The organism is Acinetobacter sp. VT 511 (assembly GCF_001077515.1).
Lineage (GTDB): Bacteria > Pseudomonadota > Gammaproteobacteria > Pseudomonadales > Moraxellaceae > Acinetobacter > Acinetobacter schindleri.
Genome location: NZ_LFRE01000094.1, coordinates 1 through 115,343, shown reverse-complemented (window position 1 = coordinate 115,343; position 115,343 = coordinate 1). Strand labels below are relative to the sequence as shown.

The following is a 115,343-nucleotide window of genomic DNA, read 5'->3' as shown; positions in this document are numbered from 1 at the left end:
GTCACGGCGGGTTGAGTAATAAAAAGCTGATCTGCCGCCAGAGAAATTGATCCGGTTTCCATGACTTTTACAAAGGCTTCAAAGGCTGCGAGATTCATCTTAATCACCTATAAAGATTTTTTATGCGTATCTCTATTGTTGTAATATTTTAAGAATAAATCAAAGGAAAAGTTGTATCTATTGCTGTAAAATCCGACATTCATTGATTGCTAATACAATAGATCGGTGGAAATGGCGGCTTGAACCCAGAAAAATATTTTATAAAAATCGGATATGCATCAATAAAAAAAGCCACCGAGGGTAAGCGGTGGCAAAACGAGGAATAAGGACAGAAAAGAATTTAGGCTGTGATTTCCTCATTATTGCTCTGTTCAGATTTAGCCTCCCAGGCTTTTTCGTGGAAGAAGAAAGCAACAGCCTGAACAGTCGGTTCTAATAAACTTAATGCAATTGCCATGGCTAAACTACCAGTCACAAAATAACCGACTAACATGGCTACCGTGATGTGCATGATGTAGTAGCTCAAGGTTTTCTTGAACATACGCTGATTATCTACAACAAATTTTTGAACGTGTGCCATGTCGATATTCCTCAAAAAAATAAATTCAATGTTTTCTGTATGAATAAATAATAATAATTCTCATTTAATTTGTAAAAACGTATATTTTGCAAAAAATGATCGGAAAATTAGATTAAATAAAAATCAATATTGGTCTGTTTAGAATCCAATTTTAAAGATTCCAAAAAGTTTATTAACTAATAAAAATGATAAATTAGATTTATGTGACCGCAGCGATATAATCAAAATTAGAGATAGAATTTACCCAGTCCAGTGGAGTACATCGACATGGCAGGCGAGACCCAAACAGCAAAAACATTATACGATAAGTTATGGGATGACCATTTAGTAAAACAGCGTGACGATGGTTCAGCTTTACTTTATATCGACCGTCATTTATTGCATGAAGTAACTTCTCCGCAGGCATTCGAAGGCTTACAACTGGCGGGTCGTAAACCATGGCGTTTAAGCGCGAACGTGGCGACGCCAGACCATAACGTACCGACTTCTACCAAAGAACGTTCAGAAGGTATTTCTGGGATTGAAGATGAAACTTCACGTATCCAGGTACAAACCTTAGATGACAACTGTAAAACCTTTAATGTGGTGCAGTTTGACATTAATGATGTTCGCCAAGGTATTGCACATGTTGTGGGTCCAGAACAGGGTTTGACCTTGCCAGGCATGACGGTGGTATGCGGTGACTCACATACTGCAACGCATGGTGCTTTCGGCTGTTTGGCACATGGTATCGGAACTTCTGAAGTTGAACATGTATTGGCAACTCAATGCCTGGTTCAAAAGAAAATGAAAAACATGTTGGTGCGCGTTGACGGCAAATTGGGTCAAGGCGTAACTCCAAAAGACGTGGTTTTAGCCATTATTGGCAAAATCGGGACTGCGGGCGGTACAGGCCATGCCATCGAATTTGGCGGTCAGGTCTTCCGCGACATGTCGATCGAAGGCCGTATGACCGTATGTAATATGGCGATCGAAGGCGGTGCCCGTGTTGGTATGGTCGCAGTTGATGATAAAACCATTGAATATGTGAAGAACCGTCCATATGCACCGAAAGGTGAGCAGTGGGATCAAGCAGTTGCTTACTGGAATACCTTGCATTCTGATGAAGGTGCGCACTTTGATACCGTTGTGGTATTACAAGGTGAAGAGATTGAACCACAAGTATCTTGGGGTACTTCTCCTGAAATGGTGATTCCAGTCTCTCAAGCAGTTCCAACGTTGGAACAAGCCAAAGATGACGTACAACGCAATGACTGGACACGTGCTTATCAATACATGGGTTTAACTGCTGGTCAGGCCTTGTCTGATATCCAGTTAGACCGTGTATTTATCGGCTCTTGTACCAATTCACGTATTGAAGATATTCGTGCTGCGGCTGAAGTGGCGAAAGGTAAAAAGGTTGCACCGAGCATTAAACAGGCGATGGTCGTTCCAGGTTCTGGTTTGGTCAAAGCACAAGCTGAAGCTGAAGGTTTAGATAAAATCCTGATTGAAGCAGGCTTTGAATGGCGTGAGCCGGGTTGTTCAATGTGTTTGGCCATGAACGCTGATAAGTTACAGCCGGGCGAGCACTGTGCATCTACCTCGAACCGTAACTTCGAAGGTCGTCAGGGCAATGGCGGTCGTACCCACTTGGTGAGCCCAGCAATGGCAGCAGCAGCAGCAATTGCCGGTCACTTTGTTGATGTACGTTCATTCTAAGTTTAAGCCCTCATCCCAACCTTCTCCCAGAGGGAGAAGGAGTACCCTCTCCTGTTAGGAGAGGGTTAGGGAGAGGTTACGGATTCAGTGAGAAATAATCATGAAAAAATATACCGTTGAACAAGGTATCGTTGCACCATTAGACCGTGCCAATGTAGATACCGACTTAATTATTCCAAAACAGTTTTTAAAATCGATCAAACGTACCGGTTTTGGTGAAAATTTATTTGATGAATTGCGTTACCTGGATGAAGGTTATTTAGGTCAGGATAATTCAAAACGTCCCTTAAACCCTGATTTTGAGTTAAACAAACCACGTTACCAAGGTGCATCAATTTTAATTTCACGTGCAAACTTCGGTTGTGGTTCAAGCCGCGAGCATGCGCCATGGGCATTGAATGAATACGGTTTCCGTACCGTCATTGCTCCGAGCTATGCGGATATTTTCTTCAATAACAGCTTTAAAAACGGCATGTTGCCAGTAATCCTGTCTGAAGAAATTGTTGATCAGTTATTTAGAGAATGCGCTGCGACTGAAGGTTATCAATTAACAATTGATCTTGCAGCGCAAGAAGTGCGTACCCCGTCAGGTGAAAGTTTCAAGTTTGAAGTTGATCCATTCCGCAAGCATTGTCTTTTAAACGGTTTGGATGACATCGGTTTAACTTTGCAGGATGCCGATGCGATTCGCGCTTATGAAGAAAAAACCAAAAAATCTCGCCCTTGGGTATTTGCAGAAATTAGTGGCTAAATCTAGTTAAATTGTCATAGCGGGAAAGTCTAACCCTTGCTAATATCGTGAAATCATGGAAATTTCGTTTGGGTTAGACATTCAGCATGGCCAGCTATTGGAAACAGTTATTTGCATTGGGTACGGTTTCGATGTTAATGACAGCATGTCAGACCATCGATACGATACAGTTGAAGAAATTGACAGATTCGGCTGTAAATAGTTCAGATGCCCTGATTTATTGTTCAGGTACCCACGATTGTAATTTTGAACGTATGGATGATATCAAGATCATCAATGCTGAAAAACGACATGTGGAGAGTGAAGCGCTCAAGCTCAAACTTGTGCGTTTACAAGCAAAAAGCCTGAAAGAGCCTAATCCGGTTTACCTGTCGGTACCCGCGGGGCAGCATGAACTGGTGGTACGCTTTTATCCGATTAGTCCGGATAAGGCCGAAGTTCTACATGTATTCCAGAACTTTCAGGCCAAGCATAAGTACACCTTTAAGATGTATCGCCAGCGCTCGACTCGAAACACCAGCTTATTGCAGGCCTCTGCACCGGATCCACTGTGTGTAGATCTGTTGCAAAACACCAAAATAATTCGACGCTTCTGCAAGCCATACAATGTTGAAACTGGCATTGCCGAGTTTGTAGAACAGAAAATTTAACCCAGTCAGCGAAATGCTGACTTTATAAATGGAATATCTCATGTCTAAACAAATTTTGATTTTAGCTGGTGACGGCATCGGTCCTGAAATTGTGAAAGCAGCAGAGCAAGTGCTGACTCGCGTAAATGAAAAATTTAATTTAGATCTAAGCTGGGAACATGGCCTGTTGGGTGGTGCTGCGATTGATGCACATGGTGCACCTTATCCAGATGTGACGTCTGAGCAGGCAAAAAAAGCTGATGCAATTCTGCTTGGCGCTGTGGGTGGTCCTAAATGGGATACGATTGAACGCTCAATTCGTCCTGAACGTGGTCTGTTAAAATTGCGTAGTGAACTGAACCTGTTCGCGAACCTGCGTCCGGCGATTCTCTATCCGCAACTTGCTGATGCGTCTAGCCTGAAACCTGAAATTGTAGCTGGTCTAGATATCCTGATCGTACGTGAATTGACAGGTGGTATCTACTTCGGTCAACCACGTGGTATCCGTGAATTGGAAAATGGTGAAAAACAAGGTTTTAACACTGATGTGTATTCAGAGTCTGAAATCAAGCGTATTGCCAAAGTTGCATTTGAACTTGCCGGTCTGCGTGGCGGTAAAGTATGTTCAGTCGATAAAGCAAACGTGCTTGAAGTGACTGAGCTTTGGAAACAAACCGTTACTGCATTGAAAGAAGAGCAATATCCAGACATCAACCTGTCGCATATGTATGTCGACAATGCTGCAATGCAGTTGGTACGTGCGCCTAAACAGTTTGACGTAATTGTCACTTCTAACCTGTTCGGTGACATTCTGTCTGACGAAGCAGCAATGTTAACGGGTTCAATTGGTATGTTGCCATCTGCTTCTCTAGATGAGAATGGCAAAGGCATGTATGAACCATGTCATGGTTCTGCACCAGACATCGCAGGTCAAAACCTAGCAAATCCATTGGCAACCATTCTGTCTGTTGCAATGATGCTGCGTTACACCTTCCGTGAAGAAGCGGCTGCAAAAGCAATTGAAGATGCAGTAGGTCATGTATTGGATCAAGGTTTACGTACTGCGGATATTATGTCCGAAGGCATGAGCAAAGTCGGTACAGTGGAAATGGGCCAGGCAGTAGTTGCTGCATTGAACTAAATTTCACTCCAGAACTGATCAATAAAAAACGCAGCTCAGGCTGCGTTTTTTTGTGTCTGCTGAATTAACAGGTTCGGCCGGTATATTTCACTGCTTGTGCAATATTGTCCTTGAGTTCAAAAACAATTTTACATTGCAGGTTTACGTCATAGCCACGCGATGGACTATGTGTCACCGGAATGGGTACTGTTCCAGTACCGGCAACCGGATGCTGAGCAACAGAGAGTGGAAGTGCAACGGGACGCTGCACGATATAGACCAGTTGCCCGGCTGAAAGTACGGGTTCATTTACCTGTTGGTAGCCGAGTTTGCTTAAATCCAGATTGGCATAAATGGTTTGGCTAGACTGTCCAATATACTGCTGTAAATAAGCGTCACGTTCGGCTTGAGACAGGGTAGGCGTATGCGTACATGCAGACAACAGCAGAAGCATGCCTGGTAATACGAGTTTTATTTGGCGAAATGCAGATAACATATTCTGACTCCTACAAAAGCCATTGCGGTTATTGTAGCGAGTAGAAAACGAGCTTATTGTTGTAATTTGACACACGGTAGAGAGAAGTATCCTGATAAATTGGACCTCTCATTAAATCCCATACAGGTTTTAAACTTCACTGGACATAGTTTAGCAAGCTTTACCGGTATAACGAATGTCCTGAACAATTTCATCTTTCAAGTCAAACCAGATTTGGCATTTCATCTTAATGTTATAACCTCCATTCGAAGGCATTGGAATTGGTACACCAGGGGAGATACTTTGACTAATATTAGGTGTACCCATCGGAATATTCACATCCCGGAAAATAGTATAACTGAGAAAGTCTGCTGTCTGAATGGGGTGCTGGGAGGTTTTAAATCCCATTGCACCAAGATCAAGTTGGCTGCGAACCTGTGCGGCAGTTTGACCGATATAGGGCTGTAGAGAATGATGCAGATGCTGATTGCTGCCTGTAGCACATGCAACAAAAGACAAGCTGGAAAGCAGAGTCAAATATTTCATATTCATTGTTTTTATAAATATTGTTTTAATTAAATTGAATAGTCTTGTAATTCTCAGGCTATGTCAATTTTTTTATTTATTGGTAAATAATGAATAATTAAAGTCACAAAAAAAGCCACCCTGATCAGTGGCTTTTTTTACTGACGCTAAATCTTAGCGTGCACGATAAGTGATGCGACCCTTAGTTAAGTCGTAAGGAGTCATCTCCACTTTTACACTGTCGCCAGTTAAAATACGGATGTAGTGTTTACGCATTTTACCAGAGATATGAGCAATCACTTCGTGACCGTTTTCTAAACGTACACGGAACATAGTATTAGGAAGCGTCTCGGTGACAACGCCTTCGAACTCGATGAGTTCCTCTTTATTGGCCATAGCCTACCTAAAAGAATAAATTAGAAAGGCGCAAATTATAGTCAATTTTTTCGTATAACACAAGGCATAGCAGGCTTTAGACTGATCATCTGAAAGCAAAATAAGCGAAGCATCAGTACAAATATTTTAACTAAAAAACTGCTTGTTGATGTTGTCACTTTGGTCAATCACAGTTAATCTAAAAAATATCTTTTTAGGTATAAATGAAGCACATACAAGGAAGGTTTTTGAGTGGGTCAGCTAACAGATGCATCGGTTGTACTGCGATTAGGCTACCAGGCGATACGTCGTGCGGGTTTGCCAACCGAAGAATTGCTTACTAAAGCAGGAGTTGCCTTAAACCAGGTTGAAGCCAATGACCGTACCCCGTTGAGTGCACAGTATGCATTCTGGGTCGCGGCAGAAGAGGTCAGCAAAGACCCTGATATCGGCTTACATTTGGGTGAACACCTGCCACTTTACCGTGGTCAGGTCATTGAGCATTTGTTTATTTCATCAGAAAATTTTGGTGAAGGGCTAAAACGTGCCTTGGCTTACCAGCGCCTCATCAGTGATGCCTTCCATGCGCAACTGGTCGTGGAAGATGACCGCTGTTATTTGACCAATGGTGAGCAGCTTTTTGCCGAAAACCTCGTCAATCGCCATTTCACTGAATGTGCTATGTCTGGTGTACTGCGTTTCTTTAAATTTATTACCGAAGGGCGTTTTGAGCCGATTTATATCGACTTCAATTTTTCTAAAGGCGCAACTGATGATGAATACTTCCGTGTCTATGAATGCCCAGTAAGTCTGGGACAGAAAGAAACACGTCTTTATTTTGATCCGAGTATTCTTGAATATCCGCTTTGGCAGGCAGAACCAGAATTACTCCAGCTGCATGAGCAGTTAGCAATTGAAAAGCTGCAAGAGCTGGCACGTTATGATCTGGTGGGTGAAGTGCGCCGTGCCATTGGCTCAACCTTGGAAAGTGGGGAAACCACGCTAGAAACAGTCGCTGCCCAGCTGAATATTACTCCCCGCCGTTTGCGTACCCAGTTGAGTGAAGCCAATACCAGTTTCCAGCAGATCCTTTCGGATTATCGTTGCCGTCTGGCTAAACGCTTACTGGCAGGCACCAGTGAAAGTGTAGAGCGGATTGTTTATCTCACCGGTTTTTCTGAACCAAGTACCTTCTATCGTGCTTTTAAGCGTTGGACCAATGAAACGCCAGTGGAATATAGAAAGCGCAAGCAGCGTTAAATCCCTCCTAACCTCCCTTTAAAAAAGGGAGGAATTTCCCCTCCTTCCAGAAGGGGGTAGGGGAGGTAAATTAATGAAAAGGATTCAATTATTCTGGCATGTTTAACCAATGTGGTCCTAAAGGCACTTTTGGTAAATTAAATTGCTCAGGATAATGCGCCTGAATAAAGTAGAGTCCATCTGGTGGTGCAGTCACACCTGCCGCTTTGCGGTCTTCCGCAGCAAAGATGACATCAATTTGATCGATATCATACATGCCCTGACCAATTTCCAGCAAACAGCCCATGATGTTGCGCACCATATGATGCAGGAAGCCATCAGCCTGAATATCCAGGACCAGATAGTGACCATGACGAATTAGGCGACAGTGATGCACATGGCGTACAGGTTGATTGGATTGACAGGCAGAGGCACGGAAACTTTCGAAATTATGTGTGCCTTCAAACTTTGTCGCAGCTTCAATCATCTTGTCGACATCTAAATCATAATAGATATGGGTGACCTGTTTATGCAATAGCGCAGAACGCACAGGGTGATTGTAGACTACATAACGATAACGACGGGCTTGGGCTTTAAAACGGGCATGGAAATCCATATCCATTTCCTGAATCCACTGAATTGCAATATCTTTAGGAAGCTGACTATTACAGCCGCGTAACCAGCCATATTCGGAGCGATCAGCAGAGGTATCGAAGTGAGCAACCATATTGGTGGCATGCACGCCGGCATCAGTTCGACCTGCACCATGCAGGATAATAGTTTCATTGGCGACTTTAGACAGAACCTTTTCAATCGTTTCCTGCACGCTTGCTACGTCGGGCTGTTGGGTTTGCCAACCTCTGTAGTGTGCTCCACTAAATTCAATACCGACTGCAAAACGCTGCATATTCACCTCAAGATTCAACTAATCAGACCAATGGTGATGCCATTGCTCCACGCTGTCGTATTGTAAATACATTTTCAGGGCTTTTGCATATAGATCGGCATGGCCATAGGCATCATTGAGTAAAATCCGGCAGTCCTGTACCCATTCTGCAATAGCATAGCGTTGGTCTGTGCTCCCGAAAGGTACCTGTGTAGTCAAAACTACAGCACAGCCAGCATTATAGAACTCATCAAAGAGCTGAATGAGATCAGGATTAACTGCGAGATTTCCCGTGCCAAAGCCCTGCAGAATCAGGAAGTCTGGAGGTAAAGCCAATAATTGCTTAAGGTTATGAAGCTGCTGATCTAGCCCAACTGGCTGCATCATTATACTCAGGCAATTAAATTGCTGTGCCTTAATCAAATCTTGTGCAGTAATGATATGTGTATATAGTTGCGGTGGAATTTTTACTTCTGCATCTATGCCAGCAAAGGCCTTGAGTTCAGTAGTATGTTGCTTTAACACTGTTCTGCCATGAACCAGTTCTTGGTTAAATGCCAGGTAAACGCCCGTTTCGACCTGCTGTACAGAATCTAGAGCAAAGCATAGGTTGTCCAAAGCATCACTAAATTCGCGTGGCTGTTTGCCAGCTGCATTTAATAATGGATACTGGCTACCGGTTAAAACCACATAGGCCGATTGCCCTAAAAGATGCGCCAGCACGGCACAGGCATAGCTCATGGTATCTGTACCATGAATGATAACAAAGCGCTGATAATTCTGAGCCTGCAGTTGCTGAATAAACTGAATCAAGGCTAGCCAGTCAGGAGCAGTACATGCACTGCTGTCCTTAATTACAGGGGCGCAGAAGCACTCTACCGAATGCGTGTCTTCATGCAATAAGTCTTTTAGTTTTATAAAAAAAGATTCGGCAGGCATAGGAGCAAGTGGATCACCAACGCATCCAAACGTACCTCCCATATAAATCAATGCAATATTTTTCATCATAAAAAAAGCAGCCATAGTGACTGCTTTAGTGTAGAACGAATTTACTTAAGAAGCGATTCGATTCAGTAATTGATCAACATGGGTACGTTGTTGTGGACTGTAGTCCGCTTCCTTTTCTGTCAGGATTTCACGTGCGGCATCATAGGCACCCAATTGAATATACTGCTCTGCCAATTCCAGATTTAATACTACCTCATCCGTTTCCGTTAATTCAGGGAATGATTGAACCAGTGGATCATTTTGATGAGCGCTTGAAGTAACGGGCGCAGATGGAATATCAAAACTGATTGCAGCACTGGCTGGTTTTTCAGGAACGGCATCTAGTTTAAAGTCCAATTCTGAGACAGCAGGTACTGCTGGACTTATAGGTTCATGTGTAGTTAAACCTGATAAATCAAATTCTGGTACTGCGATTTCTGGCTGAGTTTCTGTGGTTGACGTTGTATCTGCCGAGAAAGAAAAATCAAGAGGTTGAACTGATTCTGCAGTAGGTACTGGTGTCACTTCTGGTTTTTCTGAGCTGCCTAAGTCAAGCTTAAAGTCCATAACCGGTGCGGCAGTTTCAGCTTTTATCGAGCTATCTAAGTCAAAGCTAAAGTTTAGTGCAGATGTGGCAGTATCTGATGTTGTCTTCGGTGTAGGCTCAGATGCAGGAGCGTCAGAGAAGTTAAACTCTAAACCTGTAGCTCCTGGGAGATCCTGGGCTGCATCACTTGCCGGTTTAGTCAGAGTGGGCTCAAAATTAAATTCCAGCGGCTGGATATCATTCTGTGATGGCGCCGGCTCAAATACAGCTTTTTGAGGCTTATTTTCTTGTTGCAGTTCATCAAAAGCGAGGTCATTAACTACTGGGCTGTGGGTTGGGGATAGCTCTTCAAAGGCAGCAGTGTTGTCTATAGATGCTGTCTCAGTTACTGATGAGCCAGCGCTTAACTGTGCAGAAGGAAAATCAATTGTATCCTTGGTTGAAGTAGCTGAATTTTCAAACTCTGCCTTTTTAGTTTCTGCCTGCGCAAGAATGTCATCCAAACCGAGTGAACGGACATGTGTGATTAACTGAGAAATGGCAAATTCATCTTTCTGCTGAATATGGATATCAAGGAGCAACAGATACAGTTCATGCTGGCGGTTGTCTTTTTTGAGTGCCTGATTGATTTGCGCTTCAGCGGCAAAGAAATTTCCTTCATTGATCAGGCGCTCAATTTTCTTGCGCAGATCTGCTGAAAGAGCAATAGCTTCCTGAGGATTCGCTGCAACTTCTTCAACCACCCGGGTTTTTGCTGGGGTAGCCCGTGCTGAACTGGTGGTTTTTCTCGCTTTCGCTGTAGTTGCCTTTGGTTTATCTGACTCTTGAGCATCCTGACGTTTTTTGACTACGATCAGAACGATGATCAATAAAATTAATGGAATCACATAAATCAGCATGATAAGTACCCCTTAGAGATAGAGGGCTATATATCCACTCATCCCTGTAAATCAATGTATGTAATGATTAGTTAATTGGCTTTTTTATCTGCCTGTTGTGCTTTCAGCTGCTGTTGCAGTCGGGCAAGACGGGCATTTAATAATTGAATTCTCTGATCCTTCTGATTAAGCGCCAATTCTAATTCAGTTACGTTTCTCTGTAATTTAACGGTTTTTTCTCGAACTGTCATAACTTTTAATGACAACTCTTTCGAAGTTTGACGGTCTAATGTGTTTTGATTTGCAGAAAGTTGCTTAGTTTCTTGTTGGTTCTCAGCAACCAGGCTCATTTCAGCTTGATTTAAACGATATTTGGTACTGCCTTTAGCCTTATTCTGAACTTGTGCAAGCTCAGATGTCTTGACGGTAATTGGCTGTTTTTGTGCGGGCGCAATATTCAAATTCAGTGCCGCACCACGTTTCAGGCGATTCGCATCTCCGCCAATAAAGGCCTGTTCATTATTTTTTTTAATTTGCTGCATGACTTCACCGACACCGCGGTTTTGTTCCTGAGCAATACGTGCAGCAATTTTCCAGAGAGATTCATTGGATTGAACCACATAACTTGCTTTTGCAGTAGATGTCGGGCTCGCTTGAGGGGAGTGTTGCACTGGAGCCGAAGCTGCTTGAGGCGGTTTTTTAGGAGTAACTTGCTTCTGTTTTGCGACTTGTTCTTCGGCATATTTTTTAACTAATGGGTCGCTGGAATTCGATTGTGGCGCAGCAGCAGGATAGGTCGCCACTGGCTTTTGATTTTGTACTTTTTGAGCTGGTATATCTTGATTCTGCTGTGCAACAGGTGCTACTGATGTATCTTCCGCTACCTGAGTTTTTACTTGAGTTGTAGGGGTGGCAGGATTTTTTTGCAGACTATTTGGGACCAGAGGCTTTTGTTGAATAGCTGGTATTGCCGGTTCAGCGATTGATGTGGGTGTCGTCAAAGTACTTGTGACTGGACGCGTATTCACAGCTGTAATAGCTTCCTCAACCTTGGCTGGAGCCTGAACAGCGGGAGTCGTTATCGATGTTGTCTGAGGGATAGAGCTTGGTGATAATGGTGGTGGAGCAAGACGCTGTACAGCCAATAGTTTTTCCAGAGCCTTGGTATTCGCTGCTGCAGTCTTGTATTGCGTACTGACAGGTAAATTTAAACCAATTTCATTTTCATTCACCACCACGACTGGGGTTAATGTTCGTTCATTCGCGCTGATTGAAGCTTTTAGCAGATCTGTCTTGGGTTTGAGTGTGGTCTTGATGTGTTGTAAGCGTGCTGCATTGCCTTCTTTAACCTTAACTACAAAATTCAGATCATTTTGAGTGATTGGGCGTGAAGAGGTAATAGTAATCACACCTGTTCCATTGCTACTACGACGGGTAAAAAAATTAAGATGACCGGGAGGTTGATGCGTAGTGCCCAGCGTCATTAAATCTTCTGGCGTAGCTAAACTCACTTCAATCGGTATATTGATATCTGACTGACGGAAATTCATTTCCGCATAGAGTAATTCCCCGGGTGCCGATTGAACCTGAACTGGCTCAACCGTGATTGCAAAAACAGGCTGTGCAATCATCATGGTTAAAGTAGCAATTTTGAATTTTTTATATACAGTCATCTTCATTCTAGGCTCAGCATCGGTCATATTATAGGCAGTATGGCTCGATGATTGGGATGTCTATGTTTGTTCAACTATTTTCTTGATAGTGACACAAAAAAGCCGATCAATAAAGATCGGCTTTTAGATTGATTATAACGTGCTTAATTAAGCATTTTTATAATCGATCAGAATGCGTAGCATACGGCGTAAAGGCTCAGCAGCACCCCAAAGTAACTGGTCACCTACAGTGAATGCACCCAGGTATTCTTTACCCATGTTCATTTTACGCAGACGGCCGACTGGAACAGTCAATGTACCGGTTACTGCGACAGGCGTCAGATCAGTCATTGATGCTTCACGTGTATTTGGTACCACTTTGGCCCATTGGCTAGACTGACGAATCATATCTTCGATTTCATTCAAAGGTACGTCACGTTTTAGCTTCAAGGTAATTGCCTGAGAGTGACAGCGCATTGCACCGATACGTACACAGTGACCATCGATTGGAACGATCTGCTGGTTGCCGAGGATCTTGTTGGTTTCAACCTGACCTTTCCATTCTTCTTTCGACTGGCCGCTTTCCAGCTGCTTGTCGATATATGGAATCAGAGAACCAGCTAGCGGTACACCAAAGTTTGCAGACGGGAAGCCTTCACCACGTTGTAATTCAGCAATTTTAGAATCAATGTCCAAAATTGGAGAGCGTGGATCATCGAGTAGGTCTTTAGTATTGTTATACAGGTAACCCATGCCTGTGATCAGCTCACGCATGTTTTGTGCACCTGCACCAGATGCCGCCTGATAGGTCATCGAAGTTGCCCATTCCACCAGGTTGTTCTGGAAGAGAGAACCTAGGCCCATCAGCATCAGGGAAACCGTACAGTTACCGCCAACGAAAGTTTTAGTACCTTTCACTAGGCCATCTTTGATCACGTTCAGATTAACCGGGTCAAGTACAATGATTGCTTCATCATCCATACGCAGGGTAGACGCAGCGTCAATCCAGTAACCATTCCAGCCTGCAGCTTTCAGCTTAGGGAAAACCGCAGTGGTATAATCGCCACCTTGGCAGGTAATAATGACATCCATTTGCTTCAGACGATCAATGTCTGTCGCATCCATAAGTGCTGGGGCAGTTTTACCACCAAATGCCGGTGCTTCACCACCTGCATTACTGGTAGAGAAATAGAATGGCTCAAAATGAGCAAAATCATTCTCTTCAACCATACGTTGCATTAGGACGGAACCAACCATCCCGCGCCAACCGACCAGACCTACTTTCATGTCACTTTGCCTCGGTGCGTTAAAAAATTAAAGGGGGTTCGAGTGTACCAAAAAGGGACTCAACTGCAATAGCTACACAATAGAAACATCAATAATATTGAGCGAAATATCTTGTTTATGTTACATACAAAATTGATAACGCAGATTTTCTTCTAGAAAAAATAACAACATAGTAAAAGAGTCACTTTATGATTTTGTTTATTCAGATATTGTCAGTGCTGGTCATCTGGCTCAGTTTCTGGTCCCTGATTCCTCGTGATGAATGGTGGATCCGTGGCGCCGATTTCCCGCGACTACAAATTCTGATTATTGGCTTCATTGCACTAGGACTTTATATATTCTGGGAGCATTCCTGGACCTTGATAGACCAAATTATTTTTGTAGGACTGCTCGCGGCACAAGCCTACCAGTTGAAGATGGTATTGCCTTATACCTTTATCTGGAAGAAACAGGTGAAGAAGGTCAAACGGCAGCAACTGGATTCAAGCAAACAAATTTCTTTACTGGTTTCTAACGTGTTAATGACCAATGAAAAATATCATCTATTACTCGAACAAATTCAACATTTAGCTCCAGATCTGGTACTGACGCTGGAAACCAATTCAGAATGGCAGAAACAACTCTCAGTGATTGAAGCGGACTATCCCTACCGTGTACCTGTGCCCTTGGATAACCTGTATGGGATGCATCTCTACAGTAAATTAAAACTCAGCGACACCGAAGTGAAGTTTATTTTGAGTAATGAAATTCCTTCGATTCATACCACAGTCACTTTACGTTCTGGCCATCCGGTTCAGTTATATTGCCTACATCCAAAACCGCCAAGTCCGACTGAAGCCAAGGACTCGAAACTGCGTGATGCTGAATTGCTGATTGTTGGCGATCAAATCAAGGATCTCGATGAAAGCTGTATTGTGATGGGGGATCTGAATGATGTCGCCTGGTCACGTACTACACGTTTGTTTCAGCGTATTAGTGGCTTGCTCGACCCGCGTGTCGGGCGCCGTTATGTCAATACCTTTCATGCCGATTATCCGATGTTCCGCTGGTCACTTGACCATGTCTTCCACAGTACCGACTTTGCTTTAGTCCATATGGAGCGTTTGCCACATGTGGGCTCGGATCATTTTCCGGTGTTTGTGGTACTACAAACCGGGCGAGTCTTTGATCATGTACAAGAAGAACTGGAACAGACTGAAGAAGATGAGCAACAGGCTCAGGAAGCTATACAAGAAGGTATTGAAAAAGCTGAGAAAGAAGAAAAAATAGTCACGGATGAAATTGCTCAAACCTACAAAAAAGGTTCAAAAGTGTGATGGATTTATCGGAAAAGTGTACGAAATGGCTTACATAGATTGGGGTCTTAAACGATATTTATTCCTCGATGATTCCAATATTCTGCTTATATCAGCACAGGGAGTCGAGAAGGGAATTTCTCATAAGGAAGACGAAGCTGAATGAAGACATCATGGATACGATGATGAAATGGAAATCACAAAAAACCAAGAATTAAAATGTTGAAAGCACAACCTCATTAACCCGGGTTTTTACAGGATGTAGAGCCCGGGTTAAACTATTTTAGAGCTTTAATTTTCTTTTTTATTTAATTGATTATTAAAACAATTTTTCGAGTTTAAATAATTTCTGGAAAACGTGTATGCAGTTTATTACTTCTGACAGTGATTTAGCCCAGGAATTTGAAATATTTGAACTCTATAATACCAATCAATGGTCAGCAGCTAAAAAAACCGCAACTGCTTTTAGAAGCCTTGAACCATTCTCATAGTCTTGTGACTGCCGGTATAAATGGTTGACTGGTTGGACTCGGCAATGCCATTTCTGATGGCTATCTGGTGATGTATTTTCCCATTTACTGGTTCATCCAGAATTACAAGGGTAGGGCATTGGTCGCCGAATTATGCAGGCCATGCTAGAGCGTTATTCAGGATTTCATCAAAAAATTTTAGTTGCTGACCAGCATGCTACCGGCTTTTATCAGGCTTTAGCTATGTTGGTCATACTGAAGCCATGTGGATTTATCAGGAAATAAATCATTAATCCATGATGAAAGAGTTCGAGAACTCAATAAATCGAATCATAACCCTGTGGGCGGGTCTTAAAACGGCGATGGAACCACATATATTGCGTTGGGGCGATCCGTAACTGGCGTTCAATAATCTGGTTCACGCGAGTGGCATCATCCAGTTCATCTGCGCTTGGCAGGTTTTCAACGGGTGGCTCAATCAGGACATGATATTTTGGATTTTTGATATCGCCGTGACGGTAGAAATACAATGGGATCGCAGCGGCTTTGGTCATTTTTAATAAACGACGGTGTGCGGTCACGGTTGCAGCAGGAACGCCAAAAAATGGTGCCATTACGCCTTGTTTTAAACCGAAATCCTGATCCGGGCTGTACCAGATCGCATGTCCATTTTTCAGATTACGCACCAGACCACGCATATCATCATGGTCAATCTGGTTGGCATAAATTGTGGCGCGGCAGCGATAAATCAGCATATCCAGCAAGGGGTTATTCTGCGGACGATAGACGACATCCGGTTCAAAATATTGGGCACACAGGTAGCCGCCAGCATCCAGCAGGGTAGAGTGCGTACCGAGTAATAATGCACCTTTTCCTTCAGCTTGTGCTTGCTGGATATATTCCAGACCTTCAATAGTTACACGGCCTTTAAACCATTTTGGCGTGTACCAGGCATTTAAGGTTTCAAACACACCGAGCATCTGGTCAATAAAGACCTGACGGGAATTTTCCTGCACTTCTTGCGCAGACCATTCTGGAAAACACACTTCCAGATTGCGCACTGTAGTTTCACGGCGAGATTTGAGATATTTAAAACTTAAGCTACCCAGTAAAGAAGCCAGACGGTACTGAATCGCCCAAGGTAAAATCGCCAGAATCATCAGGAATACAATGCCAATCCATATGCCCCAATACTGGGGATACAGGAAGGCCCATTGAAATTCACCGGGTTGGTAATCTGGCTTTTTACTCATAATCTGCTATTTAAACCTCAAGATATCTGCAGTGTAGCAGAAGAGCTTTTTGAAACAAAAAAGTGAAAATAAAAAAGCATCTGTATGAATACAGATGCTTAGCATTTAAGAGGGAAGAAAATTAACCTTTAGTCATATTTTCCAGCTCATCCCAACGTTCCATTTTTTCCAGCAAAATCTCGTCAATTTCACCTAGACGTTCAGATGCCTTGGTCGCTGCTGCTGCATCTTTCACAAACCATGAGCTATCTGCCAGTTTGTCAGAAAGTTCAGCCTGTTCACTTTCCAGTGCTTCGATTTCTGCAGGCAATTGTTCAAGTTCACGTTGATCTTTGTAGCTGAGTTTCACCTTTTTCGGTGCAGGAGCAGCCGCTGCCGCTTCAGCTTTGGCTGCAGCTTTTTTAACGGCAGATTTTTGATCGACCGCTGTCTGGTTCGGACGTTGCTCTAAATAATCCTGATAACCACCGATATATTCATCGATATTGCCTTTACCATCAAATACCCAGGTTGAGGTCACGACATTGTCCATAAAGGCACGGTCATGCGAGATCAGCAGTAATGTGCCTTTATAGCCACTTAACATTTCTTCTAATAGTTCAAGGGTCACCATATCCAGATCATTGGTTGGTTCGTCCATCACAATCAGGTTTGATGGTTTAAGCAACAGTTTTGCCAGCAAAATACGGTTACGTTCACCACCAGACAGCGCTTTTACCGGTGTACGGGCACGTTCAGGCGAGAACAGGAAATCTTGTAAATAGCTATAGATATGACGACGACTGCCATTGATATCGACATGGTCCGAACCTTCAGCGACGTTATCTTTTACCGATTTTTCCAGATCCAATACGTTACGTAACTGGTCAAAATAAGCCACTTCAAGCTGTGTACCAGTTTTCACCGTACCGCCATGCTCAAGCTGGCCTAAAATCGCTTTAATCAGTGTGGTTTTACCAACACCGTTATCACCGACTAAACCAATACGATCGCCACGCATTACCAGTGCCGAGAAGTCATTAATGATTGGTGCATTGTCACCAAATTTCACGCTGAGATGTTCAATCTCAAATACGACTTTACCAGAACGGCTCGCATCCTGAGTTGCCATGCTCACTTTACCTTGTTGTGAGCGGCGTGCTTTTGATTCTTCGCGTAATGCTTTAAGCGCACGGACACGACCTTCGTTACGGGTACGACGCGCTTTAATCCCTTGGCGAATCCATACTTCCTCTTCAGCAAGACGCTTGTCAAACAGCGCATTCTGCTTTTCTTCGGCTTCCATCTGCTGGGCTTTAAGCTCGAGGTAACGTGAATAGTTACCTTCGTAGCTACGCAATGTACCACGGTCCAGTTCAACAATACGGGTTGCAATGCTGTCTACAAATGAACGGTCATGCGAAATAAACAGGAGGGTTAAATTATTTTGATCGAGCAGGAATTTCTCTAACCATTCAATACTCTCAACGTCCAGATGGTTGGTCGGTTCATCAAGTAACAGAACGTCTGGTTGGGTCAGCAGGGCACGAGCCAGCAGCACACGACGCTTACGGCCACCGGATAAATCGGCAAGGTCTGCATCCGGATCCAGGCCCATTTTACTCAGGATAGAGTTCACCTTGGTTTCTAAAGCCCAGCCATCCAGCTGATCCATCTTGTGCTGCAATGAACCCATGCGGTCACAAGCTTCCATATCACCCAGTACGCAGGCTTCGCTGGCTTCATGATAAGCACGTAGAACTTCTGATGCTTCACCTGCGCCATCCGCCACGATATCGGCGACTTTGCCTGAATCCATCGGCACGTCTTGGGCCAACATGGAAATTGTGATGCCATTTTGTAAGGAAACTTCACCACTGTCAGGTAACAGGCTTCCTTCAATCAGTTTAAGTAAGGTAGACTTACCTTCACCATTACGGCCAATCAAACACACTCGTTCACCGCGTTCTAAATTAAAGTTAGCGCCGTCGAGCAGTGCAGGTCCACCAAACGCGAGTTGGACATCCCTAAGGGTAATATAGGCCATAATGGTTTCCTGAAATCCTATGATGAGGACTTAAAATGACTAAACAACAAAATCTAAATGATCAGGCGTCATTTTCCGCACCCATTGAAGATTTGCAAGTCCGAATTGCATTTTTGGACGATTTAGTTGAACAGTTGAATCAGCAGGTGACCAGGCAGAATCTGGAAATCATCAATCTTCAGAAGCAAATGACGCTGTTATATCAACGTGTTGAGTCGGCAGATTTGTCTGAGGGCATTGCAGAATTCGACCCGATTATTGATCGACCACCGCATTATTAATTATGTAATTGGTCATGTAGAAAACCCTCCATTGTGAGGGTTTTCGCTTTAATGGGTCTATGCTTTGTTTCAGCAGGGTAATCCTAGTCAGTAAAACTAGCCATGCTTAAAATAATTTGACCTTTTTCACGCTTGCCCCTCTAATAGCGCTTCCAGGTTTTGTTCAGATTGGTGTTCCATGTCACAGAAAGTTGTTTTACTCGATCTTGAAAATAATTTCCCGACCGCCACTCTATTACGTGAAATCACCAAGCATTATCCAATCTTGTACCTGTTTAGCTGTGCCGGAAAGTTTGAATTTGAACTGGAAGACCTGACCGAACTGGCAGGCTGGATCGCCAGTGGGCAAGTGGTCATTCTGGACATTCCTGAAGCTGAACACCGTGAATATGAATATGCGGTCATTGTCGGACAGCTGATGGCACTGCTGGAACCGGACACGCATGTGGAACTGATTTCAGCCATGGACAGCAGTGAAATGCTGATGCAAATGCTGATTGCATCTGACATTAGCTGTAGCCTGATTCAGGTACAAGCAGAACCGGAACAGGATAAAAAAATCTCTCCTAAATTCAAGATCCCAAGTCTCGACACCATTCAGCAGAAACCCACTTTACAACTGGTGAAAAAATATTGTGATGCACTGGCGAAAATGCCAGGCAAGCCAACCACATTGGAAAGCCTGAAAAATTCTGTGGCAAATATTCTGCAAGTACTGCCAGGCAAAGCGCAGCATGTAGTCGGAATGCTGATTAACCTCAAGATTGTAAAACGCTATGAAGATCAGATTGCCTTCCGTAAAAAGGTATTAAAGCAATGGTCACAACTGGATCTGTCTGCTGCACCAACTACATCGCTTGATCTGAGTCAGGCCATTGCTGAATTGACCCCGGAAGAGCCAGAAAAAGTCATTGAAGAACAATCTGCCATTCAGTCTGCACAGCAGGGATTGTTCAAAAACTTTGACCGCATTGATCCGGTACAGATGGAAGTGGCACGCAAGCTGCGTGAACTGCAAGGTGACAAGCCTAAAGATATTTATGAATTGCGAGATTTACTGGAACAGTTATTTCCAAAATCGGATGTGCGTTTATTGCTGAAGGAACTGCTGGAGAAAGGCTATATTTACTGGAATGGTCATGAAGTTCTCTACAGCCATGAGATGTTCCTGAATTAATTTTGTCGCGCAAACTTGCGTTTTATATTGAGCTTATGCAACTCTAATAATAGAACATAAAGGTTGAGCTATGGAAAATACAGGAATCTGGGTTGCTGTCGTCATCATTGTATTTGTACTGGGATCTATTTTTGGTCTGCGTGTCAGCCCACGGGAAAGAGCTTTGGGCATGATGCGTGAGAAAGCCCGCAAGATGGGATTACACCCACGTCTGGTTGTGGCTCCTGACTGGACCAAAGTGCCGATGGCCACTGAAAAGCGTGCCAGTATGGTGGCTTATTATAGTGTGCTGATACCAGACGCACGTTTGCCACTGATGCGTGCCCGTGTGGTCGATCAAAAGCTTGAGCTGGTACAAGGCGATGACAAATTTAAAGATTTTCCCATTGCATTAAAAGGCATTTATGCTATTGATATGCAGGCAAACTGTGTAGGACTCTATTGGGATGAAGAATCTGACCTTAGAGCCACGCAACTTGATGACATCAAGGCACTATTACATTCTTTGGCTGAACTTTAATTTTAGAAATAAACAGGATTAAACGGTTAATATGGCGAACGCTCCTCGGTCCACATCAAAAAGCAGCACGGCGAAGTCTTCCGACGCTGGAAGTAAACGTGCCTTGGTGATTGTGGAGTCGCCTGCAAAAGCGAAAACAATCAACAAGTATCTCGGTTCAAACTACATCGTGAAATCCTCGGTGGGTCATGTGCGTGACTTGCCAACGGGCGGCTCTGCGAAAACTGCAGAGAAAAAACCAGCAACGCGAACCAAGCTGACTGAAGCAGAAAAAGCGGAAAAATCACAGCAGGCGTTGATTAACCGGATGGGTGTCGATCCAGAACATGACTGGAAAGCCAAATATGAAGTCCTTCCGGGCAAGGAAGGCGTAGTCGCTGAACTGAAAAAACTGGCATCGCAAGTCGATGAAGTGTATCTCGCAACGGATTTGGACCGTGAAGGGGAAGCGATTGCCTGGCACTTAAAAGAAGTGATCGGCGGCGATGATTCACGCTACCAGCGTGTGGTCTTTAACGAAATTACCAAAAATGCCATTCAGGAAGCGTTTAAACAGCCCTCACGTCTAGATACCAATAAGGTTAATGCCCAGCAGGCGCGCCGTTTCCTGGACCGTGTCGTCGGCTTCATGATTTCGCCACTGCTATGGGAAAAAATTGCCCGTGGCCTGTCTGCGGGACGTGTACAGTCTGTCGCTGTAAAGCTGGTGGTGGAACGCGAACGTGAAATTCGTAAGTTCATTCCGGAAGAATACTGGCAGGTTTTTGCAGATACCAAATCCAAGAAAGATGATATTCGTCTGGAAGCGGTCAAGCAAAATGGCAAGACTTTAAAGCTGCATAATAAAGCTGAAACTGACGCTTTATTGAATCTGATTAAAGACGCCGAATATAAAGTTATTAGCCGTGAAGATAAACCGACCAAGGTCAATCCAAGCGCACCTTATATCACGTCCACCTTGCAACAGGCCGCAAGTACCCGTCTAGGTTTCTCGGTGAAGAAAACCATGATGCTGGCGCAGCGCCTGTATGAAGCTGGTTTCATTACCTATATGCGTACTGACTCCACCTTCCTGAGTGATGATGCAGTCAATATGGTGCGTGGTCATATCGAGTCAGAATATGGCGAGAAATATCTGCCAGCCAAGCCGAACCGTTATGGTAATAAAGCCGGTGCGCAGGAAGCCCACGAAGCTATTCGTCCATCCAATGTCGCGCTGAAAGGCGACAGTCTGGCTGGAGTGGAACGTGATGCACAGCGTCTGTATGACCTGATCTGGCGTCAATTTGTAGCTTGTCAGATGACACCAGCAGAATATTTATCATCGACTATTTTAGTCGATGCCAATGGTGTGGAGCTGAAAGCTAAAGGTCGTACTCTGGTATTTGATGGTTTCACCAAAGTTCGTGGCCAGAACAAATCTGATGATGATGTACTGTTGCCTGCTGTGAAAGTCGGTGAAGTACTAAAACTTGAAAAATTAGATCCATCTCAACATTTTACCAAGCCACCGGCACGCTTCACTGAAGCATCCTTGGTAAAAGAGCTTGAAAAACGTGGTATCGGCCGTCCTTCGACTTATGCCGCGATTATCTCGACCATTCAGGATCGTGGTTATGTAAAACTGGAAAACCGTCGTCTCTTTGCCGAGAAGATGGGTGAGATCGTCACCGATCGTCTGGATGAAAGCTTCAATAACCTGATGAACTACGACTTTACTGCAGACCTTGAAGGTCAGCTGGATAAAGTGGCAGATGGTGAGCGTAACTGGAAGGATCTGTTAGACAGCTTCTATGGCGACTTCAAGAAACGTCTGACCAATGCTCAGGGTGAAAACGGCATGCGCCGCAATCAGCCTGTAGAAGTTGAAGCAGTCCATTGTAAAGAATGTGACCGTCCAATGCAGATCCGTACCGGAACGACAGGTGTATTCTTGGGGTGTTCAGGTTATAACCTGCCGCCTAAAGAGCGTTGTAAAGGCACACTGAACCTGACCCCGGTTGAGTCTTTGGCTGCACTGTCTGACGATGATGCCGCTGAAACTGCTGACCTGATGTCGAAAAAACGTTGTCCGATCTGCTCGACTGCCATGGACAGCTACGTCATTGATGGCGGTCGTAAACTGCATATCTGCGGTAACAACCCGGACTGTGCCGGTTTTGAACTGGAAGAAGGTGAGTTCAAGATCAAGGGCTATGATGGCCCAACCATTCCATGTGATAAATGTGATGGAGAAATGCAGTTAAAGACTGGCCGTTTTGGTCCTTATTTTGCCTGTACCAGCTGTGAGAATACCCGTAAAGTCTTGAAGAATGGTCAGCCTGCACCTCCGCGCGTTGATCCGATCAAGATGGAACACCTGCGTTCAACCAAGCATGATGATTTCTTTGTTCTGCGTGATGGCGCAGCCGGTCTGTTCCTGGCCGCTAGCAAGTTCCCGAAAGTCCGTGAAACTCGCGCACCGAAGGTCGCAGAACTGCGTACTGTAGCGGATCAACTGGATCCAAAGTATCAGTTTATCTTGCAGGCGCCAGATGTAGATCCTGAAGGTAATCCAACTCTGGTGAAATTCAGCCGTAAGAACCAGTCGCAATATATTGGTTCAGAAACACCTGAAGGTAAGCAAACCAAATGGTCTCTGGTTTACCAAGATGGAAAATGGGTTGAAGCCTAAAAGCTAAAAATAAAAAATGCCGACATCAGTCGGCATTTTTTATGGCAGAATAAATTTTAGAAATTTGATTAATAATAAAATTTGGGGAAGGTGTGGATATTCAAACAAAAAAATTCGCAGTGCTCATTGATGCGGATAATTCATCGATTAATGCAATCGCATCAGTATTAGAAGAAGTTGCTAAATACGGTATTGCCAGTGTTAAACGTGTTTATGGAGATTGGAGCAGTGAAACCTTAAAAAATTGGCGCGATGTTTTGCTTCCACATGCAATTACACCTGTACAGCAATTTGCCTATACCAAAGGTAAAGATGCAACAGACATGATCCTGATTATTGATGCTATGGATTTACTTTATGCAGGTGCATTAGATGGGTTCTGTATCGTATCCAGTGATAGCGATTTCACGCCCTTAGCTTCACGTATTCGTGAAAATGGTCTCACCGTCTATGGTTTTGGCAAAAAAGCTACTCCTGAAGCATTCAAAAAAGCTTGTGACAAGTTTATTTATATTGAAAACTTACTTGTAGATAGTGAAATTAAAAATAATGAGGATAGTGAAGAAACAGATTTAATTGATAAAAAAGTTTCGGATATTAGCAAGACAAGTGGACAAAAAACCATATCTGCCCAAAAGGAAATTCAGTTACCTGAAGGGATGGACCGAGCCACGCTTAATTTAATTTATAAAGCTGTAAAAGATAATGCAGATGAAAATGGTTGGGCCAATTTAAGTATGGTTGGGCAATACATAAGTGCGGTAAAACCTGATTTTGACTCTCGTAATTATGGTCGTGCCAAACTTTCTGGATTAATCAAGACTTTAAATCTTTTTGAAACTAAGATTGAAATGAGCCAGATGTTTCTTAGAAAAATAAAAAAACAGAGCGCTTAAAGCATGTGGAAAAAAATCCGAATCCTGATTCTGCTACTGATTTTATTTGTGGTCGCAGTCAATGCCTATCGTGACCAAAACCAGGACTGGTCCAAGCCTATTTTTGTCTTGTTGCATCCAATTAATGCTGATGGTTCAGCAACTACCCAACAATATATTCAGCAGCTCTCGGCTCAGGATTTAAATGGAGCACAAGAATATCTGGAAAAGGCTGCGCAGCAGTATCGCGGTCAACCAACCTACTTCTATTTTAATCTTGGACGTGAACTGAAAGAATTACCACCTAAAGTTCCTGAGCAGGCCTCAGTTATAGATACCATTTTCTGGAGCCTGAAATTCCGTTTCTATGCCTGGCAACAGCAGCAAAGTTCAGATCCTTCGGCCAATGTGATCTTATATTTAAACTACTATGATCCGGCACAGCATAAAGTGTTAAAGCATTCAACAGCTTTACAAAAAGGCCGGATTGGATCAGTGAACCTGTTCGCTTCCAGGAAACAGACTGAACAAAACAAGATTGTCCTTGTACATGAGCTATTACATGCCTTTGGAGCCAGCGATAAATATGATCTGGCGACCGGTCAGCCGATGTATCCTGTGGGATATGCATTTCCTAATCAGCAACCTTTGTTTCCGCAAGCCAAAGCAGAGCTAATGGCAGGTCATATTCCAACCTCTCAAACGTCAAGTAAAATGCCAGAATCTTTAAGTCAGACTCTAATTAATGAGATCACTGCGATTGAATTGGGTTGGAAACACTGATATGGATAATGCTGAATTTACCCACAACTTTAGTCGTGCTTGTAAATAAATTTGATACTGGCTTATGAGCTTATAGATAGACTGAAACTTCTAACCATAAAATATTAATAATTGAGAAGAATATGCATACTTTTGTCCTGGCTCCCGATTCCTTTAAGGAAAGTATGTCAGCCGAGCAAGCGTGCCAAGCTATGCAACGCGGTGTTTTGCAGGTCTTTCCTGATGCATGCTGTATCGCTGTGCCTATGGCAGATGGTGGTGAGGGAACAGTAGATGCCTTGCTGCGCTCCTTGGATGGTCAATGTATTACTTGTACGGTGACTGGGCCTTTAGTGACTCAGCAAGTTTCAACTTATTTTGCCATAGTCGATTATGGTCGAACTGCCGTCCTTGAAATGGCCAAAGCCAATGGCATTCATCTGCTGGAAAGCTCCCAACGTAACCCCATGCTGACCTCAACCTATGGCACAGGAGAGATGATCAAACAGGCATTAGATCGCGGTATTGAAAAAATCATTGTTGGACTTGGTGGTAGTGTCACCAATGACGGCGGTGCCGGGATGGCACAGGCATTGGGTGTCCAGTTTTTCAATAGTACAGGTGAAGCGATTCAGGTCTGCGGCGGTAATCTAGATCAGATTAATCAAATAGATATTTCCCAGTTAGATGCTCGTTTGAAAAACACCGAAATTCTAATCGCTTCTGATGTCAATAATCCACTGTGTGGACCGAATGGCGCCTCGGCAATCTTTGGACCGCAGAAGGGAGCAACTCCGGAAATGGTGCAGCAACTGGATCTTAATCTCAACCATTATGCTAATCTGGTCGAAGCAAGTTTAGGTATTTTTATAAAGAATGTAGCAGGCTCGGGTGCAGCGGGTGGTTTGGGTTTTGGCCTTATGGCATTTGCGGGTGCCAAGTTGCAATCCGGTGTGGAATTGATTATTGAGCAAAGCCGATTAGCCGAAAAAATTGCTCAAGCGGATTATGTACTGACTGGTGAAGGCAAGATTGACAGCCAAACGGCCTTAGGCAAAACACCGTTTGGCGTTGCTCAGGTCGCACAGCAGTTCAATAAACCGGTGTTAGCTTTTGCTGGTCTGGTGGGTGAAGGAATTGAGTCTTTATTTGATGCCGGCTTTAGTCAGATTGTGGGAATTAATCCACCAGATTGTAGCTTGGAAGAAGCATTAAAAAATGGGGAAGTGAATCTGGAAAAAGCAGTGTCCAAAACTATTAAAAATATTTGGGAACCGAGGACTTAGTTTTCTCTTACAAGATAGTCATTGCTGCACAAGCTTTACATAATGGTAGATAATAACGCGTAAGCAGATCTTACTTTTCATGGGTGAGAAAAAGCACTGCTTTGCAAGGTAACAAAAATCCTTTGCTGGATTGAGGGGATATCCCTATACCCTAATCCAGCAGACGGCATCCATGCCATCGACCCTATAGCAAATCAAGAGATAAAATTGGGTGCTGTTTCAGCGCGGATGAAAAGCCATAATTATAAGAGCGATCTGTTAAACTACACGCATCCACAGAATGATGAGTGACCATGAGTTTAGCCAGCCTAATAGATGAACTGAACCCCCAACAAAAACAAGCTGCGACGACTGAAGCAAAGCACAGTTTGGTCTTGGCTGGGGCGGGCTGTGGCAAAACTAAAACCATCGTCGCACGTGCAGCTTATCTGATCGATCAGGGCGTACCTGCGAATCAAATTCAGATTTTGACTTTTACTCGTCGTGCAGCCAGTGAAATTGTCGCACGTGTGGAATTGGCTTTGGGGGAGGTGGCCAAAGGTCTGCGGGCATCGACTTTTCATACCTTCTGTATGTATCTGCTGCGCCGTATTCCCAAAGCATTTGGACTGGAGCAGTTTTCGATTATTGATCGTGATGATCAGTTGATGATGTTCCGTCTGATTCGCGGACGCGATGACAAGAAAAACCCGAATTACCTACCCAAGCCACAAGAGTTGTGTGACCTGTATTCCTTTGCACGCAATACCCGTCAGAAGCTGAGTCTGGCGCTGGAAAAACAGATGCCGGAATATCTGGCGCTGAAAGATCAGATTGCTGACATCATGAAAGAATATGAAGCACGTAAGCAGGCACGCAGCTTTCTGGACTATGACGATATTCTGGCAGTCGTTGCGAGTGCGCTAGCTCAATCAGAAGGACTAGTGGATTATGTCGCTTCAATCTGCCGTCATATGCTGGTCGATGAGATGCAGGACACCAATCCATTGCAATGGGCCTTGCTAGAACCACTCAAAGATCATATCAGTCTGTTCTGTGTTGGAGATGATGCCCAGTCGATTTATGGTTTCCGTGGTGCGGACTTTGAAAATATTCACCATTTCAAAGAGCGTGTGCCTGATGCACAGATTTTTAAACTGGAAAAAAATTACCGCTCGACTCAGGAAATTCTAGACCTGTCCAACTGGCTGCTGGATCAATCCGAAATTAAATATGACAAGCGGCTGGATGCACATCGGGGTGAAGGCATTAAGCCAAAAATGCATATCTTCCCGAACGAGTTTGATGAAGCCAAATGGATCGCCATCGATATCAAAGAGCGTCATTACTTACAAGGCAGTAAATGGTCTGATCATATGGTGCTGGTGCGTTCCAGTTTTGCGGCACGCCATATTGAAGCGGCCTGTATTGCTGCCAATGTACCGTATCGCTTTATCGGTGGGATGAAGCTGTTAGAAACTGCACATGTTAAAGACTTGTTGAGTTTACTGCGTGTGGTTGCCAATCCGCTGGATGATATTGCCTGGATGCGTTTCCTGACGCTGTGGAATGGCGTAGGTGATGTCGGTGCGAGTAAACTGTCACAGCAACTCTTGGCAGAGCCTGAGATGGACATCATTGCAGACAAGCTGGAAAAATTTGGCAAAATTCCGCTAGAATCCATTCTAATCATGAAGCAGATGGCTGTGTTAAAAACAGAAGTTGAAGCCTGTGTCAGTCTGGCCATTCAAGCCATCGAAAACCAGCTCGCTGAAAACTACAAAAAAGACTGGAATCGCCGTCTGGGTGATTTTGAACTGGTCAAGCAGCTGGCTTCCAAACATGCCCAGCTGAGTGAGTTTCTGGAAGAGTATGTACTCGATCCGGTATCGATTTCTGAAATTGAAAGACAGTCAGATCTTGATGTGGTGACCTTAATCACCATCCATTCTGCCAAAGGCACAGAGCAGAAAGTCTGTTATGTGGCGAATGTGACACCGGGACAGTACCCTCATGCGCGCGCGCAAGGTGATTTTGATGATGTCGAAGAAGAACGCCGGGTGCTGTATGTGGCGTTGACCCGTGCGCAGAATGAGTTGATTTTGACAAAACAGAATCTGAATCACTGGGCACGCGAAACAGTGGATGAGCAGGGCCGTAAAGTCGAAAGTTATTTTATGAATGACCTAACTCGCCAGCTGTGTACTACGGAAACCCATTATAAGACCCGTCAGCAAACCGTGAAAAGTGCCTTAATCGAGCGTCAGTCGATTAATTTAGATTTTGGCATTGATCTCGATTAAACTAGACAGATATTGTTGTATGCAAAAAGTAGAGTAGGCGAGTGCTTTTTGATGTTTTTTGCCTATCTTCTGAAGGTTATCAAATGAAAATTTTAGTTCGTAACTTGGAACGTACTGTGACAGAGGCTGAGCTACTGGAATTGTTCAAGCAATATGGCACAGTAGATACCTGTACGCTGGTGCTGGATGCTGAAACTGGTAAGTCTAAAGGCTTTGCCTTTGTAGAAATGCCGCATGGCCGTGAAGCAGTTAAAGCGATCAAAGGTCTGAATACCTTGCGCTTACATGGTACAGGCATTCGTGTGAAACAGGCTGAAGAAAAGCCACAGGCGTAAATAGAAAAAGGAGCAGATAATGCTCCTTTTTTATAGAAATAACTTTTCTGAATGACCAAATAGTTAGAGCTTCTGATTGACTAACTCAATCCAAATTTTATTGTCTATTCAATAAAATAGAGTTCTGTCATAAATCATTTTTTAATCATTATAAAGCGAAGCAGTGCCTCTCATTCCAGAGGAATAAGGGTTTTAAATATCTATTTAAGTATGAATAGAATGATCATTTTTTGATTTATGAAAGAGATTTAATGACTCTTCAAAAATTAAAATAAATTGCATTAGTAATTCAGCCCGGTTGTTCATATTTCCTGAAAAAACCAATAAATAAAATAAATTCCATTGTAAAAATAATGATCTGGTTTTAAGTTATAAAAGCCAAAATTTGTTTTAACACTTAGGAAAAATCCATGACTCGTGTTGCTCGCTATCATGCGGACCGTACCAATCAGAAACTTTATTTTGCCCGCCTTGCCTGTCAGCAGGCAGAGCAAACCGATCATGTCCAGCAGGCTCAGGCACATCGTGAATCAGCAGTTTTCCATTTGCATGGTGCAGTCTTGGCTTTTTTGCAGGAACTGGTGCGTTATTACCGTTTAAATGATCTGAGTCCGACCTTGAAATCGATTGAAGAGCAGATGGCTGCGAAAGGGCAGATCTCTCCAGAAGTCACCGTAATGCAGCAACTTTCTAAAGACGGCTTTATCGCTGAGTTGAAGCGTGCTTATCGTTTGTGTCAGTACACACCCGAGCCGAGTGTGCCGGAGCCTGAAGATGAAACATCTTCTAAACTGATTATTAAAGTCACTCAAACACCTCAAGCGTGGTTACCAGATACAGCAATCCTGCGTGAATGGCATCGAGACCTGACACAATTGATTGATGGTTTTCGCAATGAGATGGTGGAATTTTAATCCGACCAATGGCCCTTGAAATTGAAATTATTAACCATATATCCAATAAATAGCGATGCAAAGTGATTCTGCGCTTTGCCACCATGTTGAACATGGAGGACATATGTCTATAGAACAATTGAAAGAACTATTTGGTAGTCAAGAAGCGATTTTAGAACTCGTTCAACTGGAAAGTGGTGAGTTAGCATTACGCAATGCAGGCTCAGAAAAACAGCCATTGGTCATTATTCAGTTTAATGATGAAGTAAAAGCACTTCTCGGTGATCAGACCCCGGTGGTTGCTCAGCATATGATTCAGGCGGCTTTATTTGGCCTGCTCGAAAAGCAGGCAAATGAAATGCAGGCTGAAATTGTGGATGAAAAACCAAAATATTTAAGTTGATTGCTCTCCCATTCTAAATAAAAAAGCGCACTTTAAAGTGCGCTTTTTTATTGGATTTATTTCATTATTAAATATATGCCAAAAAAAATAATATGGATCACTGTGGTTAACCAAAACTTTTTTCGGAACTCTTGTTTTTGTGATTTATGTCTTAAACTGAGCTGAGCAACTAAAGCACCTATCCAACCACCAAATAAACTCAGATTATGTAGAGTTTGCTCTGGTGTACGACGTTTATTGTTTTGGGCTGATTGTTTATCTTGCCAATAAGCGAAGAACGTGATGAGGTTAATCACTGCATAATAAACTAAGACCCAAACCGAGATTTGTCCTGTCAAAAATAGAACTAGTAAGGTAAGAATAAATGGGTAAGCTGCAATTTTAGACAATAAGTTTTTGCCACCTTCTTGTTGTTGATGGCGTTGGTCTCTTAATCGTTGACGTTCATAATCATGTAAAAACTGAATATTGGTTGCTTGTAAGTTTTTCTTAGTCCCTTGTTCAACATTATAAATCAGTTCATCACCATCTACAGGGCGTCTGGTCTTATAACTAAAATTTTTAATATGAACAAAAACACGTTCTGAAGTTTCATGGGTAGTCGCGAATCCAAAGCCTTGGTCATCTTTCCATGTGGTTAATTTACCTTTATAACGCATACTATTCCCCCACAAGAATCCTGTTTAAAAGACTTTAAAATCAAATATAAAAGTCTATAAGTTATTTAAATTAGGAGTTTATTATAAAGTCGATCAATTTTTTTGTCATAAAAAGGCAGATACTCATGATCTGCCCAATTTAAAAAATTAAAATTTAATGTGCCGAACCATGTTGATGGGCAATCTGAATCTGATGCAGGATATGACGACTCATGTTCTTCGCCATTTCTTCTTTAGCATAGTACACCGCACCCACATTATCGCGGCGGATAACTTCAGCTTCTTCCTTACTTTCGGCACAGACCAGTACCTGAATTTCAGGATTTAAAGTTTTGGCAATATCCACGATTTTATGAATGTCCAGAATATCCATAGGGGAAATAACCAACAGACGTGCATGCTGAATATGGGCCTGAATCAAGACGCCTGGTTCAGTCGCTACACCCGATACCGCTGCAATGCCTTTGGCACGCAATTTTTCCACAATCTCCCGGTTTTCTTCAGCAATCACAACTTTAATGTTTTGTTCCATCAAAGAAGTCGTGATGCGACGTCCCACTTCACCATGGCCAACAATCACTACCTGATCGCGCAGGTAGTCCTGGGATACTTCATCAGGCAGCATGGCCAGTGGATCGCCACTGCGCTCCAGTAAACGCGCCAGGTTGGAACGTTCGCGAATCCATTTCTGTACTGGTTCGATGGCAGCGAAAATAAAAGAGTTCAGAGTAATTGAAATCAAGGCACCCGCCAGAATCAGGTTTTGCCCTTCCAGTGACAGCAGATTTAGCGATATTCCAAGTGCAGCAAGAATGAACGAGAATTCACCGATTTGCGCCAGTGACGCACCCACTGTCAGCGCTGTGTTGATTGGATAACGGAAGAATAGTACTAGTGCCATCGCAGCAATGGTCTTACCAATCATAATAATGGCAACAACCGCCAGCACATGCAGGGGTTGCTCAATCATAATCCGCGGATCAAACAGCATACCGACAGAAACGAAGAATAGAATCGAGAAAATTTCACGTAGCGGAAGGGTTTCTTCTTCTGCACGATGGCTGAAGTCAGATTCTTTCACGACCATACCCGCAAAGAATGCACCTAGTGCCATAGAGACACCAAAGACTTTGTAGGCACCAAAAGCGATCGATACGGCAGCGGCCACAACAGTTAGCGTAAACAGTTCACGTGAGCCTAGACGCGCGACAACCTGCATGATCATTGGTATTAGACGTTTACCAACAATCAGCATAAAGGCAATAAAGCCTGCGACCTTGAGTAGGGTAATGCCCAAGGTGAGCCAGATATTCCCATCACTGCTGCCTTCCAGTGCCTGACCACCGAGTAAAACTGCAGTTGCAGGAAGTAACACCAGTGCCAATACCATGACCAGATCTTCAACCAGCAGCCAGCCCACGGCGATCTTACCGTTAATGGATTCAAGCAGACCACGGTCTCCCAGTGCTTTAAGGAGCACGACAGTACTGGCACAGGATAGGCTTAAACCAAAAACAAGCGCAGAACCGAAACTCCAGCCCCAGAGCATGGAGACACCAACGCCAAGCAGGGTAGCCACTGCAATTTGCAGGATCGCACCAGGCAGGGCAATACGCCTTACCTGCATCAGGTCATTTAAGGAAAAGTGCATCCCGACACCAAACATCAGGAACATGACGCCTAATTCGGCAAGCTGGTTGGCGAGCTGGATGTCACCGACTACCCCAGGGGTATTGGGGCTAATCAGGATCCCGGCAATCAGATATCCGATCAAGGGGGGTAGACGCAAGCGTGCAGCGATATAGCCGAATGCCAGCGCCAGTCCAAAGCCTACAGCCAGTAATATGATGAGATCTACGTCATGTGGCACTAAACACTCCTTTAAGGTGAATTTTAAAATTTCAGTTTTTTATGGGAAATAAGCACAAAAAGTGCCAAAACAAAAAGAAAGTTTATCAAGCTGAATAAAAAAAATGCAAAAAAAAACGACCCTAAAAGGTCGCTTTTTTTCAAAAAACTAAAATTATTTAATTTTAGCTTCTTTGAAGATCACGTGTTGACGGATTTTTGGATCAAATTTTTTGATTTCCATTTTTTCCGGCATAGTACGTTTGTTCTTAGTAGTGGTATAGAAATAACCTGTACCAGCTGAAGAAACTAAGCGAATCTTATCACGCATTGTCCTGACTCCTTACTTAGATCTTTTGACCTTGAGCACGAAGGTCAGCAACAACCTTTTCAATGCCCAATTTATCGATAATACGCATACCTTTAGTAGTAAGACGAAGACGTACGAAACGTTTTTCGCTTTCTAACCAGAAGCGGTGTTGGTGCAGGTTCGGCTCGAACCGGCGCTTAGTTTTGTTGTTGGCGTGTGAGACGTTGTTACCAACGACTGGACGCTTGCCGGTAACTTGGCAAACCTTAGACATGGTGTAACTCCATTGATTTAGCCAACAGCAAATCTGTATGGCCAGTCAAAAATAAACGGATTGAATTCATTCAAGGGGCGTTTTATACCAAAAATGCGCTTAAAAGACAAGCGATTTTGTCTAAAACCGGGCATGAGTTGGTGCAACAGCTCATGCCTTGATCATTTATCGAAGAAGAGTCTTCGAAATCAGTTTATGAATCGGCTTATTAAACGGCGGGAGAATGTATTTCAAGCTATACAGCTTAGGATTGGACATTACAGACCGTTCATGCGACAAACTGAAGAAGCCTTCTGGCCCATGGTATTTACCCATCCCCGAAGCGCCAACGCCGCCAAATGGCAGGTCATCCTGTGCAACATGAGTGAGTACCGTGTTCTGGCCGAAGTGCCCTGAATGGGTACGCTGTGCGACATAATCGGCACGCGCCTGATCAAAGTCGAAATAGTATAATGCAAGTGGACGCGGACGGCTATTAATAAAGTCGATTACATCGTCAATTTGATCATATTCCATGATTGGCAGCAGCGGACCGAAGATTTCATTTTTCATGATATCCATATCTGGCGTCACATTGGTCAGAATGGTCGGTGCTATTTTACGCAGATCTGCCGGTGTTTCATTACGCGGGTTGATTTCAATAACCTGGGCGCCATGTGCACGTGCATCCTCTAAATAGCCTTGCAGACGGTTGTACTGCTTGTCATTCACAATCGAAGTGTAGTCCTGGTTATGGGTGATATCTGGATACATGGTTTCCACATAGCTGCGGAAATGGTCGATAAATTCAGCGGTTTTACCGCGTGGCAGGAACATATAGTCAGGGGCCACACAGGTTTGACCGGCATTCCAGAGTTTACCTACCGCAATACGCTCTGCCACATCTTCAATATCAATAGATGGATGAACCAGAACAGGTGATTTACCACCGAGTTCCAGAATCACCGGCACCAGATTTTCTGCAGCTGCTGCCATCACGGTTTTACCCACCGCGGTTGAGCCCGTGAAAATCATTTTATCGAAAGCCAAGCGGCAAAAGGCATCAGATACTGCACCGCCACCCGTAATCACTGCGACCAGTTCTTTCGGAAAGGCTTCAGCCAAGGCTGTTTCAAGTACAGCTCCAAAATGAGCAGAGGCACTCGAAATTTTAATCATGGCATGGTTGCCTGCAGCCAGTGCACAGACCAATGGGCCAATCGAGAGGAGTAAAGGATAGTTCCAGGGTGCAATAATGCCGACCACGCCCAAAGGCTGGTACTGCACCCAGGCTTTGGCTGGCTGGTGAATAATGCTGACGTGACGCTTGGATGGTTTCATCCAGCCAGTCAGATTCTTGCTGTAATATTTGATGTGTTCCAGGCAGGTCAACAGTTCCCCGATTTTGGTTTCCCCAATCGAACGGTTACCATAATCCTGATTAATTGCATCGGCAAATTGATCTTGATACTTAACTAAGATACGCTTAAGTCGAGCTAAACGATCGATACGCTCCTTTGCAGTCGGCGACGGGTAACGTAAGTAGGCATGTTTTTGTTGTGCCAAGATGTCATTAAGGCACTGGCTGTCAAAAAAATGTGGTGTCATTAATGTCGTTTTTGTGTGACTGTTCATGCAGCACTACCACTTTTAAGAAAATCGATTATTTATTTTTAGAGTAAATACTCTAATTAGTCAAGTTACTTTGTGTACTCGACCGTCAATGCGCTGCTGGTGCGTGCGGGTATATGAACTGAATGGTTATTTTAGGATGTCCCAAACCAAAACGTTGAAAACGAAAGAACGTATTTTGCAGCTCAGTTTGCAGTTATTTAATGAGCGTGGTGAGCGTTCTGTTACGACGAATCATATTGCTGCTGAACTCGGTATGAGCCCGGGTAACCTGTACTATCATTTCCGTAATAAGAATGAAATCATCAAGGAACTGATGGAGCAGTACCAGAAGGAAACCTTGGAAATGCTGGCATTACCGGATGACCGTCCGCTGGATGCCAATGACAAGATCCATTATTTCCAGGTGCTCAGCAGCCAGTTATGGGCCTATCGTTTCCTGCATCGTGATGTTTATCACCTGGTGGAAAATAATGAAGACTTCCGTAAGCTGTATCCGCGCTTTGCGGGTGAAGTCATGCAGCAGGGACAAAAAATCTATAAAGCCTTTGTCAATGCTGGCTTAATGGAAATGACTGATTCGGAAATTGAGGCCTTAATTATCAACCTGTGGATCGTGCTGACCAACTGGACTAACTTCCTGTATATGTCTGGTCATATTACCGACTCGAACCATCTGGAAGAAAAATGGGTATGGCAGGCATTGCGTCAAATGGTGTTCCTGGAAGGCGCCTATCTGCGTGGTGAAAGCCGTCATACCTATGAAAGCCTGTTGAACTCCTTTGGTTCTTCCGAGCTTTTTGCCAGTCTGTCATCCGCTAAAGATCGGGAAACTGAACAAACTATTCAGAATAATTAAGAAACGCGCTAGAATACTCGGCTTATTTTTTAATTTATCTGATTAGTGACGTTTACCAACATGAATATGACGACTGCTAACACCGCACGTTTATTGATTACTTGTGAAGACAAGCCGGGCATCGTGCAGGCTGTTTCAAGCTTCTTGTATCATCAGGGCGCCAATATTACTGCGCTTGATCAATACGCGACAGAAGCTCAGGGCGGACGTTACTTCATGCGTGTTGAGTTTGAACTCGATAACCTGCAAAGCCGTAAAGAAAGCCTGTTACAGACTTTTGCTGTCAATGTTGCGGAACGCTATAACATGCATTGGCGTCTGGCGCTGGTAAGTGATGTGAAAAAAGTCGGCATTCTGGTGTCTAAAGTTGATCACGCTTTACTTGAGCTGTTATGGCGTCATGCACGTGGCGGTCTGCCATGTGAAATCACCAAAGTAGTATCGAATCATGAAACGCTACGTGAATCGGTTGAAAATTTTGGTATTCCATTTGAAGTAGTGCCAGTGACTAAAGACAACAAACGTGAAGCTTATGCAAAAATTGATGAGCTGATGCAAGGCAATGATTTGTTAGTACTGGCGCGCTATATGCAGATTCTGGATGAAGAATTTGTACAAAAATGGGAAATGAAAGTGATCAACATTCACCATTCATTCCTGCCAGCGTTTGTAGGTGCGAATCCGTACAAGCAGGCTTATGAAAAAGGCGTGAAACTGATCGGTGCGACTGCCCACTATGTAACGGCTGATCTGGACCAAGGTCCAATCATTGAGCAGGACGTAGAGCGTGTAAACCATGACTTTACTGTAGAGCAGCTGCGTGAACTGGGGCAGGACGTAGAGCGTAATGTACTGGCGCGTGCCGTAAGATGGCATCTGGAAGACCGTATTATTGTGGATGGTAACAAGACAGTGGTATTCCAATAAGTCTTGCATCATCATTCAAAAAGGCATACTTTAAGTATGCCTTTTTTTATTTGAGCTGTTTTTCTCATTTGTCGAAAAAAATGAAGAAAGTTGGGGATTGTTATTGCAAATGAAAACCCTTCTCATTTATTATTGGCGTACTTTAATTGTGCTAAGCGATGAGCTTGATTATTTGTTTCATATCATCTCTTCAAGGTAAAAGATTTAATGAGCCAAGTTGCTTCTCCTATGATGCCTACTCCACCCAACCAGATGAAAAAGAAAGTTGCAGCTGTTATGGCAGCTGTACTGGTGGGACATGTTGGCCTATTGTGGGCTGTCAGCCAGATGGAAGCACCTGACCTCAAGCCTGTAGACAAGGAGCCGATGAAGGTTCGCTTTGTAAAACTGCAGGAAGCACCAAAACCATTACCTCCGAAGCCAAAGCCTGAGCCGAAGAAAGAGCCGCCGAAGCCGAAAGAGGTCAAGATTGTTGAAAAACCGTTGCCACCACCGCCGAAGAAGGTTGAAAAAATCCAGGAAGTGAAGAAGGCTGAAACGCCTAAGGTTGTGGCACCACCAGTTGAAGCAAAACCAACGCCAAGTCCGGTTGTACCAACGGTCGTGAAAGAAACCAAAGTCGCTCCGACACCTCCACCAGCACCTGTGGCACCGCCTGCGCCTGTTGTGCCACCGGCACCACCTGCGCCTCCTTCTCCTAAGAGTGTTTCTTTGGGTGGTGGTGTGACCTGGTTGCGTACGCCAAAAGTATCGATGTCAGCAGGTGAATTGAAAAGTTCCTGTTCCATGGTGGTCGATATCTCAGCGAATGAACAGGGCAAGGTAGTGGCTGCGACAGCACGTAATTCAAGCTGCAGTCCTTCGATTAACCGTAAGGTCGAGTCTGCTGTACGTCGTGCACAATTAACCAAATATGTTGAAAATGGCGTTGCTTATCCAACACGTGTTGAGCAGCCCTTTGACTTCCAGATTACCAGATAACGGCTAACCCATTAGGAGTTCGAATATGAACTTTTCAGTTTATTGGCAACATGCTGATGCAGTCAGTAAAACACTTTATTTTGTGTTACTGGCAATGTCGATTGCGACATGGACGATCTTTGTACTGCGTTTACTCGGTACGCGCCAACTCAAACAAGTGGCTTATGCACAGTTATCTGATGCCCTAGATAAACTGAAATCAAAAATGGCGCCTTTGGGCTTTGAACAACGCAAAGCCGTAGCTGAACAAGCATTGCTACGCCAGATTGCAGCTGAAAAAGCCAATGCGGAAAAAGGTGTGTCAGTTCTGGGTACCATCGCATCGATTTCACCTTTCATTGGTTTATTCGGTACAGTATGGGGCATCTTCCATGCACTGGTAGCAGTGGGTAAGAGCGGTCAGGCAGGTCTGGCTCAGGTGGCAACACCCGTAGGTGAAGCACTGATCATGACAGGTCTGGGTCTGGCAGTGGCGATTCCAGCTGTATTGGCTTATAACATCGCGGTACGTTTTAACCGTGGTTTATCGCATGAACTACAAGACCATGCTCATAGCTTATTGATTGATACGATGCTGCAACAGGAATCTGCAAAGAAAGCTGAAAGCAAAGTTGCACAAGACCGTTTAGTGGGAGGTCAAGTTTAATGGCTTTTCAACTGGGTGAAGACAACGATACAGGCATGAATGAGATGAACCTCATTCCCCTGATCGACATTATGTTGGTATTGATGATCATCTTCCTGGTGACAGCGACCGTTGCGAACCCATCAATTCCATTAACCTTGCCACAAACGACTGCGGAAATTATTGATCTTCCGCCGGAGAACATTACCATCAGCATTAACTCTCAGGGTGATGTGGCATGGAATGGTGATGTGCTTAGCCTGGAACAGCTGGAAACCCGTTTCAATGAAGCAGGTCAGGCAGAGCGTCAGCCAACGATTGTATTGAAGGCGGATAAAGAATCACGTTATGACACAGTTGCTCAAGTGATGTCACGCGCGAGTGGAGCCGGACTCACCGATATTGCTTTTGCAACCGATAACTGATTTTTCCAAGATCAAAAAGAGCGACCTGAAATGGTCGCTTTTTTTATGACAATATTGCTTTACTTCAACAGTTCTACAAATTTGGCACGTAGCTTGTTGAGCTTTGGGGGAATGGCAAAGTTGCAATAACCCTGACTTGGGTTTTTGGCAAAAAAGTTCTGATGATAATCTTCAGCTGGATAGAAGGTCGGAGCAGGAGTGAGTTCAGTGACTACATTTAAACCTTCAGCCTTCAGTGCATCAATAGTTTCTTGTGACTGCCGTTGCTGTTCTTCGTTCAGATAGTAAATGACAGAACGATACTGTGTACCGACATCATTGCCTTGGCGGTTGAGCGTTGTTGGATCATGAGTGGCAAAGAATACATCCAGCAATTGCTTAAAGCTGATCTGACTTTCATCGAAATCAATCAGAATCACTTCTGCATGGTTGGTATCACCATTACAAATCTCTTCATAGGTTGGATGAGTGGTATGTCCACCGGCATAGCCACTAACGACTTTGCTGACACCACGAATCTGCAGGAATACCGCTTCGGTACACCAAAAGCATCCACCACCAAATAGCGCCTGTTGCATAATCTTGTCCTTAATTCCGAGTTTCTGTCTCTATTCTACGCTGTAAATATCAAATAGAAAAAAGCCTGTAAAAACAGGCTTTTTATTTAAGCTTTAGCGCAGTTGTACCGGGCTTGCCAGCTGGATGACTGGGTTACCATAACTATCGAGCAGCTTCAGGGTTTTACCAAAAACCTGATAGTGGGTCACTTTAGCCAAGGCTTCATTAAATTTTTGATCCAGATTGTCATTATTCAGACAAGCCATTTTTGTACCCGCCATCTGGCTAAGATTCAAAGTGTCTTTGCCTGCAGTATAGCTGCCCATAATGCGGTTACAGCCATCGGCACCGCTAACACGCTGAGTGGCAGCATCAAATTGCAGGCTTGGGATATTACGTGTGGTAGGTGCAGTGGTGATTTCTGTACTGCCAATGTGAGTGACAATCCAGGTGCGGTTCTGAAGTTGCTGTAGATTTTCAACCGCTTGGGAAGAGGTCTGGTCTGGTGTGGTTTGACAGCCTGTTATGACCAGCGCTGAAACGAACATTGCAATTGTGGTCACTTTTTTTAACATTGGGCTTACTCTTTTTCTTTGATACATCACTGTATATAAACAGAAAAAATAGAATGATACCAATACAATTTGTATCTTTGGGCTCCCCGGAAGATAGGTTCTATTCTGCTTTTGGCGCAGGTAACCCTTGCCGCAGTAGAGCGGAATATTGTTCACTACTGACCTGAGCAAATTCTTTGACACGTGGGTTTACATGCGCTCGAGCATACCAGGTGCTTAGGTCCCAATCCTGATTTAGCGCTTGCAGGTCATACATATAATTCGGCAAATAACCCGACGCCAGCAGGCGATAATCTGTTGGTAATGGTTTCTGGGAAACAGCCTGAACCATATCAAACACCAAGGTAGTGCAATTACTGGTTAGAGTGTTATACCACTTCGGCTGTTGAGCCAGATCATCCACCTTGTTGAGATATTCTTTGAAAAGCGCCTTGGCTTGTGCTTGTGGCATATTAACCGGAAAAAAATATACCTGCTCACCGCGGGTGTTGCTACGGGTGTAGATAATATCCCGTTCATCAGCTGCTACCAGACTCAGCTCAAACTTGCGGAAGAAGCCGCCGATAGCAGAGAAATCTTCATTTTTTTCTTTACGGATTTCTATCGAAAAGGTCAGTGGCTTCTGGTCAGCAAAGTCAAAACTCACCAAGGTATGGGCAATATGCGGTCCCATCCAGTAAGAGGTGATGACATTGACCCCGGTGATCTGATTTAAATTGATGCTGCGACTTTCCCAGCGCTCAATATATTTCCCATTTGGCAGCCAGACAAAATTACGCACATTATGTAAGGTGACTTGATCGCCTTGTTGTTCATAACTGAGAATACGGGCAACTTCAGGATTCCACTCCCGGTCCTGACGAGCGTCCAGACTGAAATACCAGAACAGGCTAAACAGAAAAGCCAGAATATAAAGAAGGGTATCTACACCACGTGAAATCAGATGACGGCTAAAATAAATGCCGAGAACTGCACAGGCTAAAACAATCCAAAGACCAATCAGCACAGAGCTGCCAATCATGCCTAAGGGTTGCTGTACCCAAATCGCAAGGCACAGCCATAGACTTGATGTGATGACAAACAGGGTAAACACTGCATTCAGTAACCAGAATAGCCAGTGAGGTGCAGGATTTCCCTGTGTATGCATAATTGAATCTTTAATTAAAAATTATTCTTCATTTTCTATAAGTTGCAAACTCAAAAGCAATCCCGGTTTTGTCGTCGATATGTTGTTCGGAAAAAACTTTTTTGAATTCAGCAGGAATTTCTGGGTAGAAGGCATGACCTTGTACATCCAGTTCGACATGGGTCAGTTCCAGACGGTCAGCAATACTCATTGTCTGTTTGAAGATTTCACCACCCCCAATAATATAAATAGACTCCGGTTTTTCTGACGCTTTTACATCTGCAACAGCTTGATTCAAGGCATCTTCAATCGTGTGCGCGACTTTAGTACCTTCAAAAGACCAGTCTGTATCACGGGTAATGACCCAGTTGACACGTTTAGGCAAGGCACGTCCCATGGATTCAAGGGTCTTACGTCCCATTACAATTACACCGCCCTGGGTGATCTCCTTAAAATGTTTGAGATCTGCTGAGATATGCCAAGGCAGGTCATTGTCCTTACCAATACAGCGCTGCTGATCCATTGCAACGACATGAACGACTTCTAAATCCTGAAATGCCATACCCACACTCAAAAACAAGTAAAAATTGTTCCTATTAAAATGCAAAATCCCACTTTAAGCAAAGTGGGATTTCGATTTTCTTGGGTTTAGGAAAAATTAAACCGCGACAGGCGCTTTAATTCCCGGATGGGATTCATAACCGACAATTTCAATATCTTCAAATTTGAAATCGAACAGATCTTTAATTTCAGGATTCAGTTTTAACTGACATAGACCTAAAGGCTCACGACTCAGCTGAAGTTTGGCCTGTTCAAAGTGGTTGGCATACAGGTGCGTATCACCACCTGTCCAGACAAAATCACCGACCTCAAGATCACAGACTTGTGCGATCATATGGGTGAGCAGAGCGTAGCTGGCAATATTGAAAGGGACACCTAGGAACACGTCAGCGCTACGCTGATACAGCTGGCAAGATAATTTGCCATTATGTACAAAGAACTGGAACAGGGTATGACAAGGTGGCAGTGCCACTTGACCTGCTTCGTTCGGGTTCCAGCCAGACACAATCAGGCGACGTGAGTTTGGATTAGTTTTGATCTCATTCACCAACCATTTGATTTGATCAAAACCATCATTTTTATAGCTGCCATCTTCATTTTTTGTGGCACCAAAGTTACGCCACTGATGACCGTATACAGGACCAAGCTCACCTTCTGGGCGGCCAAAACGTGCAGTCTGTTCCGCAGTTGACCACTCATCCCAAATACTGACTTTATTATCTTTCAAATATTGAACGTTGGTATCGCCTTTGAGGAACCAAAGCAGTTCAATTACGATAGAGCGAAAGTGTACTTTTTTGGTAGTTAGTAGAGGGAAACCCTTGGAAAGATCAAAGCGCATCTGATGACCAAATACCGAACGTGTACCAGTACCGGTACGGTCGCCTTTATCGCCGCCGTTGTCGAGGATATGTTGTAAAAGGTCAAGGTATTGGCGCATAAGTCTCTCTTAAAATCCGTTGAAAAATTGCTTTTATTTGAACTGAGCAATTTAAAATTGCGCTCATCATAACATTTTTTTTCGCAGTTCCACATCGCCGGGAAGGTGACTGGAGGAGGGAGAAAATGCAATAAAAAAGGCATCCATAATGGATGCCTCTTTATCGTCTGCTTTAAGCTGTTGGCTTGCCGGTATGTACTGTATCAATCAGATCAGACAAGTCATAACCGAGCGATTGTGCATAAGCCAGATATTCCTGCTTAGTCGCTTCATCAATGGTTGGGGTGCGATGCAACAGCCACAAATACTTCATGCTTGGCTCACCGACCAAAGCCGTTTGATAACTAGCATCCAGCTTTAATACCCAGTAATCTCCCTTGGTAAATGGCACCCAGCGTAAACCTTCTGGCAGGAAACTGACCTCAAGTTTGGCATTGGCCGCATCTACAATTGTTGCTTCACCAATGGATTCATCCAGCTTACCATCACCATCCAGACAACGATTCTGAACACGTACGCTACCATTTTCATTCAGGCTATAAACAGCTGAAATATCAGTGCTGTCTTCAGGTTGATGTTTCATTGGGAGACGGGCAATTTCATACCAGGTGCCTAAATATTTGGTGAGATCAAAATTTGAAACGGTAGGGATATCATGATTCATTATTTTCTCCGCTTTATTTCAGTTCATTTTTTGCGCTCAATCAGTCTAAACATGAAGCTGCTAAAGAAAAGATGTAATCATGCAGTGAAATGTTGTGTTTGTTTTCAATGAGATGAGAAGGGGTAGAGCATATATAAGAAATGTTAAGTAGGTCGGAATCTAGTCATTTTTATAATTTATTGCTTAAAAGTATATCGATTAATTAATTCATTATTCAATAAAAATTAATAATAAAAATTTTTGTAACTTAATAGAGTTAAATAATTCTATGCGGAATAGTAGCTTACATTTAATCAGTTAAATATTGATAAATTTATTTACATTTTGAACGTGAAAAATAACATTAATGGGGCTAGTATTTGGGCCTTTCAAAAGATATGAACGCCTGCTTAAGGGCGAGGAGTACTTGGTTTAATATGATTTATGATCATCAAGTGAATATGAGTGAAGTTCATGCTCCTGTTCAAGCGAACGTCATAATTCGTTCCCAGTCGGGACAAAATTCTAAACGTCAGCCTCAGCGTAACAGCTCTGAATCAGCTCGTAACACAAGTTCTGAATCACGCAAGACTTTTAGTGCGATGAATGGCCAGCGTTTTAATATTGAAAAATTCACCAGTTATCTGCAAGGCATTACCCGTAGTACCAGTACACAGAAATGTGCGCGCAGTATTCGTATCGGCTTGCAATCTTCAGGTGCAAAAATTGTGAATCATCCTGTAGCAGCAGCTGACTGGGGCAGTACCTTACAGAAATTGGGCTACCGCAAAATCAACCTGTCATTTGACCGTCCGAAAAAGGGTGATATCTATATCATTGACCGGACTTCCAAGCATAAGTACGGGCATATTGCAGCATACTCAGGTTCTGCATGGGTATCGGATTTCAGACAGTCAGGTTATGCGGTTTATCGTAATTCTGATGTGAAATACACTTATTACCGCCTGGATTCTCACCTTTAAGCTAGAAGCTGAAAGTAGCATTTGCGAAATGGCTCAATCTTCGAAGCGTTTCGCACGATTCCCGTAAATAGACAGGATAAATAATCCAAGCGCGCTGAAGCCAATGCATTGAATGCCTAAAGCTATCTTGTGCTGTTCAGGCAGATAACCAAACAGGGTGATCAGGGCAATCAGCGGAATACAGAAAAACAGTCGTGTAAAACCTTCCCGATAGGGATTCTGCTCAGGCAGTTTCAAGGCGACTGTACGTAAGCCATGACTCAGCATCCCAATTGCCAGACTGATGCCGACAAATATTGCATTTAGTTTTGCAAAGGTAGAAGCGTAATAAATCACTGCACAGGTGGCGATACAGACGATCAGCCTGATCTGGCGTGAGCAGCGTTCGGAATACCAGTAATTAAGCATGAGGCGGTGGAGTGTCCGTGTTTTTATGCATTAAAGACAGTGGCGAAAACAGGCAGATAGAAATTGCCATAAAGCCAATGCCCTGCGCACCTGCAACCAGGATCTCGCCATCTTTCATATTCATGAAGACTAATGCCAATAATAGGGCAATTGGAATCCAGGTCAGTATGCGATAGAACAAGCCTGTCGGATTCTTTGCAGCAAAATGAATTTTGCAATAACGGCAGATCAGGAAAATAATTCCAGTACCGGCGAACATCAGAATCGCATCCAGCGGTAAAGGTTCTATCCAGTACAGCACTGCTGTCAGTACGGCAATCACGATAAAAATCAGTAATTTTTTAATGACAGAAATTTGCGGATTAAACCAGTATTCAAGCATGGCAACCGTGAAGATCCAAAAGAGTTGATCTGCACTTTAGCATATTTCAGATATAAAAAAGCGAGGCAGATGCCTCGCAATATGTTCAGGATGTTTTATACGTTTTTCTGTGGACCCCAGTCATAAATTTTTTTCTGGTAGGCATACCACATCATCCATAGGCCAATCAGAATCATTGGCAGGCTGAGGAATTGCCCCTTACTCATCCAGCCAATAAACAATTGACCATTGTCCGGTTCACGGAAAAATTCGACGATGAAACGTGCCAGACCGTAACCAATCAGGAAGAGCGCAGAAACTGCCATACGTGGGCGAGGTTTAGAGCTGAACCACCATAGTACAATAAACAGAATCAGACCTTCACAAAGTGCCTGATACAGTTGTGATGGATGACGAACCAGTTGGAGTGGATCGGTTGGGAAAATCATGCCAAAAGCAAAGTTTGGGTCAGTCACCTGACGACCATACAGTTCCCCGCCGATGAAATTACCAATACGGCCAAACATCAGACCGGTCGGTACACACGGCGCGATAAAGTCCAGAGTCTGGAACCAGGTCATGTTGTATTTTTTACACCAGAGTAGCATCGCCAGGATTACACCTAGGAAACCGCCATGGAAGCTCATGCCACCTGTCCAGATCTGGAACAGCCACAATGGGTCTGCCAGAAACTGGGAAAAACCGTAGAAAAATACATAACCAACACGGCCACCGATAATCACCCCAAGCGCCCCGAAGAAGATTAAATCCGAGACCATATCTGATGTCCAGCCGCGTTGTTTAGCGCGATACGTCGCCAGCCCCCAAGCAAATAAAAATGCCATCAGGTACATCAGTCCATACCAGTGGACCTGCAATGGCCCGAGCGAAATCGCTACAGGATCAATATTGGGATAGTTGAGCATGCATCTTCCTTTGTCTTTCTGTTTTGTCCTGATTTTAGCCTAAACTTGGGAAAAATGTTGTACATTCAATGTGTAAAGATCTAGAGCATCAATTATGTGTATCGTTGCCTTGGCCTGGCGTGTACTGGATGACACGCCACTTTGTCTGATTTCAAACCGGGATGAGTTTTATCAGCGTCCGACAGCCGCCCTGCATGCCTGGCAAAATAGCCCAATTATTGCAGGTCAGGATTTGCAGTCTGGTGGTACCTGGATGGGAGTGACTGCTGCGGGCCGTTGGGCAGTCATTACCAATTTTAGAGATGGGCAGGACCAAAAGTCTTATCCGACTTCACGCGGTCATATTCTTCAGGATTTTCTGGAATCTGAATTAACACCAATTCGGTTTGCCCAAGAACTGGAAAAAAAGCAATGTGACTATGCAGGCTTTAACCTATTTGTCGGTGATCGAGAGCAGGCGGTCTATATGAGCAACCGTGGTGAAGCACCGCAAGTGTTGGTACATGGTGTATATGTGGTATCCAATGGTTTGCTGACTGAACATTGGGAAAAGACCCGTCACTTACGCAAGCGTTTTACCCAGGAATTCCTGCCCATGATGCAGCATCCCGATATACCTGAGTCGGATCTTTATTATGCCGTCTGGGATATTCTGGAAGATGAACGCAAGATCATTCCCGAATTATTGCCGAAGACCGGGATCTCGCATGAAATGGAACAGCTGTTATCTTCGACCTTTATTCAAAGTCCAGTGTATGGCACGCGCTGTTCTAATTTCCTGCGAATGAAAACCGATGAATGGCAGTGGCTGGAAAAATCCCAGCAGGGTGAAACCGCAGGGCAGGTCGTTGTGCAAGTCATTCCGATCACTTCATAAATAACAGTATTGGTGATGATATTTATAAAAAGATCAGTTTAAACAGTGAACTCTGAAAACAGATAGGTATGATAGGATAAAGCCCATCTATCTACGCATTTTCAGCTTTCCTATGGCATTGCTCCTTCCGCTTATTTCATTTCTGATTGGATTCTGGGGCGTTCATTATTTAAAGTCGATCCGTCCATTCATGGCGGCCTTGCTGGCACGTCTTTTGATTCCCTTGATTGTCATTTACAACATGGTGTTTTATAAGTCGGGCAGTCTGTGGCTGATCGGTTTTAGTATCTTTAGCTCACTGTTTCTGTTTGGCCTGTTCTTTCTTTTCTCCAAAGATAAATTGCGGGCATTATGTTTTAGTTATTTAAATGGGGTCTGGCTTGGCTTTCCTTTTGCCTTAGCTGTATTTGGTCCGGATGCCTTAAATACTATTGTTGCTCTTTATATTGGTGGTTCCTTATTTGGCAATGTCAGTGCAGTAGTGGCAGTCAGTGCTGAAAAACAGGCTCCCCAATTCATTATTAAAAATATGCTGAAATCCCCGCCAGTGATTGCGCTTTCTATTGCAGCGATTCTGTCTTTCTGGGATTTTAGTGCCTATGAAGCACATCCAATGATTCAATGGGGCTATGCCGCGAACAAGTTTCTGGTGACTTTTGCCGGTATGTGTATTCTGGGGATGTGGCTGAGTAAAGTCAGGATTCAACTGAGTGATTTAAAACGCAGCTTGATCTTGATCAGCGGTCGTTTTGTGCTGGCTCTAGGTCTGGCAGCAGGGGCTTATTTCTTGTTACCGATTCCACATCAAGCCCTGACATATGCCGTGATGATGATGTACTTCCTGCTTCCACCCGCAGCTAATATTGTGGCACTGGAAACCCATTATCAAGGTACGGGTTATTCAGCGAAATATATTGCTTCAGGAACGATTGCCAGTGCGATCTTGATCGGCGTATATGGAGTGGTGGTGCATGCGTTGGTGCCGGGTTTATAAAAATATCAGAAAAGTCCTTTTCCCCGAGAGAGAATAAGATGCATTTTAAATCCCTTACCCCAGCCCTCTCCCAACGGGAGAGGGAGCCATGAGAGATGAAACTTACTTTTCCAGACTCGCTTTAAATAGCTGCATTGCCTGACCACGGTGACTAATTCTATTTTTTTCTTCCTTGCTCATTTCCGCACTCGCAATACCCAGTTCAGGTAACCAGAACAGCGGATCATAGCCAAAGCCATTTTCACCACGGGCTGCTTCCAAGATCTCACCTTTCCAGATGCCCTGGAAGATTTGTGGTAATGGGTCTTCGGCATGTTGAACTAAGGCCAGTACACACACAAACATGCCTTCAATCGGTTCACCGTCGTTACGCAGTGGTTTCAGGTCAGCCAGTAGTTTTTCATTGTTCGCTGCATCATCACCATGTTCACCCGCATAACGTGCAGAGTAAATCCCAGGTGCACCGCCCAGAACTGGTACACAAATCCCTGAATCATCAGCAATCGCAGGTTTGTCAGAAATACGTGAGGCATGACGCGCCTTGATAATGGCATTTTCAACAAAGCTCAAACCATCTTCAATTGCGTCTTCAATATGCAGCTTACCTTGAGGAATAACTTCAACTGGAAGTTTGAGTTCTGCAAACATCTTTTCAAATTCTGCAATCTTGCCTTTATTATTACTTGCCAGTACCAGTGTGCCTTGGGATAACCAGTCAGTTGCAGCCATGTTAAAACTCATTATTAGATAAAGAATGGGCACTATTTTAGCAATGGATGAAGAATTTGCGGCAATAAAAAAGCACCCGAAGGTGCTATTTATACCATTCAGCTTATTGTGCCTGAATCCATCTGTCAGCACGATCACGTGCCTGACGGATCTGTTCCTGGGTCAAGTTGGCTGCCAATGCAGTTTTCTTGCCTTCAGATAAAGTAATCACTTTATTGTCCAGCATGCCGTCACGGGTAGAGAGTTCATACCACTGGTAAGCACCCATATAGTTTTTCTTTTTCTCTTCCATCATCGCCAGGTTAAAGCTGGCACGATTATCACCACGGCTGGCTGCTTTTTCAAAGTACTGGCGAGCCAGCGTTTCATCTTTCTTGGTGCCAATACCATCTGCCAGCATACGGCCTACATTCAATTGAGCAACTGCCAGACCTTGATCGGCTGCTGCTTTATACCAGGCAAAAGCCTGACGTTCATCTTTCTGAATGTCTTTGCCATACTGGTATTTGGTTGCTAAATAGAATTGTGCACCTGGCTGTCCTGCCTTCGCTGCCTTAATCAGGCTATTAATGTCCATGATGGAATATTGTGCGGCCTGACTTGCGACAGAAGGTGTTGGAGCAACATAGTCTGCATGGGCCTGAAAGCTAAAAAGTCCAGCCAGTAGCGTCGTACTTAGTAATAATTTTTTCATAGAGCGCTCACTCGATAAATTGCGACTTCACCAAACAGATTAGGGAGGTGCTTGCTGAGCATGCTGCCTTGTTGATTCCCATTCACAGCGAGTCGGTTAATAATTTTGATGTTATTTTCCGCGCAAAGTGCTTCAAAGTCACGGAAAGTACATAAGTGGATGTTCGGTGTGTTATACCACATATAGGGTAAAGCTTCCGAAACAGGCATTTTCCCTTTTAGTGCCAGGAAAGAACGAGTCTTCCAGTGCGCAAAGTTCGGGAAAGTAATAATCGCCTGTTTACCCACTCGCACCATATCACGCAATAAAACGTCTGGTGCATCTACAGCTTGCAAAGCCTGTGCCATGACAACATAGTCAAAAGACTGGTCTGCAAAACGACTTAATCCCAGATTTAAGTCTTGCTGGATGATATTTAACCCACGACTGACTGCAATTGCAATCTTTTCCTGATCAATTTCTAATCCGTATGCACGAATATTGTGCTTTTTGCTCATATGAGCCAGTAATTCACCGTCGCCACAGCCCAGGTCTAGGACGCGTGAACCCGGTTTAATCCAACGTTCTGCTAGTTGTTGATCAATACGCATTACACAGCCTCCTTCGGGGTTGATTTTAACAGTTCTTCACCACCCAGGAAGGCACGCAATGACTTCACATACAGTGGAATCGGGAACAAGAAGGAGTCATGGCCTTGCTCAGCATCAATATCCAGATAGCTGACAGGCTTATGATTGGTAATTAAGGCGTCTACGATTTCAACAGAACGTGAAGGCGAGAACCGCCAGTCAGTTGTAAAAGAGACCACCAGGAATTTACATTTGGTTTGGGCCATTGCCTTTACCAATGACTGTTGATATTCACGTGAAGGATCAAAGTAATCCAGCGCCTTGGTCATAATCAGGTAAGTATTGGCATCAAAGTTCCGGCTAAATTGTTCACCTTGATAGCGCAAATAGCTTTCGACCTGGAACTCCACATCGAAACCATACATAAATTTACCGGATTTTAAATCACGACCAAATTTCTGCTTCATGGCTTCTTCAGACAGGTAGGTGATATGACCGACCATACGTGCCAGAATCAGCCCACGTTTTGGATAACTATCGTGTTCCAGATAACGGCCATTATGGAAATCCGGATCTGACAGAATTGACTGACGTGCGACTTCATTAAAGGCAATGTTCTGTGCAGATAATTTAGGTGCGCTGGCAATAATCACACATTTTTGCAGACGATCTGGATAATCTACCGACCATTGTAATGCCTGCATACCACCTAATGAACCACCGATGACGGAATACCACACATCAATGCCGAGACGGTCAGACAGCATGGCTTGGGTTTTCACCCAGTCACGTACAGTCACTAGAGGAAAATCAGGACCATAAGGGCGATTGTCATTTTCAGGGTTCGGAGAAGTTGGACCTGTTGAACCATTACAGCCACCAATATTATTCAGGGCAACCACAAAAAATTTATTGGTATCAATTGCCTTGTTTGGACCAATACAGGCATCCCACCAGCCTGGTTTTTTATCATCTTCATGATGATAGCCAGCAGCATGATGATGACCGGAAAGGGCATGACAAATCAGAATGGCATTGGACTTATCGGAATTGAGTTCGCCATAAGTTTCAACCATCAGTTCAAAACGGGGGAGGATGCGACCGCATTCAAGCTCTAACGGCTGTTCGAATTGGAACTTTTGTGGGACAACAAGGCCCACTGAGTCAGCTGGAAAAGACACGGGAATGATTCGCCTTAAATCTTTAGTATGAATAAATAAAAGGATACCATTTGCAGGTATCCTTCTAAAGTCTTTTTAGTGCTATGAATTATCGCTAATTCTAATACCGTGTCTAGACGGCAGCAGCAATCACCTGTTCAGTGCTTAACACACCCTGGTCAATCAGGCGGTTGGTACATGCGATAATCGCTTCAATTGAAGAGGTCACAATGTTGTCGTGGACACCAGCACCAAAGGCGGATTTACCGGTACCTTTCACTTGCAGTTCAACCAATGCCAAGGCTTTGGCATGTGCACCAGAACTGATGCTACGTTCTTCATAGTTCAACACGTCAATTGGCAATTGTAATGCATCCAAAATCGCAGAGATTGGACCGTTACCTTCACCACGTAAGCGCTGAGTTTCACCATTGACTTCAACATCTAGCTCAATCACCTGGTTGCCATTTTCATCTGACAATTTATAGTTCTTGGCAGCGTAGTGTGCATCTTTGGCATCAACATAGGTATCTTTGAATAAGGTCCAGATCGCTTGTGCTGAAATCTCAGTACCATCTTCATCGGTTTTTTGCTGCACGATTTGCGAGAATTCGATCTGTAAACGACGTGGTAAAGTCACGTTATAGTTCGATTCTAACAAGTACGCGATACCACCTTTACCTGACTGTGAATTCACGCGAATCACGGCGTCATAGTCACGACCCAAGTCTTTTGGGTCGATTGGCAAGTACGGCATATCCCAGATTTCTTGGTTTTTCTGGAATTCGAAGCCTTTTTTGATCGCATCCTGATGTGAACCTGAGAACGCTGTAAACACCAAATCGCCCGCATATGGATGACGTGGATGTACAGGCAAACCGGTACATTCTTCAACAGTCGCGATGATTTCGTTAATGTTCGAGAAATCTAATTCTGGTGCAACACCTTGGGTATACATGTTTAAGGCAATTGCCGCTACGTCCACATTACCGGTACGTTCACCATTGCCGAATACACAACCTTCGACACGGTCAGCACCCGCCATAATCGCCAATTCAGACGCTGCAATGCCACAGCCACGGTCATTATGACAGTGAACTGAAATGATCACGCCGTCGCGACGCTCAATGTTGCGGTGCATCCATTCCACCTGGTCGGCATACACGTTTGGTGTAGAGACTTCGACAGTGGCCGGCAAGTTCAAGATGACTTTGTTGGTCGGAGATGCTTCCCAGATTTCAGTCACTGCATCACAGACATCTTTCGCGACTTCTAATTCAGTTGCAGAGAAACATTCAGGGCTGTACTGGAAGATAAATTCAGTTTCAGGCTGTTTCGCTGCATATTCTTTTACTTTTTGCGCTGCATTGATCGCTAACTGTTTCGCACCTTCAACATCCACATTTAACACTTTTTGACGGAAGGTCGGTGAGTTCGAGTTATAGATATGCACAATTGCGCGTTTTACACCTTGTAAAGATTCGAAGGTACGTGCAATCAAATGATCACGTGCCTGAACCAATACTTCAATATAAACGTCATCCGGAATATGACCTTCTTCAATCAATTTACGGGTGAAGTCGAAATCAATTTGAGATGCAGACGGGAAGCCAATTTCAATATGTTTGAAACCGATTTTCACCAACATCTGGAACATTTTGAACTTCTGCTCGATGTTCATTGGCTCAAAGATCGCCTGGTTACCATCACGCAGGTCAGTACTCATCCAGATTGGCGCTTTAGTGATTTCATTGTTCGGCCATTGACGGTCTGGTAAGTCCACACGTTGATACATGCGACGGTATTTTTTACTTGGATCAGCCAACATCATGAGAGAGCTCCTTAGGTAGCCTGGCAGACTCGCTTGGTGCAGCAGTTGCTCAGTCTACAGTATAGATTTTGTCTATATATTCGTTTACAGGCAGGTGTGGATAAATAAGATCAATCCTGTATTTTTTAAAGTCTTGATCATCAGGATCGACCAGACACCTGCATGGTGAACCTATAAGATTAATTTTAGACCAGAAAACGTGAAAAGTTTTTGCTTTTTCTATGGATTTTAGTCGTATCTTAAAAAAGATTTTCTTATAAAGTTATTAATTGGGAAAATATTTCTTTGATCTATTTTAAATTTGTTGTATTTTTTCTGTGATTAAGCAATAGGGCTAAAATATTTCTTTATATGATAACTTTGTTGAGAAGTTTTGAACAATCTATAAATGAGATTATTCTGGTGAAAAAATAAGGAACAGCCTGATGAATTCAGACTATCCCTGAATCTGATGATAATTGGCTAGCTCAGTATTTAAAATGTAGGCCTAATACAGCACTGAGACCTTCGGCTTCAGTTGCATAGTGGGAAGAATAGGCTTTGGTAAAATAACGTGTGTCGGACAGGTTATTCACATTTAGCTGTAGATCTACATTTGAATTGACCTGATAACGCGCCATGGCATCGTAACGGACATAACCTGGAACAAATTTGGTATTGGTAGCATTGCCATATACTTTGTCCATTGCCACCGCACCGGCACCCAGTGTCAGTTGGGGCATGACCTGATAGGTTGTCCACAAGGTTGCACTGTTTTCCGGTACGTTCTGCACCTGATTGCCATCATTAGTAGCAGTACCATCATCAACGATTTCACTGTCCAGATAAGTGTAGCCTGCAGAAATTGCCCATTTGTCAGTGACATTTCCGTTGATACCTAGCTCAATTCCATCAACACGAGTCTCTCCGATATTACGGGTAGTACCATCAGCATCGGTTGAACGGGTATTGGTTTTTTCAGTACGGAAAATGGCGGCGGTCAAATTGAGTTTGTCTTCCAGAATGTCCCATTTAGTCCCCAGTTCCATAGTACGGACTTTTTCCGGTTTTAAATTTTCAATAGCTACAGTAATACTTTCGGAACCATCACCGCCATCGATGCCAACCGGATTTGAGGAAGTGGCATAGCTGATATAAATACTGCCATTTTCTCTTGGCTTAAAGACCAGACCGGCCTGATAGTTAATAAAGTCATCTTCATTTTCAAGGGTGAGCTGATCACCTGGAACGGCTGTAATTGGCGTATTGTTAGCGCCTGTCACCGCATTATTGAATCGTCCATAGGTCAAGATTTGCTGGGTCTTATAGTCATCCCAGCGCACACCCAGATCCACAATCCATTGCGGATGCAGTTCGATGCTGTCCAGGAAGTAGATCGATTTGGATTTGGTCTCAATATGATAACTGTCTGCACCATCCGTACTAATCGTTCCCGTCCAGGTACTCCGATTTGGATTGTCTACAGAGGTACACCAGCCTAAGGCCACATTGGCAGGAGTACCACAGGCTGCATAGGAACTGCCAGTCGCATTCAGACCGTTAATAATATATTGGGTACGCTCAGTATCCTGATCCGAATATTCTGCACCCAGATTAAAGCTATGCTGGATGATACCGGTGTTGAATTTACCGGTTAAAGCCAGCAAATCAGTAAAGGTATCGGTATCTGCGATACGTGAATTGGCCCGAGCCCAGACATTACCATTTAAAATGAAGTTTCCGCGTGAATCATCAGGATTGGTCCAGAGGTAGTCATTTTTAGAACGGTTAAATACCGCCGTATTGCTGAGGGTTAAATTGTCATTTAGATCATGTTCCAGCTTGAGGGTGCCAATCTGGTTTTCCTGTTTCTGGAAATCACGATCTTTCCAGCCATAATACTGCCCTTGTTTAACGTTGATCGGTTTACCATTGCCATTTAATGGCCGGTTATCAGGGTTATTTCCAGTAGGTGCCCCAAACGGATTATTATAGGGAATGCCTGAGTCTGGAATATCATCTGTTTTTAGATAGTAATAACTCAAAGTGCCACGTGTTGCACTATCCAGACCAAAACTGAAGCTAGGTGCAATACCCGCACGTTGGTATTCTGTACCGTCATGCTGTCCCGCTTTTTCATTTTGATGGCCCATGACAGCTATACGAGCCGCCATACCATTATCAAAGTCCTTGTTAGCATCTAAAGTGATACGTGCATACATGTCTGTGCCACCTGTGATCGTGCCTTCCAGTGCATCTCCCTGTTTCGCCACTTTTGAAATCAGATTAATACTGCCGCCAGTGGTGCCAGCGCCGCCCATGGCAGAGGCAGAACCTTTGGTGACTTCAACCTGCTCAACGGCAAACATTTCCCGGTTTTGTGAAGTCGAATTCCGTACACCATCCACATACATCGAACTTTCCGAGTTATAACCCCGAATAAAAGGCCGGTCCCCATTTGGATTACCACCTTCTCCCGCGCCTAGGGTAATCCCCGGCACAGTACGCAAAGCATCTGCCAAGGTCGTAACCTGGGTATCTTCAATCAGTTGCTGAGGGATCACAACCACAGATTTCGGGGTATCCAGGAGAGGGGCAACAAATTTGCTATTTGCCGACTGATCGATTTTTAAACTTGGCACAGCTTCCATTTGCACTTCCTGACGGATGGTTTCAAGCTGCACCACGTTTTCTTGGGCAATTGCATGTGCGGATGCAAGAGAAAGGGAAGAAATGATTGCTGAAGAAACGATTTTTTTACGAGATTTTATCTGGCTCATCATAGTTCTTTTTTATTTTTAAGTTTGGATTCGCAAATAATAATTATTATTGTTATCGTTGCTATCCTTTCTGAATTGATATTGGCGATGAATAAAATTTAATCAATTTTAAAAATAGATGAAAGGGTTAGAGGGTGGAGGATTAACTCTATGTTTTTGTTATAAATTGATAAAATATAGGTCTAGTTTAGTTTTAATTGATAATAATTATCGAGATATAAAATATTTAGGATGGTCTTAAATAATAGTTCAAGAAGTAGAACATAGCACTTCCGACTTCTTGAAACTTCATCTTTATTTTCAAATAAATATCATCATTCAATTCTATTCAACACACAGCCCGGCTGAATTTCAGCTACTGTGGCTGTTCCCATTAGCGCCATGGTGATTTCAAATTCTTCTTTGAGGATTTTAATCACATGTGCTACGCCTAAAGCTCCGGCAGTCGCCAGTCCATAAATATAAGGACGGCCAATCAGCACCGCAGAAGCACCTAAGGCAATCGCCTTGAAGATATCCGAACCACGGCGAATACCGCCATCATAAAGCAGAGGAAAATCTGCTGGCACCACCTTTTTAATCAGTTGTAGGGCAATCAGTGGAGAAATACAGGTATCTAGTACCCGGCCGCCATGATTGGAAATGATCAGGCCTTTTACCCCATGCTGAATCGCCAGCTGGGCATCCTGAGGATGCACGATGCCTTTTAGAATGACCGGTAAATAGGTCTGCTTTACCATCCAGGCAATATCTTCCCAGGTCGGAGCAATTTTCATCAGCCCATGAAAGACCGGATGATCACCTTCTTTTAATTCTGGCAGGGGAATATGTGCTGGTGTATGCGGGTGCTGCATGTCTTTCGGTAAATGGAAAAAAGCACGACGTTCACGATCACGGATGCCGGTATGTGGTGAATCCACGGTAATTACCAGCGCCGTATAATGGTGTGCTTCAGCCATTTTCACCAAAGCCAAAGATTTTTCCCGATCACCTTGCCAGTAAAGCTGGAACCATTTGCGAGGATTATCCTGCTTGAGTGCCCGCATATCGGTATTAGTAAAAGTGCTGAGAATGATATTGCTGCCCATGACTTCTGCAGCAAGCGCTGAAGCTGTTTCAGCCTCAGGATGAAATTGTTGCTGGTGTCCAATCGGTGCCAGGAAAATCGGATGCGGAAATTTCTGTCCAAAAATTTCAATTTCAGTACTGCCTTGACTTAGGTCTTTCAACATTCGAGGTAATAACTGAATATCCTGAAACTGCTGTAGATTATCCCGGACACTGACTTCATCCATAGAACCACCTTGCAGATAATCCCAGACCATACTGGACAGATGTTTTTTTGTCTCCATTTCATAGTCGGCAATGGTTTGTAAGTAGGCGGGAATCTGGGTCAGTGGTGCGATTGGGTCCTGCGACATTATAAGTCACCCCATTGACGAATCAGGTTGTGATAATGATGGGTCAGCTGCAAGACTTCTTGCGTATCGCCAATTTGCTGACGCAGTTTGATAATGGTCATATCCAGATCAAATAGCATGCTACGTTTGGCATCTTCCCGAACCATACTTTGAATCCAGGTGACAGCTGCTATACGTTTGCCTTGAGTCACCGGTTCAACCCGATGCAGACTGGTCGATGGATAGACAATCACATCTCCAGCATCCAGCTTGACTTCATGGCAGCCATATTGGTCTTCGACCACCAGCTCACCACCTTCATATTCATCGATTTCAGATAAAAACAAAGTCAGTGACACATCAGTGCGAATAGCCTGTCCAAGCAGGGGAGAGTAATGAATGGCATTATCCACATGATTGCCATAGTTACCAGAATCCTGATAGCAGTTAAACAGGGGCGGCAAGATATGTTTCGGCAGTGCAGCAGAAGTAATTAAATGATGGTTTTTAAGTGCCTGTAAAATGATCGGGCTAATCTGGCCATACAGGGCAGATGAAGAATCCAGTTGCAGGTTCTTTTTGATTTTCTGTGCCTGACTCCCGGCACTGAGTTGTCCATTGATCCAATGTTCTGAGGTATCAAGTTGTTGTCTCAGTTCGGCAACTTGTACTTTGTTTAATACTGCCGGGATATGTAACATCATTTTAAAAGCATTCCTGCAATTGAAAATATCGTGCATTCAAGAGAATACACGATATTGGTAAGTAGAGATAAAGGCTGAATTAAAATTTATAATTTAAGGTTAAAGCTGCTGAACGTGGTTGACCCAGGATCATACGGCCACCCCCGTTATTCAGTGTGCTGATGTACTCTTTATCTGTCAGGTTATAGACATTCAGGTTTAAAGAAGCACGGTCATTAAAGGTATATCCGGCCATGGCATCAAATACCACATAGCTTGGAATGCTTGGCATATTGGCTGTTGCAGTACTATCGGTAATCACACGTTTTTGCTCATCCACATACCGCGCGCCCAGACCCAGTTTTAAACCAGAAATGTTATAAGTGGTCCATAGGGAAGCCGTCCATTCAGGTGACCAGCGCACGCTATTGGTCTGGGTTATTGCCCCTGTATTGGCATTGACACTGAGCTGGTCTTTTTGCTCGGTTTTCATATGGGCTACGCCAGCTGAAATATTCCAGGCATCGGTAATTTTACCGACAGCACCCAGCTCGGCTCCCTTAACCACAGTTTTACCTTCCTGAATAGACTCGCGGGTAATCGGGTCTTGAGTGAACTGGTTTTCATTTTCGGTACGGTATACCGCAGCATTTAAAGCCAGGTTACCCTCCAGTAAATCCCATTTGGTCCCGATTTCATAATGATGGGTTTCTTGAGGATCAGCAGCCGAGCTGTTTGCTCCTGTAGTTGAAAGGCTAAAATTGTTGCTACCTGGAGGTGTCAGGGACTTGGCATAAGAGGCATAGACACTGCTATAGGCTGTGGGCTTATATAAACCAGCAAGCTTCCAGCTGAATAAAGTATCATGTGCTTTTAAATCTGTTCTAGTTTCAGTCACTGCCAAGGTATTGCTGTCGGTTGAGTAACCCAATGCATCGTAATTGGTATCATAATAGTCGATACGGACTCCACCGTTTAACTGGAAGCGTTCACCAAACTTGAGCGTATCAAAAAGATAAGCTGCCGCCGTCTGGGTTTCGCCATCAGAATATGCACCCGTATAAACAGGGTCCGGTAGATTCTGGTGACGGTCAGGATGATATAGATTCGCAGGTGGGGTGCTGTTGCTTGGTTGTCCCGGCATTTGTGTAGCCAGCGTTCTAGAATATTGCCGCTCTTTTAATAGCTCTACGCCAGCGACCATATCATGTTCTACTGAACCAGTTTTGACATTCCAGTTGATCGTACTCTGATTAGCTAGAATTTTATTTTCCTGATCTACCCCTTGTCGCGAACGGCTGACTGTCCAGTCTTGAGGATTAGTAGAGTCGTTTCTTGAAATCGTATTAATCCCTGTCAATGTGCGCTGCATCTGGGTATTGCCCAGACGGGTAATATTGGTAAATTTCAGATTTTCAGCCCAGTCACTTTTGATTTTGGCTGTAAACACGTCAGCATTAATATCTTCATGGTCATCTGCGTGACCATAATAATTTTCACGATCCACTTTAGCTGCATTGGCAATCAGCGGGTCTGCATTCCAGAAACCTTTCATGCCAATAGTCGGAATACCGCCATCCGGGATATTACGCTGACGAATGTGTTGTGAGTAAAGATATAAACGAGTATCGCTATCCAGACCAAAGGCGATGGAAGGAGCAATAGCCCAGCCTTTATTTTCGATATAATCGCGTCCTTCCACACCGCCATCTTGTCCCATCGCATTCAGGCGAATGGCGACGCTATCATTAATGGCCTGATTAATGTCGGTAGCAAGGCGTGTATGTTCTGCCGTGTTATAGGTTGCAGACACTTCACGGCTGTTTTCCAGATGAGGCAGCTTGCTGACCAGATTCACATAACCGGATGCTGTACCACGTCCACCCTCTGCACCTGCCGGGCCTTTTACAACTTCCACCTGCTCCAGATTAAATACATCACGATTCACAGCGCCCAGATCACGAATACCATCCAGATAGGTCGAGCTTTGAGTTGAAAAGCCGCGCATCTGGAAAGCATCGCCAGCACTGGTATTGCCATTTTCACCCAGTTGCAAGGTAATTCCTGGTGTATTACGCAGAGCTTCAACCAAGGTAGTCGCACCTTGTTCTTTTAATAAATTTTTGTTGATAATCGAAACAGTTTGCGGCGTATCTACCAAAGCTTGGCTAGATTTAACGGAGCTTAATTGATCTACTTTATATTCACTTACAGTTTTGTTTTTAACCGTAATTTCTGGAAGCTGAATAACGCCTTCATTGGTGGTATTATCCGCATGAGCGATGAGAGGCAGAGTTGCAGCAAGTGCGACCAATGAAGTTTTGTAATGATTTTTCCGGCTTTTGATATGCGCCATATTGCAGAATTCCTGAATTAAATAATATTTCCCTTACCACCTTGATATGCTCGAGTTCATCAAATAGCAGCAATTATGGAGTTATTGTTATGGCCTTTAACAATTTTGCGAATTGTAGTGATAATAATTATCATTAACAATATTGAATTTAGTCATTGTTATAACTTTGTGCATGGAATTACTGTTTAAATTTTAGAATTTGATTCAGGATTTCTATAGAAAAAAGGTAAGGTCTATATTTGCTTGAGGTTTTAAGCCATGACTTAAATAAGATAACTAACAGGTGTTAAAAACAGTATGTTCAAGTAGTCCTTGATATATAGGACAGAAATAAAGATAGCCTCACAAATGAGGCTATCTTTAAATAGGGAAGAAGCGAAAACTTAGTATTTAAAGTTTAGAGAAAGGACTGCGTTACGGCCTTCTGCTTCAGTTGCATAGTGAGATGCATAAGCTTTAGTGAAATAACGTTCATCAGATAAGTTATTTACATTTAACTGCAGGTCAACATTTTGATTCACATTATAACGCGCCATTGCATCGTAGCGAACATAACCTGGAACGTATCTGGTATTGTCGGCATTACCGTAAACTTTATCCATGGCAACTGCACCCGCACCAACTGTGAAAGCAGGGGTTAGGTCATAAGTCGTCCAAAGTGTCGCAGAATTTTTCGCAACATTCTGAACCTGGTTACCATCATTGGTACCTGCACCATCATCAACAATTTCACTGTCTAGATAAGTATAACCAGCAGATACAGCCCATTTGTCAGTGATATTGCCGTTCGCTCCAAGTTCAAAACCGTCCACACGTGTTTCACCAATATTACGGGTAAAACCGTCGGTATCAGTAGCGCGAGTGTTAGTTTTTTCAGTACGGAAAATAGCAGCCGTTAGATTTAATTTATTATTAAATAAATCCCACTTCGTGCCCAGTTCCATGGTGCGAACTTCCTCAGGTTTAAGGTTGTTCATGGCCTGAGCTTGTGCTTCAGTGGTATTACGTCCAGGTACAGAAAGTCCTTCTGAACCATCAGCAGCGTCTACACCCACTGGATTAGCAGAAGTTGCATAGCTTGCATAAATACTGCCATTCTCAGTTGGCTTAAATGTTAGACCTGCCTGGTAATTAAAGAAATCATCATTAGTACCAAATTTTGTTCCAGCTGGAATTAAACTACTGCCAGAGCCTGACTCTTTGTTGTAGACCTGCTCAGTATCAAATTTATCCCAACGCACCCCAAGATCTAACAGCCATTGAGGGTTAATCTCGATGTTATCTAAGAAATACACCGATGTATTTTTAGTAGTTGTAGTAGAAATTGCACGATTTGCAGAAGTTGAACCTAACCAGGGATCATTTGAGTTCGGGTTATCAGCACTTGTACACCAATAATTTGAGGTAGCATTGGTAAATGTATTACATGCTTTGCTTCCACTAAGGTTAGCTGGAAGAGTAGAGCTTGCCGCCTGCCCTAAATCTGTAAGTAAATAATTTCCTTTGTCAGATTCTTGCTTAGAATATTCGGTGCCTACATTAAAACTATGCTTTAGTGTACCCGTATTAAATTTACCGGTTAATGAAAGCTGATCGCTAAATGTATCTGTGTCAGTAATACGGGTATTTGCACGACGAACCACTTGTCCATTGGCAATATTTAATTTGGAATCATCTGGCTGAGTCCAGACATAATCATTTTTAGATCGACCATAAACAACCGTGTTACTAATGGTTAGATCATCTGTTAAATCGTGCTCTAACTTTAAAGTACCAATCTGGTTTTCCTGTTTCTGGAAGTCACGATCCAGCCAACCATAATAAATACCTTGTTTAGCATTGAGTGGTTTGCCTACAGCAGTTTGAGTTGCTGAATTCCAGTAAGGCACACCAGAATCTGGTGTATCATCAGATTTTAAGTAGTAATAGCTTAAAGTCCCACGAGTAGGGGTATCTAGACCAAAACTAATACTTGGCGCAATACCGGCACGTTTATATTCAGCACCGTCTTTCTGACCTGCTTTTTCGTTTTGATGCCCCATGACAGCTACACGTGCTGCAACACCATTACCAAAATCTTTATTACCATCTAAGGTAATACGTGCGTAGCTGTCCGTGCCTCCAGCAACAGAACCTTCTAAAGAATCCCCTGCTTTGGCAACTTTAGAAATCATGTTAATGCTACCACCAGTGGTCCCTGCACCACCCATAGCAGAAGCCGAACCTTTGGTGACTTCAACCTGTTCTACAGCAAACATTTCACGGTTTTGCGAAGTTGCACTACGAACTCCATCTACATACATTGAGCTTTCAGAGTTATAACCACGGATAAATGGACGATCACCATTCGGGTTGCCACCTTCACCGGCACCAAGGGTAATACCCGGTACAGTACGTAAAGCGTCAGCAAGAGTAGTAACTTGAGTATCCTCAATCAGTTGTTTAGAAATCACAGATACTGATTTCGGGGTATCTAATAAGGGTGTAACAAATTTTTTATTGGCAGAATTATCTACTTTTAAGCTTTGTTGTTTTTCAGCAGCAATTTCTTGATGAATAGTTTCAAGTTGAACAACTTTTTCTTCAGCAACAGCGTTCACTGCGATCATGGAGAGGGAAGAAGCGATTGCAGAAGAAACGATTTTCTTACGTGACTTGATGAATGACATGGAATACTTGAATCGTGTAATTTATGATGTGCGAATAATAATTATTCTTATTTGTTTAATGTTTGTTTTTGTTATTGGTTTTGGCAATGTTTAGCTGGGCTAAACTTGGAAATGTAAATGTAATAGTATAACAAAATATATCTAAACTAATGAATTTAATAAATATCGGAGAAATAAGTGTTTAAAGTCTCTTTGATGGGGATTTTTTATGTACATGAAGTAGGGATTTCATAAGAATTTTCAAAACATAAAAAACCTGCCGCAGCAGGTTTTTTATTGACTAGATATGATTAGAAATCATATGAAACAGATAACCAGTAGTTACGGCCTGGAATATAAGTACCTGTTGTACTAGAACCGATATCTAAATATTTATAACCGGTAGCAGTTTGTAGACGACCACGGTTGTCTAAATATTCATATGATTTTGCACCTTCGGTAAAATCTTTGTCTAGCAAATTGTTCACGGCCATATTCAGACGTAATTGATCGCTAACGGTATAACTTGCACCGAGGTTGAATATGCTATAGCCCGCTAACTTGTCACCAAATAATTTATATTCTTCATAGTCGCTTGAGCCTAAACCTGAAGCAGGTGCTGTTGGCGTAGTCAGGAAGCGTTGACGATCAGATTTATATTCGTACTGTAACCATAGGTCTACAGCAGGCACCAGATGCCATGTCGAAGTGAGGTTAAAGGCATTACGTGGCTGGTTATTATAATAAGTGCCTTCGTTTTCTCCATCCGTAATTTCACTTCTGGTATAGGTATAGGCAGCTTTCATATCCCATTCAGGCAAAATGCTGTATTGCAAAGTTGCTTCTGCACCATAAACTTTGGCTTTATTCGCATTCACGCTGGTTGAACATGAGCTTGCAGTCAAGCATTCAGCGGATACAGGAAGATTCTCTGAAACAATCGCATCTTTAATCTGGTTGTAAAAACCGGTTGCCGTAAAATTAATATCATCTGTCGGCTGTAAATTAAAACCTAATTCATAGTTGGTTGAAGTTTCAGGCTTTAAGTCAGGATTACCAAATGTCAGGTTTTGTCCCTGTCCACTGAGGCCAACAACGCCATCGTAGAGGGCTTTCGCGGAAGGTGCTTTATAACCTGTACTTACACCACCTTTCACAGTCAGCATGTCGTTGGTATTCCAGACAAGATATGCACGTGGACTAAAATGACCGCCAAAACCGGAGTGATCTTCAAAACGACCGCCATAGGTTAAACTTAAACTATCCAAAAGACGCCATTCATCTTCAGCATAAACTGACCAGGATTTTTTATCGAATTCGTCTACACCAGTCGAATACAGGGCGATATTATCTTTATTGGTTTGCTCTTTGTATTCCGTACCCACGGTGAGCTTATGCGCACCCAAAGTTGAAATAATATGGCTGTCTGCAATTAAATCGGTATTTTTTAACACACGATCTGCACCAATTTGTGCATTTCCGACAGGTAATGCAGCCGAAGGTATCGTACGACCTTTGGTTTCAGTTTCTGAGTGGCTGATATAAGTATTCCACTGACCAAAGCTATAGTCGCCATCATGCCCGATTGCAAACTGGGTACGATCAAAAATTAATTTATCTTTATAACCATTTGCTGTTGTTGCAGTATCTAAAGTCCCTAAACGGCTATCTTCATTCTTATAGTTTTGATGGCTGTAGAATGAGTCAAGCCACAAGGTATTTTGATCATCTACTTTGTATGTAAGTTTACCGCCTACATCATAATTATGTGCGGTGGTCGGGCGTGGATCTCGACCTGTTGAACCTTCGACACGCTCAGACTGACCCCGGTCATAATAACTACCACGAAGTTGCAGACCAAGCACATCATTGACCAATGGACCATTTACCAAGAAACTGGTTTTCCAGGAATCTGCTTCAGCGCCATGCTCCATAACGTTACCACTGACAGTAACGTTCCCATTCCATTCGTCTGAAACTTTTTTGGTAATGATGTTAATCACACCACCCATGGCATCTGAACCGTAGAGGGTCGACATAGGCCCACGAATGACTTCAATACGCTCAATGGCTGAAAGGGGTGGCATAAAGCCTGTTGATGCTTCACCAAAACCATTCGGGGTAACATCGGTAGAGGTTGTCTGGCGACGACCGTCAATCAGGATAAGCGTATCATCAGCATTCATACCACGGATGCTCACATTTAACCCCGCAGTTTTGCCTACACCATTGCGCACATCGACACCCGGGACATCTACCAACAGGTCAGCAATATTAGTAGCATTCTTACGTTCAATATCTTCTTTGGTTACCACGCTAATTGAAGCAGGCGCATTTTTTAGTTCTTGTTCAAAACCCGCTGCAGAAACGACAATCGTCGACATTTGATGTGTTGTTGTAGGCGTTAATGTTGTTTCAGCAAATACTGAGGATGATGTGACCCCAAGGATAGCCACTGCAAGAGGGCGAAGATTGAAAGTGCGCATAACCAAGATTCCAGAATAATGGAGATAAAATTAGAGTTGTGTATCAAATTTTTGCAATATTAATGATAATATTTATCATTTGCAACAAGGTGTATATAGATATTTTAATCAAATGAATAATTCATCGTATAAATAGGAATAATGTGAAGAAATCGTTTCTAAAAACTGTAACAAGGCTGTATGTTTTGTATATCTTTAAATGATGTCATATAATGTGGCACATTTTTTTATAACCTGTTATTACCAAATATATAGAGGAAGCCATGCAAGTAACTTCTGAAGCGGTTTCGGGCGTTGCCCGTCGTTTAAATGTTTCTGTACCGACGAGCCGAATTAATGAGCAATTTGAAGCTCGTTTAAAACGCACTGCTAAAACTGCGAAGATCAACGGCTTCCGTCCTGGTAAAGTGCCTTTGAACGTTATTCGTCGTGAATACGGTGCTGGTATTTACCAAGAAGTTGTTAACGACATCATTCGCGATACAGTTTTTGAAGCAATCCAACAAGAGAAAATCAACGCTGTTGGTATGCCAAACATCGAAAAAACTGAAATGAAAGATGATGCTTTAGTTTATGAAGCAACTGTTGAAGTTTACCCAGAAGTTGAAGTGAAGTTCGAAGGCCTTGAAGTTGAGCGCAACGAAGCTGAAGTAAACGACAAAGACGTTGAGAAGATGATCGAAAATCTTCAAAAACAACGTGCTGCTTGGGCTGAAACTAAAGGCATGGCGAAAAAAGACATGCAAGTAACTTTCGATTTCGAAGGTTCAGTTGATGGCGAAAAATTTGAAGGCGGTTCTGCAGAAGACTTTAAACTTGTTTTAGGTTCTGGTCGTATGATCCCTGGCTTCGAAGATGGCATCATCGGTATGAAGAAGGGCGAAGAGAAAGTGATCGATGTTACTTTCCCTGAAGACTACCAGGCTGAAAACCTTGCTGGTAAACAAGCTCAATTCAAAATCAATGTGAAACTTGTTGAAAAACAAAAACTTCCAGAAATTGATGCTGAATTTCTTAAAATTTTCGGTTTAACTGAAGAAGAAGGCGTTGAAAAACTTAAAGCTGACGTTCGTAAAAACATGGAACGTGAAGTGAAAAACGGTCTTCGCAACCAGGTGAAAGGCGCAACTTTTGATGCGCTTGTAGCTGCAAACGAAGTTGAAATTCCAGCTGCGATGCTTGCTCAAGAAGTTGACCGTCAACGTCAACAAATGATCCAGCAGTTCACTCAACAGTTTGGTGCCCAGGGCGCGAAAGCATTTGATTCAAGCATGCTTCCAGACGAACTGTTTAAAGAGCAAGCTGAAAAATCAGTGAAACTTGGTGTATTGGTAAGTAAAGTACTTGCTGACGCGAAAATCGAAGTTGATCAAGCACGTGTAGAAGCTTACATCGAAGACATGGCTTCTTCTTATGAAGATCCTGCTGAAGTGATTGAATACTTCAAAAACGACAAGCAACAACGTGCTCAAATCGAAGCAGTTGTTCTTGAAGACCAAGTTGTTGATCACATCCTAGCTGCTGCTAAAGTGACTGACACTAAGGTTAGCTATGAAGACCTATTGAAAGCTCAGCAAGCTCGCCAACAAGGCTAAGTTTAGTTGGTCACAAAAAAGGCGCTTTAAGCGCCTTTTTTTAATACTTTAGCTTTCTATGACCTAATCAGTTTTTCACAAAACTAATGCAAAAAATATCATGGAATTCATGGCGATTTTTTTGCAATTTAGATCATTATCCCTCATATTGTAATTATGGGTTAAGTCACAAAAAATTTAGGAATAAATAAACGTATGTATGTTCCAGCGATTGAAAACGCTTTAGTTCCAATGGTGGTAGAACAATCATCTCGTGGTGAGCGTTCTTTTGATATTTATTCACGTCTTTTACGTGAGCGGGTAATTTTCTTGACTGGTGAAGTTGAAGACAACATGGCCAACTTGATTGTTGCGCAAATGCTGTTTTTAGAAGCTGAAAATCCTGACAAGGATATTCATCTATATATTAACTCGCCAGGTGGTTCGGTGACTGCAGGTATGGCAATTTACGATACCATGCAATTTATTAAGCCGGATGTTGTGACTTATTGTATGGGTCAGGCTGCATCAATGGGTGCATTTCTGTTAAATGCGGGCGCAAAAGGCAAACGTTATTGCCTTGAAAATGCCCGTGTCATGATTCACCAGCCATTGGGTGGTTTTAAGGGTCAGGCATCTGATATTGAAATCCATGCCCGTGAAATCCTGTTTATCAGAGAGCGTTTAAACCGTCTGATGGCAGAACACAGTGGCCAGGACTTTGATAAAGTCGCGCGTGATACTGACCGTGATAACTTCATGACTGCTCAGCAAGCGAAAGAATATGGTCTCGTGGACGAAGTTCTAACGAAACGTCCATAAGTTTGAAAGATTGAGATATTGGAGAGACTATGTCCGAACATACTCAAGGACAAAAGCATTGTTCATTCTGCGGTAAAACGCAGTCTGAAGTCGGCAAGCTGATTGCTGGCGAAGACGCCTACATCTGTAATGAATGTGTAGACGTATGCTTGGATCTGGTTCAGACCAGTCAACAGGTAGAAACCAATGACTGGGCGAATCGTCCTTTGCCGAAACCGCATGAGATCCGTGCGGCGCTAGATCAATATGTAATTGGTCAGGACGTAGCGAAAAAGACGTTATCTGTTGCAGTATATAACCATTACAAGCGTTTAAAAGTGCAGACCAATGGTAAAAAAACTGATGACAGCGTTGAAATTGCCAAAAGTAATATTTTGCTGGTCGGTCCAACAGGCTCGGGTAAAACCTTACTGGCACAAACCCTTGCACGTCTTTTAGATGTACCTTTTGCGATGGCAGATGCAACGACCTTAACCGAAGCAGGTTATGTCGGTGAAGACGTTGAAAACATTGTACAAAAGCTATTGCAAAAAGCTGATTATGATGTCGAGAAAGCGCAAAAGGGTATTATCTATATCGATGAAATCGACAAGATTACCCGTAAGTCTGAAAACCCATCCATTACACGTGATGTATCGGGTGAAGGCGTACAGCAAGCATTATTAAAAATGATCGAAGGTACGGTTGCTTCAATTCCTCCACAAGGAGGCCGTAAGCATCCGCAGCAGGAATTTATTCAGATTGATACTTCAAATATCCTGTTTATCTGTGGTGGTGCATTCTCAGGACTTGAGAAAATTGTGCAGCAACGTCAGGAGAAGGGCGGTATCGGCTTTACTGCAGAAGTACGCAATAAAGAGGAAACTAAGAAGCTATCTGACCTGTTCCGCCAAGTTGAAGCAACTGACTTGGTGAAATTCGGTCTGATTCCAGAATTCATTGGCCGTCTGCCAGTGATCGCAACGCTGGATGAGCTGGATGAAGAAGCTTTGATGCAAATCCTGACTGAGCCGAAGAATGCCTTAACTCGTCAGTATAAGCATCTGTTCGATATGGAAAATGTAGACCTGGTCTTTGAAGATTCTGCATTACGCGCTGTGGCGAAAAAAGCCCTAGAACGTAATACAGGTGCGCGTGGTTTGCGTTCTATTCTTGAGAACTCATTACTTGAAACCATGTATGACCTGCCAAGCCGTACCGATGTTGGTACTGTGGTAGTGAGTGAGGCTGTGATCAATGGCGAGACTAAACCGGAATTCCGTCCGGAACGTCAGGCCGCTATTGAACAGACTGCTACTCCCAAGGCAGACTTAAAGGTAGTAAATAGCAAGTCTGCTTAACTGCTGTTCGTCTGAAACGTGCGAAAATGAACTGTTTTCGCACGTTTTTTATTTTCAAAAATAAATCACAATGTTAATCTCGTTTCTTAGGCGTGGACGCCTGATCATTCATATAAATTTATAAAAATGTACATAAAATAATAAAGACGCAGTGAGGGATAAGCATGCGTGGAGCCGCAATTGTACTCATCAGCAGTTTAGCCTTGATGGGGTGTCATTCGAAGCACGCTGTTCAGGAACAGCAACTGACATCAACACTGAAAAATATCGATCTGAACAAAAAACCAGGGTTTGTCGAGCAGCATAAGGTAGGCATGTTCACGATTGGTGGATGGGTCAATCAAAAGCTGGGTCAACGTTTTGCACCAGTGAAGCCGCAGCATGAACAGGCGGCAATGGTTTACTTATATCGTCCAGATTCGAAATGGAACCGCCAGGAAATTGTGGCTGCCAGTATCTTTATCAATCAGGAGCGTATTCCAAGTCTGTTGCATAATCATTATTACTGGGTTGAGCTGCCACCAGGTACGTATCGTCTGAGTACCAGCCGTCCGCTCGGTGCACTGCATTTCCAGAAACCGAAATATCTGGATTTTAGCGTGGAATCCGGCAGATCTTACTTCATTAAATATGATGAAGAAAATATAACGACTCGCCGTACAGCTACAGGCCCATTAATGCTGATGCCTGAAACTGTAGGTTTAAATGAAATTGCATTTACCCAGCTTAAGTCGGATAGTTTTAACTTTGTTGCCCAAGATCAGGAAACGGGGAAACTTCGCAAGAAAGCCCAGAAAATTAAAGCTATCGAATATGATCCAACTGAAGACGTACAATTGACTACGCCATTTAAGTTATGGGATCCGCGTACTTGGTAATTAAACTTTTATAGGAAAAGAGCGCAATAAAAAAGCACCCATCAAGGATGCTTTTTTATTGCAGATTAAATTAGCCTGCAGCAGCGTCAACTACTGGAATCTTGCCAATTTTAGCTTGCCAGATTTTTGGTGCAGTTGCGTGTACAGAAGTACCGTTTACGTCAACCGCAACAGATACAGGCATGTCTTTCACCACAAACTTGTAGATTGCTTCCATACCCAGGTCAGCAAATGCTACAACTTCAGCTTCACGAATGGCTTTCGATACCAAGTAAGCAGCACCACCCACAGCCATGAGGTAAGTCGCTTTGTTGTCTTTGATGGCTTCAACAGCAGCAGGGCCACGATCTGCCTTACCAATCATGCCAAACATGCCAGTTGCTTCAAGGACTTGACGTGTAAATTTATCCATACGTGTTGCAGTTGTTGGACCTGCAGGACCTACAACTTCGTCGCCTACCGGATCTACAGGACCTACGTAGTAGATGAACTTGCCTTTAAGATCGACAGGAAGCTCTTCACCGTTGTTCAACATGTCAACCATACGTTTGTGAGCCGCGTCGCGACCTGTATAGATTGTACCGTTAAGAAGTAGGGTATCGCCTGGTTTCCAAGCGTTCATTTCTTCTTGAGTAATCGTGTCTAGGTCAACACGTTTAGAAGAAGATGAATCCCAAGTTACTTCAGGATAGTCTTCAAGTTTCGGTGCAATAATGTTTGCAACACCTGAACCATCAAGCGTGAAGTGTGCATGACGCGTTGCAGCACAGTTCGGAATCATGCCTACTGGTTTGCCTGCAGCGTGACATGGGTAATCTTTGATTTTGATGTCGAGAACAGTGGTTAAACCGCCAAGACCTTGCGCACCGATACCCAGAGCATTTACTTTTTCAAAGATTTCGATACGAAGTTCTTCAAGTTTATTTTGTGGACCACGACGAAGAAGTTCGTCCATGTTGATCTCTTCCATCAATGCTTCTTTTGCAAGCATCATGGCTTTTTCAGCAGTACCACCGATACCAATACCCAGCATACCTGGTGGACACCAGCCTGCACCCATTGTTGGAACAGTTTTTAGTACCCAATCCACGATTGAGTCAGATGGGTTAAGCATTGCCAGTTTAGATTTGTTTTCTGAGCCGCCACCTTTCGCTGCAACAGTAATGTCAACTTTATTACCTGGAACAAGTTTGTGGTAGATCACAGCAGGGGTGTTGTCTTTCGTATTCCTACGACCGAATGCAGGGTCAGCAAGTACAGACGCACGCAAGACATTAGAATTTTCTAGGTAACCTTGACGTACACCTTCGTTGATCGCATCGTCCAAGCTCATCGTTAAATCGAATTTAACGTCCATGCCCACTTCAACGAATACGTTTACGATACCGGTATCCTGGCAGATTGGGCGGTGGCCTTCTGCACACATACGAGAGTTAATTAAGATTTGCGCGATCGCATCTTTAGCCGCTTTGTTTTCTTCACGGTCATACGCACGACTCATCGCCTGGATGAAATCTTGTGGATGGTAGTAAGAAATGAACTGAAGCGCATCTTTAACCGATGTGATCAAGTCATCTTGCTTGATAATAGTTGTCATACAAAAATCTCTTGAGCGGGCTGATAGCTAGCGGGCTAAATTATATGACAAAACATAAAAGTTGTGGGACGTTTTACAGGGCTTTTGGGCGAAAGTTTAATACTCGTTTAACTGCCTAGAGATAAAGTCTACGGCGTTATAATTTGAGTAAAAATTGTCATAATGACTGTCATATTTCATGTTATAAAACCCAAAAAATAGTATTTATTTTTTCAAATAATTGAAATTAATAATTATTTTAAAAATAAAATACTTCGTATATTGTCATATAACTGTCATAAAACTTTCGCATAATGCACACATCGAAACGAAGAGATCCTAAGACAATGGTTACAGGTATTTTGATGGCTAGCGGTTTTTGTGTATATATCGCGGCGACTTGGATGTACGGTCAGAAAGAAGATCAAGCCTAAGCTTAATCTTCTTTTTTTATGCTAAAAAAATTATTCCCATATTTCTCTAAACAGACAATCCCCTAAATCTTTCCATCAATTCGTTACGCTACTCACTTGTTGAAACACACTGTATTTTTATCATTACACTATTAACCCAGTAATACTCAAAGCCTGATAACCCTTACACACAGTCGAATTTTTATTGCCTAGACTGATTTCTCTTATTAATAATAGGGCAATTGTAATGACTACAGTAAATCCAAGTGACATCAAGGAACATGCATCAGTAATTGCTTCAGACGGGACACAAGTTGGAAAAGTGGACCATTTAGAAGGCCAAGATTCAATTAAATTAACAAGAAGTGATGACGAAAATAATGAGCATCATCTGATTCCGTTAAGTTGGGTCAGTGAAGTGAAAGGCGATCAGGTCATTTTGAATAAAGCGGCCGATGATGTCCGTAATGAATGGACCACGATGTAAGTCAAACTACTTTTCTTTAACTTATATCTCTTTGTATAAGTTGATAAGAAAAGCAAATGATTTATCAAAGAATGCCAGTCAAATCGACTGGCATTCTCATATATGCAATTTTTAAGAACTAAAAACAAAAAACCATCCAATGTGTCCATTGGATGGGGAAAGCACAGATAGAGAATGGGGATGACGCTTAGTGGGCTGCCTGCTGATCCGCCTGAATCGCAGTGAGTGCAATAGTAAATACGATATCATCCACCAAGGCACCACGTGACAAGTCATTTACTGGCTTATTCAGGCCTTGCAGCATTGGACCAACACTCACCACATTTGCTGCACGTTGCACCGCTTTATAAGTAGTGTTACCCGTATTCAAATCCGGGAAGATGAAGACATTGGCACGACCAGCTACTTGGGAGTCTGGTGCTTTTTGACGACCTACACTTTCAACCGATGCAGCATCATATTGCAATGGACCATCAATCAACAGATCAGGGCGACGTTCCTTGGCAATACGGGTAGCTTCTGCCACTTTCTCTACATCAGCACCGGCACCAGAAGTTCCAGTAGAGTAAGAAATCATGGCAATACGTGGGTCAATACCAAAAGCTTTTGCCGAGTCAGCAGACTGGATGGCAATTTCTGCCAGTTGCGCAGCATCCGGATCCGGATTAATCGCGCAGTCACCATATACATATACTTCATCTGGTAACAGCATAAAGAACACTGAAGAAACCAGTGAATAATCTGGCGCAGTCTTAATCAGCTGGAAGGCTGGACGCACAGTATTCGCAGTAGTGTGAACTGCACCAGATACCAGGCCATCCACCTGATCAAGGGCTAGCATCATCGTGCCTAAAACAACAGTATCCTGCAGTTGTTCTTTGGCTTGCAGTTCATTCAGCTTGCCTTTACGCAGCGTTACCATTTTTTCGACATAGTCGTCTCGAATCAGGTCAGGATCGACAATTTCTAAACCTTCTGGCAATTCAATGCCACGTGCTTTGGCAACTTCCAGTACGGCTTCAGGCTTAGCCAGCAGAATACAATGCGCAATACCACGTGACTGACAGATAGCCGCGGCTTGAATGGTTCGTGGCTCATCACCTTCAGGTAGCACAATACGTTTTTTTGCTGCAATCGATTTCTGTACCAATTCATGACGGAAAGCAGAAGGAGACAGGCGTGGCTTGTAGGTGCCATTTAGCATCTGAATCAGCCAGTCTGGGTTGATATGGCTAGATACAAAACGGGTGACCTGATCAGCACGTTCTGTATCATCAACTGGAATTTCATTGCTAAGATTGGCCAGCTTCTGCGCAGTTTCGAATGTGCTTAATGGAGTATGTAAAATTGGCAGGCCATGTTTAATTGCAGACTGGCAGAAGCCTAGCACCTGTTCATTTGGCTGATGTTGCTCAGTCAGGACTAACCCCGCCAGTGGAATACCATTACAGCTCGCCAAGCTACTTGCCAGCAGCACATCGACCCGGTCAGAGGCAGTAATGATCAGTTCACCCGCGACAAATTTATGCAGTTCATGTTCAATGCTGGATGCAATCAGGCTGCTATGCTGAACACGACGTTGAGTCGCTTCACCTTGATGGATCCATAGCGCAGAAATATGTGCAGCCAGATCGGACATACGTGGCACGCTCAGAGTTTTACTAAACGGAACCAAGCCAATCACTGGTAGTTTGTCAGAGCCGATATATGGATGGGTTTTCTGAATAGCTTGTACAAACTGTTCAGTTTCAGCAGTCAGACGCAGTTCTGGATCAATGGTCACTGGAATCTGGGCAGATTCTTCAGGTAAGCCTTTGGTACGCATGAACAGGATACTAGACAGGCGTGTTGAGCTTGCACCACCAAAATTGCGAATCTGATTTTCAACTTTTTCTGCTGTTTGCACTGGATGACGGATATCGGCATTGCTGACAATAACGACTTTGGCATCGAGCGCCTGAGCCAGAGAAGCATTCAGTTCATCGACAAAGCTGTCACGACCATTTGGCACTACACCTTCTACAATAATCAGGTCGTGATTGCGGGCAATTTCACGATGCAGACGCACGGCATCCTCTAGAAGTTCATCCTGCTCGCCATGACTGAGACGTTGCATCATTGTGTTATAGCTGATGGGTTCCACGGTCTTTGCATTGGAGATATGACGATACAGGGCAGTGGTACGGTCTGCCGTATCCGTAATTTCCTGAGAAAATGGTTTAACAAAACCAGCCTTTACACCTTGGCATTCCAGTGCGTAAATCAGGCCTAAGCATGCAGACGTTAAACCAACGCCTTCCCCAGTCGGAACTAATAGAATGGTCTTCATAGCGTATTCAAATATCTAAAATCAAATAGAAGGTATAGGAATCCTACACTTGCTTAAGCAAGCGTAGCCTCAGGTTCAGACTTTTTTGCAGTGGTGTTCTCCACTTCCTGCTCAACCACGCTGTGGGTTTCTTTGGCGATACGGCCTTCTTCATCGGTTGGTACGACCCAGATTTGTGGGCCTGTACCATTATCGATGCGACCTTCAGTACCACGCTTTAATACATTATTAGCATCTTTATCGAGATTGAAGCCAAAATGTGGCAGGTAAGCCATAGTTTTTTCACGGATATAAGCTGAGTTTTCACCGATACCACCTGTGAAGAACAGACCATCAAGACGCGGTAGACCACAGCTTAAAGCAGCCAGTGATTTTGCTAGACGGTAGCAGAATACTTCAATTGCAAGCGTTGCATCTTCATTGCCATTTTCAGAAGCTTCGATCAGCGTACGCATGTCATTAGACAGATTGTCTGATAAACCGAGCAAGCCACTTTCTTTGTTTAGCATTTTGTCAATTTTATAGACGTCCCAGCCCAGATTCGCTGCCAGGAAGCTATGCAGACTTGGGTCAACATCACCACTACGGGTACCCATTACCAGACCTTCCAGTGGAGTCAGGCCCATAGAAGTATCTACACTTTGCCCATTCCATACGGCACAGGTTGAACTTCCATTACCCAGATGTGCTGTTAACCAGCCACCTTGTTTAAAGCTGCCAGCCAGTTCAGAACCGCGCTCAGATACATAAGCATGGCTGGTACCATGGAAACCGTAGCGACGAACGCCAAAGTCAGCGTAAAGGAATTTAGGCACAGCATAACGGTAAGCATGTGCTGGCATGGTTTGATGGAATGCGGTATCGAATACTGCAACCTGTGGCAGATCCGGGAACAGGCGTTGCGTTGCTTCAATTCCAATCAGGTGTGCTGGATTATGTAGCGGTGCAAGCGGGGTAGCTTCACGAATTTTTTCAATAATTTCATCATTGATCAGTTCGGCTTTAGTTAAGCTGCCGCCGTGTACCACACGGTGACCAATCGCATCTGGTTTATAATTGGCTAGACGCTCCAGACCAACTTCCAGTGCTTTTTTATGATCTGCAAATGGGATATGGATGTCTACCGGTTCATTACCGACAGTCACACCTTTAATACGGGCATTTTCTGTGCCTAAGTTCTCAGCTAAGCCGTGAATACGGAAATTCTGTTCTTCAAGTAATAAGGCAAACTTGATTGAAGAAGAGCCACAATTAATAACTAATACTGATTTAGACACGATTGTTTACCCGATTCTAATTAAAATTCTCATCCATTTGATTGATCTATTTTGTGCGCCTAGGCGATGCAATTTAGATCAGTGATGCAGTTGTAACATGCGATATTTTTCTGTCCTAGATAGACTTTAGGTGATTAGACTTAAGCACTATCGATCATTTTGCCAGTTATAATTAAAATTTATCAGTTCATCGTTTTCATTTATCAATGAAATAGTAGTAAAAGCACACCTCATTCAAAATAGCGTTGAGCCAATAAACCTTATAAAGCATGCTAAACAGATTCAATTTTTATAGTTTATACATTGAATTGCTGTAAATTTAAACAAGCTACAAATTTCCAAAGATAATCTTCATAAAAGGTGACCTAAAGGTTCACTGAGCTGTTTTTTATTTTCTTCATTCACTTCTATAAAAAATCAGCCCTGCGAACAGAGCTGAAAATGATTTTTTACTGCGTTGTTATTGACGAATCTGGCCGTCACCAAATACGATCCATTTCTGTGAAGTCAGACCTTCAAGGCCAACCGGACCACGGGCATGAATCTTGTCGGTTGAAATACCGATTTCTGCACCGAGACCATATTCAAAGCCATCAGCAAAGCGGGTAGAGGCGTTAATCATTACCGAGCTTGAATCCACACCAGCTAAAAATTCACGCGCAATACTGTAGTTTTCAGTGATGATTGAATCGGTATGATGTGAACCATATTTATTGATATGTTCAATCGCTTCTTCAACCCCAGAAACCACCTTAACTGCCAGGATCGGACCAAGATATTCGGTATACCAGTCTTCTTCTGAAGCAGGTACTGCATTTTCCAGAATACGGCGAGTTGCAGGACAACCACGCAGTTCTACCTGTTTTTCTTCATACAGTTCAGCAATACGTGGCAGGAACTCTTCCGCAACTTTTTCATCGACCAGCAAAGTTTCCATGGCATTACATACGCCGTAGCGATGAGTTTTAGCATTCAGGGCAATAGGCAAGGCTTTGAGCAAGTCTGCCTGGGCTTCTACATACACATGACAATTACCGTCAAGATGCTTGATTACTGGTATACGCGCATCATTGGTAATGCGTTCAATCAGGCCCTTACCACCACGAGGCACAATCACATCGACATATTCAGACATGGTAATCAGCTGACCCACTGCTGCACGGTCTGTGGTATTGATCACTTGCACGGCTGCTTCTGGTAGGCCTGAAACCTGCAAGCCGTGTTGAATCGCTTTGGCAATGGCCTGGTTAGATTCAAGTGCTTCCGAACCGCCACGTAAAATAATGGCATTACCAGATTTCAGTGCTAAAGATGCTGCTTCCAAGGTCACGTTTGGACGTGATTCATAGATCATGCCGACTACGCCCAGAGGTACGCGCATTTTGCCCAGCTGAATACCAGATGGACGATAGGCCATATCGGTAATTTCACCAATCGGATCGACCAGGCTAATCACATCATTTAAGCCCTGTAGCATGCCTTTGAAGCGTGCGGGAGTCAGTTCTAAGCGATCGAGGAGAGCACTGTCCAGATTATTGCTATGCGCTTTGGTCATATCAATCTGATTGGCAGCCAAAATCGCAGCTTCACTGTTTTTTAAAGCAGTATAAATTGCTGACAATGCATCATTTTTTGTTTGGGTGGACGCACGCGCCAAGACGCGTGAAGCCTGACGAGCCTGCTGTCCTACCGTTTGCATATATTGTTCAATAGACTCTTGCATAGCGGTTCGATCACTTAGAAATATCCTTCTGATATTAACAGCCTGAGCCGATACAATGAAGTCTGCTGGCTAAATTTCATGTGCTTTTACAATCGTTAAACATTTTGAAATCGTTTTATCTTTAAAAGCAGACAAGCGGTTGCAAGATTAGTTGCTTGTAAAAAGAACCTCTGTATAGAATGAATGACAGCGACATTGATGTCGAATTCAATAATAAATAAAGAGTAGGACGCGTATTCAGATCTTTCACATTTGATCTTGAAGCATGAAATCTCTCAATAATTGCTTGCACAATAAAAATAAGGCAAGGATGGAGGAAAGGAAGATGAATTCCATTATCCAGATGGACCAGCACCGCATTGAGCAACACAGCCACTATGCGTTTTTTGATCTATACGATAAAAACAGTTTTAAACAGCCACCACGTACGACCTGGATGGATGGCTGGAAAATTGAATATATGGCAATTGCCCGCCCTGAAACCCTGCATATGACACCGATGGTTATTATTGGTGGGGCATTTCAGAACTTTAATTCCTATAAATACTGTGTAGAGCAGCTGTTCGCTGCAGGTCCAATCATCCTGATTGACTTGCCTTCAATGGGCGCTAACCAGCAGATCACCAATGTGGATACTGGCGTCTCTGCAGGCTCTCTGGAACTGGAAGATCTCGCAGGCATGCTAGGGCGCTGGCTAGAGCAAATGTGCTTGCCTAAGGTTGCAGTATTGGGCATGTCATTAGGATCTGTCGTGGCTTCCTGTTTGGCAGATCAGCGTCCTGAGCTGGTGGATCGCATGATCCTGATGGGGGTGATGCAAAAGACCCGCAAGAGCTGGCGGATGTTGCTGGAAGAATCCCTGCACCTGATGAAAGAAGGGCGTATGGACGAGTTTGGTCAAGCTGTCATTTTGTATCTGGTCAATCATGCCCGTTTAAAAGAAACCCGTATGTCACCGACGGCCAAGCGACTGTTTTTTAGACAGATGGCAGAGTTTACCGCAACTGAGCAGGATCGTTATGATGTTAACTGCAACCGTCTATTACGCCTGAAACATGTACCCATTCCACAATGTAAAGTACTCGTTGCTTGCGGCCAATATGACAGTTTTACCCTGCCGCATGAAAATGCTGGCTTTGCCCTACAGTGTCCAGACATGCAGTATGTACAGATTGCCAGTGCCGACCATGTACCGCAGCTGCAGCGCCGTAAAGAAACCATGCATCTGTTCGCCACTTTCCTGCGTGATGAACCCGTAGATCAGCTGGAAGGGATTATTCCCTTTACTCGGGAACAGATGCTGAAACTTGAACGTCGTGGTGAAGACCGTATTCCGGTACAAGAGCCAGAACGTTTCCTGAGCCATCGACACTCGGATCTGCGTTTGCCTACCACTATTGTGGATTTAAGTTTCTTTGGTGTCTTATTTGAAATGGAAGAAGCGCAGGTGCAGCAGGCCATCCAGTATCCAAGGGATTTGGCTTTGCATCTGGAAGATGAAGAAGGTGAGTTCAAAATTGAATGCCTGATTTTCCAGCATGATGAAACGCAGATTCGTGCCTTGTTTAAGCACGGTAGTTTTGAAGTGGCGGAACGTTTGCTAGGTTTTGTGCAGACTCAAAAAGCTTTACTTGAAGCACAAGTGCTGGATGCAGTCGTTTAGAATGCTCCCGGCCTGAATTTGAAAGTTAAATAGATACTTTGAAAAAAAACAGCGTTATTCAACGCTGTTTTTTTTGGTCGCATGAATCATCCAGACTAGATCACCTAAATGTTCATCTTGTTCAATTGTGGGATTGGACTGCTGAGGTTGGGCAAAATAGCGCTGCGGCTGTTTTACTTCTACCTCTATAAAACCGGTCTGCTGACAAAACTGCTGTAATTCTTGTGGTGATTTAAAGTGGAAAGTAAAAGCACTACGTGACATAAACTTTAGTAAGCGGCTGCATGTCCAGATAAAGCTGGCTAATCGATTCTTCACGGGTTCAGGGTAAATATCGCTGAGGTAATGAATTTCCGGAAAGCGTTGTCCATACTCGACAATACCTTTTAATAAGGTGTGCAACATGTCCTTGTCAAAGTAGTTAATCAGTCCTTCGCTAATGACTACTAGTGGTCGTTCAGAATCAAAAACCTGAAAAATATTGGCCAGCTCTGCACTAAAAATATCAGCAGTCAAGACTTCTGGTGCATCCTGATCCAGAATTTTCAGCGCCTGAGTTTTGATCTTGGCCATATCTGGCAGATCAAGTTCGCGGTAATTGATTTTAGGAAATTTTTGTCTGAAATTCCAGCTACGCGGAGATAGTCCGCAAGCAATTTCCAGTACTTGTAGCTGTGGGTGCTGAGTAATGAGCTGACAGAGATGTTCATCAATCATCTGGTGGCGCTGTTTTAAGGTAGTACGCATACTGCCGCCCACGTGCTTTTCAGCCCAGGTTTCCAAGGGATGGACCAATGCAGCGAGAAATTTACCTCGCCCAGTCGCAAACACTGGATGAGAAATTCCCATTTGGTACCAGATATAGCCGGTATAGTGCGCAGTAAAAGAGATATGTCGATGTTGCGAGAGTGGTTGTGTCATGTCTTCCTGACCTTATTGTTATTGTATAAGTTTTTGTATTTTTACATCATAAACAAAAAGGAACACTTATGGTGTTCCTTTTATCGTATTCCTAAATCGTATTACCCAAATATGCTTATGAAGCCACCTGATTTCTAAATCCTGTAATTTCATCACGAACCTGACGCCATTCTTTGCCAAGATCTAAAACGTCATTAATCTGAATCTGAGGAATACGACCGCGCATACGCTCTAAACGTTCCTGATTCGGTAATGGTAAATCTACAATCCCCTCAAGTGCCAGACATTGTGCTGCCCGGTCGTTACAGACCAGACCCATATCACAACCTGCCTTCAGCGCTGCCTGAATACGGGCATCAGCGCCACCTGCGACACAGGCGGCTTGCATACTCAAATCATCCGAGAACAATACACCGTCAAAACCAAGTTCCTGACGCAAGATTTTCTGAATCCAGAATTCTGAAAAACCGGCTGGATTGGGATCGACCTGACTATAGATCACATGTGCTGGCATCAAGGCATCCAGTTGTGACTGTAGCTGAATAAAGGTTTGCATGTCTTTTTGCTGGATTTCTTCATAGCTGCGTGGATCTACTGCCGCTGCCACATGAGAATCGGCTTTTACAGAACCATGACCCGGGAAGTGTTTGCCGGTCGATGCCATGCCAGCACGTTTCATACCTTTCAGGAAAGCGCTTGCCAGTGGAATGATGTCCTGAATATTTGTGGCAAAACTACGGTCACCAATAACATCGCTGATGTCATTCAGATCCAGCACAGGAGCAAAACTAAAATCAATGCCGACTGCCAGCACTTCAATTGCCATTAACCAGCCACATTTCTCTGACAGTTGTAATGCACGTTCAGGTTCGCTTTGGTAAAGTTCTCCAAAACGACCCATGGCCGGGAGTAAAGTAAAGCCCTGTTTTAAGCGTTGAACGCGACCACCTTCCTGATCGACTGCAATCAAAATATCCGGGCGAATCTGACGCATATGATCTGTCAGGGCGCGAACCTGTGCAGGTGATTCAATATTACGGCCAAACAGAATGACCCCGCCAACCTGCGGAGCCTGTAGCAGTTCAATATCTTCCTGGATAAGGTGAGTGCCAGCGATGTCGAGCATCAATGCGCCAATCATATGCGGTGTCCATATTAGAATTTTTCAGCGAAAACAATACCTGATTTCTGCAATCTTTTGCTACACTTTGACTGCACAGAATATGATAAAACTACACAACATAAACTTATTAAGTTGTTTAAGATCGCGGATACGTTTATTTCAGATCGGAAAACGACACGGTTAAATTGGTCAAAAGGCCAAGGAAGTACGAATTTTTATGAAACTTCAAACAGTAGCTTGCGCAGTTGCAGTTGCGACAGGCGGATTCTTTTTTACCCATGTGGTGAGCGACGCGATTGCTGCTGAAAAATCAGAAGTCGTAAGCAAAGCCCTTCAACCATCTCAAGAACAAGCGCTCGTATCTAGACAGCTGGCTACTTTAGTGGATCGTCAGCACTATTTAAATATGCGTCTAGATGCTCAAACCTCACAGCGCATTTTTGATTTTTATATTGATAGCCTGGATCCGGAGCATAGTCTGTTTCTGGCACCTGAAATTGATAACTATAAGAAACGTTACGGTGCCAATTTTGGTGCCAACTTGAAATCAGGCAATCTGGCTGGTCCATTTGAGATTCATGCACATTATAGTGAACGCCTCAAGCAGTTTTATACCTTTATGCTGGATGAACTGAAAAAGCCTCAAAACCTGAATCAAAGTAATGTTTATATTGAGACTGACCGTGAGAAAGCACCATTCTTCAAGACACCAGAAGAACAACGCGCTTACTGGTCAAAAATGCTGGTTTCTCAGCTGATTAATCTGACCATCAGTAAAGAAGAAGAGCAGGCCAAACAAAAAGCATTAAAAGATAACCCAGAACTGGCCAATGGTCAGGATCTGAGTGGTCCAGAGGATTTGACGCCGGCACAAACCTTAACCAAGCGTTATACCCGTCAGCTTGAACGTTTAAGTCGTATCAAAAGCGATGATGTGCTTGATAAAACGCTGAATGCCATGATGCTGACTTATGATCCACATAGCAATTATTTCCCGCCTGTGGATGCGATGGAGCTGAACCGCCAAACGACTTTACAGCTTGAAGGTGTGGGTGTTTCAATTCGCCCAGAACGTGGCAATGAAGACTACACCAAGATTGAAACTATTGTGGAAGGTGGTCCGGCGAGTAAATCAGGTCAAGTGAAATCCGGTGACCGTATTATTGGGGTCGCTCAGGATGGCGGACCAATGGTCGATGTCATTGGTTGGCCGAGTAATGAAATTGTCGGTCTGATTCGTGGTAAACGTGGTACTAAAGTTACTTTGAAATTACTGGGCGCTGGCGCAACACTGGGACAGGCGCGTAATGTCACTATTATCCGTGATGTGATCCAGGAAGAAGATGCTGGCGTACGCACCCGTGTGGTCGAGATTCAGCGAGATGGCAAGAAGTATCAATATGGTGTGATAGAAATTCCATCTTTCTACTTAAACTATCGTGCACGACGTGCGGGTACAGATTATCGTTCTGTATCTGAAGATACCAACAATGCCCTGAAAGAACTTTCAGCCAAGAATGTGGAAGGGATTATTGTTGATTTGCGCAATAATCCAGGTGGTTCATTAGAAGAAGTTGCACGTATGCTGGGGCAAGTGATCAAGTCTGGTCCAGTAGTACAGATTCGTGATGGCAATGGCAATGTCAGTGTCTTTGAAGATGATGATGGCGGTGCACAGACCTATGCTGGTCCACTGGCGGTCATGGTCAACCTCGCTTCTGCATCGGCAAGTGAAATCTACTCTGCTGCAATTCAGGATTATGAACGTGGTATTGTCATTGGTAGCACCACGACAGGTAAAGGTACTGCACAAGTACAGCTGGATACCTTGGCACATGGACAGGCTACACTGACGCAACGTAAGTTCTATCGTATCACTGGTGGTAGTACCCAGAACAAGGGTGTGGTCCCCGATATCAAACTGGTCGATATTTACAATGAAGAGTTTGGTGAGCGTAAGGCTAAAAATGCCTTGCAGTGGGATACCATTCCGACGGCACCCTTTAAACGTGAAGGTGAAGTACAGAAATATGTACCTGATCTGATCAAGAGCTCACAGGTTCGTGTCAATCTGGATCCACAATTCAAGTATCTTGAGCAACGTACAGCGATTGCCAAGAAAACTGACGAGAAAAAGCGTCTAGTATTGGATCTGAATCAGCGTAAAGCGGAATTGCTGGAACTTGAACGTAAGACCTTGGAATCTGAAAATGCACGTCGTGCAGCAACGGGTCAGAAACCTTATCCAAACTGGGAAAGCTATCAGGCCTCAATGGATGCATTGATTGAAGCACGTGCCAAGATGAAAGCTAAAGATCGTCCGCAGCTCCCTGAAGAGGAAGTATTTGTTGTAGAGGCTGCCAATGTTTTATATGACTATGCCCGTTTACAAGGAAAGGCGAAATAGTTATTCAGAATTGAAGAATTTAATTTGACTAACAGCCTGCATATGCAGGCTGTTTTTCTATTTTTTGTTGAAAAATAGTAAACAAGAAAAAGTTGATAAGTGTTAAAAATGCTATCTGTTTTGTTGAAATTCATAATGTTGTGATCTAGATCTGCTAAATTCTAGTCAATGAATGAATTTAACCATTTGCTAAAACTTGAAACACTTTTAATATATGTCACATATTTCTTATTTTTGTCAGATTTGGATTTAAGTCAGTAAAATTATAGTTTTTGTTGTGCTTTAAATATTGCGGTTCAAGTATCGATAAATTAAAAATTTTTTATGGGTCAAATATGACCAAAGGTGTATGGGTTGAGCAATGTTCTTGGGTGCCCTCGAGTTAGGCAGTTAAAGATGCAATGTGGGCTTAAGCAGTTCGGGAAAGCAAGCTTCTACAGGACTCTTATATGATTCATGTTCATTATGACATTAATCTGGTTATAGGCTCGCTCATTGTAGCTTTGGTGGTTTGTTTTCTTGCCATTTCAATTGAACAGCTGTTATTTGATAAAGCTCCTCCCAAATATGAAAAGCTGATTCTGGTTACAAGTGGTGCGATTTTAGGATTCTCTATCTGGTGTATGCACTTTGTTGGCATGACCGCCAGCCATTTGCCAGACAATACCTATTTTGATTCCGGACTGACTGTTACCTCTTATATCATCGCCTTTATTGCCTCGACCTTTGCCATCTGGCTGACAACACGACAAACCCTGCCTTTTCCTCGTCTGGTACTCGGCGCGGTATTAATGGGGCTGGGAATTTCCGGCATGCACTATACTGGCATGATGAGTATGGTGGTGCAGGGTTATGTGATCCGCTATGATCCGGTACTGGTGATCTGTTCGGTACTCATTGCGATTAGCGGGGCTGGTTTAGGCTTCTGGATGCTGTTTAAGAATCGCAGTATTGCTCGCCGTAGCTTTTGGCTGAAAGCCGGTGTGGCATTGATGCTAACTTTCTCCATTGTCGGGATGCACTATACCGGGATGGCAGCGACCAGTTTTCATTCCATAGTGGGTGAAGGCTTGGCCGAAATGTCCACGCTTGAGCGCGAATTACTGATTACTGTAGTTTTCATTGCCTGTCTGGTTCTTGTTGCCGGTTTCTGTGTAGCCATGCTGGAACAGCGTCTTGAGCATCGCAATCGTCAGCTGGCTGAGGCCAATAAAGAGCTGGCCAATCTGGCTGTGCAGGATAATCTAACCAAGTTACCCAATCGTTTCTATCTGGCAGAGTATTCTCACTTTCTGTTCAATGATCATCATTACCGTAATGCACAGTTTGCCTTTCTGTATATTGATCTTGACCGTTTCAAAGCAGTAAATGATGTCTTTGGACATCATGTGGGTGACCAGCTCCTGATCCAGCTGGCTAACCGGATTTATAGTTTACTCAATGAGTACTCGAGATTGCTGCGAATTGGGGGTGACGAATTCTTGTTGATTCTGGAAAATGCAGAACCGCAACAGGCCGCTGAAGTCGCTGAAAAAATTTTAAGCATGATTCAGGAAAGCTTTATGATTGCCGGCAAGGTGATTAATGTTTCAGGGAGTATTGGTATTTCAATGTATCCGGAACATGGCCAAAATGTTCAGGATCTTCTGATTAATGCCGATTCAGCCATGCTGACTTCCAAAAATCAGGGGCGTAATACCTATTCATTGTTCAATTTCAGTAATGATGAAAAGGAATCCAGAAGTCAGAGCAAGCTGATTAATGACCTGTATAAAGCGGTTGAAGAACACCAGTTTGAGCTGTATTACCAGCCTAAATATCGTACCGAGGATTTGCAGATTTGTGGGGTTGAAGCCTTGATCCGCTGGCGGCACCCGGCACTGGGCTTGTTATCACCAGTAATGTTTATCCGGGGGGCGGAAAAAACCGGCCTGATTATTCAGATGGGGTATTGGGCACTGGAGCAGGCCTGTAAACAGATTCATCAATGGGAAACGGAAGGAACGAATTTCTTCCCGATTGCCGTTAATTTGTCTGCCGTGCAGTTTGAACACAAGAACCTGTTTAAAAATCTGGAAGAACTGTTAGCACGTTACCAGATTAATCCGAATCACTTGATGATTGAGATTACTGAATCTACAGCCATGCATCATATTGATAGCAGTGTGCGTACCCTGGAACGCTTGCGTGATATGGGGATTCAGCTGGCAATTGATGACTTTGGTACAGGGCATTCCAGTTTCTTGTATCTGAAGAACCTGCCAGTGAATGAGCTGAAAATCGATAAAGAATTTATTGCAGACCTGACCGCAGGTTCCAAGGAAGAGATGATTCTGGAAAGTATTATCCATCTTGCAATTAAGCTAGGTTTGCAGGTTACTGCTGAAGGGGTAGAAACTCAGTTACAGGCAGACATCCTGACCCGTTTGGGTTGCCAGCAGTTACAAGGATTCCTATTCAGTAGACCAGTTAGTGTGAAAGATTTACCCGAAGCCGCTATCGTTTCTTAATCTGTTTAATTTTATCAATCAGCCTCTGAACTCAGAAGCTACTTAATTTGAATAGCGAGCATTTCAGCCTTTGCACATTCAATCTGATCGGCAGACAGAGAAAGTGCAATCTGGATTTTTCGACCTTCAATTTTCAGTAATCGACCCGTCAACATCAATTCAGTATTCACAGGTACCGGTCGAATAAACTGCATATTCAGACTACCAGTAACACATCGAATTAAGGCTTCACTACCGTCAAAGGCGATGCCAGCTGTATGGCTTTTAAATGCTGCCGCAGAGGCGGTCCCATGACAGTCCAGAAGAGATGCAATCAAGCCACCATACACATGATCGGGTACACCGCCGGTATAATGAGAGGCGGGGAAAATATGTGCAATAGTCTGTACAAAAGGAACGTCCCAGTAACTTTTCAGTTGATGACCATGTGGATTGTCACGTCCACAGCCGTAACAGTGGGTGTAGGGTTCAGCATACAGATCCTGAAAGGCAATCCTTGTCATTTTTTTATCCTTATTTAAATGTGATCAGGTGCTTCAATAAATTTCTAGAAACTAAATGATCTCTTAAAATATAAATCTATTTTAAATAGGTTTCACCATGAGATAAAAGTCAATATTTCTCCTGAAATTTCAACCTGAAGACGGTATTCTTCTAAAACCTGTCCATTCTATAAACAAAAAGTACAGGAGAGGGTGGGCATTGAGGAATGAGTACTGCATTTAGAAATTCTGCTACAATATCGCCAATTTTTCATATTGATCGTGCTTGATCTTTTGCACTGCGGATCTGCAGTAGGTATTTTCCATGAGTTTTAAACAAGAGTTAGCGGCGCAGGTCGCTCAGCGACGTACATTCGCGATTATTTCCCACCCAAATAACACACTATAATTCATCTTATTCCAACCCATTTCAAAAGCATTCAAATTAAAATTAATATTTCATTAATTTACAGTATTTTATTTAAATTTTATTCCTGTACCCATTGCATGGTATTTCAAGTTACATTAAGTTTATTCAGAAGTTTTGTGTACATGAGTGTGTACATATTTAATGCTATTTTTTCTGATTTAAAATTTTGTACACAGGTGTGAAATGCCACTTACGGACACATGGCTTAAAAAGAATTTAGGTAAGGTTAGGGCTGAGCAACATGTTGAACCTGATAGGGATGGCTTGAGTGTACGTGTGTCACCTAAAGGTAAGATCACTTTTCAAATGCGCTTCAGATATGAGAGTAAGCAAGCTCGTCTAGACTTGGGTTCTTATCCCAATTTGACTTTATTGCAAGCTAGGCAAGATTTGCAAAAAATGAAAGGTGTCCTAGAGGCAGGACATGATCCAAGAGTATATAAAAAGTTAGAAGTTCATAAGGTGACGAACGCACTAACTTTTAAGGAGCTCTATCTAGAATGGCATGAAAAATACTGCATGCCGAATAAGAAGAATGCACAACAACAATTGCGCTCTTTTGAGTTGTATGTATTTCCTAAATATGGATATCTGCCAGCAGATCAAATCACACTACATATGTGGTTAGAGTTACTAGAAGACCATTTTGAAAAATCTGCATCAATTACTGATCGACTGCTAACAAATACAAAACAGTGCTTAGACTGGGGCGTAAATCGAAGGCTGATTGAGAATAACCCGATACGTCATATTACAGGCAAACGTGATCTGAATATTAAAAAGAATAAAGTGGATCGAATTCTTGAAGATGACGAAGTGGCACTAATTTGGAAAATTTGCGATGAGTCTAGAATGGCGTTAAAAAATGCGCTGTTTATAAAAATCTGTCTCTTCTATGCAAATAGGTATAGTGAACTGAGGATGGCGAAAAAAACAGATTTCGATTTTGAACGCAAAATTTGGACTGTGCCATCTGAAAATCATAAGACAGGTAAGTACACGAAGCGACCGCTTCTTAGACCGATATTACCTGAAATTGAACCTTTTATTAAACAAGCTATGGAGCTGAATAATTCCATTTATATGTTTGTGAATAGTGGGACTAGAGAGATGTATGGGCAAAATGGCCCAGGCAAGCTTCCATATAATGTTATGCAATATGCAAGAAGACATTATGGTATGGAGATGAAGCATTGGTCTATGCATGATTTGAGACGTACCGCTCGTACTCATTTTAGTCGTTTTACATCACGTGATATTGCAGAGTTAATGATTGGCCATACCATGCCTGGAGAGCAAGGGACTTATGATTATCACGATTATCAAAAAGAGATGGGTATAGCTTATAAGCAATGGTGGGAAAAATTGGAAAGCCTAACTTGTTAGGCTTTCGTTATTTCTGAAAAATTTAGCTTCCCATGTTTCTATTTGCTCTCGGTCCCAAAGACTTGTAGATCCCTTTGCTGCTTTTATCGGTTGAGGAAATGGTTCTGCAAACATTTTCTGGGTTGGCTGTTGCCATCTCCATAATGTAGCAGCAGCTTTGATATTGAATCTTTCACGCACTTGTTTGGACGTCAGGTACGACATTTTTAATTACCAATGAAATAAATTGAAATCATTGTAAATAAGATGAGATGGGTAATAATTCTGAAATAAGGGGAACTTTTTTAAGAATACACATTTATGCCAAAACTTAACGATTTTCAAAACAGCACAGTAAGACTATTAGATTATTTATATTTTCATGATGTGGCAGCCATGCAGAGCTTCTCAGAAGAGAAGTTAAGTATATATAGTCAATTATTAGCAACTATTGATTCGTTGGCTTATCGAAGGTCTAAGGGTGTGTTGATAAGAGAACATTACAAGCATTTGTTATTAATAGGAGTAGATTTTGAGTTAACTTTTGGAAAGGGTGAATTAATTGAAGATGATATCTATTTAAAAATGCAAGAAAAATATCGTGCCTACCTAATTCAACAAATAGAGTTGGTGGGTTTTCAAATAGATCATTATAAGCAAGATTTAAATGGGGTATTAATCCAAACTCCAATCCAGTCAATTACTAGTGCTGCTGCTTTTAAAATTGTTAGTCAAGTTCTATATTTTGAGTACGATAATATAACTATAGGGGTGCTTAGTAAATTTCTAGATTTTAATTTTTTAATACTAGCTAAATATCAAAAAAAGAATAAAGTCATCAATGATAGTTTTTTAAATAAGCTTTTCTATAGGGCAATGTTATTTTTAGAATTTGAAGTTTTTAAAAATAACTTGATTGAAGAGTACTCATCCGAAGAGCAGACTATTAACTTAAATGCTTTAGAAGATTATGAAAAAGTAGCAGCTGCTATTAGGGCTAGGGGGAAAGCTAATTCATTAAAGGGAATTGAATATAACGGATTTCATACTTTAAAGACAAAGAATGATCTGAAAAATTTTCTTATAAATATTGAAGAGCGATTAGGACATAATCCCATTTTCTCAGATAGCTTGGCTAATTGGATTGCCTTAATTAGTGCATGGCATTTGATCCTTAATAAAGGTAATAATCTCGATAAGCCATTGTTTAAAGAGTCCCCTCAATATGTTGTAAATTCGGATATCTCATGTACCAAGCTAGCAAGAAAAAAATTAGCTGACTTCGGTTTCTCTGTGTCTGAAAAAACCATATTTGACTGCTACGATCGTGTCTATGAAATTTACAGGCTTATAAATATAACTATAGAGTGCTTGGTTGAAGAAAAAATGTATGGAATGAACGAAAGGGTGTTCATTCATGATTTTTTCTATAATCCAAATTCTAATGCATTCTTCAAAAAGCAGTTACAAACAGCTAAGACTAAGCTTTAAAACATTAGAGCATTCTTATTTATAAAGGTTGAATGAACAAACACTATTTGAGAGTGCCATTCAATCCAGTTGTAAATAAATCGGATCTGTTTAATCCAGATGCCATTGAGCGCCAACTTGCTCATGTGCCTCAATATAGGATTTGCTCGGCATATAACCGAGCGCAATCTTGGGATGAGCGAGTAAGATTGATTGAGTGGTATGAGGGGGGAAGTGAAGGATTGGCTGAATTAAATGACTAAAAAAATCACAATGACCACGCTAAAAAGCGTGGTTTTTTTTCATCGTTATAACTGAAACTTGAGTACATATAATGTCTTAATAGTCTTTAAATAGGGGGTTGAATTTTATGATATAGGGTTTAAAAGTATATGAATGGGGTATAACAGTTTTTGATTTTTCTGAGTAGAAAATTGGTTGCTTGAAACATAAGGGTTTGAAGTGTTAAATTTCAACTTTCATCAGAAAACATCTAGAATATTTAAATCATGAATGAGATAAAATTACAAGTTTTTAGTGAACTCCCCGAAATTGGGCAATTAGAAAAACTGGGTGATAAAGAAATTTTTGGATTTTTGAAACGTTACTATACGGATAGCTATCGGCTTGTAAGTGCTCAAAAAAATAAAATTCAAAAAGGGATATTTCGGGAAACTATCGAAACTTTAGAAAAACTGTATGAGCGTTTGGAGCTAGTTGAAGAATTTATTGGTTATGATAACGTAGACTGGGAAGATGCCTGCCTTTCAAAAAATGAGGCGAAAAAAAAGCAGATAGTTGAATTTTATAATGGTCTAGTAATAGACGTTGCACTTATGGGACTAGCGACTACACATTACAAGTTGCCAGAAAAAATTCATGCTTTTATTAATTTTTTAGATAAAGAGAAATCTTGTATCTTCAGAAGTGAGATTCAATCTGACAGGTGGAAAGTTGAAGACTTTCCTCATGGAGATGTCTTTGAAACGATTACTCAATATAAGGAGTATTTAAAAAAGCAAAAGAACTACAAATTTAATTTCGATCAAGATAAAGGTGATGAGATTGCCCATGAAATTTTGGATGTGCTACATGACGTTAAGAAAATTAGACAAGCACTTGTGTTAGTGAAATTTCAGGTACAGGATTTTTCTGATAAGGAGATTGAAAATCTAATTCATACTAGGCAAGTAGATGACATAATAGCTACAGCTCCGGCCGAAAGAAAAATACAATTATTAGTAGAGGAGTTAAATGATCTTGAGCCAGGAACCGATTTACCTTGGTTATCTATCCTTGTAAAAGGTGAGATAGAGCTGAATGGTGAAGTCCGATTAATGCTTGGATTTATTCTAGACAGTTCAACACATAAAATAGATACCAATCAAATCAAGGCGTCATTACATCGTGAGTTAAAGATATATTTTCGTAGTAGTCAGATCACTCCTTTTATTCGGTCAGAAATTATTGCGATTGATCAAATTCTTGATCACTTAGGTGTAAAAGAAATAAAAGAATTCAAACTCCCTAATCGCAAAAAATTAGCTCTTATGTTGAAGTGGTTTGTGGGATTGTTTTATGGAATGGGAAAGATTATTAGTCCTGATAACCATACTGCTGAGAGTGAACTAGTTGATACGCCTATACGTCTAATTACAAGAAAAGCTGATAGTCGTTTAAAAGATCGAAATGATAAGAAAAAGTCAAAAAGACAAGAAAAGGATGACCTAGAGAAAAAGTCATATGACTTTAACTCAGTTTGGGAGGACACCGGTTTAATTAAATATGCTCCTGAATATGCGAAATCCATTCATCAATTTTATGGAAAGTTACAACACTCTGAAGAATTAGAGAGCTGGCAAATAAAAATATTGCAAAGAGTCAATTTGTTCCTAGCTTATTTGGAGGGTGGATCTATTGACAATTTAGCTACGAGACTGTCGATTAGCCCTAATCCTTCTAAATGGCCGAGTCTGGTCAGGATGTATTTAGCTCTGTTAGAGAATAGTAGGGATATTAATTTTTCTGGGTTAGCTAATTGGACTATCTATAATACTTCATTGCTTCAGAGAAATTTAAGTAGGTCATCTTTAAAACATCAGTTACGTGATAGAAATCTGGCTGAGATGACGGATCTAATAGCACAAGAGCTAGAGATAGTGAAGCAACGCAATATTTCAATTTCCCAAAGCAAACTATGCTACATGGAGAAGTTGGCACAAAAGAACGCGATATCAGCAAGGCGTTATTTAAAAAATAGTTTTAAAGAAACTACAGTTCTACTACGCTTTAAAATTGATAACAGTAAAAGTCGATTGGATATTAGTAGCTTAAAAATCATTATTACTCAGTTTCTAAAGAAAGCGAAACGCGCTCCAAGGAGTATAGGAGCATATTTAGATGCCTTTATTGGATACTTTGTTCTTCTTGAGGGGAGATACTACTCTATTGACTGTACGGCTATTTTTTATCTTCGTGCAGAGGCTGTTGTAGAAGATGTGAAATTTGAATTCGAGAACTATTGGAAGGAATTCACTAAGAGGTATACTGCTAAGCAAAAAGATACCCTAGAATTCCCGGACTTGAGAGTAATTCCTAGTTTGTGGTTTAAAGAAGGCGGATCTCAGTATTTTATTGTAAATAAAAGAGACAAGCTTATTCCACAGCTGATAAATGATCTTGTGAATTTCTATACTGCATATGAATATTTCAGTGGATATAAAAATACAAGACATAGCAATCATAAAAGACCAGAGCTATTTTTAAGAGGCAGAATTAGAAAAGACATGACCAAAAAAACGGATGAAAAAAACACTCCACACAATGAAGTGAGCCCATCTGAAAATAAAGAAAGCGTAAATGAAATCAATGGTAATTCATCTCAAGAGGATATGAATAAGCAAGCTGATATTCAAGAGAATAGAGTAGAAAGAATAGCCCATTCTCTACAATCCCTAGTCTAAAGTAGTTTGATAAGTTTATGATATTAAGGTTGATGTTTAGGCAAAAAGTTATAGCTACATAGTATGATGAGAAAACTCGTATACGGGTTGGGGATATATTCGGGAAAGGTTATTCAAGTAAATTCCTTCGTTTGTCTTCCTAAATACTTACCGCATAACTTTTTTTTATCAAAAGATGTTGGGAGTGACTTAATAATTAAGAGATTCAGCAAATTTGATCATTGAAGACTGCTCAATTAGGTGAGTATCACAAGGGAAATCTAAAAGCTATAGTTCAATTTTCGCAGGTTGATTAAGATTATTAAATACAACTAATTAAATACAACTAAATATATCTATATGGAGACTAATCATTAGACTATTCATAGAGTTGTATACCTGACTAGATTCAACCTAAAAATTATATTCATACAGTTTAACCCTCTCATATGGAGCTATTTCCAGATTGAGTATTGAACATGAGTAAGCCAATTAATGAATCTAAACTAACTATCCAACTTGAAGTCGTCACTGAGCTATGGATTAGAGCTCATCGTAGACCGCATGATTTCTATTTAGAATTTGCTGAGCTTCTGACGGAATTAGATCAAGTGTACATACGGTCTTACGACTACTTCGGATATATCAATGCATGGTGTAATTGGTTAGAAGAGAATGACATTGCGGGTCTAAGGTTAGATGAACTCATTGAAGAACTTAAAAGAAAATCATTTGCTGAGTATCAGCGATATTTTAAGGGGTATCAATCTGAACATCGAGAAGCTTTAAGACGTCACCGTGAAAATGAGACACGGAATATTCGATCGCTAGAAAGGAAAGCTAGGAGCGCTGTAGAGCGGTATGCGAGGACAGAGGTTGTTCGCATTGATTTGGGTTACATTAAAAAGTACCAACACTTGATCAACATTGCTGATTTTTATGAGGATGTTAAAGAGCTAAGAGCGCAGATAAGCGAGCGGGAAAAGCCATTCAATGCTCTGATTGATTATGCTTGGGCATTAGAGCAAGGAGTAGATAAGGGTTATCACTGTCATCTGGTACTATTTTTTAATGGGCATTTAAAGCAGGAGGGATGGGGTATTGCTCATCAAGTTGGAAAGGCATGGCAGAAAATCACAGGCAAGTTAGGATACTTTTTTAACTGTCATGATCCTGAGCAGATCCAAGAATACACGGAATTGGGTATTTTAGGGATTGGTCGAATCCACAGAAATAATTCTACTGAAGTAGAAAAAATGGTTAATGCTGTGCGCTATTTAGTACGACCTGAAAAAGATGCGCAACATCTGCGTGTGAAATGCAAAGCCAAGATGCGTACATTTCAATGAATTGAAAATAATCTTAGATATACATTATCTAGATGAAAACGAGTTTTTTAACTTTGCAAGGCTTACCCATCGGTGAGCCTTTGTCATTTCTAGAGGTATATATTATGAGTTTAAATTGCCCTTATTGCTTATCGGATCAAGTCATTCAGGTAGTGAATCAGCAGGTGAGTGGGTCTGATTCTACAGGCCTAGCCGCATCTGCATCGTTCGCAACTATCGGTGCAACCATTTCAAAGGGTTTACCTTTGCCTGTATCACCACTGCTTGGCGGGCTTGCAGGTGCAGTCATTGGTGGCCTATTTAGCAGCATGTTTGATGAACCGAAAAAGCCAATCACCCTGGCCTACTATCACTGCAATCACTGTCAGCAGAATTTTCGTTGAATCAGCATAGGAGATAAGAACGATGGCACATCAAATCGAACAAATGGCCTATGTTGGTGAAACCCCTTGGCATGGTCTCGGTAATCAGCTAAGTCCAAATCAACCACTCGAAGTATGGGCACAGCAAGCCGGGATGGACTGGCGGATTGAATCCTCGAACGTCAGCTATATGGCACAGAATGAACGTGGTCAGAGTATCATCATGCCTTTTGAAGAGCAGCGTGTCTTGTATCGCTCAGATACACATGCGCCTTTATCTGTGGTCAGTCAGCGTTATCAGGAAGTTCAACCCAAAGAGATTCTAGAGTTCTACCGGGATCTGACTGAGCAATCAGGTTTTGAACTAGAAACCGCAGGGGTGCTGAAAGGCGGGAAGAAATTCTGGGCTTTAGCTCGAACTGGACAGACTTCAGCACTCAAGGGCAAAGATGTCAGTAATGGTTACATCCTCTTAGCCACTGCATGTGATGGAACCTTAGCGACCACTGCACAATTCACTAGTATTCGTGTGGTGTGTAACAACACTTTAGCCATTGCTCTACGTGGACAGAGCAGCAGTGCAGGTGTGGTGAAAGTTCCACATAGCACCAAGTTTGATGCAGAGAAAGTGAAGCAGCAATTGGGTATTTCAGTGCGTGCATGGGATGAGCACATGTATGAAATGAAACAGCTCACACAGCGTAAGGTAAGTCAGCAGGAAGCTAAGGCTTACTTTGATGCGGTTTTCAATAACAGCACCATGTCAATTTCTGATCCTGAAGAAAACATCATTCAGTTCTATCGTAATGTCGCGCAGCAAGTTCAGGAGAAAAAGCCTGAACCTAATGGTCGTGCCATGAATAAGGCCTTGGATATGTTCAATGGTCAAGGTCGTGGTGCTGACTTATCATCAGCGAAAGACACTGCTTATGGATTACTTTGTTCGATCACAGAATTTGTGGATCATGAACGACGTGCCATGAGTACAGATCACCGACTTGATTCAGCCTGGTTTGGTGCAGGTGCTGGTGTGAAACAACGAGGATTGGAGCAAGCGCTTGCTTTGATCGCCTGAAATTATCTTACTCACTTATGTTGAAATCAAGTCACCCCAAACAAATGCTAGTCATAGCACTCATGTAACCCCTATCAATTAAAACAGCAAACGAATCGCCATACCCGACCTCGTGTCGGGTATGGCTTTTTTATGCATTTCTTTTACAGAGATCAGAATTTATAAGGATAAATCCATGAATCAAATTGTACCTATTTCCCATCTGCCTACGACTATAGGATCAAAGATCGTAGTCAATCCAACCATTACCACCAAACGCTCAACAGCAGCTAAGCGACTAGTCAACACCAAAGGGATGGAATATCAGGATTGGCTTGAAGTGCGTAAACAAGGCATTGGTAGCAGTGATGCCGCGACTGCTTGTGGTCTTAATCCCTACATGTCCATGTTAGAGCTTTGGCTGATCAAAACAGGTCGTCAAACTCAAGCTATTGAAGATGAAAGCTCAGGTGTAGCACCGCTGTATTGGGGCAAGCAGTTGGAACCTTTGGTGGCAGAGTTCTATAGCATGCATACCAATAACAAGGTGCGACGGATCAATGCGGTACTTCAGCATCCTGATCCCGATAAACACTTTATGTTAGCCAATCTAGATTACAGCGTGGTTGGCAGTGATGACGTTCAGATCTTGGAATGTAAAACCGCAGGTGAGCATGGAGCAAAATTGTGGCGTGATGGTGTGCCTTTATACGTGCTTTGTCAGGTGCAACATCAACTGGCAGTGACTGGTAAACAGGCAGCGCATGTTTGTGTCTTGATCTGTGGGCATGAAACGAAGATCTTCAAAGTGACACGGTCTGAATCAGTGATTGAGCATATTGTCAAAGCAGAACGATATTTTTGGGAATGTGTAGAAAAGGATATACCGCCATCAGTAGATACCAGTGAATCGGCAGCTAAAGCCATTCAACAGCTCTACCCAGCCCATGTACCTTTAACCGTAGAGGATCTCTCGCAAAATGAAAATGCTAATTTGATGTTCGACAAGCTCATCAAAATGAAGGAAGAGATTCAGCATAAGCAGGAACGTTTTGACCAACTTAAACATGAAATTCAGATGATGATGCAAGACAAGGAAAGAGCTGTCTTTGCTCATGGCTCAGTGGTCTGGAAGAAAGCCAAGGATTCTATCAGTCTAAATACCAAGGCATTGCTTCAGCACCAGCCTGAACTCATCGACCTTTATCCACTTCAAAAGCAGGGCAGTCGTCGATTCAACATCTATACCGACTAAGTCCTATCTACAGCGCCAAATCAAAAATTCACAAAAATCGCTCCCCGCTCTCTACCCTTCGGTAGAGAGCAAATCGGTCGCGATCTCTGTAGCACTTTATCTGGCTCTACATTCTTTGGGTAACTTATTTGGTCCTTGTTCCGACCTACATACATAGACCCAAATTTGTAACGTAATACATTAAGGAATATCAATATGATTAAAGGTTTAGCAATTACCCCTCCAATCTTGGGGCGTATCAGTATCGGTCGGATGATCGAGAAGAATGGTAAGCGTCTACCGGAAAAAGATGACCAGTTCACCATTACTTCCCAGATTCAAAGCAAAGAAGGCTGGGTGAAGCATCCACTGGATGATCAGCTTCGAGCGAATACTCCCAATCAAAAGCTACGCTCAATCCCCGTCAGAATGATCTTTAATGATTCTGACTTAAACCTACGTGCTGAATACACTTTGTTTGATCGCCAGACTGGAAGACCTGTTTGCATGGGCAATGGTGAAACCTGTCAACGCTTAACCAATCAAGGCGTGGAGCAACATCCATGTCCATCCCCTGATTTATGCGCTTTGGCTCAAGGTGGACATTGCAAGCCCTACGGGCGTTTGCATGTGAACTTAGATGAATCGGATGAGTTTGGCACCTTCATCTTTAGAACTACAGGCTTTAACAGTATTCGGACTTTGGCTGCACGGTTGAACTATTACCATGCAGCTTCAGGAGGCTTGTTGTCGTGCCTGCCTTTGCAACTCATTTTAAGAGGTAAGAGTACGACACAAAGCTATCGTCAGCCGGTGTATTACGTGGATCTAACTTTAAGGGAGGGGATTAGCTTGAATGAAGCTATTATTCAGGCGAAGCAGATTGATGAACAGAGCAAGCAGGCGGGGTTTTATCAGGAGGCTTTGGACTTTACCGCAAGGAAGGGTTTTGCGAATGGAAGGATGGATGTAGATATGGAGGAAGGTTTGGATGTGGTTGAGGGATTTTATAGGGATGAAGACTCAAATTTTGAAGGGGAAAATTTACAAGTTGAGTCTGTAGAGGGAGGGGCAAAAGGCAGGGCTAAAACTAAGCTTAAATTCCATCAGCGGGAGGGTTTTGTGCAGGAGATGCAGAAAGGATTAAAAGAGAGTGTAAATGCGGTGAATTGATTGTTGTGAACATAAATTTTTAGAATGAATACTAATTGAATAAGTTCATTATCTTTTTGATATAAGGGGATTATTTCCCTTATTTTTTTATTAATATTGAAAATTTTTAATAAATCATCATATTAATATTAGATATAAGATTACCATTAAGGGCAATATGAAAATACTAAGAACCAACGATGCTCAATTTACAGAATCCTTTAAAAAATTACTGGATTTTGAAATTGTCACGGATAAGCAGCTTATAAATGCTGTAGATACGATTATTGCTGATGTGTGTATCCATGGTGATTCTCATGTTTTGAAGTTAACGCAACAATTTGACCAACATCCTGCTCAAGATTTTAAAGATTTATGCCTAGATCAAATTGAGTTAAAAAAAGCCTTTGATGGGCTTCAAGTTGACATTAAATCAGCGCTTAGATTTGCGGCAGGGCGGATTGAAAGTTTCCACAAGGCCCAAATTCAGCAGAGTTGGACATTTGAAGATGAATTGGGAAATGTCTTAGGTCAAAAAATTACACCATTAGATCGTATCGGTATTTATGTGCCGGGTGGTCTAGCATCTTATCCATCATCTGTATTAATGAATGCGATTCCTGCAAAAGTTGCGGGAGTAACTGAAATAATAATGACAGTTCCTGCACCTAAAGGAATGTTGAATCCGCTTGTATTAGCTGCGGCATATTTAGCAGGTGTTCATAAAGTGTTTACGATAGGCGGAGCACAGGCAGTTGCCGCTTTAGCCTATGGGACAGAATCAATACCGAAAGTGGATAAAATTACAGGGCCTGGTAACAAGTTTGTTGCAGCTGCAAAAAGAGCCGTTTTTGGAAAAGTTGGAATTGATATGATAGCTGGGCCTTCTGAAATTGCAGTTTATGCAGAAACAGGCACAGACCCAGATTGGTTAGCAATGGATCTATTGTCTCAAGCAGAGCATGATCCTATTGCACAAGCAATATTTATTACACCTGAACCAGAATTGGCTAAAGCTGTGCATGATGCTTTACATAAACACTTGGACGATTTACCGAAGCAAGATATTGCGAGAGCCTCAATTGAAAATCGTGGAGCCATTATTCTTGTTAAGGATAGAGAGGAAGGTATTGAAATCATAAACAGTATTGCACCAGAACATTTACAACTTTGTGTTGATGATGAGATTGCAAAAGGGATGACAGAGAATATTCGACATGCTGGTGCTATCTTTATGGGGAAATTTACGGTCGAAGCCGTGGGAGATTATTGTGCGGGCCCAAATCACGTACTACCAACTTCTGGAACAGCTAGATTTTCATCTCCTTTAGGTGTTTACGATTTTCAAAAGCGCTCAAGTCTAATTATGTGCTCGAAGGACGGAGTCAAGCCTTTAGCCGAAGTGGCAAGCATCTTAGCTAAAGAAGAAAACTTAGAAGCCCACTCACGCTCTGCAAGTTATCGTATTTAGAGTAAAAGGACTGACAAATGGTTCAGTCCTTTTAATATTAAAAAGGTGTTTGAAAGATTTACTTTCGCATGTCTATTCAGTATGCTTTTCACGTTTCATTTTGATCTAATTTGCTATGCTGGCTAATAAGTTTGTTAAGCTTATCCTCGTATCAGTCCTGTTTTTGTTTGCTATAACAACTACGGGGATTTATACGTGGGCGCCTGTAATAGCAAAAAATCTAGACCATCATCATGAACTGAGTATTTCTGTAGAAACAGAAGATTCGAGTCAATGGTCATTAGCTCATCATGATGAAGTTCTGAGTACAGCAGATCAAGATAAAAAAAATCATAACTGGACAAGTTATGATGAACCCGCATTTCATCATTCAGTAAAGCCAATTCAAGCTGATGATCATTTCTCAATTGATCCAGTCTTTTTCCTTAGTTTTGCTTTACCTTTAATCCTCTTATTTTTAGGTTTATTTGAACGCCCAATTCGGTCTTTTAAACTTAGGAAAAGGATTAACTTTCTTTGTAATTCCTACGCATTTACCAAGACTCTCATTGTTCTAAGAAATTGATTTAACTATACAAAAATATTTTTCATTTTTTGTATAGGTATAGTCATGTCTAAAAAAAGTCAGGTAATTTTCGCCTGTGGCTTAGTCGTTATTGCTCCGCAGTTATTTGCAGGAACAAATTATGCACAGTTACAGCAGCAAGCGATTGCAAATGATTCAGTTCTAAAAAGTTTGCAGCAATCTCAGCAGGCGTATGATGTAAATCAAAAATATGCTGGACGGATGAACAATCCAATGTTCAATGTCGAATTGGATAATTTGGGTAATTCTAAGCTGAAAGACTTGGATGGCCCAACTGCATTCATGGGTTTGTCCCAAGAAATTCCGTTAAATAATAAACTCGCTTTACGTAAGCAATTAGCAGGTTTACAAGGAAATAATAACCAATTTGAGATTACTCAACGACAAGCAGAGTTAAAAGCCGATTTTCGAATCTGCATGTCTAATTGGTATGCAACATCTCAGCGAGCAGAAATTTATGCTGTAGAGAGCAAGCTGAGTGCAAGACAAGCAACAGTTCTAAATGAAAAGCTAAAGTATGGACGTGTGATTCCATCTGATGTTCAGCTTAATTCAGCTTTATCTGCTGAGTCCAAGTTACGTTATCAAAATGAGCTGAAAAAGGTTCAGTTTCAGAAAAATCTCTGTTCAAAATTTGCTTTTGATTTGCCAGCCAATGCTATTGATGTTCCTTTAACGATTAACTTCACTGACAAGGTTAGCTTATCTGAAAAGCAGGCTTTACTAAAAAAGCAGCAGGCAAAAACTCAATTTGAATTAGCAAGAAAAGAAGCGGTTCCTGATATCACGCTTGGCGTTGGTGTACGTAATTATCAAGAAACAGATGACAAAGTTTTTTTGGTTTCCACTTCTATTCCGCTTTCGATATTCAATCGCAACAGTGGAAATATTGCACTCGCTCAAGCACAGCAAACCAATGCTGAAACTCGTTCAGAATTAATCAATCGAAATTCAAAGATTGAATTGGATAACAAATCTATTGAGGTATCCAGTTTGATTGATGCAATCAAGCAATATGACCAATCTGTTTTACCTGCAACAAAAGAAAGTTTACGCATTGCAGAAATGGGTTATCAGGCAGGAAAAATTTCATTATTGGAATTTAATAGCATTAAACAAGTTTGGTTAGACAAACATCTCGCTCGATTTGATCTGTGGTTGGCTTTGCAAAATCAGATTGCAGAAGTTGAACGAAATTATGTAACGAATTTAGATCAAGAATAAGGGCAGAGAATATGAATAAACCAAAGAATACAGTAATTGCTACAGGCGTTATAGCTTTACTTGTCATGTTGTGTGCTCTGGCTTGGTACAAAACAGGAAACAAATCACAGACGTCTTCAGCACATGGTGAAGCTGTCGAAGAAAAAGCTGCTGTCGCAGGCGATGAAAAAGGTCCACATGGTGGACGCTTATATCGTGATGGAGACTTTTCGGCAGAGGTAAAAATTTTTGAAGAAGGTGTAGAGCCGCATTTACGTGTCTATGGCTACTACAAAGATCAGCCTTTAAAGCCGAGTGAGATTAACGCCAATATTTTTATTAAGCGTTTAGATGCTGAGCAAACCATTCGCTTCAAACCTGAAAGTGATTACTTGATTGGCGATGAAATTGTTTATGAACCGCATTCGTTCTTGATGGTGATTAATGTTGATTATCAAGGCAAGAAACACAGCTGGAAATGGGATACCAAAGAAGGCCGTGTAACGATGCTGGATAGCAGTATCAAAAGCAGCGGTTTAGAACTTCTTAAAGTTGAACCTATGACTTTTGAGAATGCGCTTGAGCTAAAAGGCGAACTTAAGTTCCCAGACAATTTTGAAAGTTTCATTACACCTAAAGCAAGCGGAACACTCATTAAAACCTATCGCACTATTGGTGATAAAGTCAGCCAAGGTGATCTGTTAGCGACTGTTCAAAGCCAAGATCTGATCCGCTTAAATGCTGAGCGATCCATTGCATTAGATAATTTGCAATTTTCACGCAAAAAAATGGAACAGGAACGTGCATTATTTCAAAAACGCGTATCGCCTGAAATTGACTACATCAATGCAAAACGAGAGTTTGATGATGCTCAGACTCGTGCCAATGAGTTAAACAGTTTAATTCGTGCTTATGGTGGTTCAGGGAATGGAACAATTGAAGTACGTTCTGCAATGTCAGGCACGATTTTACAAGTCCTTGCTGCGGTTGGTTCAAACGTCACCCCAGCTTCGCCATTGTTCAAAATTGCCAATACCTCTCAATTATTGGCAGTGGTGAATGTTCCAGCGGATAAGCTGAATGCGATTAATCCCACTGCTAAAGTGACGATTAAGCCTCAAGTGCAAACAGGTACAGAGGAAGCTTTAGGTCGTATTAAATATATCAGTGATGTCATTGATCCGAAAACGCGCACAGCTCAAGTCTTTATCGAAATTGCCAACCAATTCAAATGGCGTTCTGGTCAGCTTGTTACCGCACAAATATTCGAAAATCAAAGCACGAAAGCCATGGTTGTGCGAGAGGATGCATTACAAAACTTCCGTGATTGGGATGTGGTCTTCATCCGTGTAGGAAATGACTTTGAAGCACGTCCTTTAGAACTAGGCGATAAATATAATAGTTTTGTCGAGGTGAAATCTGGTCTTAAAGCAGGTCAGGTGTATGCAGCAGGCAATTCCTATTTATTAAAAGCAGAGCTGGGTAAATCTGGCGCTACTCATGATCACTAAGGGGTAGCGACTATGTTTGATCAAATTGTTAAGCTCTCGATCAAGAATCGATGGCTTGTACTGATTGTCTTTCTGTTTATTGGCGCATTTGGTGTTTATAACTATTTTAAACTGCCGATTGATGCTGTACCTGACATTACCAATGTACAAGTCCAAATCAATAGTGAAGCGCAAGGCTTATCTCCAATGGAGATGGAGTCACAAGTGACCTATCCAATTGAAACGGCTTTGGCTGGTATTCCTAATCTTGAATATACACGTTCTGTGTCGAGATATGGGCTATCGCAGGTTACAGCAATTTTCAAGGAAGGCACGGACATCTATTTTGCTCGTCAACTTGTAAATGAAAAGTTGCAAGGGGTTACTCCAACACTTCCGACTGGCATATCGACTTCAATGGGGCCTGTTTCAACAGGGCTTGGCGAAATCTTTATGTACACTGTTGAGAATGCAAAAGATAATCCAAATCCATTATCTCCCACTGAATTAAGAACTCTGCAAGATTGGGTGATTAAACCACAGCTTCGAAATGTTGAAGGTGTGAATGAAATCAATACGATTGGCGGTTATCTAAAACAATTCGTGGTACAGCCGGATTATGCATATTTACACAGCATTGGTTTAGATCAGCAGGATATCTTGGATGCTATTTCTAAAAATAGCATGAACAAAGGGGCTGGTTATATTGAGAAGAATGGTGAGCAGTATTTGATTCGCTCAGATTCTCAAATTAACTCAATTGAGCAAATTCAAAATATCCCTATCACGACAAGCAGCGGTTACATTCTGCGATTGAAAGATGTGGCAAAAATATCGATTGGTCACGAGTTACGTACAGGTGCAGCAACTAAAGATGGGCAAGAAATTGTCTTAGGTACTGCATTTATGCTGATTGGTGAAAACTCGCGAAATGTTGCTCATGCGGTAGATCAAAAGTTACAAAAAGTCCAAGAGTCATTGCCAGAAGGTGTTGAGGCAAAAGCAGTTTATAACCGTACAACCTTGGTTGATGCGACGATAGACACGGTGAAGAAAAACCTTCTAGAAGGTGCAATCCTCGTTATTGTCGTTCTTTTCTTATTTCTTGGACATTTCCGTGCAGCGCTCATCACTGCGATGGTGATTCCTTTATCAATGCTCATGACCATTACAGGCATGGTGAATCAACGAATCAGTGCAAACTTAATGAGTTTAGGTGCGCTAGATTTCGGGATCATTGTCGATGGTGCTGTCGTCATTGTTGAAGCTTCACTTGCAAAATTAGCGATGAAGCAAAAAGAGTTGGGCCGGATTCTGACGCGTAAAGAACGTTTTATTACCGTATTTGAAGCAACTAGAGAATCTCGAAAAGCGATTCTTTATGGTCAATTGATCATTATCTTAGTGTATCTGCCTGTCATGACGCTTACTGGTGTTGAAGGCAAGATGTTTACACCGATGGCAGCTACAGTTGTTATGGCTCTCGTGGCTGCAATGGTTCTTTCGATTACTTTTGTTCCTGCAATGGTGGCTTTAGTCACGACAGGTGAAATTAAGGAAGAGGAATCTAAGATTGTTCATTTCATTAAGAAAGTCTATAGCCCAATTTTAGATTGGTCATTGAGTCATCGTTATAAGCTGATTGCGTTCGTCGCTATTTTCTTTGTATTCAGTGCAAGCCTTTCAACTCGCTTAGGCTCTGAATTTATTCCCTCATTAGATGAAGGTGATGTGGCATTACATGCACTTCGAATTCCCGGTACTTCTTTAACTCAAGCTGTTGAAATGCAGTATGCACTTGAAAAGGAAATCGTCAAAATTCCTGAAGTGAAAACCATGTTTGCTAAAGTGGGTACAGCTGAAATTGCGACAGACCCAGTTCCACCAAACGTCGCTGATAATTTTGTGATATTGAAACCACGTAGCGAATGGCCGAATCCTGACAAAGAAAAATCAGCTGTTGTTGCCGATATTGAACGTGTAGCAAAAGGCGTTTATGGAAACAACTATGAGTTTACTCAGCCGATTCAAATGCGTTTTAACGAGCTGATTTCAGGTGTTCGTACAGATGTTGCAGTGAAGATTTATGGTGATGATTTAGATCAGTTACTTGAATCAGCCAATGCCGCTGCGAAGATTCTTGAAGGTGTAAACGGGACTGCGGACTTAAAAGTAGAACAGATGACAGGTTTACCGATGGTCTCTGTCGAACTGAAAAAAGACATGATTGCCAATTATGGCTTAGATGCTGAGGATGTGCAGGAGCAGGTTTCCAGCCTGATCACAGGCCAAACCGCAGGTAAGGTTTTTGAGGGGGATCGTAAGTTCGACATTGTGGTCCGTATGGATCAAAACTCTGTCACCGATTTAGAGAAGCTTTACCAAGTTCCAGTGAATTTACCTGATGGTTCGAGTGTACTTTTGTCTGAACTGATCGAATTGAAGAATGTTCAGGGTCCAAACCAAATTTCACGTGAAAACGGTAAACGCCGAATTGTAATTACTGCCAATGTTCGCGGTACGGATATCGGAAGTTATATCGCAGAAGCCCAATCTAAACTCAATGCTGACTTTAAATTACCTGAAGGCTATTGGCTGACATGGGGCGGTACATTTGAACAAATGGAATCAGCTTCAAATCGTCTAATGATTGTTGTCCCTCTGGCTTTGATCTTAATTTTTGCCATGATCTATATGGCATTAGGAAATGTCAGAAATAGCGTGCTGGTATTTACAGGTGTCCCATTTGCATTAACCGGAGGTGTGATTGCATTAGCTCTGCGTGATATTCCATTCTCTATTTCAGCAGCAGTTGGTTTTATTGCACTTTCAGGTGTTGCTGTGTTGAATGGTTTAGTCTTAGTTTCTGCTATTCAGCGATTGAGAGATCAAGGTGAGGGATTACTTGAGGCTGTTAAACAAGGTGCTTTAGGGAGACTTCGTCCAGTACTAATTACCGCTTTAGTGGCATCTTTAGGCTTTATCCCAATGGCACTAAATGTGGGAATTGGATCTGAAGTACAGCGACCAATAGCGACTGTTGTGATCGGTGGAATTATCTCGTCAACTTTATTGACGTTGATTATTTTGCCTACGCTATACGTTTGGTTTAACCAAGGACGTAAAAAGCAATCAGATGATTTTTCTGAGCAGCAAGAAGCCTAGGTGAAATTGTAATGATAGGTATAGTGAGAGATAGGAAATTTAGAAATTTGATGATGTGGGTTATCTGCATCATCAGTCTTGCACTATGCCTGCATGTTAATACGCACAATGCAGAGGCGACATACCCAGAACATACGGTTTATGAATTTGAAGGCGCACATTTTCACGATGTACACCAAAAGCAAAACCATATTCATCATGATAATTTTCATGAGCATTTTGGTGGAGATCAGTCTGGTCAATCGATGACTTTGTTATTTACTTTCGCCTTTATTTTGATCCCAGATAGAGTGAAAAATTATCTCTATCTAATGATCAGCCGTATTTTCAAACCTCCCAAAACATCACTAGAAAATTTTCTTTTTTAGTTAACTTTGGAGTTTGATTTACATGCAATTTATTTTTTCACAATGGGTGAGACTTAAGGCATTTTTAAAGTTTTTGATTACTTTAAGTGCTGTGTTGATGAGTCCTGCACTTTTTGCCCATGGCGTGGCGGAAGGTGACAAAGGCTATATTCAAGAAATTTATGGGGTACACATCATTCCCTTTATATACCTAGGGGCAAAGCACATGGTCACAGGTTATGACCATTTGTTATTCCTCGTCGGGATTATCTTTTTCTTATATCGCATGAAGGATATTGGCTTATATGTCAGCCTTTTTGCGATTGGTCACTCTGTGACAATGCTGATTGGGGTGTATTACAACATTTCCATGAATGCATACATTATTGATGCAATTATTGGTTTTTCTATTGTTTATAAAGCCTTGGATAATTTAGGTGCTTATCAGCGTTGGTTTGGTTTCCAGCCCAACACTAAAGCAGCGACGTTAATTTTTGGTCTGATTCATGGCTTCGGTTTAGCGGTAAAAATTCAAGAGTATGAAGTTCCGGCAGATGGTCTATTGGCAAACCTCATTGCATTTAATGTCGGGGTAGAGCTTGGTCAATTTATGGCTTTAGCGATGATTTTGCTGTTGATGACAATGTGGCGAAAAACGCCGTATTTCTTCAAAACAGCTTATCAAAGCAACGTTTTTTTAATGTTCCTCGGCTTTTTACTTGTGGGCTTCCAGCTTACTGGCTTCGTTACTCAATAAGGATTTTCAAATATGTACAACGCTCAAATTCCACAAGATGTTGAATTACCTTCTGCAAAGAAACTTGTTAAATCAACTATTATCGCTGCAGTGAGTGCTGCAGTTGTCTTAGTTACAGTTGTTATGCCAGCTGAATACAACATTGATCCTACTGGGGTTGGTAAAGTTCTAGGCTTAACCACGATGGGAGAAATTAAGCAATCTTTGGCTCAAGAATCTGAAAATGGTATGGGAATGGCTGCTTCAAACACGATATCGAGTGAAGCTGAAAGTGACCCTAATATCCAATCATCTATGCCAATAGGTGAGACAGAAAAAATGACTATGCCTGCAATTCAAAAGCAGCAGATGACAGTTGAGTTGAAGCCCGGACAAGCTACTGAAATTAAGTTGGCGATGCCGGAAAGTGCCAGCGTGAATTACACATGGACGACATCAGGCGGTGGGCTTAATTACGATACGCATGGTGATCCAGTGAGCGCTCCTAAGGGCTTTTACCATGGTTATGGCAAAGGACGTAATGAAACTCAGCAAACAGGTACATTAAAAGCGGCTTTTGATGGTAAGCACGGCTGGTTCTGGCGTAACAGAACTGAAAGTCCTGTTTCAGTGACATTGGAAGTTGAAGGCCAATTCAGTGATATGAAGAAAGTGTTTTAAGTTTTAAAAAATCTCCTTGGAATAAAATCCAAGGAGATTTTAATTGGCATTGATTTTAGAAATCAAAATTAGGTTCTAAAAGGAGTTCCTAAAATGCTAGAAGTTTTAAAAAATACAACGTATAGGCATTTGTTCTTAGCCCAAGTCATTGCACTTATTGGAACAGGTCTGATCACGATAGCTTTGGCTTTACAAGCGTATGACCTTGCTAAAGGTGAAGCTGCTCAGGTCTTAGGCATCGCTTTGGCTATAAAAATGATTGCTTATATTGGGGTTGCACCCATCGCTTCAGCGTTTGCTGAAAGGTTGCCGCGTAAAAAAGTTTTAGTGGGCTTAGATATCATCCGTGCCTTGACTGCTTTATGTCTGCCTTTCGTGACTCAGATTTGGCAAATCTATATTTTAATTTTTATTCTGCAATCTGCATCAGCTGCATTCACACCTACTTTTCAAGCCATGATTCCTGATGTATTGCCTGAAGAAAAAGATTATACCAATGCTTTGTCTCTCTCTAGATTGGCCTATGATTTAGAAAACATTATTAGCCCAATGTTAGCGGGCTTTTTACTCGGATTTATCACTTATCACAATCTATTTTTAGGTACAGTGATCGGCTTTATAGGTTCAGCACTTTTTGTTGTCAGTGCAAAATTGCCCGCAGCTACAGTTCCTGAATTTAAAGGGGTGTATTACCGAATAAAACAAGGGGCGAAAATTTATTTTAATACTCCGCGTTTAAAGGCTCTCCTAGCGTTAAACCTTGCTATAGCCTCAGCAAGTGCTGTGGTGATTGTAAATACGGTTGTACTCGTTCAATCAACCTTTAAGCTAAATGAACATGCCACCACTTGGGCCTTTGGCTTGTTTGGCTTAGGGTCTATGCTTTCGGCATTTATATTGCCTAATATTCTGGATAAATTTAACGATCGAGCTGTGATGTTGAGCGGCACAGCTGTATTAGTCGTTGGCTTATTCTGTGGGTTTTTTATTAACTCATACAACGGGCTATTAGCTTTATGGTTTATCTTGGGAATAGGTTACTCAGTATCTCAAACGCCTACAGGTCGGTTAATTCGTAAATCTGCATCTAGTGAAAATAGAACTTCATTATTTGCCGCGCAGTTCGCTTTTTCACACGCATGCTGGTTGATTGCTTACCCTTTAGTGGGTTGGCTGAGTACCAATTTTGGAACACTCTTTACATTCGTGCCTATGGCGGTTATTGCTCTGGTGGCAATGAGTATTGCCTTTATGATTTGGCCAAAACAAGATGATTCCGTAATCGTACATTCACATGAAGATTTACCAGCGGACCATGAACATTTACTCAGTCATAATCATGATGGTAAGCATGTACATGACTATGTGATAGATGAATATCATCAACATTGGCCGAAATGATTGTTGGCTTATATTATTCTTTTATCAGCGCATTTGGGGCAGCTATGTTGCTCCCTTAACTTGCTATCTTAGAGGTTGTACAATGGCTATTAGGTGTAGTAGGGCTAATTGTTCGCAATATATTTATCCCATTCAACCTGAAAATCATGTGCCAATTTATCTAGTTTGGTAGCCTTTAAATTATTGATAAGTAACAGTTGGGCTTCAATGAATGCCTGATCCAGAGCTTGGTTTACAACTAATTCAACTAAACAATCAGGCTGTTTATTTTCGTTGCCAATCGCAAAAATTGAAGGCTGACCTACTGCTACATAAACATCATACAAAGAGATTTCACTTAAAGACTTAATCAAACTCCAACCGCCGCCCGGTCCCTTTTCTGAATCAACAAATCCATGCTTCTTTAAGCCAGACATTGTTCTACGTACAACAACAGGATTCGTCTCTAGCATTTCTGAGATGTGATCTGACGTGAAAGGCTTGTCTTCACGTGCCATATGTAGAAGTACATGAAGCATTCGAGAAAGTTTACTGTCTTTACGCATAGTTAAATCTAGATATGAATGGATTGAATAGATTGTAACATTTAAAGTTTCATATAAATTAAAAAAATGATATAGTAACTTTAAAAGTTACATATTTGGTGTCTTTGGAATGAACTATGAAGTTGTAATTATTGGCGGTAGCTATGCAGGTCTTTCTGCTGCATTACCTTTAGCACGTGCTCGTCGTCAAATTTTGATTATTGATGCAGGACAGCGCAGAAACCGCTTTGCAGAGCATTCACATAACTTTCTAACCCAAGATGGTCGTGCACCTGATGCAATTGCGTTCGAGGCCCGCGCACAAGTTGAAAAATACTCAACAGTTTCATGGTTATCTGGAACAGTAACGGATGTAAAAGCTATAGATGGTCAATATTTGGTAAGTGCTGGAGAGCAACAGTTCCAAGCAGAAAAAATCATTATTGCCACAGGCGTAAAAGATGAATTACCTCAAGTTGAAGGCTTAGCTGAACGTTGGGGTAAATCGATCTACCATTGCCCTTATTGTGATGGATATGAATTGAATATGGGTGAGGTCGGTGTGCTTGCATCGGGTATGCATTCATTACATCAAGCATTGATGTTGCCTGATTGGGGAAATACAACATTATTTTTAAACGATGCCATCAACGCTGAACAATTAGATGATGAACTCTTGGCGAAACTCTCTAAGCGTCAAATTGTCATAGAAACGCGTAAAGTTGCACGTATTGAAAACCATTGTGACATCGTATTTGTAGATGGAGAGCGTACAACTTTAAATGGTCTATTCGTGTCTACAGTCACTCGTTTACAGGCAGATTGGATTCGTAATTTAGGCTTAGACATTGACAGCAATGAATATGGTGAAGCGATTAAAACCTCTCCTGCAAAAGAAACCAATATTAAAGGTGTGTATGCATGTGGAGATGTGACTCGTTCTGGCGGTTCTGTTGCTTTATCTGTCGGTGATGGTGCAATGACAGGAATCGTGGCACACAAGTCTTTTATTTTTTAAAGTAAGGTCAGTGATCATGTAAAAAAGCCCAATTATAATGGATTGGGCTTTTTATGATTGTTTATGATGCAGACTCAATAAATAATTAATAAATCAGTAGTTTTATAAAGAGTATTTTGTGCTTGGAGCTATATTCTCATTTATTCCAAATAATTTTGTCTTTTTAATTATAACGACTTAATAGAGCTAAAAACTCTTTTAGCTCTTCTTCATTAATTGCTTCTTTATCCTTTATAACGTGCTCTTTCAAATGTGCTTCAATCAATTGATTCATTAATCCATTCACAGCACCACGAACGGCAGCGACCTGTTGCAGTACGTCTATACATGATTTGTGCGGGTCAGCCAAACTCTGCTCAACGGCGTTGATTTGTCCTTGAATACGCTTAACCCGGTTTAAAATTTTTTTGTCTTGATGCAGATGAGACATAGCGTTTCTGTCCAAATTAAATATACTATGGGGGAGTATTATTGATGGCATAAAAAAATGCAATATCTAAGTAATGTTAAAAGTAACCATACGCATCAATTCGATGAAGGTAATCCACTAGCACAGAAGAAAATTTTAATTGCGACGATCCTGACGGGTGTCATGATGGTCTTTGAAATTTTTGGAGGATGGTTCTTTAATTCGATGGCTTTACTCGCTGATGGCTGGCACATGAGTTCACACATGCTGGCATTGGGCTTAGCATATTTTGCATATCGCATGGCACGTAAATATTCACAAGATCAGCGATTCTGTTTTGGTACATGGAAGATAGAAATTTTATCCGGATACTCTAGTGCGATATTACTCATGGTTGTGGCATTGTTTATGGGAATACAATCGGTAGAGCGCCTATTTAATCCCGTTAATATTCACTATAACGAAGCAATATCAATCGCAGTGATTGGTCTTGCTGTGAACTTTATTTGTGCTTGGTTACTACATGATAGTGGGCATCACCACCATCATCACCACGAACATGATCACCATCATGATCATGGACACCATCACCATGATGAAGATGGGCATCATGAACATGATTTAAACCAGAAAGCAGCTTTCCTACATGTTGTTGCAGATGCCGTGACTTCTGTATTAGCAATTATTGCATTATTTGCAGGTAAATTTTTTGGCTGGGATTTCTTAGATGCAGTTTTGGGTATTGTAGGTGCTTTTCTAGTCGCACATTGGTCTTGGGGGCTTATTCGCGAGACAGGCAAAACTTTACTTGATGCTGAAATGGAACATCCAGTTGTTCAGGAAATTCAGGAAGTCATTGAAGACTTAGATAGCCGAATCGAAATTACTGATATTCATGTATGGAAGGTGGGTAAAGGTAAGTTTTCTTGTATCTTGTCACTTGATGTAAGCAGTTTAAATATCACGGCAGATGAAGTAAGAAAAGCCTTATCTATTCATGAGGAAATTGTGCACGTTTCAGTAGAAATTAATATGAGTTCTAGACTCCAAGCTGCAGTATAAAAAATAGATAAAAAGGAGCAGCTCATTTGAGCTGCTCCTTTTTTTATATAGTTAGTTTAATGACTAGCCCTAAAATTGCAGCGGCACCGATGACTCTTAATACACTTTGATTGAACTTAAAGAGAGCAATACAAGCGAGTATGGTTATCACCGCAGCTATGTAGTCAAATTGTCCTTCAAACCCTTTTGGCCATAGCACATGGTAAGCAAAGAAGAGGGCCAAATTAAGAATTACGCCTACAACAGCTGCGGTAATTGCTGTCAGTGGTGCAGTAAATTTAATTTGATTATGAGTAGATTCGATTACGGGTGCACCACCGAGAATAAACACAAACGAAAATAGGAAAGTGAACCAAGTAACAATTGTTGCTCCAAAAGCACCCGCTAAAAACTTATGTTCAGGCCCTAATAGGTCGAGGTTGTAACCGCCCATAAATCCTACAAAAGCAACGACCATAATGAGTGGGCCGGGTGTACTTTCACCCAACGCTAAACCATCGATCATTTCGGTTGGCTTAAGCCACTCATAGAAATTAACAGCACCTTGATATACATAAGGTAAAACAGCATAAGCTCCGCCAAAAGTCATCAATGCAGCTTTGGTGAAAAACCAAGCCATTTGTGTATAGGCGTGAGACCAGCCATAAGCTACCGTTAGTAATGCTATAGGGAGACACCACAAAATAATTGCAACAACCAGTAATTTAATCAAGCGAGACCATTTAAAAATGGCATGTTCAGGTGTGGGCGTATCATCATCAATGAATGCTTTCCCGTAGTCTTTGAGGCTTGATGCATGAGCATTGCTTGTAAATAGTTTTGGGTCAAATTTACTTAAGAGATAACCACTTAAAGCAGCGAGTAGCACAATAAGGGGGAAAGGAACATTAAAGGCAAAAATGAGAATAAATGCTGCACATGCAATAGCATACATATATTTATTCTTCAGTGACTTACTGCCAATACGATAGGTTGCATGAAAGACGATAGCGGTGACAGCAGGTTTGATGCCATAAAAAAGCCCTGCAATCACAGGTACATTTCCAAATTTTGCATAGACCCATGAAAGACCGATGAGAATAAAAAGGGAAGGTAAAATGAAAAATAGTCCGGCTATGATACCGCCTTTTGTTTTGTGCATTAGCCAGCCAATATAGGTTGCTAATTGTTGTGCCTCAGGCCCCGGAAGCAGCATGCAGTAATTGAGCGCATGCATAAATCGCTTTTCAGAGATCCATTTTTTTTGTTCTACCAATTCTTGGTGCATGACAGAGATTTGGCCTGCAGGACCACCAAAGCTGATAAATCCGAGTTTAAGCCAAAACAGTATGGCCTCTTTAAAGCTGATCTCTGGATTAGGTTCGATATCTGTGCCGCTTAATTTGCTCATGTGGCATCTCCTGTCAAATTAGTGTAGAGACCGTCAAAAATATGATTAGAGAGTTCAAAAAGTTGGTCATCATCTTTGATTTGGCAACGAATGCCTTGAATAATCTTTTCTAAACCTAAAGCTTCAGGAGGTTCAATCCCGCCAACATCAAGGTAATGTACGATTTCGGCGATTTTCTTTAAAGCAGGGTTCTCTAAATTAAAGCTATGTAAAAGTACTTCGAAGGTCACCCAATGGTTGATGTGAGTGAAGGTTGCATTATCGAAATCAAACCCTAATGCCTCTTCTGGGCAATCGAGAGGGGTATCTAACCAAATAAATGTAGGATTGGAGTCGATGAATGTCTTAATTAGCCATGCGGAGGATAAACGGTCAATCCATGGCCTTTTTCGAGTAGCCCAGTTCCTGTTTTGGTAGTTTTCTTTATCTAGAGATTGGATATTGGCTTGTATAGCTTGAGGTTCATTTGTTTCACCAAGACGTGCAATTGAAAGCTCTAATAAAGAAAGTTCATTTAAAACCTGGCCTTGAGTTTCATCAGGGTAATAATCAATCTCTACAAGTGCATTAATACTTTTTCTCAATTTACGAACTTGCTTTAGCAGTTCCTTCTTTTCATCTTTAGTCTGACTTTCTCTTAACTTAGTGAGTTGTTTGTATAGGATGTCGTATTCTTCTTTTCGACTGAAAAGAGTGGAAAGCTCAAGATTTAAAGGTTGCTCTGCATTAAATATATAGGCAGTCCCTTGTTCTGAAATAACGTCATGAGCAATAGGCTCAAATTTTTCAATATGAGCAATGGGGAGTAGATAGACTCCATCTCTAAGGGGTGCTGCACCACTGGCTTTGATAGACCGCCATACTCTCATACGAGTAGTTGTATTTTGTGTGGGCAGTGAAGATATGAGTAAGCTTAATTTCATGTAATGTACTCTACATATTTGTTTAGTATGTTACATTTAAATAGATTGAAGGCAAATATAAAGAAATGATTTCTTATATTAGAAGAAAGATTAATGGGAATGATGGGGCAGTAAGTATGTAGTACGACAAAGCTTTAGAGGAAAAAAATGAAATTAGTTATTCGAATAATATTTTTTTGATAGTATTAGAAGGCGTAATTTATAATTTAAATTTAATACTTTATTTAAAGTCAAATGATTGATCTTAGGGGTTATTGTGATAAATGTAAGTAAGTACAAACGGCAATTACTTGCGTTGGATGACACTGAACTTGAAGAATTTGTACATGATTGGATAGCAAAAAAAGTTCAGATATATGTTGATCATGATAATTTTACCGGATCTGGTGATATGGGGAGAGATGTTGTTGGATTCTTGACAGAAAAAAGACATGAAGGGGCTTGGCATAATTATCAATGTAAACAATATAATAAAAAGATAACTAAACCATTAGCTTTATTGGAAATCGGTAAAATTTTATATTACGCATCTCAAAAACAATTTACGATACCTGAGAAATATTATTTTATTGCTCCAAAAGGAATTAATCGCCCCCTAGAGACATTGATAAATAACCCGTCCCTGTTTAAAAAAACTCTTATAGATGAATGGAAAGAGTGTTGCGAAACAAAAATAGTTAAAAATTCAAAAGTAATACTAAATGAGGAAGTTTTGGCTGCTATTGAAAATTTTAATTTTTCAGGTATTAAAGCTTTGCAGGTAACGCAGATTTTAAGTGATCCGGATATAAATTCCGTTTTATACAAATGGTTTAAACATGATCCAGGTACTGCTCCAAAAGGGACTGTTCCTCTGGAAATAGAAAAAACAGAACAAGAGTATGTAGGGCAATTACTATTCGCTTATGGTGAGCGCTTGGGGAAAGAATTTAAGACCCATAAGGATATTGAAGGTGATAAGGCTCATTTTAGAAGCTTTCAAATGCAAAGAATACTAGGCGAATTCAAACATGAGGTGCGACAGTTTCAAAAGCCATATGATAATCAACAAGCTGAGCAAATTTCTCTAATGGTGTAAGCCAATCTAACGCCTTTCTAGGACGA

The 115,343-nt window shown here is 42.2% G+C and carries 102 protein-coding genes and 1 pseudogene (1 of these 103 running past the window's edge); 55 read left to right on the top strand and 48 right to left on the bottom strand.

Translation table 11 applies throughout. The features are described from left to right. Positions 1–98, bottom strand: the 5' end (the start) of a protein-coding gene (locus tag ACS72_RS15075; protein ID WP_004813333.1) for a LysR family transcriptional regulator. Its footprint begins 772 nt before the window's first position; 98 of the gene's 870 nt are visible here — the first part of the coding sequence; its start codon is at positions 96–98; its stop codon lies off the left edge, out of view. A gap of 242 nt (positions 99–340) precedes the next feature. Then, positions 341–580, bottom strand: a complete 240-nt coding sequence (locus ACS72_RS15070; protein ID WP_048882557.1) for a DUF2061 domain-containing protein — start codon at positions 578–580, stop codon at positions 341–343. A gap of 267 nt (positions 581–847) precedes the next feature. Between ACS72_RS15070 and leuC the strand changes: the two genes are divergently transcribed. The 4 genes from leuC to leuB all read left to right on the top strand — a co-directional run bounded on the left by leuC (position 848) and on the right by leuB (position 4,802). Beyond that, positions 848–2,281 (top strand): 3-isopropylmalate dehydratase large subunit, encoded by a 1,434-nt coding sequence (gene leuC, locus ACS72_RS15065; protein ID WP_048882556.1) that lies wholly within the window; start codon positions 848–850, stop codon positions 2,279–2,281. A gap of 100 nt (positions 2,282–2,381) precedes the next feature. Beyond that, positions 2,382–3,032: a 3-isopropylmalate dehydratase small subunit gene (gene leuD / locus ACS72_RS15060; protein WP_048882555.1), complete on the top strand. Its 651-nt coding sequence runs from the start codon at positions 2,382–2,384 to the stop codon at positions 3,030–3,032. 86 nt (positions 3,033–3,118) lie between these two features. Further along, a complete protein-coding gene (locus ACS72_RS15055) occupies positions 3,119–3,682 on the top strand; it encodes a hypothetical protein (RefSeq protein ID WP_004890345.1) in 564 nt (187 codons plus the stop codon). A gap of 40 nt (positions 3,683–3,722) precedes the next feature. Continuing rightward, entirely contained in the window at positions 3,723–4,802 is a 1,080-nt protein-coding gene (leuB, locus tag ACS72_RS15050) for a 3-isopropylmalate dehydrogenase (protein ID WP_004890344.1), read from the top strand. 64 nt (positions 4,803–4,866) lie between these two features. On the opposite strand, the gene ACS72_RS15045 is transcribed toward leuB, so the two are convergent. The 3 genes from ACS72_RS15045 to infA all read right to left on the bottom strand — a co-directional run bounded on the left by ACS72_RS15045 (position 4,867) and on the right by infA (position 6,177). Next, positions 4,867–5,277 carry a hypothetical protein gene (locus ACS72_RS15045; RefSeq protein ID WP_008303312.1) on the bottom strand — a complete coding sequence of 137 codons (411 nt, stop codon included), beginning with the start codon at positions 5,275–5,277 and terminating at the stop codon, positions 4,867–4,869. A gap of 150 nt (positions 5,278–5,427) precedes the next feature. Beyond that, complete coding sequence (locus tag ACS72_RS15040) at positions 5,428–5,808, bottom strand: hypothetical protein (protein ID WP_048882554.1); 381 nt, start codon at positions 5,806–5,808, stop codon at positions 5,428–5,430. A gap of 147 nt (positions 5,809–5,955) precedes the next feature. Next, positions 5,956–6,177, bottom strand: a complete 222-nt coding sequence (gene infA / locus ACS72_RS15035) for a translation initiation factor IF-1 (RefSeq protein WP_001284370.1) — start codon at positions 6,175–6,177, stop codon at positions 5,956–5,958. A gap of 231 nt (positions 6,178–6,408) precedes the next feature. Here infA and ACS72_RS15030 point away from each other — a divergent pair, with 231 nt between their 5' ends. Then, positions 6,409–7,416: an AraC family transcriptional regulator gene (locus ACS72_RS15030; protein WP_048882553.1), complete on the top strand. Its 1,008-nt coding sequence runs from the start codon at positions 6,409–6,411 to the stop codon at positions 7,414–7,416. Between the two features lie 88 nt (positions 7,417–7,504). Here the strand turns inward: ACS72_RS15030 and truA are convergent, their stop codons facing one another. The 5 genes from truA to asd all read right to left on the bottom strand — a co-directional run bounded on the left by truA (position 7,505) and on the right by asd (position 13,632). Next, positions 7,505–8,302: a tRNA pseudouridine(38-40) synthase TruA gene (gene truA / locus ACS72_RS15025; RefSeq protein WP_048882552.1), complete on the bottom strand. Its 798-nt coding sequence runs from the start codon at positions 8,300–8,302 to the stop codon at positions 7,505–7,507. 18 nt (positions 8,303–8,320) lie between these two features. After that, positions 8,321–9,304 (bottom strand): asparaginase, encoded by a 984-nt coding sequence (locus ACS72_RS15020; protein WP_048882551.1) that lies wholly within the window; start codon positions 9,302–9,304, stop codon positions 8,321–8,323. Positions 9,305–9,334: 30 nt separating this feature from the next. Further along, the gene (locus tag ACS72_RS15015) at positions 9,335–10,714 is read right to left on the bottom strand and encodes a hypothetical protein (RefSeq protein ID WP_048882550.1); all 1,380 of its coding nucleotides are present in this window, start codon (positions 10,712–10,714) and stop codon (positions 9,335–9,337) included. Positions 10,715–10,785: 71 nt separating this feature from the next. Then, on the bottom strand, positions 10,786–12,372 hold the full coding sequence (locus ACS72_RS15010; protein ID WP_081405875.1) for a hypothetical protein: 1,587 nt from the start codon (positions 12,370–12,372) through the stop codon (positions 10,786–10,788). Between the two features lie 141 nt (positions 12,373–12,513). Next, positions 12,514–13,632: an aspartate-semialdehyde dehydrogenase gene (gene asd / locus ACS72_RS15005; RefSeq protein WP_048882548.1), complete on the bottom strand. Its 1,119-nt coding sequence runs from the start codon at positions 13,630–13,632 to the stop codon at positions 12,514–12,516. A gap of 191 nt (positions 13,633–13,823) precedes the next feature. On the opposite strand from asd, the gene ACS72_RS15000 reads away from it, so the two are divergent. Beyond that, a complete protein-coding gene (locus ACS72_RS15000; protein ID WP_171249876.1) occupies positions 13,824–14,948 on the top strand; it encodes an endonuclease/exonuclease/phosphatase family protein in 1,125 nt (374 codons plus the stop codon). Positions 14,949–15,289: 341 nt separating this feature from the next. Beyond that, on the top strand, positions 15,290–15,418 hold the full coding sequence (locus tag ACS72_RS18915; protein WP_265735833.1) for a hypothetical protein: 129 nt from the start codon (positions 15,290–15,292) through the stop codon (positions 15,416–15,418). A gap of 296 nt (positions 15,419–15,714) precedes the next feature. Here ACS72_RS18915 and ACS72_RS14990 read toward each other — a convergent pair whose 3' ends face one another. Continuing rightward, the gene (locus ACS72_RS14990; RefSeq protein ID WP_048882545.1) at positions 15,715–16,650 is read right to left on the bottom strand and encodes a lauroyl acyltransferase; all 936 of its coding nucleotides are present in this window, start codon (positions 16,648–16,650) and stop codon (positions 15,715–15,717) included. Positions 16,651–16,771: 121 nt separating this feature from the next. Next, on the bottom strand, positions 16,772–18,676 hold the full coding sequence (locus ACS72_RS14985) for an ATP-binding cassette domain-containing protein (RefSeq protein ID WP_048882544.1): 1,905 nt from the start codon (positions 18,674–18,676) through the stop codon (positions 16,772–16,774). Between the two features lie 35 nt (positions 18,677–18,711). On the opposite strand from ACS72_RS14985, the gene ACS72_RS14980 reads away from it, so the two are divergent. The 11 genes from ACS72_RS14980 to ACS72_RS14930 all read left to right on the top strand — a co-directional run bounded on the left by ACS72_RS14980 (position 18,712) and on the right by ACS72_RS14930 (position 30,164). Further along, the gene (locus ACS72_RS14980) at positions 18,712–18,957 is read left to right on the top strand and encodes a SlyX family protein (protein ID WP_048882543.1); all 246 of its coding nucleotides are present in this window, start codon (positions 18,712–18,714) and stop codon (positions 18,955–18,957) included. 178 nt (positions 18,958–19,135) lie between these two features. Continuing rightward, positions 19,136–20,134, top strand: coding sequence for a hypothetical protein (locus ACS72_RS14975; RefSeq protein WP_048882542.1), 999 nt, complete (start codon positions 19,136–19,138; stop codon positions 20,132–20,134). Between the two features lie 70 nt (positions 20,135–20,204). Continuing rightward, positions 20,205–20,654, top strand: coding sequence for an ammonium transporter (locus tag ACS72_RS14970; protein ID WP_048882541.1), 450 nt, complete (start codon positions 20,205–20,207; stop codon positions 20,652–20,654). A 31-nt stretch (positions 20,655–20,685) separates the two neighbouring features. Then, complete coding sequence (topA, locus tag ACS72_RS14965; protein ID WP_048882540.1) at positions 20,686–23,328, top strand: type I DNA topoisomerase; 2,643 nt, start codon at positions 20,686–20,688, stop codon at positions 23,326–23,328. Positions 23,329–23,420: 92 nt separating this feature from the next. Continuing rightward, positions 23,421–24,224, top strand: a complete 804-nt coding sequence (locus tag ACS72_RS14960; RefSeq protein WP_004890306.1) for an NYN domain-containing protein — start codon at positions 23,421–23,423, stop codon at positions 24,222–24,224. Between the two features lie 3 nt (positions 24,225–24,227). Next, the gene (locus ACS72_RS14955; RefSeq protein WP_048882539.1) at positions 24,228–24,986 is read left to right on the top strand and encodes a hypothetical protein; all 759 of its coding nucleotides are present in this window, start codon (positions 24,228–24,230) and stop codon (positions 24,984–24,986) included. Positions 24,987–25,108: 122 nt separating this feature from the next. After that, a complete protein-coding gene (locus ACS72_RS14950) occupies positions 25,109–26,251 on the top strand; it encodes a glycerate kinase (protein WP_048882538.1) in 1,143 nt (380 codons plus the stop codon). A 293-nt stretch (positions 26,252–26,544) separates the two neighbouring features. Continuing rightward, positions 26,545–28,533, top strand: a complete 1,989-nt coding sequence (locus ACS72_RS14945; RefSeq protein WP_048882537.1) for an ATP-dependent helicase — start codon at positions 26,545–26,547, stop codon at positions 28,531–28,533. Between the two features lie 83 nt (positions 28,534–28,616). Beyond that, a complete protein-coding gene (locus tag ACS72_RS14940; protein ID WP_004890294.1) occupies positions 28,617–28,868 on the top strand; it encodes an RNA-binding protein in 252 nt (83 codons plus the stop codon). A gap of 410 nt (positions 28,869–29,278) precedes the next feature. After that, entirely contained in the window at positions 29,279–29,782 is a 504-nt protein-coding gene (locus ACS72_RS14935) for a DUF6586 family protein (RefSeq protein ID WP_004813280.1), read from the top strand. Between the two features lie 103 nt (positions 29,783–29,885). Further along, the gene (locus tag ACS72_RS14930) at positions 29,886–30,164 is read left to right on the top strand and encodes a hypothetical protein (protein ID WP_004813278.1); all 279 of its coding nucleotides are present in this window, start codon (positions 29,886–29,888) and stop codon (positions 30,162–30,164) included. 56 nt (positions 30,165–30,220) lie between these two features. Here ACS72_RS14930 and ACS72_RS14925 read toward each other — a convergent pair whose 3' ends face one another. From ACS72_RS14925 to ACS72_RS14905, 5 genes are all read right to left on the bottom strand, one after another. Beyond that, a complete protein-coding gene (locus ACS72_RS14925; RefSeq protein WP_048882536.1) occupies positions 30,221–30,823 on the bottom strand; it encodes a DUF1294 domain-containing protein in 603 nt (200 codons plus the stop codon). Between the two features lie 154 nt (positions 30,824–30,977). Further along, a complete protein-coding gene (locus ACS72_RS14920; protein WP_048882535.1) occupies positions 30,978–32,693 on the bottom strand; it encodes a cation:proton antiporter in 1,716 nt (571 codons plus the stop codon). Positions 32,694–32,846: 153 nt separating this feature from the next. Further along, entirely contained in the window at positions 32,847–33,002 is a 156-nt protein-coding gene (gene rpmG / locus ACS72_RS14915) for a 50S ribosomal protein L33 (protein WP_001205031.1), read from the bottom strand. A 16-nt stretch (positions 33,003–33,018) separates the two neighbouring features. Next, positions 33,019–33,255: a 50S ribosomal protein L28 gene (gene rpmB / locus ACS72_RS14910; RefSeq protein WP_004813275.1), complete on the bottom strand. Its 237-nt coding sequence runs from the start codon at positions 33,253–33,255 to the stop codon at positions 33,019–33,021. Between the two features lie 165 nt (positions 33,256–33,420). After that, on the bottom strand, positions 33,421–34,869 hold the full coding sequence (locus ACS72_RS14905; RefSeq protein ID WP_048882534.1) for a coniferyl aldehyde dehydrogenase: 1,449 nt from the start codon (positions 34,867–34,869) through the stop codon (positions 33,421–33,423). A gap of 136 nt (positions 34,870–35,005) precedes the next feature. Here ACS72_RS14905 and ACS72_RS14900 point away from each other — a divergent pair, with 136 nt between their 5' ends. The 5 genes from ACS72_RS14900 (at position 35,006) to ACS72_RS14880 (ending at position 38,683) form a co-directional block, all read left to right on the top strand. Beyond that, positions 35,006–35,725, top strand: a complete 720-nt coding sequence (locus ACS72_RS14900) for a TetR/AcrR family transcriptional regulator (protein WP_008302057.1) — start codon at positions 35,006–35,008, stop codon at positions 35,723–35,725. A gap of 60 nt (positions 35,726–35,785) precedes the next feature. Then, positions 35,786–36,652, top strand: coding sequence for a formyltetrahydrofolate deformylase (purU, locus tag ACS72_RS14895; protein WP_004813265.1), 867 nt, complete (start codon positions 35,786–35,788; stop codon positions 36,650–36,652). A gap of 207 nt (positions 36,653–36,859) precedes the next feature. Next, positions 36,860–37,633 (top strand): energy transducer TonB, encoded by a 774-nt coding sequence (locus tag ACS72_RS14890; protein ID WP_005220862.1) that lies wholly within the window; start codon positions 36,860–36,862, stop codon positions 37,631–37,633. 25 nt (positions 37,634–37,658) lie between these two features. Continuing rightward, positions 37,659–38,279, top strand: a complete 621-nt coding sequence (locus ACS72_RS14885; RefSeq protein ID WP_048882533.1) for a MotA/TolQ/ExbB proton channel family protein — start codon at positions 37,659–37,661, stop codon at positions 38,277–38,279. Continuing rightward, on the top strand, positions 38,279–38,683 hold the full coding sequence (locus ACS72_RS14880; RefSeq protein ID WP_005220866.1) for a biopolymer transporter ExbD: 405 nt from the start codon (positions 38,279–38,281) through the stop codon (positions 38,681–38,683). The genes ACS72_RS14885 and ACS72_RS14880 overlap by 1 nt, the downstream gene beginning before the upstream one ends. Positions 38,684–38,742: 59 nt before the next feature. Here ACS72_RS14880 and msrA read toward each other — a convergent pair whose 3' ends face one another. From msrA to ACS72_RS14850, 6 genes are all read right to left on the bottom strand, one after another. Continuing rightward, entirely contained in the window at positions 38,743–39,261 is a 519-nt protein-coding gene (msrA, locus tag ACS72_RS14875) for a peptide-methionine (S)-S-oxide reductase MsrA (RefSeq protein ID WP_048882532.1), read from the bottom strand. A 93-nt stretch (positions 39,262–39,354) separates the two neighbouring features. Next, on the bottom strand, positions 39,355–39,816 hold the full coding sequence (locus ACS72_RS14870) for an META domain-containing protein (RefSeq protein ID WP_048882531.1): 462 nt from the start codon (positions 39,814–39,816) through the stop codon (positions 39,355–39,357). A 100-nt stretch (positions 39,817–39,916) separates the two neighbouring features. Then, the gene (locus tag ACS72_RS14865; RefSeq protein ID WP_048882530.1) at positions 39,917–40,963 is read right to left on the bottom strand and encodes a DUF4105 domain-containing protein; all 1,047 of its coding nucleotides are present in this window, start codon (positions 40,961–40,963) and stop codon (positions 39,917–39,919) included. Between the two features lie 28 nt (positions 40,964–40,991). Further along, the gene (gene dfrA44, locus ACS72_RS14860; protein WP_031380727.1) at positions 40,992–41,504 is read right to left on the bottom strand and encodes a trimethoprim-resistant dihydrofolate reductase DfrA44; all 513 of its coding nucleotides are present in this window, start codon (positions 41,502–41,504) and stop codon (positions 40,992–40,994) included. Positions 41,505–41,600: 96 nt separating this feature from the next. After that, on the bottom strand, positions 41,601–42,443 hold the full coding sequence (gene thyA / locus ACS72_RS14855; protein WP_048882529.1) for a thymidylate synthase: 843 nt from the start codon (positions 42,441–42,443) through the stop codon (positions 41,601–41,603). A 172-nt stretch (positions 42,444–42,615) separates the two neighbouring features. Next, on the bottom strand, positions 42,616–43,107 hold the full coding sequence (locus tag ACS72_RS14850; RefSeq protein WP_048882528.1) for a lipocalin family protein: 492 nt from the start codon (positions 43,105–43,107) through the stop codon (positions 42,616–42,618). Positions 43,108–43,523: 416 nt separating this feature from the next. On the opposite strand from ACS72_RS14850, the gene ACS72_RS14845 reads away from it, so the two are divergent. Next, positions 43,524–44,069, top strand: coding sequence for a CHAP domain-containing protein (locus ACS72_RS14845; RefSeq protein ID WP_004890200.1), 546 nt, complete (start codon positions 43,524–43,526; stop codon positions 44,067–44,069). 33 nt (positions 44,070–44,102) lie between these two features. On the opposite strand, the gene ACS72_RS14840 is transcribed toward ACS72_RS14845, so the two are convergent. From ACS72_RS14840 to lgt, 3 genes are all read right to left on the bottom strand, one after another. Next, the gene (locus tag ACS72_RS14840; protein WP_048882527.1) at positions 44,103–44,477 is read right to left on the bottom strand and encodes a hypothetical protein; all 375 of its coding nucleotides are present in this window, start codon (positions 44,475–44,477) and stop codon (positions 44,103–44,105) included. Further along, positions 44,470–44,859 carry a hypothetical protein gene (locus tag ACS72_RS14835; RefSeq protein WP_048882526.1) on the bottom strand — a complete coding sequence of 130 codons (390 nt, stop codon included), beginning with the start codon at positions 44,857–44,859 and terminating at the stop codon, positions 44,470–44,472. Before ACS72_RS14835 ends, ACS72_RS14840 begins: the two co-directional genes overlap by 8 nt. Positions 44,860–44,954: 95 nt before the next feature. Beyond that, complete coding sequence (lgt, locus tag ACS72_RS14830; protein ID WP_004813235.1) at positions 44,955–45,764, bottom strand: prolipoprotein diacylglyceryl transferase; 810 nt, start codon at positions 45,762–45,764, stop codon at positions 44,955–44,957. Positions 45,765–45,858: 94 nt separating this feature from the next. On the opposite strand from lgt, the gene ACS72_RS14825 reads away from it, so the two are divergent. Both ACS72_RS14825 and ACS72_RS14820 read left to right on the top strand, forming a co-directional pair. Further along, positions 45,859–46,641 carry an NRDE family protein gene (locus ACS72_RS14825; protein ID WP_048882525.1) on the top strand — a complete coding sequence of 261 codons (783 nt, stop codon included), beginning with the start codon at positions 45,859–45,861 and terminating at the stop codon, positions 46,639–46,641. Between the two features lie 112 nt (positions 46,642–46,753). Beyond that, positions 46,754–47,635, top strand: coding sequence for a permease (locus ACS72_RS14820; protein ID WP_008302038.1), 882 nt, complete (start codon positions 46,754–46,756; stop codon positions 47,633–47,635). 102 nt (positions 47,636–47,737) lie between these two features. Here the strand turns inward: ACS72_RS14820 and rdgB are convergent, their stop codons facing one another. The 11 genes from rdgB to ACS72_RS14765 all read right to left on the bottom strand — a co-directional run bounded on the left by rdgB (position 47,738) and on the right by ACS72_RS14765 (position 64,950). Next, positions 47,738–48,364, bottom strand: coding sequence for an RdgB/HAM1 family non-canonical purine NTP pyrophosphatase (gene rdgB / locus ACS72_RS14815; RefSeq protein ID WP_005220894.1), 627 nt, complete (start codon positions 48,362–48,364; stop codon positions 47,738–47,740). 103 nt (positions 48,365–48,467) lie between these two features. Next, entirely contained in the window at positions 48,468–49,058 is a 591-nt protein-coding gene (locus tag ACS72_RS14810) for a tetratricopeptide repeat protein (protein WP_004813225.1), read from the bottom strand. Beyond that, entirely contained in the window at positions 49,055–49,648 is a 594-nt protein-coding gene (gene metW, locus ACS72_RS14805; RefSeq protein ID WP_004890183.1) for a methionine biosynthesis protein MetW, read from the bottom strand. The genes ACS72_RS14810 and metW overlap by 4 nt, the downstream gene beginning before the upstream one ends. Further along, complete coding sequence (locus ACS72_RS14800; protein WP_048882524.1) at positions 49,648–50,808, bottom strand: homoserine O-acetyltransferase; 1,161 nt, start codon at positions 50,806–50,808, stop codon at positions 49,648–49,650. The genes metW and ACS72_RS14800 overlap by 1 nt, the downstream gene beginning before the upstream one ends. 112 nt (positions 50,809–50,920) lie before the next feature. Then, complete coding sequence (leuA, locus tag ACS72_RS14795) at positions 50,921–52,618, bottom strand: 2-isopropylmalate synthase (RefSeq protein ID WP_008302031.1); 1,698 nt, start codon at positions 52,616–52,618, stop codon at positions 50,921–50,923. Between the two features lie 467 nt (positions 52,619–53,085). Then, the gene (locus tag ACS72_RS14790) at positions 53,086–55,377 is read right to left on the bottom strand and encodes a TonB-dependent siderophore receptor (protein ID WP_048882523.1); all 2,292 of its coding nucleotides are present in this window, start codon (positions 55,375–55,377) and stop codon (positions 53,086–53,088) included. Positions 55,378–55,691: 314 nt separating this feature from the next. Beyond that, complete coding sequence (locus tag ACS72_RS14785) at positions 55,692–56,798, bottom strand: alpha-hydroxy acid oxidase (protein WP_048882522.1); 1,107 nt, start codon at positions 56,796–56,798, stop codon at positions 55,692–55,694. Beyond that, positions 56,798–57,481: a Fe2+-dependent dioxygenase gene (locus tag ACS72_RS14780; RefSeq protein WP_048882521.1), complete on the bottom strand. Its 684-nt coding sequence runs from the start codon at positions 57,479–57,481 to the stop codon at positions 56,798–56,800. The genes ACS72_RS14785 and ACS72_RS14780 overlap by 1 nt, the downstream gene beginning before the upstream one ends. Before the next feature lie 79 nt (positions 57,482–57,560). Then, positions 57,561–59,816: a catecholate siderophore receptor Fiu gene (locus tag ACS72_RS14775; protein WP_048882520.1), complete on the bottom strand. Its 2,256-nt coding sequence runs from the start codon at positions 59,814–59,816 to the stop codon at positions 57,561–57,563. Positions 59,817–60,199: 383 nt separating this feature from the next. Next, positions 60,200–62,485 (bottom strand): TonB-dependent siderophore receptor, encoded by a 2,286-nt coding sequence (locus tag ACS72_RS14770; protein WP_048882519.1) that lies wholly within the window; start codon positions 62,483–62,485, stop codon positions 60,200–60,202. Positions 62,486–62,775: 290 nt separating this feature from the next. Continuing rightward, positions 62,776–64,950 carry a TonB-dependent receptor gene (locus ACS72_RS14765; RefSeq protein WP_048882518.1) on the bottom strand — a complete coding sequence of 725 codons (2,175 nt, stop codon included), beginning with the start codon at positions 64,948–64,950 and terminating at the stop codon, positions 62,776–62,778. A gap of 263 nt (positions 64,951–65,213) precedes the next feature. On the opposite strand from ACS72_RS14765, the gene tig reads away from it, so the two are divergent. The 4 genes from tig to ACS72_RS14745 all read left to right on the top strand — a co-directional run bounded on the left by tig (position 65,214) and on the right by ACS72_RS14745 (position 69,564). Beyond that, positions 65,214–66,545, top strand: coding sequence for a trigger factor (tig, locus tag ACS72_RS14760; protein WP_048882517.1), 1,332 nt, complete (start codon positions 65,214–65,216; stop codon positions 66,543–66,545). Between the two features lie 195 nt (positions 66,546–66,740). Continuing rightward, positions 66,741–67,346 (top strand): ATP-dependent Clp endopeptidase proteolytic subunit ClpP, encoded by a 606-nt coding sequence (gene clpP, locus ACS72_RS14755; RefSeq protein ID WP_004813202.1) that lies wholly within the window; start codon positions 66,741–66,743, stop codon positions 67,344–67,346. A 29-nt stretch (positions 67,347–67,375) separates the two neighbouring features. After that, positions 67,376–68,686, top strand: a complete 1,311-nt coding sequence (clpX, locus tag ACS72_RS14750; protein ID WP_048882516.1) for an ATP-dependent protease ATP-binding subunit ClpX — start codon at positions 67,376–67,378, stop codon at positions 68,684–68,686. A 164-nt stretch (positions 68,687–68,850) separates the two neighbouring features. Beyond that, positions 68,851–69,564: a DUF2846 domain-containing protein gene (locus tag ACS72_RS14745; RefSeq protein ID WP_004813198.1), complete on the top strand. Its 714-nt coding sequence runs from the start codon at positions 68,851–68,853 to the stop codon at positions 69,562–69,564. 70 nt (positions 69,565–69,634) lie between these two features. Here ACS72_RS14745 and ACS72_RS14740 read toward each other — a convergent pair whose 3' ends face one another. Further along, positions 69,635–71,161, bottom strand: a complete 1,527-nt coding sequence (locus ACS72_RS14740; protein ID WP_048882515.1) for a fumarate hydratase — start codon at positions 71,159–71,161, stop codon at positions 69,635–69,637. A 639-nt stretch (positions 71,162–71,800) separates the two neighbouring features. Between ACS72_RS14740 and ACS72_RS14735 the strand changes: the two genes are divergently transcribed. Then, entirely contained in the window at positions 71,801–72,040 is a 240-nt protein-coding gene (locus ACS72_RS14735; protein ID WP_004813194.1) for a DUF2171 domain-containing protein, read from the top strand. A gap of 187 nt (positions 72,041–72,227) precedes the next feature. Here the strand turns inward: ACS72_RS14735 and pta are convergent, their stop codons facing one another. The 3 genes from pta to ACS72_RS14720 form a co-directional block, all read right to left on the bottom strand. Continuing rightward, positions 72,228–74,369 carry a phosphate acetyltransferase gene (gene pta / locus ACS72_RS14730; protein ID WP_048882514.1) on the bottom strand — a complete coding sequence of 714 codons (2,142 nt, stop codon included), beginning with the start codon at positions 74,367–74,369 and terminating at the stop codon, positions 72,228–72,230. Positions 74,370–74,422: 53 nt separating this feature from the next. Next, entirely contained in the window at positions 74,423–75,646 is a 1,224-nt protein-coding gene (locus ACS72_RS14725) for an acetate/propionate family kinase (protein ID WP_048882513.1), read from the bottom strand. 460 nt (positions 75,647–76,106) lie between these two features. After that, complete coding sequence (locus tag ACS72_RS14720; protein ID WP_048882512.1) at positions 76,107–77,369, bottom strand: glutamate-5-semialdehyde dehydrogenase; 1,263 nt, start codon at positions 77,367–77,369, stop codon at positions 76,107–76,109. A 325-nt stretch (positions 77,370–77,694) separates the two neighbouring features. On the opposite strand from ACS72_RS14720, the gene ACS72_RS14715 reads away from it, so the two are divergent. Further along, positions 77,695–79,032: an alpha/beta fold hydrolase gene (locus tag ACS72_RS14715; protein ID WP_048882511.1), complete on the top strand. Its 1,338-nt coding sequence runs from the start codon at positions 77,695–77,697 to the stop codon at positions 79,030–79,032. 54 nt (positions 79,033–79,086) lie between these two features. On the opposite strand, the gene ACS72_RS14710 is transcribed toward ACS72_RS14715, so the two are convergent. Then, positions 79,087–79,953 carry a class I SAM-dependent methyltransferase gene (locus ACS72_RS14710; protein ID WP_004813186.1) on the bottom strand — a complete coding sequence of 289 codons (867 nt, stop codon included), beginning with the start codon at positions 79,951–79,953 and terminating at the stop codon, positions 79,087–79,089. A 115-nt stretch (positions 79,954–80,068) separates the two neighbouring features. Then, a complete protein-coding gene (gene nagZ, locus ACS72_RS14705; protein ID WP_048882510.1) occupies positions 80,069–81,094 on the bottom strand; it encodes a beta-N-acetylhexosaminidase in 1,026 nt (341 codons plus the stop codon). Between the two features lie 199 nt (positions 81,095–81,293). On the opposite strand from nagZ, the gene ACS72_RS14700 reads away from it, so the two are divergent. Next, the gene (locus tag ACS72_RS14700) at positions 81,294–83,483 is read left to right on the top strand and encodes a carboxy terminal-processing peptidase (protein ID WP_048882509.1); all 2,190 of its coding nucleotides are present in this window, start codon (positions 81,294–81,296) and stop codon (positions 83,481–83,483) included. Between the two features lie 449 nt (positions 83,484–83,932). After that, positions 83,933–85,993: an EAL domain-containing protein gene (locus tag ACS72_RS14695; protein WP_048882508.1), complete on the top strand. Its 2,061-nt coding sequence runs from the start codon at positions 83,933–83,935 to the stop codon at positions 85,991–85,993. Positions 85,994–86,031: 38 nt separating this feature from the next. On the opposite strand, the gene ACS72_RS14690 is transcribed toward ACS72_RS14695, so the two are convergent. Further along, a complete protein-coding gene (locus tag ACS72_RS14690; protein WP_048882507.1) occupies positions 86,032–86,496 on the bottom strand; it encodes a PaaI family thioesterase in 465 nt (154 codons plus the stop codon). A gap of 592 nt (positions 86,497–87,088) precedes the next feature. On the opposite strand from ACS72_RS14690, the gene ACS72_RS14685 reads away from it, so the two are divergent. The 18 genes and pseudogenes from ACS72_RS14685 (at position 87,089) to ACS72_RS14600 (ending at position 108,913) form a co-directional block, all read left to right on the top strand. Beyond that, positions 87,089–88,291, top strand: coding sequence for an integrase family protein (locus tag ACS72_RS14685; RefSeq protein WP_048882506.1), 1,203 nt, complete (start codon positions 87,089–87,091; stop codon positions 88,289–88,291). A gap of 300 nt (positions 88,292–88,591) precedes the next feature. Continuing rightward, positions 88,592–89,761 (top strand): hypothetical protein, encoded by a 1,170-nt coding sequence (locus ACS72_RS14675; protein ID WP_249888287.1) that lies wholly within the window; start codon positions 88,592–88,594, stop codon positions 89,759–89,761. Positions 89,762–89,820: 59 nt separating this feature from the next. Beyond that, positions 89,821–90,003 (top strand): annotated as a pseudogene (locus ACS72_RS18780) (hypothetical protein); the annotation flags it as partial. 246 nt (positions 90,004–90,249) lie between these two features. Continuing rightward, the gene (locus ACS72_RS14670) at positions 90,250–92,703 is read left to right on the top strand and encodes a hypothetical protein (protein WP_048882504.1); all 2,454 of its coding nucleotides are present in this window, start codon (positions 90,250–90,252) and stop codon (positions 92,701–92,703) included. A 458-nt stretch (positions 92,704–93,161) separates the two neighbouring features. Further along, positions 93,162–94,031, top strand: a complete 870-nt coding sequence (locus ACS72_RS14665) for an inovirus-type Gp2 protein (protein ID WP_048882503.1) — start codon at positions 93,162–93,164, stop codon at positions 94,029–94,031. A gap of 104 nt (positions 94,032–94,135) precedes the next feature. Next, positions 94,136–94,414 (top strand): hypothetical protein, encoded by a 279-nt coding sequence (locus tag ACS72_RS14660; RefSeq protein WP_048882562.1) that lies wholly within the window; start codon positions 94,136–94,138, stop codon positions 94,412–94,414. Positions 94,415–94,436: 22 nt separating this feature from the next. Then, positions 94,437–95,468 (top strand): DUF932 domain-containing protein, encoded by a 1,032-nt coding sequence (locus tag ACS72_RS14655; protein ID WP_048882502.1) that lies wholly within the window; start codon positions 94,437–94,439, stop codon positions 95,466–95,468. Positions 95,469–95,643: 175 nt separating this feature from the next. Further along, positions 95,644–96,702 carry a YqaJ viral recombinase family protein gene (locus ACS72_RS14650; RefSeq protein ID WP_048882501.1) on the top strand — a complete coding sequence of 353 codons (1,059 nt, stop codon included), beginning with the start codon at positions 95,644–95,646 and terminating at the stop codon, positions 96,700–96,702. A 195-nt stretch (positions 96,703–96,897) separates the two neighbouring features. Next, positions 96,898–97,854, top strand: coding sequence for a hypothetical protein (locus ACS72_RS14645; RefSeq protein ID WP_048882500.1), 957 nt, complete (start codon positions 96,898–96,900; stop codon positions 97,852–97,854). A 157-nt stretch (positions 97,855–98,011) separates the two neighbouring features. Next, entirely contained in the window at positions 98,012–99,304 is a 1,293-nt protein-coding gene (hisD, locus tag ACS72_RS14640; RefSeq protein ID WP_048882499.1) for a histidinol dehydrogenase, read from the top strand. Between the two features lie 115 nt (positions 99,305–99,419). Then, positions 99,420–99,869, top strand: a complete 450-nt coding sequence (locus ACS72_RS14635) for a hypothetical protein (RefSeq protein WP_048882498.1) — start codon at positions 99,420–99,422, stop codon at positions 99,867–99,869. Positions 99,870–99,914: 45 nt separating this feature from the next. Then, positions 99,915–101,114, top strand: a complete 1,200-nt coding sequence (locus ACS72_RS14630; protein WP_048882497.1) for a TolC family protein — start codon at positions 99,915–99,917, stop codon at positions 101,112–101,114. An 11-nt stretch (positions 101,115–101,125) separates the two neighbouring features. Further along, positions 101,126–102,604 carry an efflux RND transporter periplasmic adaptor subunit gene (locus tag ACS72_RS14625; protein WP_048882496.1) on the top strand — a complete coding sequence of 493 codons (1,479 nt, stop codon included), beginning with the start codon at positions 101,126–101,128 and terminating at the stop codon, positions 102,602–102,604. Positions 102,605–102,616: 12 nt separating this feature from the next. Then, complete coding sequence (locus ACS72_RS14620; RefSeq protein ID WP_048882495.1) at positions 102,617–105,748, top strand: efflux RND transporter permease subunit; 3,132 nt, start codon at positions 102,617–102,619, stop codon at positions 105,746–105,748. Positions 105,749–105,759: 11 nt separating this feature from the next. Continuing rightward, entirely contained in the window at positions 105,760–106,116 is a 357-nt protein-coding gene (locus ACS72_RS14615) for a hypothetical protein (protein WP_048882494.1), read from the top strand. Positions 106,117–106,138: 22 nt separating this feature from the next. After that, the gene (locus tag ACS72_RS14610) at positions 106,139–106,852 is read left to right on the top strand and encodes a HupE/UreJ family protein (RefSeq protein ID WP_048882493.1); all 714 of its coding nucleotides are present in this window, start codon (positions 106,139–106,141) and stop codon (positions 106,850–106,852) included. Between the two features lie 12 nt (positions 106,853–106,864). After that, positions 106,865–107,512, top strand: coding sequence for a hypothetical protein (locus ACS72_RS14605; protein ID WP_048882492.1), 648 nt, complete (start codon positions 106,865–106,867; stop codon positions 107,510–107,512). A 93-nt stretch (positions 107,513–107,605) separates the two neighbouring features. Then, positions 107,606–108,913 carry an MFS transporter gene (locus ACS72_RS14600; protein ID WP_048882491.1) on the top strand — a complete coding sequence of 436 codons (1,308 nt, stop codon included), beginning with the start codon at positions 107,606–107,608 and terminating at the stop codon, positions 108,911–108,913. 104 nt (positions 108,914–109,017) lie between these two features. On the opposite strand, the gene ACS72_RS14595 is transcribed toward ACS72_RS14600, so the two are convergent. Next, positions 109,018–109,458 (bottom strand): Rrf2 family transcriptional regulator, encoded by a 441-nt coding sequence (locus ACS72_RS14595; protein ID WP_048882490.1) that lies wholly within the window; start codon positions 109,456–109,458, stop codon positions 109,018–109,020. 109 nt (positions 109,459–109,567) lie between these two features. On the opposite strand from ACS72_RS14595, the gene ACS72_RS14590 reads away from it, so the two are divergent. Beyond that, a complete protein-coding gene (locus tag ACS72_RS14590; RefSeq protein WP_048882489.1) occupies positions 109,568–110,455 on the top strand; it encodes an NAD(P)/FAD-dependent oxidoreductase in 888 nt (295 codons plus the stop codon). 163 nt (positions 110,456–110,618) lie between these two features. Here ACS72_RS14590 and ACS72_RS14585 read toward each other — a convergent pair whose 3' ends face one another. Continuing rightward, complete coding sequence (locus tag ACS72_RS14585) at positions 110,619–110,885, bottom strand: metal/formaldehyde-sensitive transcriptional repressor (protein WP_048882561.1); 267 nt, start codon at positions 110,883–110,885, stop codon at positions 110,619–110,621. Positions 110,886–110,942: 57 nt separating this feature from the next. Here ACS72_RS14585 and dmeF point away from each other — a divergent pair, with 57 nt between their 5' ends. Continuing rightward, the gene (gene dmeF / locus ACS72_RS14580; protein WP_048882488.1) at positions 110,943–111,926 is read left to right on the top strand and encodes a CDF family Co(II)/Ni(II) efflux transporter DmeF; all 984 of its coding nucleotides are present in this window, start codon (positions 110,943–110,945) and stop codon (positions 111,924–111,926) included. A 43-nt stretch (positions 111,927–111,969) separates the two neighbouring features. On the opposite strand, the gene chrA is transcribed toward dmeF, so the two are convergent. Continuing rightward, entirely contained in the window at positions 111,970–113,316 is a 1,347-nt protein-coding gene (gene chrA, locus ACS72_RS14575) for a chromate efflux transporter (RefSeq protein WP_048882487.1), read from the bottom strand. Then, positions 113,313–114,239, bottom strand: a complete 927-nt coding sequence (locus ACS72_RS14570; RefSeq protein ID WP_048882486.1) for a chromate resistance protein ChrB domain-containing protein — start codon at positions 114,237–114,239, stop codon at positions 113,313–113,315. The genes chrA and ACS72_RS14570 overlap by 4 nt, the downstream gene beginning before the upstream one ends. 256 nt (positions 114,240–114,495) lie before the next feature. Here ACS72_RS14570 and ACS72_RS18060 point away from each other — a divergent pair, with 256 nt between their 5' ends. After that, complete coding sequence (locus ACS72_RS18060) at positions 114,496–115,317, top strand: hypothetical protein (protein ID WP_048882485.1); 822 nt, start codon at positions 114,496–114,498, stop codon at positions 115,315–115,317. Positions 115,318–115,343 lie beyond the last annotated feature (26 nt).

Coding starts and splice junctions, on each gene's coding strand:
- ACS72_RS15070 (WP_048882557.1), bottom strand. CDS start 580: ATGGCACACGTTCAAAAATTTGTTGTAGATAATCAGCGTATGTTCAAG.
- leuC (WP_048882556.1), top strand. CDS start 848: ATGGCAGGCGAGACCCAAACAGCAAAAACATTATACGATAAGTTATGG.
- leuD (WP_048882555.1), top strand. CDS start 2,382: ATGAAAAAATATACCGTTGAACAAGGTATCGTTGCACCATTAGACCGT.
- ACS72_RS15055 (WP_004890345.1), top strand. CDS start 3,119: ATGGCCAGCTATTGGAAACAGTTATTTGCATTGGGTACGGTTTCGATG.
- leuB (WP_004890344.1), top strand. CDS start 3,723: ATGTCTAAACAAATTTTGATTTTAGCTGGTGACGGCATCGGTCCTGAA.
- ACS72_RS15045 (WP_008303312.1), bottom strand. CDS start 5,277: ATGTTATCTGCATTTCGCCAAATAAAACTCGTATTACCAGGCATGCTT.
- ACS72_RS15040 (WP_048882554.1), bottom strand. CDS start 5,808: ATGAATATGAAATATTTGACTCTGCTTTCCAGCTTGTCTTTTGTTGCA.
- infA (WP_001284370.1), bottom strand. CDS start 6,177: ATGGCCAATAAAGAGGAACTCATCGAGTTCGAAGGCGTTGTCACCGAG.
- truA (WP_048882552.1), bottom strand. CDS start 8,302: ATGCAGCGTTTTGCAGTCGGTATTGAATTTAGTGGAGCACACTACAGA.
- ACS72_RS15020 (WP_048882551.1), bottom strand. CDS start 9,304: ATGGCTGCTTTTTTTATGATGAAAAATATTGCATTGATTTATATGGGA.
- ACS72_RS15015 (WP_048882550.1), bottom strand. CDS start 10,714: ATGCTGATTTATGTGATTCCATTAATTTTATTGATCATCGTTCTGATC.
- ACS72_RS15010 (WP_081405875.1), bottom strand. CDS start 12,372: ATGAAGATGACTGTATATAAAAAATTCAAAATTGCTACTTTAACCATG.
- asd (WP_048882548.1), bottom strand. CDS start 13,632: ATGAAAGTAGGTCTGGTCGGTTGGCGCGGGATGGTTGGTTCCGTCCTA.
- ACS72_RS18915 (WP_265735833.1), top strand. CDS start 15,290: ATGCAGTTTATTACTTCTGACAGTGATTTAGCCCAGGAATTTGAAATA.
- ACS72_RS14990 (WP_048882545.1), bottom strand. CDS start 16,650: ATGAGTAAAAAGCCAGATTACCAACCCGGTGAATTTCAATGGGCCTTC.
- ACS72_RS14985 (WP_048882544.1), bottom strand. CDS start 18,676: ATGGCCTATATTACCCTTAGGGATGTCCAACTCGCGTTTGGTGGACCT.
- ACS72_RS14980 (WP_048882543.1), top strand. CDS start 18,712: ATGACTAAACAACAAAATCTAAATGATCAGGCGTCATTTTCCGCACCC.
- ACS72_RS14975 (WP_048882542.1), top strand. CDS start 19,136: ATGTCACAGAAAGTTGTTTTACTCGATCTTGAAAATAATTTCCCGACC.
- ACS72_RS14970 (WP_048882541.1), top strand. CDS start 20,205: ATGGAAAATACAGGAATCTGGGTTGCTGTCGTCATCATTGTATTTGTA.
- topA (WP_048882540.1), top strand. CDS start 20,686: ATGGCGAACGCTCCTCGGTCCACATCAAAAAGCAGCACGGCGAAGTCT.
- ACS72_RS14955 (WP_048882539.1), top strand. CDS start 24,228: ATGTGGAAAAAAATCCGAATCCTGATTCTGCTACTGATTTTATTTGTG.
- ACS72_RS14950 (WP_048882538.1), top strand. CDS start 25,109: ATGCATACTTTTGTCCTGGCTCCCGATTCCTTTAAGGAAAGTATGTCA.
- ACS72_RS14945 (WP_048882537.1), top strand. CDS start 26,545: ATGAGTTTAGCCAGCCTAATAGATGAACTGAACCCCCAACAAAAACAA.
- ACS72_RS14940 (WP_004890294.1), top strand. CDS start 28,617: ATGAAAATTTTAGTTCGTAACTTGGAACGTACTGTGACAGAGGCTGAG.
- ACS72_RS14935 (WP_004813280.1), top strand. CDS start 29,279: ATGACTCGTGTTGCTCGCTATCATGCGGACCGTACCAATCAGAAACTT.
- ACS72_RS14930 (WP_004813278.1), top strand. CDS start 29,886: ATGTCTATAGAACAATTGAAAGAACTATTTGGTAGTCAAGAAGCGATT.
- ACS72_RS14925 (WP_048882536.1), bottom strand. CDS start 30,823: ATGCGTTATAAAGGTAAATTAACCACATGGAAAGATGACCAAGGCTTT.
- rpmG (WP_001205031.1), bottom strand. CDS start 33,002: ATGCGTGATAAGATTCGCTTAGTTTCTTCAGCTGGTACAGGTTATTTC.
- rpmB (WP_004813275.1), bottom strand. CDS start 33,255: ATGTCTAAGGTTTGCCAAGTTACCGGCAAGCGTCCAGTCGTTGGTAAC.
- ACS72_RS14905 (WP_048882534.1), bottom strand. CDS start 34,869: ATGAACAGTCACACAAAAACGACATTAATGACACCACATTTTTTTGAC.
- ACS72_RS14900 (WP_008302057.1), top strand. CDS start 35,006: ATGTCCCAAACCAAAACGTTGAAAACGAAAGAACGTATTTTGCAGCTC.
- purU (WP_004813265.1), top strand. CDS start 35,786: ATGAATATGACGACTGCTAACACCGCACGTTTATTGATTACTTGTGAA.
- ACS72_RS14890 (WP_005220862.1), top strand. CDS start 36,860: ATGAGCCAAGTTGCTTCTCCTATGATGCCTACTCCACCCAACCAGATG.
- ACS72_RS14885 (WP_048882533.1), top strand. CDS start 37,659: ATGAACTTTTCAGTTTATTGGCAACATGCTGATGCAGTCAGTAAAACA.
- ACS72_RS14880 (WP_005220866.1), top strand. CDS start 38,279: ATGGCTTTTCAACTGGGTGAAGACAACGATACAGGCATGAATGAGATG.
- msrA (WP_048882532.1), bottom strand. CDS start 39,261: ATGCAACAGGCGCTATTTGGTGGTGGATGCTTTTGGTGTACCGAAGCG.
- ACS72_RS14870 (WP_048882531.1), bottom strand. CDS start 39,816: ATGTTAAAAAAAGTGACCACAATTGCAATGTTCGTTTCAGCGCTGGTC.
- ACS72_RS14865 (WP_048882530.1), bottom strand. CDS start 40,963: ATGCATACACAGGGAAATCCTGCACCTCACTGGCTATTCTGGTTACTG.
- dfrA44 (WP_031380727.1), bottom strand. CDS start 41,504: ATGGCATTTCAGGATTTAGAAGTCGTTCATGTCGTTGCAATGGATCAG.
- thyA (WP_048882529.1), bottom strand. CDS start 42,443: ATGCGCCAATACCTTGACCTTTTACAACATATCCTCGACAACGGCGGC.
- ACS72_RS14850 (WP_048882528.1), bottom strand. CDS start 43,107: ATGAATCATGATATCCCTACCGTTTCAAATTTTGATCTCACCAAATAT.
- ACS72_RS14845 (WP_004890200.1), top strand. CDS start 43,524: ATGATTTATGATCATCAAGTGAATATGAGTGAAGTTCATGCTCCTGTT.
- ACS72_RS14840 (WP_048882527.1), bottom strand. CDS start 44,477: ATGCTTAATTACTGGTATTCCGAACGCTGCTCACGCCAGATCAGGCTG.
- ACS72_RS14835 (WP_048882526.1), bottom strand. CDS start 44,859: ATGCTTGAATACTGGTTTAATCCGCAAATTTCTGTCATTAAAAAATTA.
- lgt (WP_004813235.1), bottom strand. CDS start 45,764: ATGCTCAACTATCCCAATATTGATCCTGTAGCGATTTCGCTCGGGCCA.
- ACS72_RS14825 (WP_048882525.1), top strand. CDS start 45,859: ATGTGTATCGTTGCCTTGGCCTGGCGTGTACTGGATGACACGCCACTT.
- ACS72_RS14820 (WP_008302038.1), top strand. CDS start 46,754: ATGGCATTGCTCCTTCCGCTTATTTCATTTCTGATTGGATTCTGGGGC.
- rdgB (WP_005220894.1), bottom strand. CDS start 48,364: ATGGCTGCAACTGACTGGTTATCCCAAGGCACACTGGTACTGGCAAGT.
- ACS72_RS14810 (WP_004813225.1), bottom strand. CDS start 49,058: ATGAAAAAATTATTACTAAGTACGACGCTACTGGCTGGACTTTTTAGC.
- metW (WP_004890183.1), bottom strand. CDS start 49,648: ATGCGTATTGATCAACAACTAGCAGAACGTTGGATTAAACCGGGTTCA.
- leuA (WP_008302031.1), bottom strand. CDS start 52,618: ATGATGTTGGCTGATCCAAGTAAAAAATACCGTCGCATGTATCAACGT.
- ACS72_RS14790 (WP_048882523.1), bottom strand. CDS start 55,377: ATGAGCCAGATAAAATCTCGTAAAAAAATCGTTTCTTCAGCAATCATT.
- ACS72_RS14785 (WP_048882522.1), bottom strand. CDS start 56,798: ATGTCGCAGGACCCAATCGCACCACTGACCCAGATTCCCGCCTACTTA.
- ACS72_RS14780 (WP_048882521.1), bottom strand. CDS start 57,481: ATGATGTTACATATCCCGGCAGTATTAAACAAAGTACAAGTTGCCGAA.
- ACS72_RS14775 (WP_048882520.1), bottom strand. CDS start 59,816: ATGGCGCATATCAAAAGCCGGAAAAATCATTACAAAACTTCATTGGTC.
- ACS72_RS14770 (WP_048882519.1), bottom strand. CDS start 62,485: ATGTCATTCATCAAGTCACGTAAGAAAATCGTTTCTTCTGCAATCGCT.
- ACS72_RS14765 (WP_048882518.1), bottom strand. CDS start 64,950: ATGCGCACTTTCAATCTTCGCCCTCTTGCAGTGGCTATCCTTGGGGTC.
- tig (WP_048882517.1), top strand. CDS start 65,214: ATGCAAGTAACTTCTGAAGCGGTTTCGGGCGTTGCCCGTCGTTTAAAT.
- clpP (WP_004813202.1), top strand. CDS start 66,741: ATGTATGTTCCAGCGATTGAAAACGCTTTAGTTCCAATGGTGGTAGAA.
- clpX (WP_048882516.1), top strand. CDS start 67,376: ATGTCCGAACATACTCAAGGACAAAAGCATTGTTCATTCTGCGGTAAA.
- ACS72_RS14745 (WP_004813198.1), top strand. CDS start 68,851: ATGCGTGGAGCCGCAATTGTACTCATCAGCAGTTTAGCCTTGATGGGG.
- ACS72_RS14740 (WP_048882515.1), bottom strand. CDS start 71,161: ATGACAACTATTATCAAGCAAGATGACTTGATCACATCGGTTAAAGAT.
- ACS72_RS14735 (WP_004813194.1), top strand. CDS start 71,801: ATGACTACAGTAAATCCAAGTGACATCAAGGAACATGCATCAGTAATT.
- pta (WP_048882514.1), bottom strand. CDS start 74,369: ATGAAGACCATTCTATTAGTTCCGACTGGGGAAGGCGTTGGTTTAACG.
- ACS72_RS14720 (WP_048882512.1), bottom strand. CDS start 77,369: ATGCAAGAGTCTATTGAACAATATATGCAAACGGTAGGACAGCAGGCT.
- ACS72_RS14715 (WP_048882511.1), top strand. CDS start 77,695: ATGAATTCCATTATCCAGATGGACCAGCACCGCATTGAGCAACACAGC.
- ACS72_RS14710 (WP_004813186.1), bottom strand. CDS start 79,953: ATGACACAACCACTCTCGCAACATCGACATATCTCTTTTACTGCGCAC.
- nagZ (WP_048882510.1), bottom strand. CDS start 81,094: ATGATTGGCGCATTGATGCTCGACATCGCTGGCACTCACCTTATCCAG.
- ACS72_RS14700 (WP_048882509.1), top strand. CDS start 81,294: ATGAAACTTCAAACAGTAGCTTGCGCAGTTGCAGTTGCGACAGGCGGA.
- ACS72_RS14695 (WP_048882508.1), top strand. CDS start 83,933: ATGATTCATGTTCATTATGACATTAATCTGGTTATAGGCTCGCTCATT.
- ACS72_RS14690 (WP_048882507.1), bottom strand. CDS start 86,496: ATGACAAGGATTGCCTTTCAGGATCTGTATGCTGAACCCTACACCCAC.
- ACS72_RS14685 (WP_048882506.1), top strand. CDS start 87,089: ATGCCACTTACGGACACATGGCTTAAAAAGAATTTAGGTAAGGTTAGG.
- ACS72_RS14675 (WP_249888287.1), top strand. CDS start 88,592: ATGCCAAAACTTAACGATTTTCAAAACAGCACAGTAAGACTATTAGAT.
- ACS72_RS14670 (WP_048882504.1), top strand. CDS start 90,250: ATGAATGAGATAAAATTACAAGTTTTTAGTGAACTCCCCGAAATTGGG.
- ACS72_RS14665 (WP_048882503.1), top strand. CDS start 93,162: ATGAGTAAGCCAATTAATGAATCTAAACTAACTATCCAACTTGAAGTC.
- ACS72_RS14660 (WP_048882562.1), top strand. CDS start 94,136: ATGAGTTTAAATTGCCCTTATTGCTTATCGGATCAAGTCATTCAGGTA.
- ACS72_RS14655 (WP_048882502.1), top strand. CDS start 94,437: ATGGCACATCAAATCGAACAAATGGCCTATGTTGGTGAAACCCCTTGG.
- ACS72_RS14650 (WP_048882501.1), top strand. CDS start 95,644: ATGAATCAAATTGTACCTATTTCCCATCTGCCTACGACTATAGGATCA.
- ACS72_RS14645 (WP_048882500.1), top strand. CDS start 96,898: ATGATTAAAGGTTTAGCAATTACCCCTCCAATCTTGGGGCGTATCAGT.
- hisD (WP_048882499.1), top strand. CDS start 98,012: ATGAAAATACTAAGAACCAACGATGCTCAATTTACAGAATCCTTTAAA.
- ACS72_RS14635 (WP_048882498.1), top strand. CDS start 99,420: ATGCTGGCTAATAAGTTTGTTAAGCTTATCCTCGTATCAGTCCTGTTT.
- ACS72_RS14630 (WP_048882497.1), top strand. CDS start 99,915: ATGTCTAAAAAAAGTCAGGTAATTTTCGCCTGTGGCTTAGTCGTTATT.
- ACS72_RS14625 (WP_048882496.1), top strand. CDS start 101,126: ATGAATAAACCAAAGAATACAGTAATTGCTACAGGCGTTATAGCTTTA.
- ACS72_RS14620 (WP_048882495.1), top strand. CDS start 102,617: ATGTTTGATCAAATTGTTAAGCTCTCGATCAAGAATCGATGGCTTGTA.
- ACS72_RS14615 (WP_048882494.1), top strand. CDS start 105,760: ATGATAGGTATAGTGAGAGATAGGAAATTTAGAAATTTGATGATGTGG.
- ACS72_RS14610 (WP_048882493.1), top strand. CDS start 106,139: ATGCAATTTATTTTTTCACAATGGGTGAGACTTAAGGCATTTTTAAAG.
- ACS72_RS14605 (WP_048882492.1), top strand. CDS start 106,865: ATGTACAACGCTCAAATTCCACAAGATGTTGAATTACCTTCTGCAAAG.
- ACS72_RS14600 (WP_048882491.1), top strand. CDS start 107,606: ATGCTAGAAGTTTTAAAAAATACAACGTATAGGCATTTGTTCTTAGCC.
- ACS72_RS14595 (WP_048882490.1), bottom strand. CDS start 109,458: ATGCGTAAAGACAGTAAACTTTCTCGAATGCTTCATGTACTTCTACAT.
- ACS72_RS14590 (WP_048882489.1), top strand. CDS start 109,568: ATGAACTATGAAGTTGTAATTATTGGCGGTAGCTATGCAGGTCTTTCT.
- ACS72_RS14585 (WP_048882561.1), bottom strand. CDS start 110,885: ATGTCTCATCTGCATCAAGACAAAAAAATTTTAAACCGGGTTAAGCGT.
- dmeF (WP_048882488.1), top strand. CDS start 110,943: ATGCAATATCTAAGTAATGTTAAAAGTAACCATACGCATCAATTCGAT.
- chrA (WP_048882487.1), bottom strand. CDS start 113,316: ATGAGCAAATTAAGCGGCACAGATATCGAACCTAATCCAGAGATCAGC.
- ACS72_RS14570 (WP_048882486.1), bottom strand. CDS start 114,239: ATGAAATTAAGCTTACTCATATCTTCACTGCCCACACAAAATACAACT.